Genomic DNA, 113,251 nt, shown 5'->3' with positions numbered 1-113,251 from the left:
TCTGAGGCCGACCGCAGCAACGCACAAGGGGGATTGACCGCGGATGAGAGTGCTGGGTCTGACCGGCTCGATGGGCATGGGCAAGTCGACGACCGCAAAGCTGTTCGCCGAAGCCGGCGTCCCGGTCTATGACGCCGACGCGACCGTTCATAAGGTCTATGAGGGCGAAGCCGTGCCGGCGATCGAAGCCGAATTTCCCGGGACCACGGTGGACGGCAAGGTGGATCGGGCCAGGCTCTCCGCCAAGGTCGTCGGTGATGCCGACGCGATCCGCAGGCTCGAAGCGATCGTGCACCCGATGCTGCGCTCCTATCATCAGAAGTTTCTCGACGACGCCGAGCAGTCCGGCGTGCCCGTTGCCGTCGTCGATGTCCCCTTGCTGTTCGAGACCGGCGGCGACAAGCGCGTCGATGCCGTGGTGGTGGTGTCGACCGCGCCCGAGATCCAGCGTCAGCGCATTCTGGCGCGCGGCACGATGACGGAAGAAGCGCTCGATGCGCTGCTCGCACGGCAGATGCCGGATGCCGAGAAGCGCAAGCGCGCCGATTTCGTCGTGGATACCTCGCACGGGCTCGATCCGGTGCGGGCACGCATCCGCGACATCCTGGCGGAGGTCGTTAGAATGCCACAGCGCCGGGGCTGATTCGCGAACGCCGGCCGCGCGGAATTCGACGGATCAAATCAGATGCGTGAGATCGTTCTCGACACCGAAACCACCGGCCTCGACGCCTTGCGCGGCGACCGCCTGGTCGAGATCGGCTGCGTCGAGATCATCAACCGCATGCCCACCGGCCAAGTCTACCACCGCTACATCAATCCCGAACGTGACATGCCGGCGGAGGCGTTCGCGGTTCACGGACTGTCGAGCGAGTTCCTCGCGGACAAGCCGCTGTTTCACGAGATCGTGGAGGAGTTCCTGGAATTCATCGGCGATGCCCCGCTGGTGATCCACAACGCCTCGTTCGACATCGGCTTCATCAATGCCGAGCTCGACCGGGTCAAGCGCGCGGCCATTCCGAGGGACCGTCTGGTCGACACGCTGCTGCTGGCACGTCGCAAGCATCCCGGCGTGTCGAACCGCCTCGACGACCTGTGCTCACGCTATGCGATCGACAACTCACGCCGCACCAAGCACGGCGCGTTGCTCGACGCCGAGCTGCTGGCGGAGGTCTATGTCGATCTGGTCGGGGCGCGGCAGTCGCAGCTGATCCTGACCCAGGACAGCCAGGAGATCCGCATCGGATCTGCCGGCGAGACGCCGCGCCGTCAGCGCGAGCAGCCGCTGTTGCCGCGGGTCACGGATGCGGAGCGAGAGGCGCATCGCGCCTTCATCGCCACGCTCGGCGACAAGCCGATCTGGACGGAGTTTCTCGCCGGCACGTGATCCGCCTGATCGGCAGCGGATCACGCCCGGCAAACATCAATCGTAAGCAGAACCGGATCAGCTCGACAGCACCTGGCCGCCCTGGGCCGCCGCCTGGCGCTCCATGTTCTGGCGGTACAGGCCGACGAAATCGACCGGGTCCAGCATCAGCGGCGGGAAACCGCCGTCACGCACCGAATTGGCGACGATCTCGCGGGCGAACGGGAACAGCAGGCGCGGGCATTCGATCAGCAGCATCGGCGACAGGTTCTCGCGCGGAATGTTGACCAGCCGGAACACGCCGCCATAGACCAGCTCGAAGCTGAACATCACCTGGCTGCCGCTCTCGGCCTTGCCCTCGATCGTCAGCATCACCTCGTATTCGGTGTCATTCAGAGCATTGGCGCCGACATTGATCTGGATGTTGATCTGCGGCGGCTGGCCCTGCGGCGCCAGGGACTGCGGAGCGTTCGGATTCTCGAACGAGAGATCCTTGATGTATTGCGCCAGCACGTTCAGTTGAGGAGGAGGAGCCGCCTCGGGAGTGGCGCCGTTACCGTTGGTCATCGCAGTGTTCTCCAGGCAAAAAGGGCGGGTCGTTGCGGCGCGTGGCTACCATAGGGCCGGCTTGTTCCACAAGGACGAGGCACGGACGCCGCAAAAGGCCGAGGCAGAGGGTTGATCCGGCCGGCATGCCTCTATTTGTCGCATCGGCCCGGGGGCGGAACCAGCGACCGTCTACTCTGTTCCAATCCAAGGTCGATCGGATTTCCCCTTGAGAGGGAAAAGGGTTAGGATCACCGGGCCACAATGTGCCATTGGCCGGGCCCAATTCGATGACTACATCCGGGTCGACCGAGGGATTCACGGGTCTTTACCCGGATCCTGTAGAACGGGTGCCCGGTGGCCGGGCTCCGCGTTCGGCTCGACAAGTCAGAAAGCGAACACGAAGTGGACATTTATACCATCATCTTCCTGGCGCTGGCGGTCTTCATCTTCATCCGCCTGCGCGCCGTGCTCGGGCAGCGCACCGGGAGCGAGCGGACGCCGTTCGATCACGCCGCCCGAAACGCGGTCCAGGGCGCGCCGGACAACCACGTCATGCCGGTTCCCAACAAGCCTATCGATCCCTCGGCTGCGGTCCCCGGCGGCGAGATGCCGGCGCCGGGCGATCGCTGGCGTGGCCTGGCCGAGCCGGGCACACCGCTCGCCCGTGGCCTCGACGCGATCGTCGCCGACGACTCGTCGTTCGATCCGCGCCATTTCCTGACCGGCGCGCGCAGTGCCTACGAGATGATCGTGCTGGCGTTCGCCAATGGCGATCGCCGCGCATTGCGCGACCTGTTGTCGTCCGAGGTCTATGAGAGTTTCGACGCCGTCATCAAGGAGCGTGAGAAGCAGGAGCAGAAGACCGAAACCCGCTTCGTCTCCATCGATACCGCCGAACTGGTCGGTGCCGAGCTGCGCGACCGCACCGCGCAGGTGACGGTGCGCTTCGTCTCGCAAATGATCTCGGTGACACGCGACAAGGGGGGCAACATCGTCGACGGCAATCCGGACAAGGTGGCCGACATCACCGACATCTGGACTTTCGCCCGCGATACCGGCTCGCGCGATCCCAATTGGAAGCTGGTCGGCACCGGCAGCCATTGATGGAATAGGTTGCCGCCGCCGGCGTTACATCGGGAGATCGCCCGCTCTCGATGTCGACCCAGTTCTGCAAGGAGGACGACGAGGTCCATCCTCGGCTTTTTGACCCGGATCTTTTCAGCATCCCGTTTTCTCTGAATTTCGCGTTGAGTGGTACTTTGATGGTGCAAGCATGGTTCGCGAAATTTGGAAGCGGGGTTTCACCGCTCATCGCCTGAAATACTGGACGCCGGCGCTCGCCCTGAGCGTCGCCGCCGTGGCGCTCGCCCCTTATGCGGCCGAGGCGGTGCGCTCGCGCCACCGGGCGGCGACGCCCCCGGTGCGCCACCTGCCCTACCCGCAACTCGACTGGCCGCTCGAGATCAGCAACAGCCAGTACCTGCCATTGGCCTGGAACGACGTGCCCGGCTGGAACGACGACGACCAGCTTGCGGCCTATCGGACGTTCCGCGCCAGCTGCAAGCCGATCGCCGCAAAGACGGATGCAGCGCCGGATGCCAAGGCGGATGGCAAGCCGCTGGGTGATTCCCTGCGCGACCCCTGTCGCGACGCTCGGGCCACCGATCTCGCCGACAATGCTGCGGCAAGGGCTTTCTTCGAACGGCACTTCGAGCCGCTGAAGATCTCCAAGCTCGGCGATGTCGATGGCTTCGTCACCGGCTACTACGAACCCGTCATCGAGGGCTCGCGGACCCAGAACGAGGTCTACAACGTTCCGGTCTATCGTCGCCCCTCCAATCTGTTCGTCCGTGGCTTCAAGCAGGACGCGACGAGTCTGCCCAACAAGGGTCCCGTCTATCGGAAGATCGGACGGCGCAAGCTGGTCCCCTATTACGACCGCGCGGAGATCGAGGACGGCGCCATCGAGGGCCGCGGCCTGGAGATCGCGTGGCTCAGGAACCAGACTGACCTGCTGTTTGCCCAGATCCAGGGATCGGCGCGCATCAGTCTCGACGACGGCTCGACCATCCGCATCAACTACGATGCCTATAATGGCCTTCCCTACACACCGGTCGGCCGCATCCTGATCGAACGCGGCATCATTCCGCGCGAGCAGATGTCGATGCAGCGTATCCGCGACTGGATGGAGCAGAATCCGGAAGGTGCCAACGAGCTGCGGCGGATGAACCGCTCCTACATCTTCTTCCGCGAGGTGCAGCTGTCGGAGAAGGACGAGGCGGTCGGCGCGCAGGGCATCCCGCTGACGCCCGGCCGTTCGATCGCGGTCGACAAGTCGCTGCACGTCTATGGCACGCCGTTCTTCATCACCGGCGAGCTGCCGATCGAATCCGAGAAGTCGAAGACCGCGTTCCACCGGCTGATGATTGCGCAGGATACAGGCTCGGCGATCGTCGGACCTGCGCGCGCCGATCTCTATTTCGGCGCCGGCCAGGACGCCGGCAAGGTCTCCGGCCGTCTCAAGCACAGCATCCAGTTCGTGATGCTGGTGCCGAAGAGCCTCGATCCGGTCGCGCGTGGCCGCAAGATGCCGCTGCCGGATGCACGCCCGTCGGAGAAGATCGCAAAACTGTTTCCGCAGGTGCTGCCGAAGGAGGCCGCCAAAGCCGCCGCCTCCCCGGTCAACGATGCGAAGGCCCCTGCTTCCGCCGCGAGCGCAATCCCGGCGACCACGGTGGCGCAGAACGTTGTGGCGCCGCAGCCCGTGCCCCTGCCCGAGGCCCGCCCCCGTATCGAAAGTGATCGCAATATCCGCCGATTGCGTTATGGCAGGCGCCATCGCAACCGCCGATGACAAGCCGTCTCCATGTCTGAAGATCCCGAGCCGCCGCGCGGCCGTCGCAAGCGTGGCCTCTCCGAGGACGAGCGCACCCTGTGGGAGACGGTGGCGCGCCAGGTCAAGCCGCTGCGCAAGACGCACCGTCCGGTGCGGCCGCATCCGCCGATGGTGACGGCCGAGCCGCAGCCGGACAAGCCGATGATGACACCGCGGCCGGTCGCGCCGGTGGTCGTGCCCAAGCCGGCCCGGCCGGCGATCCCGCCGCTGGTCTCGCTCGGCCGCAAGGAGCGGTCGAAGCTGTCGCGCGGCCGCAGCGAGATCGATGCGCGGCTCGATCTGCACGGCATGACCCAGAGTCGGGCGCATCAGGCGCTGCATCATTTCCTGCATCGCGCCCAGCATGACGGTCTCACCTTCGTGCTGGTCATCACCGGCAAGGGCACCATCGGGGCGGATCCCGAACGCGGCGTGCTCCGGCGGCAGGTGCCGCATTGGCTTAGCCTGCCGGAATTCCGCTCGCTCATCGTCGGCTTCGAGGAGGCTCATGTCGGCCATGGCGGCGCCGGCGCGCTCTATGTCCGGATCAGGCGCGCCCGCGGCTGAGCGTCAGAACGGGCGGATGATCCCGATCCGCGGTACGGCGGTGACGATCCAGCCCAGGATCGTCGTCATGCGGTCGTCGGCGTCGATCGGAGTGATCGGCTTGGTCGCAGGAAGCGTCTTCAGCGCGTGCAGCATCAGTACCATGCAGACCACCCAGCTCGAGATCCAGCGCGAATAGTCGAACACCATGGCGAACATGACGAGGTAAGCGGAGCTGATGACGATCAGCGCGGCGATGACGATCTGGCGATGGCGCTTGTCAGCCAAGGCGCCGATGAGATCCTTGAGATTCCGCCACAGCGGCGCGTGCAGCCACAGCAGCAGCGCATAGATGGGCAGGCCCAGCAGGTTCGACGGCAGCCGCGCCCAGGTGTCCTGCACCTCCTTGGCGAGCGGCTGATACCAGACATAGGCGAACTGCAAGAGATCGGTGCGCGACGGATCGACCATGCGCGAGCGCAAGTAGGACACGAAGTCGGCCTCGGGCAGCGGCATGGTGCCGAGGAATTGCGCCGCGAGGAACAGCGCGCCGAGGCCGAGCAGCGCGCTGGCGCCGACTGCAATATCCAGGCGAGTGAGGGGACGTGTCAGGTAGTAGCGCAGCACGACGATCGCGGTGATGGTCGGCACGTACATCAGCAGATGGATGTGATGAATCAGCACGAGCAGGGCCGAGATCAATGCCGCAAGCAGCACGTAGGCCAGCGTGCGCGCCGGCACCAGCAGCAGGACGATCGCGCCGAGACAGCCATAGATGTCGAAATGGCCGAGCGTGAACAGGAAGTTCTTGAACACGAACGGCGAGCAGGCGGTGAAGATGAACAACGGCAGCCGTGCGCGATCGAAGCCGAACGTGCGGCGGAAGAGCTGCGCGAACAGTGCGAAGGTGATGAGCCAGACGCAACCGGCCAGCGCGAACACCAGCCAGACCGGCACCTTCGCGGCGAACAGGCCGACCATGGCACCGATCAGCGCGCGCTTGATGAAGCCGAAGTGATAGTCGACCAGCAGATGGATGTACGGAATATAGGGCGGCAGCGTGAGCTTGTGCAGGAAGACGCCGAGCATCACGGCGGCGTTGACGGCGAGCATCAGGCGCCAGTGTTTGCTGGAGGCGGCGGTCATGCGGCGTCCGAGCGGTGATAGATGGCGACGAGGTCGTCGCCCCGTCCACCACTGTCGTCCCGGCCTTGAGCCGGGACCCATAGCCGCCGCCGTTCGTGGTGAGGCAAGGCTGGAGCCGCCATCGTGAGTCACAATCAGCTTTGGTGGTTATGGGTCCCCGCGTTCGCGGGGACGACAGCGGATTTTGACGCCGCGCCGGAGCGAAGAAGCTCAGCGCTTGCTAGGCGCAGCCGACTACAAAATGAACCGGCTGAGATCCGCGTTCTTGGCGAGGTCGCCGATGTGTTGCTGCACATACGCAGCGTCGACGCGCATGGTTTCGCCGTTACGATCGGACGCCGTGAAGGAGATCTCGTCGAGCACGCGCTCCATCACCGTCTGCAGCCGGCGCGCGCCGATGTTCTCGACCGTCGAATTCACCGCGACCGCGATGTCGGCGAGCGCGTCGATCGCATCGTCGGTGATGTCGAGCGTCACGCCCTCGGTCTGCATCAGCGCGACATATTGCTTGATCAGCGATGCCTCCGGCTCGGTCAGGATGCGCCGCATGTCGTCGCGCGTCAGCGCCTGCAGCTCGACCCGGATCGGCAATCGTCCCTGCAGCTCCGGCAAGAGGTCCGAGGGCTTGGCGATGTGGAACGCGCCGGAGGCAATGAACAGGACGTGGTCGGTCTTGACCGCACCATGCTTGGTCGAGACCGTCGTGCCCTCGATCAGCGGCAGCAGGTCACGCTGCACGCCCTCGCGCGAGACGTCGCCGCCGGCGCGGTTCTCGCGCACGCAGATCTTGTCGATCTCGTCGAGAAACACGATGCCGTTGTTCTCGACCACGCTGATTGCTTCCTGCACCAACTGCTCGCTGTCGAGCAGCTTGTCGGATTCTTCCGCGATCAGGATGTCGTGCGAGGCCTCGACCGTCACGCGCCGCGTCTTGGTGCGGCCGCCGAGCTTGCCGAAGATGTCGCCGATCGAGATCGCGCCCATCTGGGCTCCCGGCATGCCGGGGATCTCGAACATCGGCAAGCCGCCGCCGGAGGACTGCGTCTCGATCTCGATCTCCTTGTCGTTGAGCTCGCCGGCGCGCAGCTTGCGGCGGAACGAGTCGCGCGTCGCAGCACTCGCATTGGCGCCGACCAGCGCGTCGAGGACGCGCTCCTCGGCGGCGAGCTGCGCGCGGGCGGCGACGTCCTTGCGCTTGCGCTCCCGGACCTGGGCGATCGCGACCTCGACGAGGTCGCGGATGATCTGCTCGACGTCGCGGCCGACATAGCCGACCTCGGTGAACTTGGTCGCCTCGACCTTGAGGAACGGTGCGCCCGCAAGCTTGGCCAGCCGCCGCGCGATCTCGGTCTTGCCGACGCCGGTCGGCCCGATCATCAGGATGTTCTTCGGCAGCACCTCTTCGCGCAGGCCTGCATCGAGCTGCAACCGGCGCCAGCGGTTGCGCAAGGCAATGGACACCGCCCGCTTGGCGTCGGCCTGGCCGACGATGTAGCGGTCGAGTTCGGAGACGATTTCGCGGGGTGAAAAGTCGGTCATGGGGCTCTAGCTAGGTTTGGATCGCAATCAGGGCAAGTCGCCGGGCTGGCTCACCATCAGCAGCGCAGAGCCCTCCGGCGTTTCGACGAGCCGATCGCGTCTGAATCCGGCCTTCTCGTAGGCGCGCACGGCACGGGCGTTCGCCGGATCTGGATCGGTCACCACGCGTGGCGCGGCCGATCGCAGCAGGTCTTCGACGAACTGCCGAATGAAACGCGCCCCATGGCCGCGCCCGATCATGTCGGGCTCGCCGATGAACTGATCGATGCCACGCGTGGCAGGCGGTTGACGCCCGAATCCATGATCCCAGGCTGAGAGCGCATAGCACTGGAGATATGCGAACGGCCGGCCATCGATCGCGACGATAAATTGGTCCATGTCAGGATGAGCGAGATCGCCGCTCACCAGCGCATATTGCTCGTCGGGCTCTCCCCACCACCGCATCACGTCCGGCGTGCCAAGCCAACGGCGTATCAAGGGCAGGTCGGCGGCAGCCATTGCGCGGATGGCGTAATCCTGAGCCATTAATCCCGCACCATGGCTGAGCCGCCCTGCAAGGTCTCGATGGTGATGTTGCGGTTGGTGTAGACGCAGATGTCGGCGGCGATGTCGAGCGAGCGCCGCACGATGCTCTCGGCGTCTTTGTCGGTGTCGAGCAGGGCCCGCGCCGCGGCCAACGCGTAATTGCCGCCTGAGCCGATCGCCATCACGCCGGCCTCAGGTTCCAGCACATCGCCGGTGCCGGTCAGGACCAGCGAGACGTCCTTGTCGGCGACGATCATCATGGCTTCGAGCCGCCGCAGATAGCGGTCGGTGCGCCAGTCCTTGGCGAGTTCGACAGCTGCCCGGGTCAACTGCCCCGGATATTGCTCCAGCTTGCTCTCCAGCCGCTCGAACAGGGTGAAGGCGTCGGCGGTGGCGCCGGCGAAGCCGCCGATGACGTCGCCCTTACCGAGCCTGCGCACCTTGCGGGCGTTGGACTTGATCACGGTCTGGCCGATCGAGACCTGGCCGTCGCCGCCGATCACCACCCTGCCCCCCTTGCGGACGGTCAGGATCGTGGTGCCGTGCCAGACGGTGGGCTCGTTCGCGGATGCGTGCATGGGGGGTCCCTGGTTGATCCTCTGATTTAGGCGTTCAGGCGTCGGGATACAATTACCGGGTCCCTGCCCTGCCCTGGCGGGCCTTGAAATCCGCTCACCATGGCCCGAGATCAAGGCCGAGGGGCGTCATCCCGCAGTAGCTAAGGTGTCATCCGCCTGATAAAAGGGCCGCGTTTTCAAGGGAAAGCTGACCCCATGCGTAGCGCGACCATCAAGCGCAAGACCAAAGAGACCGAGATCGAGGTGTCCGTGAACCTCGACGGCACCGGCGTCGTGAACATCGCGACCGGGATCGGCTTCTTCGATCACATGCTGGATCTGCTGGCCCGGCATTCCCGCATCGACATGACCGTCAAGGCGGTCGGCGACCTCCATATCGATTTCCACCACACCACCGAGGATGTCGGCATCGCCCTCGGCCAGGCCGTGCGTCAGGCGCTCGGCGACATGGCCGGCATCACCCGTTACGCCTCGATCCACATGCCGATGGACGAGACCCTGACGCGCGTCGTGATCGACGTATCGGGCCGGCCGATGCTGGTATTCCGCACGACCTTTGCGCGCGACAAGATCGGCGAGTTCGACACCGAGCTGGTGCGCGAGTGGTTCAACGCCTTTGCCATGAACGCCGGCATCACCCTGCATGTCGAGACGCTGTACGGCGAGAACGCCCATCATATCGCCGAATCCTGCTTTAAGGGTCTGGCGCGGGCCCTCCGCGCAGCCCTTGCGATCGATCCTCGCAATCAGGGCGAAGTGCCATCCACCAAGGGTCAGCTCGGCGGCTGACCTCCCTCCTCCCAAGGGATTATCGACATGCCCGTCTATACGGTTCACGCTCCCCTGGCCGCCGGGGTCGATCTGCGTTCGACCGATCGCTTTGTCTTCATCCGCGACGGCTTCCATTTCTGGGCCGCCGTGCTCGGCGCCGTCTGGCTGGCCTGGCATCGTCTCTGGCTTGCGATGTTCGTCTGGGCCGTGCTGATGATCGCGCTCGACGTGGTCCTGGTGCGCGTCGGCGTCAGCGGCGGCGCGATTGCCGGAATCGATCTGTTGCTTGCGATCCTGCTCGGGCTCGAAGCCTCGAGCCTGAAGCGCTGGAGCTACTCGCGCGGCAATTGGCGCCAGATCGACGTCGTCGTCGCCGACGATCTCGATGCCGCCGAGCGCCGCTTCTTCGAGCGCTGGGCCGCCCGGCGCAGCACGCTCGGCTACGACAACCACACCGTCGATCGCGGCGCGGCGCCGCCGACACGCGACAATGGCAATGGGCAGCACCCGCCGCCGCTGCCGCATGCCAGCATCATTGGCTTGTTTCCCGAACCCGGAGGTGGACGATGAGTGTTGCGATCATCGATTACGGCTCCGGCAATCTGCATTCCGCCGCCAAGGCGTTCGAGCGCGCCGCGCGCGGCATGGCGGATCCGCAGAAGGTCGTCGTGACACGCGATCCCGATACGGTCTATCGCGCCGATCGCATCGTGTTGCCCGGCGTCGGCGCCTTCGCCGACTGCCGCCGCGGGCTCGACTCCGTCGACGGCATGCTGGAGGCGATGACCGAAGCCGTGCGCCACAAGGCGCGGCCGTTCTTCGGCATCTGCGTCGGCATGCAATTGATGGCAACGCGCGGCAAGGAGCACGTCACCACCGACGGCTTCGACTGGATCTCCGGCGACGTCGAGAAGATCACGCCTCGCGACGAGAGCCTGAAGATCCCGCATATGGGCTGGAACACGCTCGATGCGCTGCAAGAGCATCCGGTGCTGGAGCGGCTGCCGCTCGGACCGAAGGGCCTGCACGCCTATTTCGTGCACTCCTATCACTTGAATGCCGTCAACGAGAGCGACGTTCTGGCACGCGCCGATTACGGCGGACCGGTCACCGCGATCGTCGGCAAGGACACCGCGATCGGCACCCAATTCCATCCCGAGAAGAGCCAGCGATTCGGTCTCGCCCTCATTTCCAACTTCCTGAAGTGGAAGCCATGAGCGCAGCGTGCCTGCTCGTCCAAGGGGCGAGCAGGGCGCTTGCCTGAAAGACAGCTCCGATGATCCTGTTTCCTGCCATTGATCTGAAGAACGGCCAGTGCGTGCGCCTGGAGCAGGGCGACATGGCGCGCGCCACCGTGTTCAACCTCGATCCCGCCGCGCAGGCCAAGAGCTTCGCCGACCAGGGGTTCGACTATCTCCACGTCGTGGATCTCGACGGCGCCTTCGCCGGCAAGCCGATGAATGCGCACGCCGTGGAAGCGATGTTGAAAGTCGTCAAGATGCCGGTGCAGCTCGGCGGCGGCATCCGCGATCTCGAGACGGTGGAGGCTTGGCTCAGCAAAGGCATCACCCGTGTCATCATCGGCACCGCGGCGGTGCGCGATCCCGAGCTGGTGAAGACCGCAGCCAAGGCCTTCCCCGGCCGCGTCGCCGTCGGGCTCGATGCGCGCGACGGCAAGGTCGCCGTCGAGGGCTGGGCCGAGACATCCGAAGTGACCGCGCTCGACATCGCCAAGCGCTTCGAGGACGCCGGCGTCGCCGCGATCATCTTCACCGACATCGCACGCGACGGCCTACTCAAGGGCCTCAACCTCGACGCCACGATCGCGCTCGGCGACGCCATCTCGATTCCCGTGATTGCCTCCGGCGGCCTGGCCTCGATCGAGGACGTCAAGGCGATGCTGACACCGCGGGCGAAAAAGCTCGAAGGCGCCATCGCCGGCCGCGCGCTCTATGACGGCCGCCTCGATCCCGCGGAAGCACTGGCGCTGATCCGCGCGGCGCGTGCGTAGGAGGAAACAGGATGTTCAAGGTCCGTGTCATTCCCTGCCTCGACGTCAAGGACGGACGAGTCGTCAAGGGCGTCAACTTCGTCAATCTGCGCGATGCCGGCGATCCGGTCGAAGCCGCGATCGCCTATGACGCGGCCGGCGCCGACGAGCTGTGTTTCCTCGACATCACCGCCACCCATGAGAACCGCGGCATCATGCTGGACGTCGTCCGGCGCACGGCGGAGGCCTGCTTCATGCCGGTCACGGTCGGCGGCGGCGTGCGCACCATCGACGACATCAAGACCCTGCTCCGTTCCGGCGCCGACAAGGTTTCGATCAATTCGGCCGCGGTGAGCAGGCGCGAATTCGTCAAGGAGGCGGCCGAGAAGTTCGGCGAGCAGTGCATCGTGGTGGCGATCGACGCCAAGTCCGTGTCGCGGCCGGGCGGCGGCAGCCGCTGGGAGATCTTCACCCATGGCGGCCGCAAATCGACCGGCATCGATGCCCTGGAATACGCCCAGGAGGTGGTCGCGCTCGGTGCCGGCGAGATCCTGCTGACCTCGATGGACCGCGACGGCACCCGCCAGGGCTTCGACCTGCCGCTGACCCGGGCAGTCGCCGACAGCGTCCCGGTGCCGGTGATCGCCTCCGGCGGTGTCGGTAACCTCGATCATCTGGTGGACGGCATCCGCGAGGGCCACGCGACCGCGGTGCTGGCGGCGTCAATCTTCCATTTCGGGGAATTTACCATCCGGCAGGCCAAGGAGCACATGGTGCGCCAGGGGCTGCCGATGCGGCTCGATCCCTGACGACATTGCGTCGCAAAAATGTTAGATGAACGCTGGTCCGGCCGCCGTGGTCGGGCAGGCGTTCCGAGTACCGGCTGATGTCCCGCTTCACGCTTCACGATCTGGCTGCCATCATCGACGCGCGCGCCGCGGCGGGCGGCGAGGCGTCCTATACGCGCAAGCTGCTCGACAAGGGTCCGCCGCAATGTGCCAAGAAGATGGGCGAGGAGGCGGTCGAGACGGTCATCGCCGCACTTGGCACCGACCGTGAGCATCTGATCTCCGAAAGCGCCGACCTGCTGTTTCATCTGTTGGTGTTGTTGAAGTCGCGCGACGTCCGGCTCGAGGAGGTCGAGGCGGCGCTCGGCAAGCGGACCGGCCAATCGGGGCTGGAAGAAAAGGCGTCGCGCAAGACGGAGTAGGGCGCGACGGCGGGGGAAACGAAGGGCAGCGTCATGGACATGCGCACCACCGAACAACAATATAATCCGTACCGCGTCTTCACCCGCGAACAATGGGCCGAGCTGCGCAACGACACGCCGATGACCTTGGAGCCCGGCGAGTTCTCCAAGCTGCGGTCGATGCACGATCGTCTCGACCTTCAGGAGGTCGAGGACATCTACCTCCCGCTGTCGCGATTGCTGTCGATGTATGTCGATGCGGCGCAGCGGCTGTACTACGCGCAGCGCCAGTTTCTCGGCATCCGCGACCGCAAGATGCCCTACATCATCGGCGTCGCCGGCTCGGTGGCGGTCGGCAAGTCCACCACTGCGCGCGTGCTGCAGGCGTTGCTGACCCGCTGGTCGCCGCGGCCCAAGGTCGATCTCATCACCACCGACGGCTTCCTGTATCCGAACGCGGTGCTGGAGCGGCAGGGCCTGATGCAGAAGAAGGGCTTTCCGGAAAGCTATGACCTGCCGCGGCTGCTCGGTTTTCTCTCCGACATCAAGGCCGGCCGCCATCCCGTGCGCGCACCGGTGTATTCCCATCTGAGTTACGACATCGTCCCCAATCAGTGGGCCGAGATCGACCAGCCGGACATCCTCATCGTCGAAGGCGTCAACGTGCTGCAGACCGGACCGCTGCCGCGCGATGGCCAGGCCGTGCCGGTCGTCTCCGACTTCTTCGACTTCTCGGTCTACATCGACGCCGACGAGGCGATCCTGCGCAAATGGTACGTCAAGCGCTTCCTGTCGCTGCGCGACACGGCGTTCCATGATCCGCGGTCCTACTTCAACCGCTACGCGCTGCTGTCGGACGAGGAGGCCATCGCCACCGCGATCGCGATCTGGGAGCGCACCAACCTGGCCAATCTCGAGGACAACATCCTCCCGACACGGCCGCGTGCGACCTTGATCCTGAAGAAGGGCGCGGATCACGAGATCGAGACGGTGGCGCTGAGGCGGTTGTGAGCGGGGCCCGCGAGCGCGGCGCGAGCTGATCCGCTCCAACTGATGACCTACGCTGGCACCTGTCGCGCCGCCGCCAGATTCGCCAGCGCCTCGTCGAGCTTGTCGCGATCGATCGGCTTGACCAGGAACCCATCCATGCCCGCCTCGAAGCAGGCGTAACGGTCCTCGACCAGAGCATTGGCCGTGAGCGCCAGGATCGGGGTGCGGCCGCCGGGCTCGCTGGCCTCGATGGCGCGAATGCGCCTGGCGGCGGCAATGCCGTCGAGCTTCGGCATCTGCACGTCCATCAGGATCAGATCATAGGGCGCGCCGGCCGAGCGCGCCGCGAGCCAGGAGTCCAGCGCGGCTTCGCCATGCACGGCGATGTCGGCGTGGTGGCCGAGCTTGCTCAGCAGCGAGCGCATCAGCAGTGCGTTGATGTCGTTGTCCTCGGCGACCAGGATGGACAGTCCCGTGCCGGCCTGGGCCGCGATCGGCGGCGCGATGGTCGGGATCGGATCGTCGGCCATGACCGTGCCGTCGGTGTCGAAGCTCACGCGCGCGGCGAGCGATGCGGCCCGCAGCGGCTTGACGAGATAGCCGTTGAATGGCGCCCCCGGCGCCAGCTCGTGGCGGCTCGCCGGTGTCACCAGCACGATCAGCCGCGTCGTATGACGTTGCGCGACCCCGCCCACACGCAGCGATACATCGCCGCCGATGCTGTCGTCGACCAGCACGGCGTGCCAGGCGCGTTCGGGCAGCAGGGCCTCCGCCACCTCGGCCTCGGCGACCAGGCAGGTCTGCGCGCCCCAGTTCTGCAAGCGCCGCTCGATCAGCTTGGCCTGCAGCCCGGCCGGCGCGACCAGCATGATCGACCGTCCTGCGAGATCGGGGCCGCGGAAGCTGTTCTGCTCGCCGCGCTCCAGCGCCGGCGGCAGCGGCACCGACACCTCGAAGGTCGAGCCGGCGCCGAGCGCGCTCTGCAGCGCGATGCGGCCGCCCATCCGCTTGACGATCCGGTCCGAGATCGCAAGGCCAAGCCCGGTGCCGCCGAAGCTGCGCGCCACGCTGTCGTCGGCCTGTTCGAATTCGCGGAAGATCCGCTCCTGCGCGTCGGCTGCGATGCCGATGCCGGTGTCGCACACCTGGAAGCTGATCTCGTTCGGCCAGATGCCGGGCTCGGCGATCAGGGCAACGCCGCCCGTCGCGGTGAACTTGATGGCGTTGCCGGCGAGGTTGAGCAGCACCTGGCGCAGCCGCGCGGCGTCGCCCGTCACCCAGGTCGGCAGCCGCTCGTCGAGATAGGCCGCGATCTCCAGTTGCTTGGCCTGCGCCCGTGGCGCCAGCAGCTCGGTGATCTCCTCGATCAGCGCCGCCAGCGAGAACGGCTGCGCCTCGAGCGCCAGCTTGCCGGCTTCGATCTTGGAATAGTCGAGCAGCTCGTCGATCAGCGACATCAAGGCCTCACCCGAGGTGCGGACCGCCTTGGCGTAGGTCGTCTGCTCCGGCGTCAGCTGCGTTTCGAGCAAGAGTCCGCTCATGCCGAGGATGCCGTTCAGCGGCGTGCGGATCTCATGGCTGGCCATCGCCAGGAACCGCGACTTGGCGCGGTTCGCGGCGTTGGCCTGATCGCGCGCGTCCGCCAGCGCCCGCTCGGTCTCGGTGCGGTCGGTGACGTCGCGGCCGACACATTGCAGCACGGCGGGCTGGCCGGCGTCGGAACGCACCAGCGCCTCGCGCCACGCGATCCAGCGCGGCCCGATCGCGCTCTCGATGCGCTGGTCGTGGACGCGCGTGCCGTTCGGCTCCAGCGCGCTGTCGCCCTGCTCGATCAGCTCGAAGGTGAACGCGCTGCCGAGCAGGTTGTCGCGATCGAGGCCCGCCATCCGGCAATAGGCGTCGTTGACGAAGATGATGCTGCCGCCGCGCTCGCGCATGACGATGAGATCGCCCTGCTGCTCGAACAGATTGCGGGCGCGCTGCTCGGCTTCCTGCAGCTCCCAGTTCCGGTCGGCCAGCACCTCGTTGTGGAGCGCAATCTTGTGCATCTTCCTGGCGACGAAGCGCAGCCGCATGCTGAGCGTGGCCAGGCCGACGCAGGCGAGCGCGAACAGGAAGCTGGCGCCGATCGCGAACGTGTGCGGGTTATAGCCGGAGTTGTCGGAGATGCTGGCCTTGATGAAGCCGTACGCGCCGCCGAAGCCGGCGGAGAAGATCATCAGCGAGCGCAGGATGGCGAAGATGGTGCGGTGACGGCGCATGAACCGGCGCAGGCGCAGCCTGACGTGAAAAATCGGTCCCATCTCGATCACCCCCGACGATTTCGATCCCAATGTCATGGCCGGCCCGCACCATGCGGCGTCGGTATTGCTGAGACTTTGAAAGGTCATGCACGCGCGATGAAGCCGTGCTGAGATGGTGAACCGGGCGTTAGCCCGACTCACCGAACCGGATCGGCCGGCGGTGAGTCGTGGCCGCGGGCCGAGACGATGAGCGCGGCGGCGTGAGCATCTGCTGCACTGTCCTTGGCGAGATGGATCCGGAGCGCGCCAGGATGCGGATCGGCGGCGATCGCGACGACCGCAGTCGCGGCAGTCATGCCGCAGCCACGATCCTCCTTGGCGAGCACATCGTCGACCACGACGAGATCAGCCGTCTCCGGACTGTCGGCCAGCGCCACGCGAACGGTGGCGAGCGCCGGGTCATCGGTGACGTCGACATGGAGATCGGCGGTAAACGGCGCCGAGCCGAGCGAGACGCTGTCGGCACCGACGGCAATGCAGGGCTGCGGGGAGGGCGCCAATTCGAGTCTGGCGATGACAGCGGCCGCGATCAGCGGCACAGCCGAGACGAGGACCTTGAAACGCAACATGATACGCACCGACGCGGCAGGCCTGAGGACAAAACGCGGGCCCTATGGTTGTCGGAGCGTAAAGAGAAGTCGTTACCGGAGTGTTGAGGGGGAGGGGGCGCCTTTACGCCGCATGCCGGCTGTCCTCCGCCAGCGCGCGATACGACAGCGCCTCGGCCAGATGCAGCCGGCCGATCGCATCAGTGTGGTCGAGATCGGCGAGCGTCCGCGCCACGCGCAGGACGCGGTGATAGCCGCGGGCGGACAGCCGCATCGTCTCGGCGGCTTCGCGCAGCAGCTTCTGGCCGGGCGCGTCGAGCCTGGCGATTTCGTCGAGCACGGCGGCGGGGGCCTCGGCGTTGGTCCGGATGTGCGGCAGGCCGGCTTTGGCATAGCGGGCGCGCTGCAGGTCGCGCGCGGCGGCGACGCGGGCGGCCACCTCGGCCGAGCCTTCCTTGGCGGGCGGCAGGATGAGGTCGGCGGCGGTGACGGCGGGGACCTCGATGCGCAGGTCGATGCGGTCCATCAGCGGGCCGGAGATGCGCGTCTGGTAGTCGGACGTGCAGCGGTCGATGCGGCCGCGCTTGCAGGCATAGCCGGGCTCGAACGCGTTGCCGCAACGGCACGGATTCATCGCGGCGACCAGCATGAAGCGGGCAGGGTAGGTGACGCGGTGGTTGGCGCGCGAGATCGAGACCTCGCCGTTCTCGAGCGGCTGGCGCAGCGAATCCAGCACGCGCGGATCGAACTCCGGCAGTTCGTCGAGGAACAGCACGCCCTGATGCGCCAGCGAGATCTCGCCGGGTCGGGCGCGCAGGCCGCCGCCGGTCAGCGCCGCCATGCTCGCGGAATGATGCGGGCTGCGGAACGGCCGGCGCGACGTCAGCGCGCCACCCTCGATCTCGCCGGCGACCGAGGCGATCATCGAGACTTCCAAGAGCTCTGCCGGCGACAGCGGCGGCAGGATCGACGGCAGCCGCGCCGCCAGCATCGACTTGCCGGCGCCGGGCGAGCCGATCATCAGCAGATGATGCCCGCCGGCGGCCGCGATCTCGAGCGCGCGCTTGCCGCTCTCCTGGCCCTTGATGTCGCGCAGGTCGAGCAGGCTTGCGGGCGCCTCCTGGATCTTCGGTTGCGGCCGCGACAGCACCTGCGTGCCCTTGAAATGGTTGGCGATCTGGATCAGCGAGCTCGCCGCGATGATCTGCAGGTCCGGGCTCGCCCACGCCGCCTCGGCGCCGCAGGCGGCCGGGCAGATCAATCCTTCCTCGCGCGCATTGGCGCCGATCGCCGCCGGCAGCACGCCGGCGACTGGCGCGATCGAGCCGTCGAGCCCGAGCTCGCCGAGCACGGTGAAGCCGCCGAGCGCATCCGGCGGAATGGCGCCGATCGCGGCCATCAGGCCGAGCGCGATCGGCAGATCGTAATGGCTGCCTTCCTTGGGCACGTCGGCCGGGGCCAGATTGACGGTGATGCGCCGCGCCGGCAGCGCCAGGCCCGAGGCGATCAGCGCCGAGCGCACCCGCTCGCGCGCTTCCGACACCGCCTTGTCCGGCAGGCCAACGATCGCGAAGGCCGGCAGGCCGGGCGCGACCTGGACCTGCACGTCGACCGCGCGGGCCTCGATCCCCTCGAAGGCAACGGTGGAAACGCGCTGGACCATGATGCCCCTCCCGGGCAAGGAGGCTAGCGGAAGCCGGCATCGTTCGCAAGAACAATACGGGAACATTGTCGTTGCCGCGCTCTGTCGCAATCCATTAACGACAGCCGCGTGGGGTTGCAGCTCCGTCCGCTGCGCTTAACGCCCCTTTAGTCCGGCCTTCGCATTCTTCCTCAATTGATGATCGACCCGCGCCTCCGTCACAGCCGGGGGAGGCGCCCAACGAGGGACGTGTGATGCCTCCAGCGCCTGCGGCAGCTCCGACCGCCAAGACGCCCGCCGGTGATGCACGGACGGTGTCCGAGCTCGCCACCGACATGCTACGCCGGACCACCAGCCTGTTCCTGGCCGGTCCGCGGCCGGCGTCGACCGAGCAGCTCGATCTCTACGATCAGATGTTCGCCCGGCTGATGCCGCAGGTCGCGACCGAGCTGCTGGCCGAGCTGAGCATGGCGCTCGCCGGCGTCGAGCGCGCGCCTTACGCGACGGCGCGGATGCTCGCCGTTCACCCCGAATTGCGCGTCGCGGGGCCGATGCTGGCCAAGGCGGCGGTGCTGACCGAGCGCGATCTCGCCGAGTTCATCCGCACCGGCAGCCCGGCGCATCTCGTCGCGATCGCCAGCCGCAGGGGCATCGGCGACAGCCTCACGACGCAGCTAATCGCGCGCGGCTTTCCGGCGGTGCGCATGGCGCTGGCGCAGAATCTTTCCGCGCGGCTGTCCGAGGACGGCTATCGCAGCCTGTTCAAGATCGCCGAGCGCGACGAGGATCTCGCCGAGAAGCTGGCGCTGCGCACCGACCTGCCGGCCAAGCTGTCGCGGGCCTTCGTCGCCGCGGCCAGCGAGGGCGCCCGCGCCCGCTTCATCAAGGCCGCACCGCCGGCGACCCGCGCCACCCTTCAGGCGACGCCGACGCGCTCGCCCGGCGCGGCGATGCGCGCGATATGGGATTATCAGCAGGTCAAGGCCGAGGTTGCCGCCCTCAGCCGGACCGGCAAGCTCGGCGACTCCGCCGTCAACCGCTTCTGCGCCACCGGCGATTTCCCTGCCGTGATCGCAGCGCTGGCGCTGCTCTGCGTCGTTACCATCGAGACGATCGAATCGCTGCTGGAGGAGGATCGCATCACGGACCTGCTGCTGGCCTGCAAGGCCGCGCGTCTGAGCTGGGCGACGACGTCGATGATCCTGCGCGATCGGCCCGGCTGCGACGCGCTTCCGGCCGATGACCTCGAGGAGGCGCGCAAGCGCTTCGAGAAGCTCGCACTGTCCGAAGCGCAGTGGAAGGTGCGCGGGCTCGAATCGCGCTGAGCGAGCGCGAGAGGCGGCCTCAGCCCGGCGGTGTGGACGGGTAGGCCGTGAAGTCGATCTTGAACATCGCCGGATCGAGCTTCTTGGTCGTATCCAGATTGTAGACGGCAATCGTGGTGTCGTAGCCCTGCGGATCGGTCACGGTCCACTGCTTGAGCTGGCCGTCCTTGGCGCCGAGCATCAGCATCAGCCGGCTGGTCCCGATCAGGGCCTGCTTCTCCTCGATCGTGATCGTGACGTAGAGGTCGTCGGCGGCGACCGCGATCACGTTGGTGTCCTTCAACAGGTCGATGCGGTCGGACAGCAGATAACGCAGCGGCGTCTGCGACAGCGGATAGACGTCCTGGGTCGCGAGCTTGCGGTCGCGCACCACCAAGGAAGAGCCGTCGGCGATGACGTCGATCGGCGTCGGCGGCTCGTATTCGAAGCGGACCTTGCCGGGCTTCTGGATGTAGAAATCGCCCTTGGTCTTGCTGCCGTCCGGGCCGACCTGGACGAAGTTCCCGACCAGGGTCTGCAGCGACGACAGATAGGCGCTGACCTTGGCCGCCTGCGCCTTCTGGTTGGCGTCGAACGAGGTGAAGATGCTGGCCGGCACGTTGCGCCGGGGATCGGGAATGACCGGGTTGGGCGGGGCCGTCTGGGTGGTCGAGGGGCTCTGGCCGGCCCGCTGCTGGTCGGAGGCGCTGAGCTGGGAGCCGCTCTTCGGGCCTGATTTCGGAGCCGGCGTGCCCTGCGCGGCGGCGTGACCGGACGCACCGGCGACAGAGCATATCGTCACGGCGCAGGCGACCAGCCAAGCGCCGATCCGGCGCCCGCGCCAAGCTGCGTGATACGAAAACGTGCTGTTCAACAAGGAGCTTTTCAAAACGACGTCCTGAGGTTTTACGCGTTCTATCCCGGTTCGGCCGGGCAGCGTGATCGTAATCGCGTGAAGATCGGGCACCGAAGCGGCGTTTCTGCGGCCATCGGGGCCGTCAGAACCCGCCTTCCTCCTCGGGCACCAGGATCTCGCGCTTGCCGGCGTGGTTGGCCTGGCCGACGATGCCTTCCTGTTCCATCCGCTCCATCAGCGAAGCGGCCTTGTTATAGCCGATCTGCAGCCGGCGTTGAATGTAGCTGGTGGAGGCCTTGCGGTCGCGCTTGACCACGGCGACCGCCTGGGAGAACAGGTCGTCGCCGCCGCCACCGCCGCCCATGCCGGTGGCATCGAACACGGCGCCATCCTCCTCGCTCGGCTCCTCGGCGGTGACCGCCTCGAGATATTCCGGCGAGCCCTGTGCCTTGAGATGCTTGACGACCTTCTCGACCTCCTCGTCGGAGCAGAACGGGCCGTGCACGCGGCTGATGCGGCCGCCGCCGGCCATGTAGAGCATGTCGCCCTGGCCGAGCAGTTGCTCGGCGCCCATCTCGCCGAGAATGGTGCGGCTGTCGATCTTGGACGTGACCTGGAAGGAGATGCGGGTCGGGAAGTTCGCCTTGATGGTGCCGGTGATGACGTCGACCGACGGGCGCTGCGTCGCCAGGATGACGTGCAGGCCGGCGGCACGCGCCATCTGCGCGAGGCGCTGCACCGTGCCCTCGATGTCCTTGCCGGCGACCATCATCAGGTCGGCCATCTCGTCGACGATGATGACGATGTAGGGCAGGGGATCGAGGTCGAGCTTCTCTTCCTCGTAGATCGCCTTGCCGGTCTCCTTGTCGAATCCGGTATGGACGGTGCGCGTCAGCTCCTCGCCCTTGGCGCGCGCTTCGCCCAGACGGGCGTTGTAGCCGTCGATGTTGCGCACGCCGAGCTTGGCCATCTTCTTGTAGCGTTCCTCCATCTCGCGCACGGCCCATTTCAACGCGACGACGGCCTTCTTCGGATCGGTGACGACAGGCGTGAGGAGATGCGGAATGCCGTCATAGACCGACAGTTCGAGCATCTTCGGGTCGACCATGATCAGCCGGCACTGGTCGGGCCTGAGGCGATAGACCAGGCTCAGGATCATGGTGTTGATGGCGACCGATTTGCCCGAGCCGGTGGTGCCGGCGATCAGCATGTGCGGGGTGCGGGCGAGGTCGATGATGATGGATTCGCCGCCGATGTTCTTGCCGAGGCAGAGCGGCAGCTTGGCGACGCTCTCGGTCGCCTCCTTGGCGACGAGCAGCTCGCGCAGGTACACCTTCTCGCGATGCGCGTTGGGCAGCTCGATGCCGATGGCATTGCGGCCGGGCACGACGGCGACGCGCGCCGACAGCGCGCTCATCGAGCGGGCGATGTCGTCGGCGAGGCCGATGACGCGGGACGATTTGATGCCCGGCGCCGGCTCCAGTTCGTACAGCGTGACGACCGGGCCGGGATGCGCCTTGACGATCTCGCCGCGCACCCCGAAGTCCTGCAGCACGCCTTCCAGCGCGCGCGAATTGGCCTCCAGCTCGCTCTTCGACAGCGGCTGGCGGTCGGAGGATTTCGGCGCCGCCAGCATCGAGACCGAGGGCAGGTCGTATTTGTCGTTGGCCTTGCGGGCCGGCGTCTTGGCCGCGGGCTTCTTGCGGGCGCGGGGAGCGGGCTCCTCCTCCTCTTCTTCATCCTCGCCTTCGTCGGCCTCGTCCTCGTCGCCGCCGTCCTCGTCCATCTCGGGCGCGAGCGTCGGCTTGCCGCGACCCAGGCTGGGCTCCTGCCGGCCTGCGGCGGCGGCGCGCGGCTGCGGGCCGGAGGAGACCAGCGCACGATAGGCCGTGCTCAGGAACCAGACGACCTGGGCCTTGGCGCTCATGATGGCGTGGAACACCCAGCCGAGCCGGATCGCCTTGCGGTCGTCGTCGTCCTCGGGGTCGGCCAGCGGCGTGTCGTCGTCCTCATCCGCGAGCAGGCTCGGATCGGCTTCCTTCGCGCCCATGCCGCCGGCCACCAGCAGGCAGCCGATCATCGCAACCAGAAGAAGGGCGCCGAGCACCAGCCGATAGATCACACCGGGCGGACCGAACACCACGGCCGGTGCGCGCACCAGGGCGTCGCCGACCACGCCGCCGAGGCCGGTCGGCAGCGGCCAGGCGTGCGAGCGCGGCCAGCAGCTGGCAAAGCCGGCGGCGATGACGGCGCCGAGAATCCAGGCGCCGAAGCGCAGCGCCTCGCGGTCGAACGGCCGGTGCGTCATCATCCGCCAGCCACGGATCGAAAGCGGCAGGATCGCCATGATCGAGCCGAGACCGAGGATCTGCATCAGCAGATCGGCGCTGATCGCGCCGGGATAGCCGACGATGTTGCGGATGGCGCGCGAGGTGGCGTGGCTCAGGCTGGGGTCCTGCACCGACCACGTCATCAGCGCCGCCGCGGCCACGCCGCACAGCGCGATCAGGCAGAGGCCCGCGAGCTCGCGCAGCCGTCGCACCAGCGCGTCGCGCAGCGACGTCGGCAGGTGGTTGACCAGGGGGATGACTCGTTCGATCGCCGGCATCTGCATCAGCCCCGCGATTATCCCAGGACCTCGACCAGCCGGTGCAACGCCTCACCGGTGGATCCGGCATCCGCCACCAGCGCCAGCCTGATGTAGCCCAGGCCCGGATTGAACCCGTCGGCTTGCGGCCGCGCCAGGTAGCTGCCGGGCACCACGCGCACGCCGGCGTCGCGATACAGCCGCAACGTCACGTCCTCGTCGCCGCCGCGATCAGCCACGTCGAGCCAGACGCAGAAGCCGCCATCGGGACGCTTGTAGCCATAGCGGTTGCCGATGATCTGGTCGGCGAGATCGAACTTGGCGCGGTACAGCCGCCGGTTCTCCTCGACATGCGCCTCGTCGGCATAGGCGGCGACGGCCACGTGCTGCAGCGGCACCGGCACCTGCGGCGCCGCGACGTTGCGCAGCTCGTGAAAGCCCGCGAGGAATCGGCGGTCGCCGGCGGCGAAGCCGATCCGCATGCCCGGCACGTTGGAGCGCTTCGACAGCGACTGGAACGCGACCACGTTGGTGTAGTCGGGTCCGGCATGCTCGAGCATGCTGCCGGGTGCCGCCTTCGTGTAGATCTCCGAATAGCATTCGTCGCTGAAGATCAGGAAGCCGTAAGCGTTGGCGAGCTGGACCAGCTTGCGCATGTAGTCCGCTGATGCCACCGAGCCTTGCGGGTTGGCCGGCGTCGCGAGGTAGAACGCGATCGTGCGCGCCAGGGTCGCCTCGTCGATCGCATCGAGATCGGGCAGGAAGCCGTTGTCGCGCGTGGTCGGCAGATAGATGGAGTCGCAGCCGGCGGTGCGGGCGCCGACGCCATACACCGGATAGAACGGGTTCGGCATCAGGATCGCGGGCCGTCCGCGGCGCGGGCCGACATGGCGGAGCGCCGCATGGGCGGCGAAGAACAGGCCCTCTCGGCTGCCGTTCAGGACCAGAATCTCGTGCTCGGGATCAACAGCGCGCGGCAGCGCGAATCGGCGCGACAGCCAGCCGGCGGCCGCCTTGCGGAACGGCTCGATGCCCTTGGCGGCCGGGTAGCGGCCGAACTCGGCGATGTGCTGGGCCAATACAGGCCCGACGAAGTCCGGCACCGGATGCTGCGGCTCGCCAACGGCGAGTGTGATCATCGGCTTGCCCGGCTTGTAAGGGGCGAGCAGCTCGTTCAGCCGCGCAAACGGCGAGCGTTCGCTCTCCGAATGGCTGGCGCCAGCGGGCGCGGGGGATGAAGCGGTCATTGCCATACGTAAAACGCGCGCCAAACCAGTGGAAGCCGCCGATCGCCCATGAACCGGTGCCTGTCTGGTCACCATAGGTGGGGCGAGGTTAAGACGCGATTAACCATCGGCGCTGCCGCCCGTTTTGATCGGTTTTCCCGCCCCGATCCAGAGGCAATTTCGCAACAGCGGCGGACATTGTGGTGATTCGGGTGGGGCGGCGGGAACCGTGGGAGGGCAAGGCGGCCGCCGAAGGCGGCGGCCTGCACACCGCCGCGCAGCGCATTCGCGCTCAGACCGTGGGCATGGCGCTGCCGCGACCTCGGATGGAGCCGCGGCACGACCGCCTCCGCCCATCCTACGGGCCATCGGCTCGCGCGCGAGGGAAAACGGGCGGCCCGGTGCGCCGGAATATAAATGGGAATCTACGCGCACCGGGCCTTGGCCGAACTACTTGGGGGCTTAGTTCGGATGACGATCAATTAGCACCCTCGTTTTTCCCTCGTATTGCCAATTTCCGAAGATTTGTAGAATTTGATTTCGGAAGCCACCGAATGCGGCGCGGCCGGGCCGATTGCTTAACGGAGATGTCCGTCTCAGCCGTGGCCTTCCGGTCGCAGCGCGGGCGACGCACTTATTAGCTGCTCATGCCCTCTGCCGCTCGGTTGGCCCGAGAATCTTGTCTGACCGGAAACACTCAGTCACATCCAGCATCATCAGACATTTCACGAAACGAGATCGGCGCATCGCGACCATCTTTGACGGGCATCAGCGATTCCGGTGGCGTGCCGACGAACGTCTGCGCGCCGAGGACTCTGACTTTCGAAAGAGCGTCGATGATGCGTCTGAGACTGCTGGGCGTGCTTGCCCTGATGCTGCTGGCCATGCCCGTTTCCTCGCTGCCCCGCATGGCCGCGGCGGCACCCGCCGTCGCCAGCGCGATCACCGTCGAGGGTAACAGGCGCGTCGAATCCGACACCATCCGCTCCTATTTCAAGCCGGGTCCCGCCGGCACGCTCGATGCCGGCCAGGTCGACGACGGCCTCAAGGCCCTGGTCCAGACCGGCCTGTTCGCCGACGTGAAGATCGACCGGCAGGGCGGCCGGCTGATCGTGCGCGTGGTCGAGAATCCCGTGATCGGCCGCGTCGCCTTCGAGGGCAACAAGAAGGTCAAGGACGAGCAGCTCTCGGCGGAAGTGCAGTCGAAGCCGCGCGGCACGCTGTCCCGTCCGATGGTTCAGTCGGACGCGCAGCGCATCGCCGAGATCTACCGCCGCTCCGGCCGCTACGACGTCCGCGTCACGCCCGAGATCATCGAGCAGCCCAACAACCGCGTCGACCTCGTCTTCACCATCGAAGAGGGCGTCAAGACGGGCGTGAAGTCGATCAGCTTCGTCGGCAACAACGCCTATTCCGCCGCGCGCCTGCGCGACGTCATCAAGACGCACGCAACGAACTGGCTCAGCTTCCTCGGCAACAACGACGTCTACGACCCCGACCGCGTCGAGGCCGATCGCGACCTTATCCGCCGCTTCTATCTGAAGAACGGCTATGCCGACGTTCAGGTCGTCGCGGCGCTCAGCGAATATGACCCGGACCAGAAGGGCTTCCTGGTCACGTTCCAGATCGAGGAGGGCCAGCAATACCGCGTCAGCTCGGTGCAGTTCCAGTCGAGCGTCGCGGCGCTCGACGCCAACACGCTGCGCGGCTATTCGCGCGTCAATGTCGGCGCGCTCTACAACGTCGAGCAGCTCGAGAAGTCGGTCGAGGAGATGCAGATCGAGGCCTCGCGTCGCGGCTTTGCCTTCGCCGTCGTGCGTCCGCGCGGCGACCGCAATCTGGAAGCGCATACGGTCGCGATCGTGTTCCAGGTCGACGAGGGCCCGCGCACCTATATCGAGCGCATCACCATCCGCGGCAACACCCGCACCCGCGAGTACGTGATCCGGCGCGAGTTCGATCTGTCCGAGGGCGACGCCTACAACCGCGCGCTGGTCGACCGCGCCGAGCGCCGGCTGAAGAATCTCGACTTCTTCAAGGACGTGAAGATCGCGGCCGAACCGGGCTCGTCAAGCGACCGCGTCATCCTCGTGGTCAATCTGGAGGAGAAGTCGACCGGCGACCTCTCCGTTTCCGGCGGCTATTCGACCACCGATGGCGCGCTGGGTGAGGTCTCGGTTTCGGAGCGCAACTTCCTCGGCCGCGGTCTGTACGCCAAGGCGTCCGTGAGCTACGGCCAATACAGCAGGGGCGTCTCGCTGTCCTTCGTCGAGCCCTATCTGCTCGACAACCGGATCGCGCTCGGCCTGGATGTCTACTACAAGCAGCAGCTGGCGAACAGCTATACGAGCTATGGTGTGACGACGATCGGCTTCAGTCCGCGGCTCGGCTTCCAGTTGCGCGAAGACCTCTCGCTCCAGTTGCGCTACTCGCTGTATCGCCAGGAGATATCACTGCCGTCCTACTACAAGAACTGCAACAACAACGCCGCCAACAGCCTGCTCGCCTTCAACCCGACCCCGGCCTACATCAAGAGCGTGCTCGGCGGCGTCGATCCGACCAATTCGACCAGCTCGGGCTACTATGGCTGGGGCTGCTACGGCGATGGCGAGTCGAGCCTGCCGGTCCGCAAGGAGCTGAGCGACGGCGCCGCGCTGACCTCTGCGCTCGGCTACACGCTCAGCTACAACACGCTCGACAACAACAAGAACCCGACCGATGGCCTGCTGATCGACTGGAAGCAGGATTTCGCCGGCGTCGGCGGCAATGTCAGCTACCTCAAGTCGGCGGTCGATGCGAAGTATTACTCGCCGCTGGTGGCCGACATCGTCGGCATCATCCATCTGCAGGGCGGCATGCTGAACAAGATCGGCGACAAGGATCTGCGGATGCTCGACCACTTCCAGATGGGACCGAGCCTGGTGCGCGGCTTCGCCTCGAACGGAATCGGGGCGCGCGACATCACCTATCGCAGCCTCGGCGCCACCGGCGATGCGCTCGGCGGCACCAAATATTGGGGCGCCTCGGCCGAGCTGCAGATGCCGTTCTGGTTCCTGCCGAAGGAAGTGGGCTTGAAGGGCGCCGTCTATGCCGATGCCGGTTCGCTGTGGGGCTATCAGGGCCCGACCTCCTGGGCGGCGACCGGCGAGGTCAACACCGCGGCCTGCAAATGCGGCCTGCTGTACGATGACAGCAAGGTGGTGCGCTCCTCCGTCGGCGTCGGCCTGATCTGGGCCTCGCCGTTCGGCCCGCTGCGCTTCGACTACGCGGTGCCGCTGTCCAAGGGCAAATACGACACCGTCCAGGAGTTCAGGTTCGGCGGCGGCACGTCGTTCTGAGGCGCATAGCGACTGCGCTCTCCCAGAGGTGCGTGACGCTCACCACGCGGGCGGTGCGCGCTCCCCTCCCCCTTGCGGGGAGGGGGGCGGGTACACGAGTCCGCTCTCAATCGGAGTCCGAGCCCCCCAGCCAATAATCCGCCGATCGTGTTCATCGCACTTTGTTGTTCGGGGTCACGCACGCCACCGAATTCAACGCCCGCGGACCCTCAACCCCTCCCCGCAAGGGGGAGGGAGCAGACTGCTGTCGTGGTAATAGCTCGACCAGAATGATGAGGCGGCTGGGGATCATGCCGGCGGTCGATAGCGTGATGCTCGCCACCGTCATTGCGAGGAGCGAAGCGACGAAGCAATCCAGAGCTCCGGCGGGACTCTGGATTGCTTCGCTTCGCTCGCAATGACGGTGGGGCTGCCAGCATCCCTCCCATGCGCAAATTGCCCGTCGTGTTAGTTTGCCGCAGCAATAAGGCTTGCATCGTCGGGCAAATCACCTGCACATTTCCGCACGTCCCTGCTGCCGCATGAGGGGCGTTTCGCGACCGTCACGAACCGTTGGCAGTGGGATGCGATGGGCGTGTGTCGACGCAGCGTGGATCAGTCTGCGCGGACGAACGGCGATGCACGCACGGTCAAGTCGCGCGGTCCTGACATCCCGATGCTGATGTCAACTCACGTTGAGGCTTTGCTTCGCGTGGGGATGGTGGCCAGACAGCCCGGCGCACCAGGGAGAACGCGAAGCAGCCGTTAAAACCGTTGCGCGGGGAAGGCCGGGCGTTCTCGGCCAGACCTGTGGTACCTGCCGCCAGCATTTTCTTTCGCTGGCGGGCCACGGGCGCGGCCAGCGCCCGGCCTTCCCTGCGCCCTCTGTTTGAGGGGCGACCAAATTCAGCACAGCTCGGGCGCGGATGCGTCGCGGGGTGAACACACACGTATTCAACTCTGTCTCGAAGGCAACGCTGCCAACGCCAACCTCCGCCGTCGTCCCTGCGAACGCAGGGACCCATAACCACAGGGTTCAGTTGTTTTGCACGGGACTCGCCGCCTGCCTCCTACAACAATCACGCGGTATGGGTCCCTGCGTTCGCAGGGACGACACCGGTAGCTGGGCATCACCTCGATCTTCATGACCCGCGCCGACACGATTGCCGCAACCGATATCCAGCCCCGCTCAATCCCTGTTCTCCGGCGTCTGGATGAATCCCCGATTCCACGTCGGACTGATCAGGATCTCGTTGACGCAGACGCGCGGCGGCATGTTCGCGACGAAGGCGATGGTGCGGCCGAGGTCTTCCGGCTGCAGCATCCGCGCCTGCTCCTCGGCGCTCGGCACCACCGGGCGCTGCTCGAGGATCGGCGTGGCGACCTCGCCGGGCATCAGGCAGCAGGCGCGCAGGCCGTTGACGCATTCCTCCATGTTGAACGAGTGCGTCAGCGCCAGCACCGCGTGCTTGGTCGAGGTGTAGGCCGGTCCCGGCATCTTCGAGACATGACGGCCGGCCCAGGACGAGACGTTGATGATGGTGCCGTCCTGCTGCGCCCGCATCGCCGGCAGCACCGCCTTCATGCAGTAGAGCACACCGTTGAGGTTGATCTCGACCAGCTGGTTCCAGCCCTCGATGGTCATGTCGTCCCAGCGCCGCTTCGGCACGTTCACGCCGGCGGAGTTGACCAGCAGATCGATCCGGCCGTGCCGCGCCAGGATGGCATCGGCCGCGGCCTGCACGTCGGCGGCCTTGGCAACGTCGAGCGCGACGGCCTCGGCCGTGCCGCCCGCCGCGACAACCTTGGCCACCACGGCCTGGAGCGCGGCCGTGCGCCGGCCCGAGACGATCACCGTCCAGCCGTCGGCGGCGAGCGCCAGTGCGCCGGCCTCGCCGATTCCGGTGCCGCCGCCGGTGATCCACGCGATCCGTTTTCCCTTGACCATATCCCAGCGTCTCCCGTTGCCTTCGAAAGGGCGTTTTTGCTAGAGCAGCCTCGATCAGAGATGGCGACCGTGGTGATGGCGATGTCACCGGTCTTGTTCGCTGTCCCGGCCCTTTTCGTCTTCGTCGAGCATGATGTTCCGCCGGCTGGCACTGCCGGCCTGCCGATGCTCCCAGGGGAATGTTGCATGAACCAAGCCGCCAACGCCAATCTGTTCTCCCGCCTGTTCGATGGCCTCGACGATCCCAGCCGCCTGGCGATCGAGACCCATGACGGTCAGCGCATCACCTACGGCGACCTGATCGCGCGGGCAGGGCAGATGGCGAATGTGCTGGCGGCTCGCGGCGTCAAGCCGGGCGACCGGGTTGCGGCGCAGACCGAGAAGTCGGTGTCCGGCCTCGTGCTCTATCTCGCCACGGTGCGTGCAGGCGGCGTCTATCTGCCGCTCAACACCGCCTATACGCTCAACGAGCTCGACTATTTCATCGGCGACGCCGAGCCGACCGTCGTCGTCTGCGATCCGGCCAAGGCCGAGGGCATCGGCGCGCTGGCGGCCAAGGTCGGCGCCAAGGTGGAAACGCTCGATGCGTCGGGCAGGGGCTCGCTGACCGAGGCGGCCGACAAGGCCGACAAGGCGTTCACCACCGTGCCACGTGGCGCCGATGATCTCGCCGCCATTCTCTATACGTCGGGCACCACCGGCCGCTCCAAGGGCGCGATGCTGTCTCACGACAATCTCGCCTCGAACTCGCTGACCCTGATCGACTACTGGCGCTTCACCAAGGACGACGTGCTGATCCACGCGCTGCCGATCTATCACACCCATGGTCTGTTCGTGGCCAGCAACGTCACGCTGTTTGCGCGGGCGTCGATGATCTTCCTGCCCAAGCTCGATCCGGATCTGATCATCGACCTGATGGCGCGCGCCACCGTGCTGATGGGTGTGCCGACGTTCTACACGCGGCTGTTGCAGAACCCGCGGCTGTCGAAGGAGACGACCAGCCACATGCGGCTGTTCATTTCCGGCTCGGCGCCGCTGCTCGCCGATACCCATCGCGAATGGTTCGCGCGGACCGGCCATGCCGTCCTCGAGCGCTACGGCATGACCGAGACCAACATGAACACGTCGAATCCTTACGAGGGCGAGCGCGTGCCCGGCGCGGTCGGCTTCCCGCTGCCCGGAGTCTCGGTGCGCGTCACCGATCCCGAGACGGCCAAGGAGCTCGCGCGCGACGAGATCGGCATGATCGAGGTGAAGGGCCCGAACGTGTTCAAGGGCTATTGGCGGATGCCTGAGAAGACCAAGTCGGAATTCCGCGACGATGGCTTCTTCATCACCGGCGATCTCGGCAAGATCGACAAGCAGGGCTACGTCCACATCGTCGGCCGCGGCAAGGACCTCGTGATCTCCGGCGGCTTCAACGTCTATCCGAAGGAGATCGAGAGCGAGATCGACGCGATGCCGGGCGTGGTCGAGTCCGCCGTCATCGGTGTGCCGCATCCCGATTTCGGCGAAGGTGTCACGGCGGTCGTGGTGCGCCATCCGGGGGCCGATGTCAGCGAGGCCGGGGTGCTCAAGGGTCTCGACGGCCGACTGGCGAAATTCAAGATGCCCAAGCGCGTGTTCGTGGTCGATGAGCTGCCGCGCAATGCGATGAGCAAGGTGCAGAAGAACGTGCTGCGTGATCAGTACAAGGACATCTATACGAAGTGACGGCGGCCTAGCGCCGTCGTCCGATCGCGAGGCCGGCGAGCGCGGCCAGCGGCGGCGCGGCGCAGATCAGCACGAATTCGAGCACGGCGAGCGAGGCAATCTCATGCTGGATGGCCAGCGCGAGACAGGCGGCGAACAGGCCGGCGGCGGTGAAGCCGAGCACGCAGGTCAGGGGCTCCTCGACGGGCTCGTGCGACGACACCTTGCGCGCCGGCAGTGGCGCCGGGCGTTCGGTGGTTGTCGGTCGGACCGTCGGCAGCGGCATCGAGGCCTCCTGCACCGCGTCTGTTGCACCTCGCCTGAGACTAGGCCGCTTCGCCGGGCGGCGACATGCGGCAAAGTCGACCGGCGGAGGGGCCCCGTGTGGGCGAGGAACGCGGGAGATCGAGGGAGATTTGCTGCAGCGCAGGCGGTCGCAACGCAGGTTGTTGCTCCGCGAATCGCTCCGGGCAGGTTTGCAGAATCATCAGATGGCGCTGGCGCTTGCCGCGAAACCGGCTTGCTCAGGACCGTAGCTAAGCGGTGAATCAACGCTCGACAGTCGGCGCTATTTGACAGTCTCGCCGCGTTGGTCGTGGCCTTGGTGAGGAGTTAGGAATGAATAATAGTTCGCCGCATCCGGGCGCGATCGGTTTCTGGTATACCACGACGGCCATTGATCCTTTTGCGATCGGTCGCCTAGGACTGAATCCTTGTTCGGATTTGGGCGATTTGTCCGTTGCAACACCTGTTCCTTCTCCGTAAATAAAGCCCGCCTGCCGATCCACACGGCCGCAAGCCCCCCGCGTTCACGGCCCACAAGAAATCATCAAAGCAACCAATGACAGCCAGGATCGAACGACCGCTTTCGCCGCATCTGCAAACCTACCGCTGGACGCTGACGATGATTCTCTCGATCGTCCATCGCGCCACCGGGGTTGCATTATATTTCGGGACGCTGCTGCTGGCCTGGTGGTTGATCGCCGCCGCGTCCGGTCCCAGCGCCTACTCCTATGTCCAGGGCTTCATGGGCAGCTTCCTCGGCCGCCTGATCGTGTTCGGCTACACCTGGGCGTTGCTGCACCACCTGCTGTCCGGCATCCGCCACTTCGTCTGGGACCTCGGCTACGGCTTCAAGGCCAATGAGCGCGAGGCGCTCACCTGGGGCGCCCTGATCGGCGGCATCACCTTGACCGTCCTGGTGTGGATCGTGGCTTACGCAGTGGGAGGCGGCCGATGAGCAACGCACACGCGAAATCGATGCGCACCCCGCTCGGCCGGGTCCGCAACCTCGGCGCAGCGCATTCCGGCACCGGCGACTTCTGGCGCCAGCGGCTCACCGCCGTCGCCATGACCCTGCTGATCGTGCCGGTCGTCGTGGTCGTGATCATGCTGCTCGGCCGCAACCAGGCCGGCGCGGCGCAGATACTCGGCTCGATTCCGATTGCGGTGATCATGCTGCTGTTCGTGATCGCGAGCTGCTGGCACATGAAGATCGGCATGCAGGTCGTGATCGAGGACTACGTGCACAGCGAGCCGCTCAAGCTCGTCGCGATCATGGCCAACAACTTCTTCGCGGTGACCGTGGCGCTCGCCTCGATCTACGCCCTCATCAAACTGTCCACTGGAGTCTAGCCTATGGCCGGCGGAGCAAATGGCAGCGCGAATGGCGCGCCCGCGACGAACGGAAAAGCCTATCCGATCGAGGACCACACCTATGACGTCGTCGTGGTCGGCGCCGGTGGCGCGGGCCTGCGCGCCGTCGTCGGCTGCAGCGAGGCGGGCCTGCGCACCGCCTGCATCACCAAGGTGTTCCCGACCCGCTCGCATACGGTGGCGGCGCAGGGCGGCATCTCGGCCTCGCTCGGCAACATGCACCAGGACGACTGGCGCTGGCACATGTACGACACCGTCAAGGGGTCGGATTGGCTCGGCGATCAGGACGCGATCGAATACATGGTGCGCAACGCGCCCGACGCCGTCTACGAGCTCGAGCATTGGGGCGTGCCGTTCTCCCGCACTGAGGACGGCAAGATCTACCAGCGGCCGTTCGGCGGCATGACCCTGGACTACGGCAAGGGCCAGGCGCAGCGCACCTGCGCCGCCGCCGACCGCACCGGCCACGCGATGCTGCACACGATGTACGGCCAATCGCTGCGGCACGCCGCTGAGTTCTTCATCGAGTTCTTCGCCATCGACCTGATCATGGACGACCAGGGCGTCTGCCGTGGCGTCATCGCGCTGAAGCTCGACGACGGCACCTTGCACCGCTTCCGCGCCCAGACCACCATCCTCGCGACCGGCGGCTATGGCCGCGCCTATGCCTCCTGCACCTCGGCGCATACCTGCACCGGCGACGGCGGCGGCATGGCGCTGCGCGCCGGCCTGCCGCTGCAGGACATGGAGTTCGTGCAGTTCCACCCGACCGGCATCTACGGCTCGGGCTGTCTGGTAACCGAAGGCGCGCGCGGCGAAGGCGGCTATCTCGTCAACGCCGAAGGCGAGCGCTTCATGGAGCGCTACGCGCCGTCCGCCAAGGACCTCGCCTCGCGCGACGTCGTCTCCCGCGCGATGACCATCGAGATCCGCGAAGGCCGCGGCGTCGGCCGGAAGAAGGACCACATCTTCCTGCATCTCGACCATCTCGACCCGAAGGTGCTGGCCGAGCGTCTGCCCGGCATCTCCGAATCGGCCAAGATCTTCGCCAATGTCGACGTGACGCGCGAGCCGATCCCGATCGTGCCGACCGTGCACTACAACATGGGCGGCATCCCGACCAACTATCACGCCGAGGTGCTGACCAAGAAGGATGGCGACGACAACGCGATCGTCCCCGGCCTGATGGCGGTGGGCGAGGCGGCCTGCGTGTCCGTGCACGGCGCCAACCGGCTCGGCTCGAACTCGCTGATCGACCTCGTGGTGTTCGGCCGCGCGGCGGCGCTGCGGCTGGCCGAGAAGCTGACGCCGAACGGCAAGCAGCCGGATCTGCCGAAGGACTCCGCCGACAAGGCGCTGAGCCGGCTCGATCATTATCGCTACGCCTCCGGCGGCACGCCGACCGCGAAGCTGCGCGAGAGCATGCAGAACGTGATGCAGACCAACTGTGCCGTGTTCCGCACCGGCGAGGTGCTGCAGGAAGGCCATAACCTGATCCACAAGGTGTATGGCGGCATCGGCGACATCGCGGTGTCCGACCGATCGCTGGTGTGGAATTCCGACCTGATCGAGACGCTCGAATTCGACAATCTGATCGCGCAGGCAGTCGTGACGATGGACTCGGCCGTCAATCGCACCGAGAGCCGCGGCGCCCATGCGCGCGAGGATTTTCCGGATCGCGACGACAAGGACTGGATGAAGCACACGCTGGCGTGGATCGACAGCAAGGACGGCAAAACCACGATCGATTACCGCCCGGTGCACAACTACACCATGACCAACGACGTGCAGTACATCCCGCCGAAGGCGCGGGTGTACTGATCGCGTGTGACCTGAGCCCGTCCGTCAAACCCAAGAAGGCCTTCCGAAATGGCTGAGTTCGCACTTCCGAAGAATTCTCAGATCACCGGCGGCAAGACCTGGCCCAAGCCGGCCGGCGCCACCGAGGTCCGCGAGTTCAAGGTCTATCGCTGGAATCCGGACGACGGCAAGAATCCGAGCGTCGATACCTTCTACGTCGACGTCAACGATTGCGGCCCGATGGTGCTGGACGGGCTGATCTGGATCAAGAACCACATCGATCCGTCGCTCACCTTCCGCCGCTCCTGCCGCGAGGGCGTGTGCGGCTCCTGCGCGATGAATATCGACGGCCAGAACACGCTGGCCTGCACCAAGTCGATGCACGACGTGAAGGACGGCGCGGTCAAGATCAATCCGCTGCCGCATCAGCCTGTCGTGAAGGACCTGGTGCCGGACCTCACCAATTTCTACGCGCAATACGCCTCGATCGAGCCGTGGCTGAAGACGACCTCGCCGACGCCGCAGAAGGAATGGCGGCAGAGCCACGAGGATCGCGAGAAGCTCGACGGCCTTTACGAGTGCATCCTGTGCGCCTGCTGCTCGACCTCGTGCCCGAGCTACTGGTGGAACAGCGAGCGCTATCTCGGACCCGCCGCTCTGCTGCAGGCGACGCGCTGGGTCAAGGACAGCCGGGACGAAGCCACCGGCGAGCGGCTCGACAATCTCGAGGACCCGTTCCGGCTGTACCGCTGCCACACCATCATGAACTGCGCCAAGGCCTGCCCGAAGGGGCTCAACCCCGCCGAGGCGATCGCGGAACTCAAGTTCAAGCTGGTCGAGCGGCAGATCTAGCCTGACGGGCGGCTTTCGATCTCACCTTCCGCGCCCGATACCGCTGCAAGTTTCGGGCGCGGCTAGTTTGTAGCTGCCGTCGATTGCGTTAAGCTCGTGGCCCTTTGAAGCCGGAGCGACCGTGCAGACCGCACAACGCAAATCGATGACGATGCTGCGCTGGATGATGGTCGCGTCCCTCGCGCTTCCCGTCGCGCTGTTCGTGATCACGGCCTACGTATCCCACGGCACGACGTATGAGGAGGCCGATCGCGAGATCCGCCGCTCGCTCGAAATCGTCCACGAGCACGCGCTGAAGGTGTTCGAGACGATCGAGCGCAGCCTCTCGGAGATCGACGAGGTCGTCCGCGATCTGTCGGATGCCGACATCAAGGCGCGCGAGCAGGTGCTGCATGCCCGGTTGCGACAATTGTCGGACGCGCTCCCGCAGATGAAGTCCGCCTGGGTGTTCGACGCCAATGGCCGGCCGCTGGTCAACAGCATGATCTATCCGGCGCCGGACATGACGTTCCTCGACCGCGACTACTTCAGCGCCCACGTCAAGGACAGCATCGGCACCTTCATCGGCGCGCAGTTGACGCCGCGGCCGCCCTATCAAGGCGCGCCGTTCTTCAGCATCAGCCGCCGCCGCCAGAGCGACGACGGCAGCTTCACCGGTATCATCCAGGCCTCGGTGCTTCCGGATTATTTCGAGCACTTCTATGCCCGGATCGGCCGGGCGCCCGGCAGCTACTTCGCGCTGCGCCGCTTCGATGGTCTCGTTCTGGCGCGCTTCCCGGCCGGCGGGCGAAGGGCGGCTGCGGGGCCCAGCGACATCGCCGCCCGGGCCGCAGATACGGAGCAGCTCGTCACCGAGATCTCGCCGGTCGATGGCGTCGAGCGTCTCGTCGGGTATCAGCGGCTCGGCGGCTATCCCGTCTACGTCTCGGCAGGGCTTGCGACGTCGACCATCCGCAACCGCTGGCTCGGCACGATCGGCCGGCATCTCATCTTCGGCATCCCGGCAACCGCGCTGCTCATCGTCTTCCTGGCCCTTGCCCAGCGGCGGACCGAGCGCCTGCATGTCGAGGCCGCCCGCCGCCTCGAGGCCGAGGATGCGCTCAAGCACGGTCAGCGCATGGAGGCGCTCGGACAATTGACCGGCGGCGTTGCGCACGACTTCAACAATCTGCTGACCGTGATCCGGGCCTCAGCCGACCTGTTGCGCCGGCCGAATCTGGCTGATGAACGGCGGCAGCGCTATATCGACGCGATCTCGGATACGGTGGCGCGCGCATCGAAGCTCACGTCGCAGCTCCTCGCGTTCGCCCGTCGCCAGACGCTGAAGCCGGAGGTCTTCGACATCTGCCGCAGCGTCGTCACCCTGCGCGACATGACCAAGACCCTGGTCGGGTCACGCGTCGAGGTCGCGGTCTCCGTTCCCGACGAGCCGTGCTACGTCAATTCCGACGCTGGCCAGTTCGAGACGGCACTGATCAACCTGGCCGTCAATGCCCGCGATGCGATGGCCGGCCAGGGACGTCTCAGCATCACCGTCGCCCCTGCAGCGGCGCTGCCGACGCCGGCGGCGCCGCACGACCGTCCGCCGCTGGGCTATGTCGCCATCACCGTCCAGGACACCGGCGTCGGCATCCCGTCGGAGCATTTCGGACGCATCTTCGAGCCGTTCTTCACGACCAAGACCATCGGCCAGGGCACCGGCCTCGGTCTCTCGCAGGTCTTCGGCTTCGCGAAGCAGTCCGGCGGCGAAATCGGGGTCATGAGCCAGCCGGGCCGCGGCGCGACGTTCACGCTCTATCTGCCGCGCGTCGCTCCAGCCCAGGTGCAGCGCGGCGAGGACGGCAGCCATGCGGAGCCGATCGACGGTCGAGGCATGTCGGTGCTGGTGGTCGAGGACAACATCGACGTCGGCAGGTCGGCGACCGAAGCGCTGGCCGAGCTCGGCTATCGGACCACGCTGGTCGACAACGCCAGAGACGCGCTGGAGGAGCTGATCAGCGGCACCAGCCGGTTCGACGTCGTCTTCACCGATGTCGTGATGCCCGGCATGACTGGGCTGGAACTTGCCGAGGAAATCAGGCGGCTCGAGCTCAACGTGCCGGTCGTGCTCGCGAGTGGCTACAGCCATGTGCTGGCGCAGCAGGGCACGCATGGCTTCGAGCTGCTGCGCAAACCCTATTCGATCGAGGAATTGTCGCGCGTGCTGAACAAGGTCGTTCCGGTGCCGCTGTATCGCGCCCCACCAATGGCGCCGAACACGCAGGTGCCCTGAAACCGGCGCGCATCGCGCGGGAACCAGGCCGGGAACCTTCTGTTCGCACTGCTGTTATCGCGCGATGGGACAGGTTCAGGACACCGCGCGGCCGCCGGCACAGGCGCCCGAGAAGGCGCCGATCATCGAGATCGCGGCCGAGAATGGCGCCCAGGTTGAGCCGCCGCCGCCCGAACTGGTGGAGCCTGATCCGGAGCTGTCGCCCGAAGAGGCAGAGCAGCTGCGCAAGCGCTATCTGCTGACGCGGTTCTGGATCAGCGCCCGCGGTTATTGGGGTCAGAGCGGCGACCGTCTGGCGTGGGCATTCACGATCGGGCTGTTGTTCCTGATCGTTGCGACTGTCGGATTTCAGTACGGCATCAACGTCTGGAATCGGTCGATCTTCGATGCGATCGAGAAACGCGATTCGGCGACGGTCTTTCATCTCACCGCGATCTTCTTCCCGCTCGCGATCGGCAGCGTCATACTCGGGGTCGCCCAGGTCTATGCGCGCATGTCGATCCAGCGGCGCTGGCGCGCCTGGCTGACCAACAGCGTCGTCACCCGCTGGCTGGCCAGCGGGCGCTACTATCAGCTCAATCTCGTCAGCGGCGACCACAAGAATCCGGAATACCGGATCGCCGAGGACCTGCGCATCGCGACCGATTCGCCGGTCGACTTCATCGCCGGCGTGACCTCGGCGCTGCTGTCGGCTGCGACCTTCATCGTCGTGCTCTGGACCATCGGCGGCGCGCTGACGCTGCATCTCGGCGCCACCGAGATCACCATTCCCGGTTTTCTGGTCATTGCCGCGATCGCCTACGCCGCCATCGCCTCGGGCTCGATCATGACGATCGGCCGCCGCTTCGTGCAGGTCTCCGAGGACAAGAACCAGGCCGAGGCCGATTTCCGCTACACTCTGACCCGCGTCCGCGAAAACGGCGAGAGCATCGCCCTGCTCGGCGGCGAGACCGAAGAGCGCGCCGGCATCGACCGGACGTTCGGTAACGTGCTGCAGCAATGGGCGCGGCTCGCCGGCCAGCACATGCGCACCACCCTGGTGTCGCAGGGCTCCAGCCTCATCGCCCCTGTCGTGCCACTGCTGCTGTGCGCGCCGAAATTCCTCGACGGCAGCATGACGCTCGGGCAGGTGATGCAGGCGGCGAGCGCGTTCACGATCGTGCAGACCGCGTTCGGCTGGCTGGTCGACAACTATCCGCGGCTCGCGGATTGGAATGCCTGTGCCCGCCGCATCGCCTCGCTGATGATGTCGCTCGATGCGCTGGAACGTGCCGAGAGAGGCGACGGCATCGGCCGCATCAAGCGCGGCGAGACCACCGGCGACGCGATGCTCAGTCTGAATGATCTGCAGGTGACGCTCGACGACGGCACCGCCGTGGTCGGCGAGACCGAGGTCGTGGTCGATCCCGGCGAGCGCCTGCTCGTCGCGGGCGAATCCGGCACCGGAAAGAGCACGCTCGTGCGCGCCATCGCCGGGCTGTGGCCGTGGGGCGGCGGCAGCATCAACTTCCACCCCGACCGCAAGCTGTTCATGCTGCCGCAGCGACCCTACGTGCCATCGGGCACCCTGCGCCGGGCCGTCGCCTATCCCGGGGCTGCCGAGGATTGGAGCGTGGCGCAGGTCGGCGAAGCCCTGCACAAGGTCGGTCTCGACCATCTCAAGGACAAGATCGAGGAGGACGCGCCCTGGGATCAGACGCTCTCCGGCGGCGAGAAGCAGCGTCTCGCCTTCGCGCGCCTGCTGCTCCACAGCCCTGACATCGTCGTGCTCGATGAAGCCACCTCCGCGCTCGACGAGAAGAGCCAGGACAAGATGATGGAGATGGTGACGAGCGAGCTGCCGAAGGCGACCATCGTCAGCGTGGCGCATCGGGCGGAGCTCGAGGCCTTCCACAGCCGCAAGATCGTGCTCGAACGGCGCAAGGGCGGCGCCAAGCTCGTCAGCGACATCGATCTCATTCCGCGCAAGGGAAAGCGTCGCCTCATCGGCCGCTTCCTGCGTCAGCGCAAGGCGGCCTGAACGGCTCGGACGTTGCCTCAGCGCGGTCCTGGCGACGACACAATGCGGCCACGCCGCCTGCATTGGAGATCGCGGCGAAACCGGCTATCACACGTCGCCCTCAGCCCAGGACGCGACCTTGACGCCCGACAACGATCCTTCTCCGCCCCCCTTTGGTGCCTTTGCTCCGAATGCCGCCCAGGCGCTGGTGATCCGCATGGCGCACGGCTCCGGGCTGAAGCGCGGCGCGTTCCGGCCGATGTTGACGCGTGTCGTCAACATGCTCGGAGCTGGCCCTGTCGACGTCGGCTATCAGGGCGCCAATTTCCGCTTCTACCATCAGGTCAGTGCGACCGAGCGCGGTGCACTGTTCAATCCCGACTACAATCGCGAGGAGCTGGATTTCCTGCGCAGCCACGTTCCGCCGGGCGGCGTGGTGGTGGATGTCGGCGCCAATGTCGGAACGTTCGCCTTGCCGCTTGCCCGTCACGTCGGGCCTGATGGCCTCGTGATCGCAGTGGAGCCGCATCCGGTCACGCATGCGCGGCTGAGCTTCAACCGTGCTGCGTCCGCGCTGCCCCAGGTCAGGCTGCTCGCGGTGGCAGCGGGTGAGAGCGATGGCGAGGTGCTGATCGAGACCGATGGGGACAATCTCGGCGCCAGTCACATCGTGACCGGCGAGGCCGGAGCGGAGGCGTTCAAGGTGCCGTCGTTGCGGCTGCAGACCATTCTCGCACAGGCCGGAGCGGCCAGGGTTGATGCGCTGAAGATCGACGTGGAAGGTTTTGAGGACCGCGTGCTGACCGGCTTCTTCCGTGACGCGCCTGCCGCGTTATGGCCGCGTGCCGTCGTCATCGAACACCTGTCGCGCGACGAATGGCAGAACGATTGTCTCGCCGACATGCTCGGTCGCGGTTACCGTGAGAGCGGCCGCACGCGCAGCAATACGCTGCTGCTGCGCGGCTGAATGGCGTTCGCTTTCCCCGGGCGCGTCCGGAACATCGGCGCCCCACGCGGCGTTGTCGCCCCTGACATTGAGGGAGCCGACCATGAGCAATGACGACGCGCGCGACCAGGACCGCGTTTGGGACCTGATGAAGAAGATCGGCTTTGCGATGCTGGTCACCCGCGACGGTGACAGGCTGCGGGCACGGCCGATGAGCGCGTATCTCGCGCGCGGCGAGAACATGATCTATTTTCTCACTGACGCGCGGCATCACAAGGACGAGGAGATCGCGCGATCGCCGCAGGTCAATCTGTCGTTCGCGGACGCCGGCAACCAGAAGTACGTGTCGCTCACGGGTACGGCGGCCATTTCCAACGATCGCGGCAAGATCCGGGAGCTGTTCTCGACGCCGGCCAAGGCCTGGTGGGACAGCGCCGAGGATCCGAACATCCGCCTCTTGAAGATCACGCCCGACGACGCCGAATTCTGGGATTCCCCCGGCACGGTCGTGAGCTACGTCAAGATGGCGGCGGCCGCGGTGACAGGCACGCGTCCCGACCTCGGCGACAATCGAAAGGTCGCGATGTGATGCCGATCGAACCGCCAGAGATTCCGCCGGCGACGCCGGGCCGCCCGGTCGAACCGCCACCGGAGGATCCCGTCGGCAATCCGCAGCCCGACATTCCGCCGCCGGTCTACGAACCCGATGCGCCGGCGCCGCCGCGCGAGCTGCCGGGGCAGATGCCGGACGAAATCCCCGGCCGGGGGCCGCTTGGTCCCACCACACCGAATCCGGCCACGGATTGACCGCGTTTGGACGGTCATGATGATCGCCCGCCAGGGGCTTGGTCGCGGGCCTGTCCCGCAGCCCTGCGGCTGCGCCAAGCCCTTGAAAATCAAGGCTGAATGAAACCTGAATGGCGGCCCTGCGGGGGTGGCTTCGCGTCGAAATAAATCCCCCTGCGGATTTGAACTGCGCCACAATCCGGCCTAACGCATACTTGTTGATCTCTCCGTGCTTGAAAAAGATCGTTCCGGGAAAACAAGACACATGAGCAAACTTCGCGTCCTGCTGCTGGCGACGACTGCGCTGTCGGCGATGCAACTAATGAGCTCCGGCTCCCATGCGCAGGGGACGCCGATGATCGTCGCCCAAGGCCCGGGCGGCGGCGAAGTCGGTCCAGACGGCCGGCCGAAACAGCAGCCGCAGGGGCAGCCGCAGCGACCTGGCCCAGGCGCGCCGCCACCGCATCAGGCTGCGCCTCCGCCGCCTCCCGCGCCGCCGCCGGCCGCTGCTCCACGCCCAGCGCCTCCACCGCCCGCGCCGCCACCGGCAGCGGCCCCGCGTCCCGCACCCCCTCCACCACCGCCTGCTCCGCCGCGGGCCGAGCCGCCGCGTCCGGCGCCCCCACCGCCCCCTCCGCCACGGGCCGAGCCACCACGTCCGGCTGCTCCGCCGCCGCGGGCTGAGCCGCCACATTCGGCACCGCCGCCTCCACGGGCTGAGCCGCCTGCACCTCCGCCGGCGCGTCCAGCGCCACCTGTTGCGGCTCCGCCGGTGCATACGCCGCCGCCTCCAGCGCCTCCGCCGGGGCCGCCGCGTGAGCCAGCACGTCCTGCGACTCCGCCTGCGCCCCCGCCGACGGCTGCTCCCGCGCGTCCAACGCCGCCCACGCCGCCCGTAGCCACGCCCGCCCCGCCACCTCCGCCGAGTCCGGCACCGAACCTGCGGCCGGGAACGCCGCCGTCAGCCGTGACACCCCCGCCTTCGTCGCCAGCGGCCGGGAACGCGTCGCCGCCTGCGCACTCGCCGGCTCCGTCCGCGGCGCCGTCTCCGCAGCCGACGCCGGCTCCTCCGGTTGGCCCCGGGCAGCGGCCGCCGACACAGCCAGGTGCCGGCGCTCCGCCGCCTGGTGCTCCCCAGGGAGCACCCCCGCCACGCGGCGCGCCGACGCCGCCGGCCGGCACCGTCGCGCCTGCTCCGGGAACTCCGCCGGCGCCACCCGCGCCTCCGGCCACCCAGACGCCGTCGCAGCAAGGCACGCCGCCCGCAGCCGGGAGCCCGCCCGGCGGACGTCCGGGGACGCCCCCAGGAGCCCCGGGTGGTCCGCCTCCGGCGGCAGGTCCTGGTGCTGCCGGACCGGGTCCGGGACCCGCCGGCGCGCCGCAGGCCGGTCCTGGCGCTGTGCCGCCAGCCGGCCCCCCGGCCATGTCCAATCGGCCGCCGCCGCAGGTCACTGCGCCCATCCCGGCGCCGCCGCCGCCGACGGCACAGCAGCTCACGCCGATCGCGCCCGGCGCGCCGTTGGCGGGGCCGCAGCGGCTGGACGATTTCCGCGGCCAGCGCCGCGAGGTCCAGGAGGGCGGTCGCACGCTGATCTACGAGCCGGGCCGCGTCATCGTGCGCGATCCGAGCGGTCAGGAGTTCGTGCGTCATGACGAGCTTGAGCGCTTCCGCTACGGCGCGCGGGACATCCGCGTCCAGCAGGAGCGGGGAGAGACGCGCACGGTGGTGATCCGTCCCGACGGTAGCCAGATCGTCACGATCACCGCGCCGGACGGCCGGCTGCTGCGCCGCATCCGCCGCGACATCGGCGGCCGCGAGATCATCATCATCGACAACACCTACCGCGATCCCCAGGCGGTCGGCGGCTTCTACGTCGACCTGCCGCCGCCGGAGATCCGCATCCCCTACAACCGCTACATCGTCGACGCGGATGAGGCCGAGCCGGATGTCATCTACGACACGCTGATCGCGCCGCCGGTGGAGCGCGTCCAGCGCCGCTACTCGCTCGACGAGGTCCGCTACTCCCCATCGGTGCGACAGCTGATGCCGTCGATCGATCTCAACACGATTACCTTCGAGACCGGATCGTGGGAGATCAGTCCCGACCAGGTGGCGAAGCTGCAGGTCATCGCCGACGGCCTCAACCAGGCGATCCAGCGCAACCCGCGCGAGGTCTTCCTGATCGAGGGCCACACCGACGCGGTCGGCAACGACACCGACAATCTGTCGCTCTCGGATCGCCGCGCCGAGTCGGCCGCCACCTTGCTCACGCAGCAGTTCGGCGTGCCGGCCGAGAACCTGACCTCGCAGGGTTACGGCGCGCAGTACCTGAAGGAGCAGACGCAGGGGCCGAGCCGCATCAACCGCCGCGTCACGGTCCGCCGCATCACGCCGCTGCTCAATGGCGGCCAGGCCGCCCTGCCGCCGCCACCTCCGGGCGTCGCGCCGCCGCGGTGAGACGCGACTGAGCGAAAATGAAAATGGCCGGGAGCGATCCCGGCCATTTTTGTAAGCGGCAATCCGTTCCGTCCTGTTCGGTGTCGTCCCCGCGAACGCGGGGACCCATACTCACAGGATCCAGTTTTGCGATGGCTGGAGCCGCAGCCGGCTCTCACCGTGTCAGTCGGTGGATATGGGTCCCTGCGTTCGCAGGGACGACAGCGGTGGAGACGGCGCGGATGCGCTCGACAGCTCCAACTCAGCCCTTGTCGTGGCCGAGCTGGAAGATCTGAGCGCCGTCCGCGCCCGACAGCAGCCCCGTGTCCGAATAGAGCTTCAGCTTGGAGCGGGTGTCGGTGATGTCGAGATTGCGCATCGTCAGCTGGCCGATGCGGTCGGCAGGCGTGAACGCGGCGTCCTCGACCTTCTCCATGCTCAGCCGCTCCGGCTGGTAGGTCAGATTGGGGCTCTCGGTGTTGAGGATCGAGTAGTCGTTGCCGCGGCGCAGCTCCAGGGTCACCTCACCGGTGACGGCGCGCGCCACCCAGCGCTGCGCGGTCTCGCGCAGCATCAGCGCCTGCGAATCGAACCACCGGCCCTGATAGAGCAGGCGACCGAGGCGCATGCCGCTGATGCGGTACTGCTCGATCGTATCCTCGTTGTGGATGCCAGTGACGAGCCGCTCATAGGCGATGTGCAGCAGAGCCATGCCCGGCGCCTCGTAGATGCCGCGGCTCTTGGCCTCGATGATGCGGTTCTCGATCTGGTCGCTCATGCCGAGACCATGACGGCCGCCGATCACGTTCGCCTCCAGGAACAGCGCCACGGGATCGCTGAAGCTCTGTCCGTTCAGCGCGACCGGCTGACCCTCCTCGAAGCGGACCACGACGGTCTCCGGCTTCACGGCGCAATCCTCGCGCCAGAACGGCACGCCCATGATCGGATTGACGATGCGGATGCCGCTGCTGAGGCTCTCGAGATCCTTGGCCTCGTGGGTGGCGCCGAGCAGATTGCTGTCGGTCGAATACGCCTTCTCGGCGCTCATCTTGTAGTCGAAGCCGTTGGCCGTGAGGAAGGCCGACATCTCGGCGCGGCCGCCGAGCTCGTCGATGAACTGCTGGTCGAGCCAGGGCTTGTAGATCTTGAGGCTCGGATTGGTCAGCAGGCCGTAGCGGTAGAAGCGCTCGATGTCGTTGCCCTTGTAGGTCGAGCCGTCGCCCCAGATGTTGACGCCATCCTCCTTCATCGCGGCGACCAGCATGGTGCCGGTGACGGCGCGGCCGAGCGGGGTGGTGTTGAAATAGGTGATGCCGCCGGTCGAGATGTGGAAGGCGCCCGACTGAATCGCGGCGATGCCCTCATGCACCAGCTGAGTGCGGCAATCCACGAGGCGCGCCTTCTCGGCCCCGAAGCTCACCGCCTTGCGCGGGATCTCGTCGTAGTCGGACTCGTCAGGTTGCCCGAGATTTGCCGTGTAGGCAAAGCAACGCGCGCCCTTCTGCTTCATCCAAAGCAGCGCGGCGCTGGTGTCGAGACCGCCGGAAAAGGCGATGCCGACCTTCTCGCCCTTGGGCAGGCTTTTCAGGATCGTGGTCATGGGAGAGTCCAACCGTGTTTGTGGCTGCGCCGTTCAGAAATTCGGGCGCGAATAACAGATTTTGCGTTGCTGGGCACGCCTTTAATGGCGACTGAGGGTGACCGGCCCGCGCTCAGGCTGCGGGGCTGGTATCCGCGGTACGGCGGCCGAACAGCCGGCGCATCAGGCGGAAGCCCGGCCAGGCGAAGCGGGTCAGGGCGGCGTCGATGCCGGCGTCGGTGAGGCGGGTGGACGGCCAGCGGTAGATGTAGCCGTGCAGCAGCCAGATCACGATGAAGGTGACGAGGCCGGCCGCGGCGATGTCGGTGAAGAAATGTCCGCCAAACGCCATCCGCAACACCGAGGTGGCGATGCCGAACAGGACGGCGGCGCCGTAGGCGACGGGCCGGATCGCGGGCGGCGTCAGCCCGGCCGGCGCCAGGGTCCAGAATGCGGTGGCTCCCTCTCCGGAGAAGAACGAGCAGTTGCGGCCGCAGCCGCCGCGCGGATCCCACCACGGCACGAACTGCATGTCGCCGCCGAACTCGGCCACGACAACCGGGCGCGGCCGGCCCCAATAGGATTTGAAGGTGAAGTTGGTGAGCACGCCGGCCGAGAGCGATAAGGTCAGCAGCAGGAACGCCACGGTGCGGCCCTTCACCAGCAGCGGCCGGTCGGGACGGACGAGCTTCACGACGAGCGCAACGATGGACGGCAGCGCGATGCCCCAGGCGACCCACATCGCGGCATCGCGCGCGAACGCAGCATAGCCGTCGAGCTTCACGGGGAAGCTGTGCGTGCGCGGATCGTAGAACAGCGCGGCCAGCTTGAGGTCGAGCTCGGGAAAGACGCCGAACAGCACGCCGATGACGAGCGCGAGCGACAATGCGATGAAGAGGCCGGTCCGGTTCATGGCGCGCGGTTTAGCGAAAGCGGATGGCGATGGAAAGGCCGGCGGCTCAACGTGGCGATCCCGACGGCAATGGCGGCGGTGGCGGCAGGCGCGGCGACGGCTCGCGCCAGCGGCCGGCGTTGCGGCCGGCAATCAGCCAATAGACCAGTCCGCCGACGATGCCGGCCCCGGTCAGGATCTCGAGATGGCGACGCACGATGCCCTCGAACCGGAAGGTCTCGGGATCGAACGGGACCAGGCCGAGATAGCAGGCTGCGCCGACCACGCCGCCGCCGATCGCGTAGGCGAGCACGCTGCGGATCGAGAAAGCCTCGGTGATCAGTGCGATCAGCAGCGCCGGGATCAGCGCGAAGCCCGACACGAAGATGAAGCCGAAGCCGATGATGACCTCGAACGCGCCCTGATCGATCGGGCCATTGCCGAGATCGGAGAACTCCGGAAACAGGACCGCGGTCACCACGATCAGCCCCGCGAGGAAGCACGCGGCAAGAAACGCGAACGCGATCACGACGAGACGACCGATCAGCGCCATGGCTTTAGACCCGTGTTACCCAAGCGAGGCCCCGCTTTCTTCGCTCGTCATGGCCCGGCTCGAGCCGGCCATCCATCACTCGGTCGATGAATCGCTGGCTGCCCGGGTCAAGCCCGGGCATGACGATCTCGCTCGGAGATGCAGGCGCGATCAATCATCAATCCGTCATCGCCATCGCGCGCAGTGCCTGACGCTCCCGCGCGGACAGCTTCTCCGTCTCCGACTTCAACTGGCCGCAGGCGGCGAGGATGTCGCGGCCGCGCGGCGTGCGCACCGGCGACGAATAGCCCGCGTTGAAGACGTATTCCGAAAACTTCTCGATCTGCTCCCAGTCCGAGCACTCATACGCCGAGCCGGGCCAGGGATTGAACGGGATCAAGTTGATCTTGGCCGGAATGCCCTTCAGCAACTTGACCAGCAGGCGGGCGTCGTCGAGCGAATCATTGACGCCCTTGAGCATCACATATTCGAAGGTGATGCGGCGCGCGTTGGATGCGCCGGGATAGTCGCGGCAGGCCTGCAGCAGCTCGGCAATCGGATATTTGCGGTTGAGCGGCACCAGCTCGTTGCGCAGTTCGTCGCGCACGGCATGCAGCGAGATCGCCAGCATCACGCCGATCTCCTCGCCGGCGCGCTTGATGTTCGGCACCACGCCGGAGGTCGACAGCGTGATGCGGCGGCGCGAGATGCCGATGCCCTCGTTGTCCGAGACGATCAGCAGCGCGTCGCGCACCGCGTCGAAATTGTACAGCGGCTCGCCCATTCCCATCATGACGATGTTGGTGATGAGCCGGTTGCCGAGCGGGGTCTCGCGGTCGGCCCAGTCGTTCAGCCGGTCGCGCGCCACCATGACCTGGCCGACGATTTCGCCGGCCGTCAGGTTGCGCACCAGCCGCTGCGTGCCGGTGTGGCAGAACGAACAGTTGAGCGTGCAGCCGACCTGGGAGGAGACGCAGAGCGTGCCGCGATCGGTCTCGGGAATGTAGACGCACTCCACCTCGTGCGCCTTCTGCAGATTGTCGCCGCTCGGCAGCCGCAGCAGCCATTTGCGGGTGCCGTCGTTGGAGATCTGCTCGGCCACGACCTCGGGACGGTCGACCGTGAAATGTTCGGCCAGCGCGGTGCGTGTGTCCTTCGATACCGATGTCATCTCGTCGAACGACCTGGCGCCCCGGAAATAGATCCAGTGCCACAACTGCTGCACCCGCATCTTCTGCTGGCGCTCTGGCACTCCGACCTGGCCGAGCCTTGCTGCCAGCTCCGCGCGTGACAGGCCGATCAGCGAGGGCTTCGCCGGCGGGACGTAGGTTTCGAGCGGAGTCTTTTCGAGGGGCGCAGAGGAGTCGCGCAGCCCGGCAGTCGTTGCCATGTCGATGGGCCCAAAGTGCTGCCCGGCCGCGGCGGCCGAAGGCGTTCAGCGGGTTTATATAACGATCCGGCCGGCAAATGCGACCCGCCTGACGAGCGGTACCGGCGGCCGCCGTCTACCGGCGGCAATCCTGCGCGATGCGGTCGAGCGCCTGGGCGAGGCCCTTCAGTGAGAACACGTCGGTGGTCTCCGTGCCCTTGGCCGAGACGCCCTTGACCACGGCCTCGGGCGCCTTGCGCATGGCATCGACCATCCGCTCTTCCTCCGCGGCGTTCTTGATCCAAAGTCCGTCGCCCTGGGTATACATGGCATAGGAGGCTCCGCCGACCTCTACCGTGGCGTCGGATCCCGGCTTCAGCGCATAGCCGATCATGATCGAGACCTCGTTGAAGACCTTCTCGGAGGGCCGGGTCGACACGAAGGCATAGGCGGGATCGCGCGGACGGTTGGGCGGATTGGTCTTGGAGGATGTCGGCTTGGCCAGCGCGAAGCAGACCTTCTTGCCGCCGGGCATCGCGGTATAGGCGCCCCAGCCGCCGAACTGTCCGATCAGCGTCGGTTCCGCGCCGCCGATGTTGGGAACGGCCGGCTTCGATTCCGATTTCGGTGCGGCCTTCGGATGCGGAGCTGCGGCCTTTGGCGCGGCGCTCTGTGCCGCTACGAGGCTCGGAGCTCCGAACAGCAGCACGCCGCCGACCAGCGTTGTCAACAATCGCCCGAACAACATGATACGTTGAGTTCCCCCGCGACTTCGTTCCACCAATATTGTGACTGGATAATGGCCCGGAATCGCTGACCGTGGTCGCGATGGATAGCGGCTAAATGCACCGCTTGCAAAGGCCGCAGAGCCGGATTGTCCGGCGCTCCGCGTCCCTGGCGCGGCGCCGCGCACCTGCCGCGGCCTGATGATGATTGTGGCGCGGCGGCAAATCCGGCATGACGTTCCCAAAGCCGGACCTCGATCCGGCGGCAACGACCAAGGAGCGCCTATGAAAGCCATTCTCTGCTCGCAATTCTGTCAGCCCGACGATCTCGTCCTCACCGAGGTGCCAGATCCGGTGGCCGGTCCCGGCGAGGCCGTGATTGCGATCAAGGCGGCGGCGCTGAACTTCTTCGACATCCTGATGATCCAAGGCAAGTACCAGATCAAGCCGCCGTTCCCGTTCTCGCCGGGTGCGGAGGTCGCGGGTGTCATCGAGAGCGTCGGCGATGGCGTCACCGAACTGAAGGTCGGCGACCGTGTCGTTGCCTCCTGCGGCCACAACGGCGCGCGCGAAAAGATCGCGCTGCCGGCCGCGTCGATCGTCAAGATTCCGGACAATCTCGATTTCGATCGCGCCGCCGGCATCATCATCATCTACGGCACTGCGCTGCATGCGCTGGAGGATCGTGCCAGTCCGAAACCGGGCGAGACGCTGGCCGTGCTTGGCGCCGCCGGCGGCACCGGCCTGGCGGCTTGCGAGCTCGGCAAGCTGATGGGGTTGAAGGTCATCGCCTGTGCCTCTTCGGACGAGAAGCTCGAATTTGCCAGGCAGCACGGCGCGACGCTGACGTTGAACTACGCCAAGGAGGATCTCAAGGAGGGACTGCGGCGGCTCACCGACGGCAAGGGTGCCGACATCATCTTCGATCCCGTCGGAGGCGCCTACGCCGAGGCAGCGCTGCGCTCCATCGCATGGGAGGGCCGATTCCTGGTGATCGGCTTCGCCGCCGGCGACATCCCGAAGATGCCGCTGAACCTCGCGCTTCTGAAGGGCTGTGATATCCGCGGCGTGTTCTGGGGCGCCTGGACCCGACTCAACCCCGCCAAGAACCGCGCCAACCTCGAAAAGCTCGTGCAGTGGACCGCGGAGGGCAAGCTGTCGTCGCACGTCGACCGCACCTTCCCGCTGGCTCAGACCGCCGATGCCTTGAAGGTGCTGGCCGGCCGCCAGGCGATGGGCAAGGTGATCCTGCACCCCTGAGGACGTCGCGCAATGAAGGCCCCCGGGGGGCTGTACTCCCCGGGATAGCCTCGCCCTGATCCGTGCAACCAAACCGAGCAGTGCCCCGGCTGTTGTGCCGATGGAATGCTCGAGCCGGCCCGGCGTCGCTGTGACATCCGCGCGCTGCGCGGCGGTCGCAAATTTGTTCGGCGGGCTGCCGCGCCGGCGCCACGGATTCGCAACCGGAAGCAGAAAATCCGAAAACGAGCGTTTCTTGGTTAACGCAACCGCGCCACATTATGGCGTGGTTAATTTGAGGCTTGGCCGTTGTTATCACGACGTTTCTGGATTTGGTGCCGTGCGATGTCGCACGTGCGTTGCCACAATCAGATCAAAATGTTTCCAGAATCATGCCGGCTCTCGTCCACTTTTAGTCGGATTCAATTAGTCAATTAGTTGTCGGCAGTGGGGTGCCTCTGGCAATCGTGACGTGTCTCGAGCTTCTGACGGGCTTGGGACTAAAAGTATGTTGCGTGAAGTTGAGATGGGGATGAAGGCCATGGCTGAGCGGACGACGCGCGGGCGTTTCAACAACAGAACTCCTTCGGAGCCTGACTTCAGGCCTTTCCCCGACGAACTCCCTCAGGAGCGCCCCCCGAGCTATCGTTTCGGCCGGTCGACCCAGGATAACTATCCAAACGACGAATCGATGCCGATGTTCCTCTCTGAGTATGAGAGCGGCAACCAGATCGACAGCACGCATTTCGAGGACCAGTGGCCGGAGCGGACCCGCCGCGTCTCGGTCTCGTCCCGGATTCTTCTCGCCGTGGTGGCTGCGGCCGGCGTCGCGGTGCTCTTCGCGCTTGTCACCTCGGATGCGACGCGCGACCTGATCGCCAGTGCCAAGGCTTCCATCATCGGCGCCACGCCGGACCCGACGGCCCCGCCGCAGGCCACCAACACGCAGCTCACCGCGCGCGACATGCAGCTGAACGAGCCGGCGCGACTGCCGCCCGCCGAGCCGCCGGCTGCGGCGGCGCCGGTGCAGACGGCAGCCGTGGCCCCGACGCGTGACGACATCGCCAACGCCTACCAGACAGCGCTGCAGAATCGCAGTGTGACGCAGCCCGCGCCGGTTGCAGCACCACCGAGCTTCGCCACGGCACCGTCCGCGCCGGCCCCGAGCGCGATGGAGCCATCCTCGATCAATTCGCCGGGCGCCGGATCGGCAATCGTCGCACCCGGCCTCGGCGCCGTGACCGCCGCTCCGCCGCCCGCGCAGGTCCGCCGGCTAGATCCCGACGAACTCGCGGGCATCATGAAACGCGCCAAGAGCCTGCTGGCCGCGGGCGACATCCCGCCGGCCCGACTGCTGCTGGAGCGCGCGGCCGAGGCGCAAGAACCGGCCGCGGCGCTGATGCTTGCGCAGACCTACGATCCCCACGTGCTGGGGACGAAGGACATCCGCAACATCAATGCCGATCCGGCTGCGGCTCGCAACTGGTACCGCCGCGCCGCCCAGCTCGGCTCGGCTGAAGCGCAGCGCAGGCTCGATCAACTGCAGAACTGAACGCTCGTGACGGCAGCGATGCCGCCTCGTTTCATTTTTTTGTTTCACGCGTGATTTTCGAGTCTGTTCATGGGCGATGCCAGGCGAGACTTGGCGCTGCCCGCGTTCCGGCTCGCAAACATGTGCCAGCCTTAGATCAAGGGGGACAGATGCGACGTCTTGTTGGAGCGGCCCTGGCCGCAATGATGATAGCGTGCGGTTTCGCTGCCCACGCCGAGGAAGGCGAGTTCGACCCCGCCAAGGTGAGCGACAGCCTCAAGGCGATCTTCCAGTTCGGCTCGGTGCAGACCAAGCAGGCGCTGAACGCCAACACGGTGACGCTCATCACCGGCACCATTGGCGGCACCTATGTGCAGTTCGGCGCCGATCTGGCCTCGCTGCTCGACGACGGCAACAATCTGCGCGTCCTGCCGATCGTCGGCCGCGGCTCGGTGCAGAGCGTGGCCGACATCCTGTTCCTGCAGGGCGTCGATCTCGGCGTCGTCCGCGCCGATACGCTCGACTACCTTGAGCGCAAGGGTTTCGCCAAGGACATCAAGCGGCAGTTCACCTACGTCACCAAGCTCTACAATGAAGAGATGCAGGTGATCGCGCCGCGCGCGGTGCGCAACCTGCGTGATCTCGAGGGCCGCCGCGTCAGCGTCGACCTGCCGAATGGCGGCACCTTCGTCACGGCGCTGACGGTGTTCGAGCGGCTTGGCCTGCGCGCCAACTTCGCCTACATCGAGCAGCGCATCGCGATGGAGAAGCTGAAGCGCGGCGAGCTCGATGCCGTCATCGTGGTCGGCGGCAAGCCCTACAAGTCGGTCTCGACCTTCGTGAACGACGGCCGCTTCCATCTCGTCAACGTCGACTACGATCGACCGCTGCAGACCGACTATCTGCCGGCGACCCTGACGGCGAAGGACTACCCGAACCTGATCGCCGAGGGCGAGAAGGTCGACACGATCGCGGTGCCGGCCGTGCTCGCCGCCTATAATTGGGCGCCGAACACCGACCGCTATCGCAAGCTCGCGACCTTCGTCGACGCCTTCTTCACCAAATTCCCGGCATTCCAGAATCCGCCGTTCCATCCGAAGTGGAAGGAGGTTTCGCTTTCGGCGCCGCTCGCCGGCTGGCAGCGGCTGCCGTCCGCCAGCAAATGGCTGGAGAGCCACGCCATGGAAGGCGCACAGCGCGACCGCTTCGATGACTTCCTGAAGCAGAGCAGCGCCGGCAGGGCGATGCCGAGCGAGGCCGACCGCGAGGCGCTGTTCAAGCAGTACCAGGCCTGGGAGGCCGAGAAGACCGGCAGCGCCCGCGCCCAGGCGCGCGGCCAGCGCTGAGCTCGTAGCGTTCGACGAAGTCCCATCAGGAGAAAAGCCCCGCGGATGCGGGGCTTTTTGCTGTTGTGCCCTTCCGATGCGCTGACTGCGGGCGCCCGGCTTGCCGGCCGGAGCCGCCGTCAGCCGATATTCTCGCCGTCAGCGTTCTTGTCTGCCGCCAGCCGCGCGAGTACGGCGCGGGCTGCCGCATGATGGTCGGGCGTGATGTGCGAAGCGACCATGCGGATGGCGGTGGCGAGCACCGCCGCGTCGTCGGTGAAGCCGAGGATGGGCAACACGTCAGGCATGAAGTCGAACGGCACGACGAAGTAGGCGATGGCGCCGAGCAGGGCGACCTGTACGTGCCGGGGTGTCTCCTTGTCGAAGGCGCAGTAATACGCCGCAAGCAGCTCCTCGGCGAATGGCAGCCGCGCGACAACCTTCTTGAACTTGATCCAGAAACGACGGCGAAGGGTCTCGCGATCCCGGGCCAGCCGCTCCGCGGGCTCGAAGCCAACGCTGTAGTCGGTCGCATCCGACATGATGTCCGATCTCCGGTTCCCGACGGCGCTGGGGGCGCGGTCCTCGCCCTCGGATGTGGTGATGGCGGCGCCGGCCGCAAGGCGCGTGCCGTCGTCGCGAAGATCTCAGCCGCGCATCGTCGCGGCGATCGCATTCATCGCCTTGGCGAGCGCGATGTCGCGCATGGTCACGCCGCCTGCGTCATGGGTCGTGAGGACCACCTCGACGGTGCGGTAGACGTTGCGCCACTCGGGATGATGGTCAGCCTTTTCAGCGACCAGGGCGACGCGGGTCATGAAGCCGAAGGCTTCGTTGAAGTCTGTGAATGTGAACGTGCGGGCGATGGCCTCACGGCCTTGCGCCTCAGACCAGCCGGGAAGCTCCCGCAAGGCGGTGGCGCGTGCCTCCGTCGACAATGGTTGCGGCATCTCGATCTCCTCTTGTGCTGCAATCGACCGGACACGTGGCGGCATCCGGGTGATCGCGGGGCTACCTCCGGCTGGATCGCGCTGGTGTCCGGTTGCCAAGACTAACCGAAAACGCATCCCGATCAGAGCCTTGTCACAGGCGCGATGCCGGAGGCGCTTGGAACTGCCCCGATCCTCCGGCGACTGGTGCGATGGTAACCATGACGCAGATGTCACCCCGGGCGGACAAGAAATTTGCTACAGTTCGGCTCTATTGAAGGACGACGTGGCCAGACGAAGCCGCCTGTGGCATCGCCCGGGCCTGGGACCACCGGAGGACGGGATCTGGTAGATACTCAGACCACGCCAGCGCAGCGCTCACGGATGCGCCCTGCCGTGTTCATCGTCATCGCCGGGATCCTTGCGGTCGTCGGCGCTTTGACGGGTGCCTACTATTTCGCGATGCGTCCCGTGGTGCTCAAGATCGCGGTCGGTCCGCCCAACAGCGACGACCTGAAGGTCGTCCAGGCCCTGACCCAGGCCTTTTCCCAGTCGCACGCCTCCGTCAGGCTGCGGCCGGTTCCGACCGAGGGCGCCGCACAGAGCGCGCAGGCGCTGGCCGCAGGCAAGGTTGATCTCGCGATCGTCCGGGGTGACCTCGAGGTCCCAAAGAACGCGCAGGCCGTGGCGACGCTGCGCAAGAACGTCGCCGTGCTCTGGGTGCCTCCGGGCGGCAAGGGCAAGGGTCGCAAGGGCGCCAAGATCACCAAGATCTCCCAGCTCGCGGGCCACAAGGTCGGCATCATCGGTCGGACCCCGGCGAACGCCAATTTGCTGAAGGTGATCCTGCATCAGTACGGCGTCGACGCCAGCAAGGTCGAGATCGTCCAAGTCCCGATCACCGAGGCCGCCGAAGCCGTGCGCAACCAGCGGGCGGACGTCTATCTTGCGGCCGGACCCATCAATAGCAAAATCACGGCGGATGCGATCGCCGCTGCCACCAAGGACGGCGGCACGCCGACCTTCCTGGCGATCGATTCGGCCGAAGCGATCGCGCAGAACCACCCCGAATATGAATCGACCGAAATTCCCGCCGGCGCGTTTGGCGGCTCGCCCGATCGTCCCGAGGACGAGGTGAAGACCATCAGCTTCAACCACCACATCGTGGCGCGCAAAGGCCTGTCGGATTCGACAGTGTCCGCGTTCACCCATCAGCTGTTTTCGGTGCGCCAGCAATTGCTGTCGGAGTTCCCGCTGGCTGCCAAGATCGAGACCCCCGACACCGACAAGGACGCCGCGATTCCGGCGCATCCCGGCGCGGCGGCGTTCATCAACGGCGAGGAGAAGACCTTCCTCGACCGCTACAGCGACTACATCTGGTGGGGCCTGATGGCGCTTTCGGCGATGGGTTCGGCCGGTGCGTGGTTCGCCGGCTATCTCAAGCGCGACGAACGCACCATCAACACCTCGCTGCGCGATCGTCTGCTGGAGATGATCACGATCGCGCGCAAGAGCGATTCGACCGAGGAGCTCGACCAGCTGCAGAGCGAGGCCGACGAGATCCTGCGCAACACGCTGACCTGCTTCGAGGACGGTGCAATCGAGCACGCGGCGTTGACCGCGTTCAACATCGCGCTCGAGCAGTTCCACAACGCGGTGGCCGATCGCAAGCTCATCCTGATGAGCATGCCCGCCAATCTGCAGCGAACCGGCGCGCAGTTGCGTGCCGCCGGCACCTGAGGGCGGACGATGTTCGCCCTGCGGCCGCGTCACGCGCTGTCCACGGCGCGATTGTAATTCCAGCGTCATCAATCTTTTCTAGGTCTGCCGGGCCGTGGCTCGCGCCGGCTCCCGCGCGCGATCCGACCAGGAGATCCGCATGACGCTTCGCATTCCTCGACCGCACACCGCCCTGTCCCGCCGCCGCTTCCTGTCGACGGCCGCCGCAGCCGGCGTCACGACGCTGGCGATGCCCTATCTGAGCCGCGCCGCCGACCGGCCGCAGATCACGCATGGCGTGCAGTCCGGCGACGTCGGCATGGATGGTGGCGTGGTCTGGGCGCGCGCCGACCGGCCGTCGCACATGCTGGTCGAGGTGGCGACCACCGAATCGTTCAAGGACGCGCGTACGCTGCCTCCGATTGCCGCGCTTCCGGAAAGCGACTTCACGGCCAAGATGCTGATCGACGGCCTTCCGAGCGGCCAGGACATCTTCTACCGTGTCAAGTTCCGCGACCTGTCGCATACCGCGGTCGAAAGCGAGGCCGTGGCCGGCCGCTTCCGCACCGCGCCAGGCAACAAGCGCGACGTCTCGTTCGTCTGGGGCGGCGACGTGGCGGGGCAGGGCTGGGGCATCAATCCCGATGATGGCGGCATGTTCACCTTCTCGACGATGAAGAAGCACCGCCCGGACTTCTTCCTGCACTCCGGCGACACCATCTACGCCGACGGTCCGATCAAGTCCGAGGTGAAGCTGCCGGACAACAAGGTGTGGAAGAACCTCACCGTGGAAGAGAAGGCCAAGGTCGCCGAGACGCTCGACGAATTTCGTGCCGCCCACAAATACAATTTCCTCGACGAGAATGTTCGCGCCTTCAATGCCGAGGTGCCGATCTTCGTGCAGTGGGACGATCACGAGGTCACCAACAACTGGTCGGCGTCCAAGGAGCTGCCCGCCGCCTACAAGGAGCGCAACATCCAGTTGCTCGCGGCCCGCGCGGCGCGCGCCTTCCACGAGATGTATCCGATGCGCGAGAGCATCATCGAGCCGGGCCGAGTCTATCGCACCATCAACTATGGCCCGCATCTCGACGTGTTCGTGCTCGACGAGCGCAGCTACCGCGGCGCCAACGGTCCCAATCTCGAGGACAAGTATGGTCCGGCGTCCTACTTCATCGGGCCGGAGCAGATGCGCTGGTTGAAGCAGGCGCTGCTCAATTCCCGCGCGACCTGGAAGGTGATCGCCTCCGACATGCCGCTCAGCATCATCGTCTATGACGACGCGGCCAACAAGAAGGGCTCGGAAGCCATCGCCCAGGGTGACGGCCCGGCGCGCGGCCGCGAGCTCGAGATTGCCGAGATCCTGCGCTTCATCAAGACGGCGCCGATCCAGAACACGGTGTGGCTGACGGCGGACGTGCATTACGCGGCCGCGCATTATTACGATCCGAACAAGGCGCAGTTTCAGGACTTCGAGCCGTTCTGGGAGTTCGTCTCCGGCCCGCTGCATGCCGGCACGTTCGGTCCGAACGAGCTCGACAACACCTTCGGCCCCGAGGTGCGCTTCATCAAGGCGCCCGGCCTCGACAAGCAGAATCTGCCGCCGTCGGCCGGCATGCAGTTCTTCGGCCACGTCAAGATCGAAGGCGCCACGGGCCAGATGACCGTGACCCTGCGGGATCGCGCCGACGTCGCGCTGTGGTCGACCACGCTCGATCCGAAGCTGGGCTGAGGTCTCGTTGTTCGGCGGCAAGACGACCGCGTGCGGCGACGGCAACTAATCGCGTCGCCGCAGCGCCGCCTCCAGCGCCTCGGTCGGGCAAGGCTTCGGCAGCCGCGGCCGGTCGGCGAATGCGGCCGGCACGCGGTCGGCGCCATAGCCGGTCGAGAATGCGAAGGGAATGCCGAGCGCCGTCAGCCGCTCGGCAATCGCAAAGCTCTTTTCGCGGACCAGGCCGACATCGAGCAGCGCGAATTGCGGGACGCGCTCGGCGATCATGGCGAGCGCGGTTGCGACGTCGGCTGCGATCCTGATGTCGGGAACGCCGAGGTCGGTGATCGTGTCTTCCAGTCCGAGTGCAATGATGGGGTCGTCTTCGACGACCAGCACATGCTGATAGAACTCGGGCACGCCTGATTGCGAGCTGGTCATGGGATCTGCGGGTTCCAGGATGAGGGATGGACCCCGCGGCCGGCGCCTCCTCTCGAGCGCGCTGGCGGGTTCCTGGAACCAAGGCAGCATATCAGAGTTCCTGTGTCGGTGCACTTGTGAACACAAGGTGCACGGATCACGCACATGCGTTGCGCACGGGGATGACGATGCTGAGCCAAGGTGTGACCACGCTGAGCCGGGAGCGGCCCTACAACAACCTGCTGCGGCGGCTCAGTCCGGCCGACTACGCGCTGATCTCGCCGTATCTGGTGGAGGACGAGGCAACGCCGAACGAGCTGCTCTACAGTCCGGGTGACGACGTCCAGATCGTGCATTTTCCCTGCGGGCCGGCGCTGACGTCCTATCTCGTTCCCAATGAGGATGGCCGCGACGTCGAGACCATCCTGGTCGGCCGCGAGGGCGCCGTCGGCGGGATCGTCAGCGAAGGCTTCCTGCCGGCCTACACACGGATCGTCGTCAAGTTCGGCGGCCCGTTCGCACGGCTGCCGCTGTCCCGCCTGGCGGCCGCCAAGCTGCAATCCAAGACGCTGCGCAACGTGTTCGCGCGCTACGCCGATTGCATGCTGGCGCAGATGTTCCAGTCGACCGCCTGCAACGCAATCCATTCGATCGAGCAGCGGACGGCGAAGTGGATCGTGGCCGCGATGGACCGTACCGATGGCGAGCCGATCGTGCCGCTGACGCATGAGCAGCTGGCAACGCTGCTGGGCGTCGGCCGCAGCTACGTCAGCCGGGTTGTCCAGACCTTCAGGGCCGAGGGCATTCTCGAAACCCGCCGCGGCGCCTTCATGGTGCGGGACTTCGACGCGCTGAAGCGCCGCTCCTGCCTGTGCAACGAGGCCGTGAAGACCCATTTCGAAGAGGTCCTGCGCGGCGTCTATCCGACCGAGCAGGCCGCGGCGGGCTGAGCCTGCAGGCGCCATTGACGTCCCGCGTACAGACTCCAGCCAACCGCGTTGGCTGTCAGCGCTGGTCCTCGTGGGATTGCCGGTCGGAGTGGTTGATCTTGTCTTCTCCCGCGCCTCCCGGAGGCGCGTGGCGGCGGAGGCGTTAGCCAGCCGCTCGGAAACCGCTCCCCGTTCCTGAAAGCAGTCATTGTTTTTTGGCATTTTTTGCCTATATTGCGCCGCAACGCGTGAGGTCTGCCCGGTCGATTGGCCGGGCTTCCTATTTGGGGCTGCCGGCCCCTGCCGCCGAACGAGTTTCGCGAGCGCGCGTCGCAAAGCTAACAGCTTGATTCGACTATAACAAAGCGCGCGCCCCGCCGGGGACAGAGCACGAGCTCTTGAGAAAGCTTAGAAGACACCGACCATGAATCTTCGCAACATCGCCATCATCGCCCACGTCGACCACGGCAAGACCACCCTGGTTGACCGTCTCCTGCAGCAGTCGGGTACCTTCCGCGAGAACCAGAAGGTCGCCGAGCGCGCCATGGACTCGAACGATCTGGAGCGCGAGCGCGGCATCACCATCCTGGCCAAGGCCGCCTCGGTGCAGTGGAAGGACACCCGCATCAACATCGTCGACACTCCCGGCCACGCCGATTTCGGCGGCGAGGTCGAGCGCATCCTGAACATGGTGGACGGCGCCCTGGTGCTGGTCGACGCCGCCGAGGGCCCGCTGCCGCAGACCAAGTTCGTGGTCTCCAAGGCGCTCAAGGTCGGCCTCAAGCCGATCGTCGTCATCAACAAGGTCGACCGTCCTGACGCCCGTCCGACCGAGGTCATCAACGAGGTGTTCGACCTGTTCGCCGCGCTCGACGCGTCCGAGGAGCAGCTCGACTTCCCGATCCTGTACGGCTCGGCCAAGCAGGGCTGGATGGCCGAGAGCCCGGAAGGTCCGAAGGACGCCGGGATGCAGCCGCTGTTCGACCTGGTGCTGCGCCATGTGCCGGCGCCGTCGGTCGAAGAGGGGCCGTTCCGCATGATCGGCACCATCTTGGAGGCCAACAACTTCCTGGGTCGCATCATCACCGGCCGCATCACCTCGGGCAGCATCAAGCCCAACCAGGCCGTGAAGGTGCTGAACGCCGAGGGCAAGGTCGTCGAGCAGGGCCGTATTTCCAAGATTCTCGCGTTCCGCGGCATCGAGCGCGTGCCGCTCGACGAGGCCGAGGCCGGTGACATCGTCGCCATCGCGGGCCTGACCAAGGGCACCGTCGCCGACACGTTCTGCGATCCCTCGGTCGAGACTCCGCTCCCGGCGCAGCCGATCGACCCGCCAACCGTGTCGATGTCCTTCATCGTCAACAACTCGCCGCTGGCGGGCACCGAAGGCGACAAGGTCACGAGCCGCATGATCCGCGACCGCCTGCTGCGCGAGGCCGAGGGCAATGTCGCGCTGCGCGTCGTCGAATCCGCCGACAAGGACGCCATGGAAGTGTCGGGCCGCGGCGAATTGCAGCTCGCGATCCTGATCGAGACCATGCGCCGCGAAGGCTTCGAGCTGTCGGTGTCGCGTCCGCGCGTGGTGCTGCAGAAGGACGAGGCCACCGGCGCGTGGCTGGAGCCGATCGAGGAGGTTGTGATCGACGTCGACGAGGAGCATTCCGGCGTCGTCGTGCAGAAGATGAGCGAGCGCAAGTCCGAGATGATCGAGATGCGCCCCTCTGGCGGCAACCGCCTGCGGCTGGTGTTCTACGCGCCGACCCGCGGCCTGATCGGCTATCAGGGCGAGCTGCTCACGGACACCCGCGGCACCGCGATCATGAACCGCTTGTTCCACGGCTATGCCCCGTTCAAGGGCGAGATCGCCGGCCGCCGCAACGGCGTCTTGATCTCCAATGACCAGGGCGAGGCGGTGGCCTACGCGATGTTCAAGCTGGAGGACCGCGGCCCGATGATGATCGAGCCGGGCTGGAAGGTCTATCGCGGCATGATCGTCGGCGAGCACACCCGCGACAACGATCTCGAGATCAACGTGCTGAAGGGCAAGCAGCTCACCAACATCCGCACCACGTCGAAGGACGAGGCCGTCCGTCTGACGCCGCCGATCAAGATGACGCTGGAAAAGGCGCTCGCCTATATCGAGGACGACGAGCTGGTCGAGGTCACGCCGAAGTCGATCCGGCTGCGCAAGAAGCATCTCGATCCGAACGAGCGCAAGCGCGCCGAGAAGCAGAAGGAAGCGGTGGCGTAATTTCCGCCCTCCATTCTCAAATGCGTCATGGCCGGGCTTGTCCCGGCCATCCACGTTTTGGGGCTTGCGAGGACGACGTGGATGCCCGGCACAAGGCCGGCCATGACGACGGAGTTGGATGAGCCAATGTCTTTCCCATCCTCCATCGACATCGCCGTCATCGGCGCGGGTGCCGCGGGCCTCGGCGCGGCACATGCGCTGCAGGACAAGGGCGTCTCGTTCATCGTCCTGGAGGCCCGCGACCGCATCGGCGGCCGCGCTCACACCATCATGGCTTCGCCTGATGTCACCTTCGATCTCGGCTGCGGCTGGCTGCATTCGGCTGATCGCAACTCGTTCGTCGGCATTGCCGAGCAGCTTGCTTTCACTATCGACACCAGCCGGCCGCCCTGGCGCGATCAGGCCTATGAGGCGGCATTCCCGCGCGAAGAGCGCGAAGAATTCATCCGCGCGCTGGAGGCGTTCTTCATGCGTACCGCGGAGGCTGCCAGGAGCGGCCGCGATGCGCCGGCGAGCATCTGCCTCGAGCCCGGCAATCGCTGGAACGGCATGATCGACGCGATCTGCACCTATCTCAACGGCTGCGAGCTGGCGCAGATGTCGCTGCTCGACTTCGAGGCCTATGAGGACACCGAGCTGAACTGGCGGATTCGCCGCGGCTATGGCGCGCTGGTCGCCGCCTATGGCGGGGGCCTGCCGATCGCCATGAGCTGCAACGTGACCCTGATCGATCACGGCGACACGCGCATCCGCCTGACGACCTCACAGGGCACGCTGACGGCCGACAAGGTCATCGTCACCGTGCCGACCAGTCTCATGGCCGACGAAACGCTCCGCTTTTCGCCGGCCCTGCCGAGCAAGGTCGAAGCCGCCGCTGGCCTGCCGCTCGGTCTCGACAACAAGGTGACGCTGGCGCTCGACGGCTGGGAGCACCTGCCGAGGGATTCGGGCATGCGCGGCCGAAGCCACACCGCGCGGGTCGGCAGCTTCCAGCTGCGCCCGTTCGGCCAGCCCTGCATCGAAGGCTTTTATGGCGGCAGCTTCGCCCGCGACATCGAGGCGGCGGGCGAGGGGGCCTTGGCGGCGCAGGCGATCGACGACATCGCGGCCCTGCTCGGCAACGACATCCGCAACAGCCTCCGTCCGCTCGCCGAGTCCCGCTGGGGCGCCGACCCGTTCGCGCGCGGCGCCTATTCGCATGCACTGCCCGGACATGCCGACAAGCGCGCCGTGCTGGCCGCGCCGGTTGATGATCGGCTGTTCTTCGCCGGCGAGGCGACGCCCCCGGATTTCTTTTCGACCGCCCATGGCGCGCGTGACAGCGGCGAGCGCGCGGCGCGGGAAGCTCTGGCGTCATTAACCAGGCGCTAGTCCATCGATCGTCATTGCGAGCCCAGCGAAGCAGTCCAGACTGTCACCGCGGTGGGATTTCCGGGTCGCTTTCGCTGCGCTCGCGATGACGTGCCGATCAATACGTCTCCTCCACCATCCGCAGAAACTCCCGTGCGGCCTGCGTCTGGTGATGCTCTTTGTGGCGCAGGCTGTAGAAGTGCCGCTTGGGCAGCTCGATGTTGGCGACGGCGAGCAGCCCGGCCTTGACGGCGCGCATGACCACGAGGCGCGACAGCACCGTGACGCCGGCGCCGGCTTCGACGGCGCCGCGCACGGCCTCGTTGGACGGCAGGTCGAACACCACATCGAGCTCGGCCGGAGTGATTCCGAAGCGGCCAAGCGCTGTTTCGAGCGCGGCGCGCGTGCCGGAGCCCTGCTCGCGCAACACCCAGCGCGCCGTCTTCAGGTCGCTGGTTGTCACTGACCTTCCGCGGCACAGCGGATGATCGATCGGACCGACCAGCACCATGTTGTCCTCCGCGACCGGCTGAGCCGTGAGCACGGGATCGTCGACATCGCCCTCGATGAAGCCGAGATCGGCAGAGCCCTCGCGGACCTGGGTCGCGACCTGCTCGGTATTGCCGATCGACAGCTGCAGCCTGATCGCCGGATGCGCGGCACTGAAGCGGTGAATGAAGGCCGGCAGCCAATAGCCCGCGATGGTCTGGCTGGCCGCCAGCGCCAGCTGCCCCCGCTTCAGGCCGGCGAGATCGTTCAGCACGGTCTCGGCGGCGGCCGCGCGCGCCAGCACCGCCTTCGCTTCGACGAGAAACGCCTTCCCGGTCGCCGTGAGCACGATGCGGCGTCCGACTCGATCGAACAGCCTGGTCTCGTAGCGCGCTTCGAGCGCGGCCACAGCCGCCGATGTCGCCGACTGGGTCAAATTGAGGTCGCGCGCCGCCTGGGTGACGTGCTCGCGGGTCGCGACCGCAACGAAGATCCTGAGCTGTTCGAGCGTCACAAGCGTCCTATGTGGTGAGCTTCACCAGGGCCAGGCTGAAGCCTGCGATGAACAGGAAGGCGAGCAGGCCCAGCGCCAGCGGCCGCAGGCCCTTGGCCTTGAGCTTGGCGAAATCCGTTTCCAGTCCCATCGCGGCCAGCGCCATCGACAGCAGGAACGTGGTCGCCGTCACGATCACGGTCTTCATCTCGGCGGGAATGCTGATCACGCTGTTGAGGCCGACCAGCGCGATGAAGCCGAACACGAACCAGGGCAGTGGCGGCTGCGCATTGCCCCGGGTCTCGCCGCCATGGCGCGCACGCCGCGTTGCCAGCAGGCCGAGCGTGAGCACGACCGGCGCCAGCAGCATCACGCGGGCGAGCTTGGCGATGGTGCCGAACTCGCCGGCCTGCTGGCCCTGCTGAAACGCGGCCGCGACCACCTGGGCGATCTCGTGAATGGAGGCGCCGCTCCACAGGCCGAAGGCGTGCGCGTCGAGATGCAGCAGCGCCGGAAGCAGCGGATAGATGAACATTGCGATCGAGCCGAACACCGTGACGCAGGCCACCGCATAGGCGACGTCCTCGTCATGGGCGCGCGTGACCGTGTTGGTCGCGATCACGGCGGACGCACCGCAGATCGAGGTGCCCGCGGCGATCAGCTCCGCCAGCTTGCGATTGACGCCGAGCAGCTGTCCCATCCACACCGTGAACAGGAAGGTGCCGGTGAGGCTCAGCGCGATCACGGCGAGACCACGCGCGCCGACCTCGACGATCTGCGTCGCCGTCAGTTGCAGGCCCAGCAGGATGATCGCCAGCCGCAGTACGCGACGCATGGAGAAGGCGACGCCGGGCTTGGCCCGCGCCGGTGTGCCGACCACGTTGTGCAGCGCCATCCCTGCCACGATCGCCAGGATCATCGGGCTGAACAGGCCGAGGCCCGGCAGCAGGCGCAGCCCGAAGGCGCCGGCCGCGAGCGCCGCGGACAGCGCGAGCCCGGGCAGCAGCGTCGGTGCCGCCGGCGTCGCGGGCGCGTGCGCAGGTCGATGATGAATGGCAACGGGCGCATCGGCGATCAGATCGTGCGAGGGGGCAGCCATGGAAATCTCTCCCAAACCAAGTGCGAGGAAGAGAATTTCATGCTGTGAACAATCGATCCAACAGATTATATCGCACGTATCATTCGATTCAATCGATTAATCGCCCACTGCCGCATCTCGCCGCCGACCGGATCACGACTCCAGCACCCGCTTGCGCAGCTCGGCATCCGGCACGAAGCAGGATTCGTATTTGCCGAAGATGTGGTAGCGGTTGCGTGCGACCACGCCATAGACCGCATCGCGCAGCGGCTTCGGAATGGCGCGCAGCGCGCGCGTCCAGCCCCAGCCCGGCAGGTTCGACAATACGGTCAGCGCAGCATCGGATTTCAGATGCGCCTTGCCGCCATGCACGACCGCGTTGGTGTCGGGGTCCTGGGGATCGATGCCGAAGGCCTGTGCCAGCCGGGTGCCGTAGGGCGACTGGATCGGCGTGAAGCGGAAGCGCCTGGCGGTGTCGCGCGCGATCACGAACTGCACCCAGCGGGAGCAGAACACGCAGACGCCGTCGTAGAGGATCACGTCATCGTCGGGCCAGTTGGTCATCAGCGATTGTCCATCATGAGCAGCGCGACCAGCATCAGCACGATCGCAGGTCCCGTCTTCACCAGGGCGCCGAGCGGCTCGAGCCAGAGATCGGGCGTGAGGATCGCGCAGCCGAGCATGTAGCCGAGCGAGACGAGGATGCCGGCGGCGAGCCCGAATGTTGCGGTTCTGCGGAACGCGATCAATAGGCCGACCGAAATGTCCATCATGCTGGTGATCGCCGCGAACGGAATCGCAAAGCCTTCCGGCCAGCCGCGCGTGGTCAGGACCGCCGTGGTCGCCGGGAACGAGACGAACAGTGCAATCGACCCCGATGTGACCCAGAACAGCACGAGGCTCGCGATGATCAGTGCCTTGATCAGGAACAGCCGCGCGAACCATTTGTCCTGAATGGTGGCGCCACGCACGCCGACGGCGTCCAGCGTCGTGGGTGTGATGCCGGTTGCCGCGACCCATGGTGCGGGATCGCCGTGCACCCCGCGGCGAAGCTCGGCGATCGCGGTGGTGCGCATCGGCGGCATCCAGCCGAGCCGGCTGCAGAGGTCACCGGCGAAAGCGCCGAGATTGATCAGTGGTGCGGGCGCGGCAACGCGCGGCCAATCCGTCGTGCCGAAACTGCGCCGAAACGCATCGACGACGTCGCCAAGCGTCACCGCCTCGGGCTGCATCAGGTCCCAGCTCACCGCGCGCGTCGCCTCGTCATCGATCGGCCGCATCGCGAGCCAGGCGATGGTCGCGGCGATGTCCGCCACCGCCACCGGCTGGAACGGCGTCGCCGCATCCCTCGCCGGCAGGTCGACCGGAAGCGCCGCGAGCGCGCGGACCATCGCGCTGCCGCCATAGGCCGATGGCGCGATCACGAAGCCCGGGCGCAGGATGGCGTAGGGAATGTCTGAGGATGCAATCAACTGCTCCGCCTCGCGCTTGGTGGTGGCGAAGGCGGTGCGATCCTGATCGGCCGCGCCGGGGATCGAGATGTGGATGAAGCGCACGCGACGGCCGCAGGCCGTGATCGCTGCGAGTAGGCGCGCGACGAACTCACGATGCACGGCAGCGGTATCGCTGCCCGGACCATCCTGCAGCACGCCGAGGCAGTTGACGACGACATCGATCTCGTGGGCGCGGATCAGACTCGCCAAAGCCGGCGCGTCGAGCGCCATGATCGGCAGCTCGATGTCGAACGGCGACGCGCGTTGCGATGGCGAGAACGCGCGCGCGACGCCGACCGTCGCACAGCGACGTCGGCGCAGATCGTCGGTGATGAAGCGTCCGATCAGGCCGGAGGCGCCAAGCACGAGGATGCGGGGGGTGGTCGACGTGATCATGCGCGTCTCGTCAGAACGGCTTTGCGATCATCAGCCAGAGAATGGCCATGACCGCGCCGAAACCGGGGATGCCGCACAGGAACCAGCGGCGGAAGACGATGAAGTAGCGCGGCGGCAGCGCCTGTGCGCTGATATCAGCAGCACGGGCGAGGTCGCGCAGTTCGATCTGCATGAAGATCACGGGGACCCAGAACAGGCCGGCGACGGCGTAGAGTGCGAGCGAGGTGAGCAGCCAGCGTTCGCTCACGGCCGTGGACGACAGCCACATCAACGTGCCGCCGGTGACCGGTTGCAGCAGCACCGCCGAGAGCGTGAACAGCATGTCGGCAATGACGACGACGCCTGCGGTGCGCGCGATGAACGCGGCCTCGCCGCTCAGATGCGCCATCAGCATGAAGAATGCGATCCCCGTGCCGGTGCCGAGAATGACGATGGCGCCGAGCACGTGGAGATATTTGACCAGGAAATACAGCGTCATCGTGTCCTGCTAGTTCGGCGGCATCGGATGCGTCGATCGACGTGTCGTTGTCAGCGCCCGCGACAGCAAATCCGCCGCCAGTGCCACGCCGTCGTCGTGCTCGATCATCCAATGCCCCTCCTCGCCGGACGCTGGCAACAGCTTGAAGTCCGCCTGGCCTCCGGCCAAGCCGAAGGCCTCCGCAAGCCGACGCGAAAGCGGCGGTGGAAAGTAGCTGTCATTGGCCGCGACCAGCCACGTGACCGGCACGCGCGCGCCGCGTCCGAACGCGCGGGCCGTATCAAGCAGGCGCGCCTCTGCACAGACGCGCCCTGGCATGTCGTCGGCATGGCCGCCACGGCCGGGCGCGAACACGATGATTGCCGAGACGATCTGCGGCGGTTGATCGGCGAGTGCCAGCGCGCCCCAGCCGCCGGCCGAATGGCCGACGATGACGGCGCCGCCCTTCGCCGCGAACGGCTGCTCGCGCATGTAGGCAAGCGCGCGCGAAATCTGCGCCGCGGTCGCGCGTCCCGCTTTCTCGTAGTCCGCGTCGGCGCAGCCGCCCTGGTCTTCGACATAGGGACCGCCGGTGCGGCCGTGCCCGAGCCGCTCCGGGACCAGCACGGCATAGCCCCGCCCGACCAGGAGACGCGCCAGCGCCGTGTAGGTGGGCTGCGGCAGCTGTGCCCGCCACAGCGGATTCTGCGTCGAGGCATGCGCGATCACCGCCAGCGGAAACGGTCCACCGCCAGCAGGCCGATAGAGGATCGCATGCGCGGGAATTTCGGTCTCGATCGACGGAATCAGCCATTGCTGCCGGCGCGCCGGCTCGGCTTCGGGCGACGCGGGACCGAACGGCTGTGCCGTTGCGCCGGCTGCGACCGACAGGACGACCAGCGCGAGCAACCATGAGACGCAGCGAAGCAGCACCATTCAGCCGAACGGGAGGATGTTGAGCCTGCGCCACACTAGCCGAGGCCGCGGCCCGTCCGATGCGATTTTTCCTACGCGGCGTGAGGCTGCGGTGACAGGGCACCGTCGACCCCCAACAATGTTGCGAAATTGTCCCTTTTCGGCACAGCTTTCCGCCACGGTGATGCCGAAAGTCCACAGGTTAACCGATCTTTAACGTGGCACCTTGAAGGCGGACCGCCGACTTGCTTTGATCCGCTCATGAGCACAACCCTGATCGAAGTCCGTCCGGCCAAGGCTGCAGATGCGGCTGCGGTGGCGTCAGCCCATGATGAAGCCTGGCGTTCCGCCTACCAGGGGATCATCCCTGGCGCAGAGCTGGAGAAGCTGATCAACCGGCGCGGCCCCCAATGGTGGGACAGCGCGATCCGCAAAGGCAGCCGCGTCAGCGTGCTGGTGTTCAACGACAAGGTCGCAGGCTATGCGAATTACGGCCGCAATCGCGCCCGCAGCCTGCACTTCGACGGTGAAGTCTACGAGCTTTATCTGCGACCGGAATTTCAGGGGCTGGGGTTCGGTCGCCGGCTCTTCCAGTCCGCCAAGCGCGACCTCGCGCAGAGCGGCCTGAAGAGCATGGTGGTGTGGGCGTTGTCCGACAACGATCCCGCCACCGAGTTCTACCGCGCCTTGGGCGGCCGGATGGTCGCGCGGTCGTCGGAGCGCTTCGGGCCGAAGTCGCTCGACAAGGTTGCCTTTGCCTGGACCAACTGAGCCTGGGCCGGCCGTGCTCCGGGCGCGTTAAACGTTAACGCGCCAGCGAATTGAACTGGAATTGAACTGAAAGTGTTGGCTTGAGGTAGCTGTTGCGCAGCCGCGTTTTTTTTGCGACTGCGAATGCCAGCGCTCGCCTGTCGAGCGTCCGACCCTCAACGTTCAAGTTCTCAAACGTTCAAGTTCTACGGAGCATCCATGCGCATCGACGCCATCCCGATCGGGAAAGATCCGCCGCGCGAGGTCAACGTCGTCATCGAAGTGCCGGTCGGCGGCGAGCCGATCAAGTACGAGCTCGACAAGGAAGCCGGCACGCTGTTCGTCGACCGCTTCCTCTATACGGCGATGCGCTACCCCGGCAATTACGGCTTCATCCCGCACACGCTGTCCAATGACGGCGACCCCTGCGACGTGCTGGTCGCCAATACGCGTGCGATCGTGCCCGGCGCGGTCATGAGCGTGCGCCCGGTCGGCGTGCTGCTGATGGAGGACGAGGCTGGCGGCGATGAGAAGATCATCGCGGTGCCGTCGTCGAAGCTGACCCAGCGCTACGACAAGGTCCGCACCTATTCGGACCTGCCGGACATCACGCTGCAGCAGATCCGGCACTTCTACGAGCACTACAAGGATCTCGAGCCCGGCAAGTGGGTCAAGGTGCTGCGCTGGGGCAACGCCGACGACGCCCATCAGCTGATCGCCGAGGGCATCGCGCGCGCCAAGGCCGCGAAGAAGTAGGGCGCGCGGAAGCTCCAAACGCAGCGCTTCGCGGCTCCAGGCGATGGACTTTCGAGTCTGCTCCGAGCAGTTTCACGGCGTCGCAGATAGGATCTGCGGCGCCGTCTCGTCTTGGAGCGTTCTGCAATGCGCCGCCTGCTCAGGTCCCTTCGATACCTTGGTCTTCTCATCCTGGCGGCAGGCGCGGCGCTCGTCGCGGTCGTGCTGGTCAACATGTTTCGCCATGGCTCCCGGCAGCTCGATGTCGCGGCGCTGCCGAAGATCAGCATCGATGCCGAGGCCGCGGCGCAGCGGCTCGCGGCGGCGGTTCGTTTTCGCACGATTTCGAGCTCCGACGATCCCGAGCTGAATGCCGATGCCTTCGCGGCGCTCAAGGCCCATATCGAGGCGAGCTTCCCGGCCTTTCATGTGGCCGCGACACAGGAGGTCGTGGCCGGGCACAGCCTGCTGTACCTGTGGAAAGGCTCGGATGCGGCGGCCAAGCCGATAGCGCTGCTGGCCCATCAGGATGTGGTGCCGGTCGCGCCGGGCACCGAGCCCGACTGGGCCGTGCCGCCGTTTGCCGGCGTCGTCAAAGACGGCTTCGTCTGGGGCCGCGGCGCCTGGGACGACAAGGGCAATCTGTACGCGATACTGGAGGCGGCCGAGGCGCTGATCAAGGCCGGCTTCAAGCCGAAGCGCACGATCTATTTCGCCTTCGGTCACGACGAGGAGGTCGGCGGCACCCGGGGGGCCAAGGCCATCTCGGCCGTCCTCGCCGCCCGCAACGTCCGGCTGGACTTCGTCATCGATGAGGGCCTGCTGATCTCGGAGGGCGGCATCAGGGGCCTCGACAAGCCGGCGGCACTGGTCGGTGTTGCCGAGAAGGGCTATGCGAGCCTGGTGCTGACGGCCAGGGCCACCCCGGGGCATTCCTCGATGCCGCCGCGGGACACCGCGATCGGCATGATGAGTGCGGCGCTGGCGAAGCTCGAGGCCAACCGGCTGCCGATGCGCATCGACGGCACGGTCGGCGAGATGTTCGATACGCTGGCGCCGGAAATGAGCGGCATCAACCGCGCCGTGCTGTCCAATCTCTGGCTGATCAAACCGCTGCTGTTCGGCGAGTTCGCCAAGAGCGGTCCGGCCGAAGCGATGGTCCGTACGACGACCGCGCTGACCATCTTCAACGCGGGCGACAAGGACAACGTGCTGCCGGGCAACGCCTCCGCCACCGTGAATTTCCGGCTGCTGCCGGGGGACACCGAGGCGGGCATCATCGACCACGTCAGGCAGACCGTGGCCAACGACCGCATCTCGATCACGTCCTTGCGCGGCAACCGCGAGCCCCCGCCGGTCACCTCGACCGCCGGACCGTCCTATCAGCTCGTGAACCGGACCATTCGCGAGATCTTCAGCGACGCGGTGGTGGCGCCCGGCCTGATGGTCGCCGGCACCGATTCGAGCCACTATGCGGGCATTGCCGACAGCATCTTCCGCTTCTCGCCGCTGCGCGCGACGACGGAGGATCTCAAGCGCTTCCACGGCACCAATGAGCGGCTGTCGGTCGAGGGCTATGCCGACATGATCCGCTTCTATCGGCGGCTGCTGGAAGCCGCCGCGGGCTAAGGCCTAGACGGCCGGCTTCGGCAGCCCGGCGATCGCGCAGGCGGCGCGCAGCGTGTTCACCAGAAGGCAGGCCACCGTCATCTGGCCGACGCCGCCGGGCACCGGCGTGATCGCGCCGGCGACCTCCGCCACCTCGGCATAGGCGACGTCGCCGACCAGCTTCGTCTTCCCCTCCGCCGTCGGGATACGGTTGATGCCGACGTCGATCACGGTCGCGCCCGGCTTGATCCAGTCGCGCTTCACCATCTCCGGGCGGCCCACGGCGGCGTAGACCAGATCGGCGCGCGCGGTCAGCGCCGGCAGGTCGCGCGAGCGCGAATGCGCGATCGTCACCGTGGCGTTCTCGTTCAGCAGGAGCTGGACCAGCGGACGGCCGACCAGGTTCGAGCGGCCGATCACGATCGCGTTCATGCCCTCCAGCGAGCCATGCACGGTCTTGCTGAGGATGATGCAGCCGAGCGGCGTGCACGGCGCCAGCGCCGGCTGGCCGCCGGCGAGACGGCCGGCATTGTGCGGATGCAGCCCGTCGACGTCCTTGGCCGGATCGATCGCATTGATCACGACTTCGGTCTCCAGCCCCTTCGGCAGCGGCAGCTGCACCAGGATGCCGTGTACGGCGGGATCGCGGTTGAGCTTGCCGATCAAGGCCAGCAGCTCGTCCTGCGACACGTCGGCCGGCAGCTTGTGTTCGAACGAGGCCATGCCGGCCGCCTGGGTCTGGGTATGCTTGCTGCGGACATAGACCTCGGACGCCGGATCGTTGCCGACCAGCACCACGGCGAGGCCTGGTGTCAGGCCATGGTCGCGCTTGACCCGCTCGACCTCACGGGCGACCTGCGCGCGCAGGTCGGCTGCAATGATCTTTCCGTCGATGATGCGCGCGGTCATTTTGCTCTATCCTCGGTTCAAAGGCTGTTCATCGAGCAAGACGCTGGCCGCGTGCTCCCACCCTCCCCTGGAGGGGGAGGGTCGATCGCACGCGAAGCGGGCGAGCCGGGTGGGGTGAAGCCACGGATGCCGGTACCGGTGGAGAGATCACCCCACCCCGCCTCACGCTCGCTTCGCTCACCGTGAGGCGACCCTCCCCCTCCAGGGGAGGGTGAAGATCGCCGCTTCCGAAGCCGAAAGGCCTCGGCTCGCGCTTCTTGCGTCTATTATCGTTGTTTCCCGGTCGGCTTATGGGCTGCAAGGAGGTCGCGCAAGGCCTGATCGAGCGCGGACGGATCGCCGTCGATGGCGACCTGTTTCAGCCGTGAGGTGGTGCCAGAGGTGATTCGCACCGAGGCCTTGGTGACGCCGATCGCCTTGGCCAGCAGCTCTGTTACCGCGCGATTCGCCTCGCCGCCATCGGCGATCGCGCGCACCCGGACCTTCAGCACATCGCGGCCGTCGGACAGCGTCTCGACGCCATCGAAGGCGTCCCGGCCGCCGCGTGGGGTCACCCGCAATGCGAGGGTGACGCCGCCCTTCGAACATCGCCAAGGGACCATCGATAGGGACCCTCGATCCGAATCAGCAGCAGACCTGAGTTGACGCAAGCAGCACCCTTGAATCCCGCGCGTCTACGTCAGTGCGCGCAGGCGCTAGACAAACAGACCCTGAAGCGCCGGGATGATCACGAACCGGATGAACTGGATGAGGATGAAGAGAACGAGAAACGAAAGGTCCAGCGCTCCGGCAGGAGGCACGAAGCGCCGAATCTGTCGGAGCGCGGGCTCTGTCAGAGCATCAAGCGTGTAAAGCACCTGTCGGACCAAGTCGTTCCGGACGTTGATGACGCTGAACGCGACCAGCCAGGACATGATTGCCGCAACGACCAGGATGAACACGTACAGGCCGAGAAGCCAGTCAACGAAGTCTAAGAGGCGTATCATCCGGGGTTCCTGGAACGAGATATCACCCGGTTAGATATCTGTTCCCTCCCGCGCAAACAAGGGACGGTGCCCGTCAAGGCTAACGGGCGATGTGACCGTTCTTGACTTGACCTCGGCACCCACTGTAAATGGCGCCCGATCTGCCGGCTGCCTTTTCCCAACATCGAGGCGGTCGTGTTACGGGGCCATAGCTCAGCTGGGAGAGCGCGTCGTTCGCAATGACGAGGTCGGCGGTTCGATCCCGCCTGGCTCCACCACGCTTCGCCTTTCAGGCTACGCGTAGCGCAGCCACGCAATGCCTGAAAGGCGAAGCGTGGTGCCCGGCGTAGCCTCTTGGCGAAGCCGGGCTGAAGTCTGAACATTCCAAGCCACTGGACTGACCAGGACGCCCGTCCTACTCCGCCGCCTCGGCCATCGCCGCCACCGGCTCGCGCATCAGCCAGCCATCCAGAAACTGCGCCAGCCACGCCCGCTCGGCCGCATCGTGCACGGCGCGGCCCTCGAAATGATGGTGGCGCAGACGGGCGCCGGGCGTGTCCAGCCGGGCATGACCGCGCGTGGTCCAGCGGCACATCATCGCGTAGGTCACGTCGGGGTGGAACTGTAGCCCGGTCGCGTTCTGGTATTGATAGGCCTGCACCGGAAAGTCGCCACCCTCGGCGAGCAGCTCGGCGCCATCGGGCAGATCGAAGCCCTCGCGGTGCCAGTGATAGACGTGATCGGGCCAATGCGGGCACAGCTTGCGCCCGGCCCGGGTCGGGCGGATCGGATAATAGCCGATCTCGGCGCGCCCCTCTGGATGCGGCGCAACCGGGGCGCCGAGCTGGATCGCCAGCATCTGCGCGCCCAGGCAGATCCCGAGAAACGGACGCTGCTCCCGCAGCGGCACCTCGATCCAGTCGATCTCGCGGCGGACGAAGTCGTCCGGATCGTTCGCGCTCATCGGACCGCCGAAAATTACGGCACCCGCATGCCCATCGAGCGTCTCCGGCAGCGGATCGCCGAACCGCGGCCGGCGGATGTCGAGCGGATAGCCGCGGGCGCGCAGCGCATTGCCGACCCGGCCGGGGCTCGACGTTTCCTGGTGCAGGATGATGAGGACGGGCCGCTGCGGCGCAGCCGCCATGGCCGGCTTCGGATGGAGCTGCCGAACGTCGGCCTGGGGCCCGTTCGGATGGAGCGAAGGGTCTTGCCTGAGCATCACCTGGCGATCATAGCTAAGCAAAGGTTAACGGCGCGTGAGCGAGCGCACATTCCAAAGCAAGCGCCGGGCCAGCGCGATCAGGTCCGCTTCAGCTGCAGCCGGCCGACCGCGGCGAGGATGAAGCCACGCGGGAACCAGCGCAGCATGAACGGCACGATCTTGATGCCGAGCCCGGGCAGCACCACGCGCTTGTCGGCCATCAAGCCGCGATAGCCCGCTTCCGCCACCGCCTTGGGCGAGACGTTGAGGATCACCGAATCCACGCCCGGCTTGAAGCCGGCGCGGTCCTGGAATTCCGACGGCACCGGACCGGGACATAGCACCGTGACCCGGACGCCATGCGGCGCCAGCTCCTTGCGCAGCGCCTCGGTGAACGAGATCACATACGCCTTGGAGGCGTAATAGACGGCCATGCCGGGACCCGGCAGGAACCCGGCCACAGAGCCCAGATTGAGGATGCCGCCCTTGTTGCGGATCAGCTGCTCGGAAAAGCGCAGCGACAGCTCGGTCAGGGCGCGAACGTTCACGGAAATCATGTCGAGCTGCTCGGCGCGGTCGAGCTGTACCGCCTTGCCGAACAGGCCGAAGCCGGCGTTGTTGACGAGATATTCCAGCTCCAGGCCGGCAGCCGACAGCGCAGCCTCGATGGTCGCGCCGGCGTCGGAGGAGGTGAGGTCACAGGGGATCACCAGCGGCGCCGGGCCGCCCTTGGCGGCGATCTCCTGGGCCAGCGCCGCGAGCCGGTCTTCGCGCCGGGCCGTCAATGCGAGCCGGTGCCCGTTCGCGGCAAATACGCGCGCCAACTCGCTGCCGATCCCGGCCGAGGCACCTGTTACGAGCGTGACACGTTCACCCACGATCCTGCTCTTCGATCACAATCCGCACATCATCCAATCGCGGCGGACGAGAGCATAGCGGGACGGGAACATGCAAGACACCGTGCTTCATGGCCTTGCGCGGGATTGCGGCAATAGCCTCAGATTCACATGGGTTTACATGAATGGGGGGGTCCGGAAACAAAATTAAAGTTTGTTCATCTCCGCATGAAGTCGGTTCCGCCCGGAGCCAGGCGGTTCACGCAGGGGCGCCGGACTTCCGCGACGCCACCCGGTGCTTGAGGTCGACGCGGTCATGCGTGGAGATGCCGAGCAGCTCGGAGGCGCGCCAGACCACATTGTCCTCGAACTCCGTCACCTTGCCGTCGGCAAAGACCAGCTCCCACATCATCTCCACGATGCGCAGGCGGCCGGCTTCGTCGACCTCGCGCATGATCACGCTGGTGAAGCGATAGAGATCGACAGCGTCGCCCTCCGCCAGCATGGCCTGGGCGATCAGCCGGTCGGCGCTGCCGGGGTCGAGCCCGAAGCGCAGCTCGATCAGGCCATGCAGCTTGCGCCGTTCGATCTCGCTCGGCTCGCCGTCCAGCGAGATGACGTGGATCAGCAGCGCCGTCGCCGCGAGCTGATAGCCATTGTCGTCGAACGCCGGGGTCTCGTGCGGCGAAACGACGTCGGCGATGAATTGGCGCAATCCTTCGAGCATGGCGTCCTTTCGTTGTCAGATCCGTAGTGGACCGCAAACCGGCCGGCGACTGCTCATTATATGCGAATGCCACGCTGCGCCGGCAATCCGCTGCGACCTTCGGACTGCATGACATTTCGGTAAGGCTCAGGGGATTTCGTACACCATCATGCGGTCGGCGATGCCGCGCAGCGCAGCCTGTTTCTGGATTGGCGCGATCTTCGCGCCCCGCAGGATGTCGGCAACGCCGGGGCTCTCGATCACGGGCGCGGTGAGATGGATCTCCTGCGCGGTCGACAGGCTCTGCACGCGAGCGGCGATGTTGACGGTCTGGCCGAAATAGTCCTGGCGGTCGTTCAGCATCACCGCGAGACACGGCCCCTCGTGAATGCCGATCTTGACCACGAGGTCCTCGGTGCCGCGCTCGGCATTGAGCCGCTGCATCGCCGCGCGCATGCGCAGGCCGGCGGCGAGCGCATGCTCGGGCTTGACGAAGGTCGCCATCACGGCGTCGCCGATCGTCTTCACCACCGCGCCCTTCTCGGCGTTGATGATCTCCAGCAGCGCGCGGAAATGGGCGCGCACCAAGTCGAAGGCCGCGAGATCGCCGACGCGCTCATACAGCGCGGTCGAGCTCTTGAGGTCGGTGAACAGGAAGGTCAGCGAGGTGATCTTCAGCCGCTGGTCGATGTTGAGATTGTCCGCCTTGAACACGTCGCGGAAGGTCTGGTTGGATAATATGCGCTTGGCGGTCAGGAAAGGCCGGCGCTTGCCGAGGAGATGGTGGAGCGCATCGCCGGCAACGAAGACGGTCGGCAGCGTCCGTACGCCGGCCTGATTGTCGAGCGCCAGTCGCAGCGGGCCTGGACGCAACGTGATCGATCCGGTCGGAGGATGCGCCCTGTTGAATAGTAGTCCGAGCTGCTGGCGTTCCCTGGTGGGCTCGCCCTGAACGTCGATGAAATGCGCAGAATGCGTCACCGGTTCGAAGATGATGATGAAATCGGATGGGAGCTGCAGCGAGAGCACGGCCTTTTCACCGGCTGGCAGCTCGAGCGCATCAAGCGTCACTTCTTCGCTGAGCGAGGCAAAAGTCTCCCGGTCGAGGTCGATCCCGGAACTCCAGAAGACCTGCTTGTAATACTCCCAGAGCGGCAGCGTGTTCGGATCGTGAGCGGCGATGCTCCTGACCTTGGAGCTCACGGTGAAAGCAACTTCGACCTGCTCGTCGATGGAAGGCTCGTAGCCGCAAGCGCATAGTCCGCAATGGTAATCGTCATGGCGGAGAGATTTCAGCGTGGCGTGAGCATCCAGCACGCCGCTGCAGCCAGGACAGAGTACGTTCCAGGTCAGATCGAACAAGCCGATCCGTGCAGCATGCAGGAACCCGGAAATAACCCGTTCTTCATCGAGACCGGCGCGCGCCGAGAACTCCAGGGCATTGATACGGTTGAGTTCGTGATCTTCACCCGCCTCAATCAACCGTGTGATCGCGTCCGCAACGGCGGGATCGGCGGTCTGCTTCAGAACCGAAAGCTGGGCCTGGATGTCGCTCATGGCGTGCTAAGATGGTGCCTGGCAAACCCACAAGCAAGAGACGAAGCGATGGCCCGGCCGCCGCCGGGATCAGACGCCCGACCTGGGCGTGAGCTTGAACAGCGGCGAGCGATCCGGCTGGGTCGTGACCACGCCGACCGGCATCACGGGTGCGGTGTCGAGCATTTCGATGTCGAAGGCCGCCACCAGCCGTGCCAGCGCCAGCACCGCCTCGGTCAGGGCGAAATGAGCCCCGATGCAGACCCGCGCGCCCGCTCCGAACGGCAGATAGGCGAAGCGCTCCGGCGGCGGCGCGCCCGGCATGAATCGCTCGGGCTTGAAGGCGTTGGGCGCATCCCACAGCTTCTCGTGCCGGTGCAGCAGCCACGGCGAGATCAGCACGACGTCGCCGCGCCTCACCTGGAACGCGGCGATCCGGTCGGGGCCGCTGGCTGCGCGCGCGATCAGGAACGCGGGCGGATAGAGCCGCAATGTCTCGTCCAGCACGGCGCGCGTGAACGGCAGTTGATCCGGATCACTGAGATCGGTTGCGGCGCGGGCCTCCTGCGCGAGCTTGTCCTGATTGGCCGGATCGAGTGCGATCAGATACAGCGCCCAGAACAGCGCCGTTGCCGTGGTCTCGTGGCCGGCGAGGATCATGGTCGCGACCTCGTCGGCGAGTTGTGCATCGGTGAACGCCGCGCCGGTCTCGGGATCGCGTGCCGCGCCCATCAGGTCGAACAGGTCGCGCGGCGGTGCGTCCTCCAGCTTGCCGGCGGCGCGGCGCTCGGCCATCAGCATGGCGACGAAACCGGTCCAGCGCTTGCGAAACCGCCGGCGCGCGAAGTCGCGCGGCGTCGGCCAGGACAGCGGCAGCACGATGTCCAGCAGATGCGGGCTGGCCAGCCGCGCGCCATACTCGTAGACGAAATCGCGCAGGGTGGCACCATGGCGGCCCATCTCGAACGAGAACATCGTGCGGCCGGCGATGTCGAGCGTCATGCGCTGCATGATCTCGCGCAGGTCCAGCGGCTGCCCGCATTGCTGCTTCAGCCTGGCGACGGTCTCGTCGCTCACCGCGACCATGTGCGGGATGAGGCCGGAAACGGCGCGTGGCGTGAACGCCGGCGCGAGCGTCCGGCGCTGGTGCTTCCACGCCTTGCCTTCCGCGATCAGCAGCCCCTCGCCGAGCACCGGACGCAGCACGCGGATGGCGCCGACGGTGCGGGCGTAGTTCTCCCAATTGTCGACCAGCACGTGCTTGATCGTGTCGGGCGTATTGAGAATGTAGCTGGAGCTGCCGAAGAAGCGGCCGCGAATGATGTCGTCCTCATAGGCGCGCTGGCTCCAGGTCGCGATCGCGTTGTCGCCCATCATCAGCACGCGGCGCAGCGCGCCCATGCTGTCCGGCGCCCGCGGCGGTGTCGGCGGTATCAGCGGCAATCGTGCCTGCGGCAGATAATGGACGTCGGCGGTACTCATTCACGGCCTCTCGACGCTGTCACGAGCCTGGAACCACCGATCGGCTGCATCGCGAGCAACCGAGCCTCGGTTGCGGGGCCGCAACGGGCCGTCGCGCAACGACGGCCTTCTGCCAGAGGTAACTCTGTCGTCCCGCTCACAAGCGAGAGGGGCGCGCTTCCGCCCTCTCCGAGGCTATGATGTATCATCATACTCCAGCAACTAATTAGTCAGCTCGATCACCGCAATCCTGCTCTCCGATGCTGGCCAAAGACGGGCGGTGATGCGTTCCTCGTTGAACAGTCCGATGACGCTGCGTCCGACGTCGCCCGCAGGCAGCCGCAATGTCGTTGCCGCATCGGTCGGTATTCCCTTCTGTACGTCGGTTGGTTCCTTGCCGTCGAGCAGCACGATGTCGCGGGGCAGGCCGAAATAGCCGCGCGGCCTGATCATGATGAGAATCGCTCCGGCGCCGGCATCGGCCTGGCCGAGCGGCCGCGCCGCGCGCAGATGCACGACGTCGGACGAGCGCGGGAACGGCGAGCGGTAGAAGTGCGTGACCGGCGCGCCCGGCGAGGTCAGGACGATCTCGAGATGGGACGTCGGATCGACCTCCGCGGGACCCCAGCGCCCGTCGGCGCCGGTCTGGCCGCGATAGACAGGCTCGCCATTGCGTGCGCCGGTCTCGCTCGAGACGCGATAGACCTCCACGCTTGCGCCCGCGACCGGGCGATTGGTCGGCGCGCCGCCCGGCGTTCCCGTCACCAGACCGCTCAGCCGCACCTGCTGCTCGGGCTGGATCGCGATCTGCGTCGGCTCACGGCCGGCGATGAATTTGTAGATCTCGCGGAACGCGCGCGGGTGGAACGCGACCTCGCGATGGTCGAGCGCGCCGATCACGAGATTGGTTGCGCCCTTCAGCGCCGGCCCTTCGGACGTGATCCCGGTCGGCACGCCGGGCTTGCCGACCAGGCGGCCGTCGGCCTGGGCGTATTTGTCGAGCCCGTCGCTGCGCAGCGTCAGGAAGGCGGTGCCCTCGGTCACCTCGGTGTCGCCGGCATTCAGTCCGCGCAGGAACGGGCCACGGCCGTTGAACTCGCTGCCGGGACTGTCCTCCCAGTCGAACACGCCATGATTGGGCGTTCCGCACAGCACGGCGTGGCTGACATCGGCGCCGCCGCCGTTCTTCACGACGTTGCGGATCGCATTGCCGCCACGCGAACTGCCGACCAGCGCGACGCGCGCAGCGCCCGTGCGCTCCTTCAGTGCCTTGATGGCCTCGGCGAGTTCGCGGCGCTGATCGTCGGTCGACGAGCGGTTCGGCTGCGCCACGGCGTCGTCGTTGCGCGCCAGCGGGTCGGTGAAGTTGAGCGCAGCGAGACGCGTGCGCGGCACGCCGTTGGATTCCATCCGCCACAGCGTGGTCATCCACAATGCCGCGTGGTCGCCATTGCCGTGCACGAACAGGACCGGAGGGATGTCGCCCACCGTCGTTGCCGCCGCGCTCTGGGCGCGTGCCGGTAAGGACAGACCGCTGGTGAGCAAGGGAAGGGTTCCCATTCCCTGCAGAATGTTGCGGCGCGTCAGCTTCATCGGCGGTCTCCCTTTGGTCTCATTCATTTGTGTTCGTTGGCCGCGATCCCCGATGCCGGCCTTTGCAGGCAGCACTGGACAGCGGCGGACATTCGCAGGCATCACATAGGTCCAGCTGGAATCAAGCGATAGTTCGATGCGAGCTTCAAGGCGAACTGGCGACGTGGACGGACCCGCATGAATGCGCCGCAGAAACGTGAGCTGTTCGCCGCCGAAGGCATCGCCGCGCCGCTGCGGCACGCGGTGTTCCGCCGCATCTGGCTGGCGAGCCTGCTGTCGAACCTGGGCCTGCTGATCCAGGCGGTCGGCGCCGCCTGGGCGATGACGCAGATGACGTCGTCGGCCGACAAGGTTGCGCTGGTGCAGACCGCCTTGATGCTGCCGGTGATGTTCATCTCGATGCCGGCCGGCGCCATCGCCGACATGTATGACCGGCGCATCGTCGCGCTGGTCGCGCTCGCCGTGGCGCTCGGCGGCGCCACCACGTTGACGGTGCTGGCATGGTACGGCCTGGTGACGCCGGAGCGCCTGCTCGCGCTGTGCTTCGTCATCGGCAGCGGCATGGCGCTGATGGGGCCGGCCTGGCAATCCTCCGTCAGCGAGCAGGTGCCGCCGGAGACGCTGCCGGCCGCGGTCGCGCTGAACGGCATCAGCTACAACATCGCGCGCAGCTTCGGTCCGGCGATCGGCGGCGTCGTGGTCGCGGCCGCCGGCGCGGTCGCCGCGTTCGCGGCCAATGCGCTGCTGTATCTGCCGCTGCTCGCGGCATTGTTCCTGTGGCGGCGCGTGGTCGAGCCGAGCCGGCTGCCGCGCGAGCCGCTCAACCGCGCCATCGTCTCCGGCGTCCGCTACATCGTCCATTCGCCGTCGATCCGGATCGTGCTGATCCGCACGCTGGTCACTGGCATCATCGGCGGCTCGATCTCGGCGCTGATGCCGCTGGTCGCGCGCGACCTGCTGCATGGCGGCGCGCAGACCTACGGCATCATGCTCGGCGCCTTCGGCATGGGCGCGGTGGTCGGCGCGCTCAACATCGGCGAGATCAGGAAACGGCTGTCTGGTGAGGCCGCGATCCGCACCTGCGCGCTCACCTTGGGCGCGGCCACCGCGGCCGTCGCGCTCAGCACCGCGCCGGTCCTGACGGCGGCGGCGCTCGTCATCGCCGGTGCGGTGTGGATGCTGGCGGTGGCGCTGTTCAACATCGGCGTGCAGCTTTCGGCACCCCGCTGGGTCGCGGGCCGCGCACTGGCGGCATTTCAGGCCGCGATCTCCGGCGGCATCGCGATCGGCAGTTGGGGCTGGGGACGTCTCACCGACGCCGCCGGCGTCGAGGTCGCGCTGCTCGCGTCGGGAGCGCTGATGATGGTGTCGCCGCTGCTCGGCCTGTGGCTGCGGATGCCGCCGATCGGGGCCCGCAACGAGGACGGCGAGACCTTGGCCGATCCGGAGGTGCAGCTCGAGCTGACGCCGCGCTCGGGGCCGCTGGTGGTCGAGATCGAGTACCGCGTCGCTGAAGACAATGCCCGCGCGTTTCACGACCTGATGCAGGACGTGCAGCTTAGCCGCCAGCGCAACGGCGCCTATGGCTGGTCGATCGCACGCGACATCGCCGACCCCGAATTATGGACCGAGCGCTATCACTGCCCGACCTGGATCGACTATCTGCGTCAGCGCAACCGCTCGACCCGCGCCGAGCGCGAGCTGCACAAGCGCGCGATCGACTTCCACATCGGCACCGACCCGGTGCGCATCCGCCGCATGCTGGAACGCCCGTTCGGCTCGGTCCGGGCCAGGGACGACATCGACCGCACCGCCGAGCAGGCGCCTGCTGTCGCCTCGGCGGCTCGCAGCGGGCCGTAGCTTCGGACCATCTGCACTGAGCAGGCGCTTACTGCCCGTGCTCGGTCAGCACCTTCTCGCAAGCCTTCGACAGCTTGGCCCGATGCTCCTTGAGACAGGCCAGCACCGCCTGATCGCCGTTGTTCATCACGGCGCGGCAATACCGCGACACGTCGCGCGCGCAGGCATCCTGGCCGGGCTGCTGCTGGGCTGAGGCCGTCGACGCCATCAGGACCAGAGGGATAATCAGAGAGAGTTTGTTCATGACTGGCGCCTCGCTCCCGGGACTGAACGTTTGGCGGCGCTTTTAGTGGTCGCAACCGGCCGTCGCAAGCGCCTCGGTCGCAGCCGGGGTGCGCAGGCGGGAGCCGGAAGCGCTCTCAATTGGCCTCGTTGGCATCCGCGATCTTGCCGCTGCGCTTGGACATCTCGCGGTCGAGCACGACGCGGCAGCCGGAGCTGAGCGACGAGCGGTTCTTGATCATGCAGGCGGTGATCGCCGGGATGTTCGGGATCTCGCTGCTGCACAGGCGGAACGCGTCGCCGGTGCACATCTGCTGCGCCTCGGCGCTGAAGGCGAAGCTTGCCGTCGAGGAGAAGGTCGAGACGGCTGCGACGCTGGCGGCCGCCAGAGCGGCCTTGCGCAGGAGATTGAAGGACTTCGTCATGGCTGGCTCCCATTGGCGCCGCATGTTGGCGGGGCCGCGTGTTTCAATGCGTCCATCATGGCGGGATGCCCTTTTGGCAACCGTGATGCGGGTCACGCCAGATCCAAACCTGGTCGGCAGTTTCGGCAGGCCGATGGCTGCGGCGCCATGTCGCTCCGGTGAACGGCCGCTTCGGTGCGGGCATCATCCTGGAAATCTTGTCCGATCCTGGTCGTGTTGGCACCGCGTTAAGGAATCGTTGGCACTAATGGAAGCTAATTGAAGGAGGCGGACAGCGTTGCGTCCGCCATCGAGTGTCTCGCGTTTTCGGGAAGAGTAACCATGCGTAATGCGTTAGGCTTGCTGCTGGCCACCGTCGTCGCGGCGTTGGCGATCACCGGTGTCTGGTACTACGTATCGAAGCCCAGCGCCGCCAAGGCCGCCGCGCAGAGCGCAGCGGCGAAGCCGTCCGAGCCGGCGCCGCCTCCGGCGCGCGTCGCCGCCAAGGCCAGCTCGAAGGACGATGTCGAGACGACCGGTACCGTCTCCACGCGTATGGCGGCAAGCGCGCCGGCGCCCGTGCAGCCCAAATCGACCTGCGCCAATCCGGACGCGCTCGGCATCTCCCGCACCGTCATGGTCGACACCACCGGCGGCCCCGGTTTCGGCCTCGACCATTTCAAGCAGTTCGACTTCCTCGCCGACCACGAGGTGGTGCTGACCTTCGACGACGGCCCGTGGCCGGTCAACACGCCGGCGGTGCTGAAGGCGCTGGCCGACGAATGCACCACCGGCATCTTCTTCACGATCGGCAAGCATGCGACCTATCATCCGGAGATCCTGCGCCAGGTGCTGGCCGCCGGTCACGTCGTCGGCGTTCATACCTGGTCGCACGCCAATCTGAACGGCAAGAAGATGACCGACGAGACGGCCAAGGAGGAGCTCGAGAAGGGTTTCAGCGCTGTCAAGTTCGCGCTCGGCACCAACCCGGCGCCGTTCTTCCGCTTCCCGCAACTGCAGCACCGGTCCTCTGCCGTGGCCTATCTCGGCAGCCGCAATGTCGCGATGTTCTCCTGCGACGTCGACAGCTTCGACTTCCGCTCCAAGGATGCCGACCAGGTCGTCAACACCGTGATGACCGGGCTCGACAAGAAGGGCAAGGGCATCATCCTGATGCACGATTTCCAGAAGAACACCGCGCTGGCGCTGCCGACCCTGCTGCGGCGGCTCAAGGCCGGCGGCTACAAGGTGGTCGCGATGAAGCCGAAGGGCACGCTCGATACGCTGCCGGAATATGACGCGATGATCGGCCAGGACCCGAAGCTGCCGACGACGATGACCAATGCGCGGCCGATCTCGAGCGTGATCCAGACCATCTCGCAGTGATGCTCCGCTGCGGGGTCTCCTCGCGCGAAAGGCCGGGCATTCGCCCGGCCTTCTTCGTTTGTCGCCGATTGCCGGATGCTCACCAATAGATGCCGTGGCGATGCAGCTCGCGGACGATGCGGGCTTCGGTCCAGCTCTTGCGGCGCGTCCGGTCGGAGCGCGCCGATTTCGACCGCCGCGATGATTGCTGCACAGAACCCGGCTGCGGTGCCGGCGCCGCAGCGGCGGCGGGCTGCTGCGGCGGCGGTGCGGCGGCAGGGGCCGCGGGCGCAACCGGTTGCGCAGCGGGCTGGACCTCGGCCGCGACGGCCGGCACCGGCGCCGGGGTGACGGTGACCTCGCCGGCCTGCTGGACATAGGTCGGACGCGGCGCCCGCGCGGCGGCGTCGTTCGACGACAGTGACAGGCTGCGTGTGCCCTCGGCCTGCGCGACTGTGGCGGATGCGAGCACCATGGCTCCGATCAGGATCATCTTGCGCATCGAGTAAGCTCCCCTTTGTTGGCTGCGGGAAGGTTTAGGCGCCGCGGCGACCGTCCGATGTGACCCCCGTCACGCTCCGCCTAGCGACGCGGTGTTCCATGCTGCCGGTGAGATCCGGGGTTGAGGTACGATCGTATGCACGTATACTGTTCGTTGGTGCTGTTCAGAACATTCGCCGAATCCGATAGGGAGAGCGATCGATTCGGGGGAAGGATGCGCGCATGCGCCGGATGATCGCTGCAGTGTTCTTGGCGGCCGTGACGTTGCTGGCGGCCAGCGGACCGGGCCGGGCGCAGTCCGGCGACAACAGCGTCGAGGAGATCTATATCGCGCGGAGCGTGCGCCAGGGCCGCGTCGTGCCGTCGGATTTCTGCGCGCCGACCAAGACCGGCTTCGCGCCGGCGCTGGAGGATCAGCTCTCGATCCGCGCCGTCGGGGTCCGGCCGGCTGACGGCCGCATGACCGAGACCGGCGACAAGAGCATCGGCGAGATGCGGGTCTGCATCGGCCAGGCGATGGATCCGACCCTGCTCGGCACCTACACCGAGGGCCAGCTCAACGGCATCGCATTCACCGGCATCGGCGATTGCCGGCTGGTGCGCGGCAATCTGCCGGAGGACGGCCTGCTCACGCACCGCTGCTTCCTGGCGCTGTCGGGCCTGCCTGAGCCGTATGTCGGCGGCTTCCTGGTCTCGAGCTCGCTGTATTCGAAGACGCCGTTCGGCACTGAGAGTTCGCCGCCGGGCTACGCCCAGGCCGGCATCCTGGTCATCCGCCTCTGGAAGAAGCGGCTGCCCTGAGGCAGCCGTTCGCGCGCTCAGGCCGGCGAGAAGGTCTGCACGAAGGCGCGCACCGTCGCGGACACCTTGTCCTCCGAGACGTGCCAGGCGGCGCCGTCATCGGCGGCGAAGAAGCTGGAGGCGTTGGAGCCGGCCCAGCGGAACACCTCGAACGATGGCCAGTACCAGATGTCCTCGAGGTTCGAATTGTTGACGACCTCATGCGCGACCAGCCGCATCGTGCTCTTCGACAGGCAGTCGGCCTGCACCACCGATTCATATTCGAACGAGGTGAGCAGCGGCACCGGCGACACGGTGACGATCACCTTGATGCCAGGCCGGATGCTGCGGATGAACTCGATCAGATAGAGCACGTTGTCGACGTTCTCCTGCACGCCGGCGGTGCGGAACTTGTACTTCTCGGCCAGCGCCCGCGAGTTCAGCGCGGTCGGCCGCGGCAGCACGAAGGCGCCGGTCTCGCGGTCGAAGAACGCCGCGGCGACGCCGAGCGTCAGGATGAAGACGTCGGCCTGCTTGATGACGGCGAGCGTATTCTCCTTGCTCGATCCCGGCGGCAGCAACTCGACGATGCGCTCGCGGATCTCCGGATCGATCTGGGCGTCGCGCAGCCAGTCGACGAACACGCGGTTGGCGAAGGTCGTGTTGATGTACTCCGAGATCTCCATGTGGTGGCTGGCATAGCCGCTGTCGGTGAGGCTCTTGGAGAGGTTGCGCGCGAAGCACGAGCCCATGGTGAAGAAGCGGGTGCTCTTGTCGAGGAATTTCGGCGCGGCCGCGAGGTTCACCGCGATGTGGCTGGTGATCAGCGTCTGCAGGTCGCCGAGGAAGTCCTTGGTCTCCGGATAGCGTCCGACCTTGGCGCGGCCCTTGGCTTCCTTGGCCTTGCCCTTCTTGGCGTTCGACCGCGCGAGCTCCAGCGTCTCGCGGTTGATCGGGTTGTCATAGGCCGGGTTGAGCTTGATCGCCTTTTCCAGCGCCGCGACCGCTTCCTCGAATTCGTTGCCCTGGGTCAGGATCTCGCTGAGCGAGAAATAGTCGGCCGCCTGGTTGGAGGCGCGGGCGAGCTTGCGGAACAGCTCCATCGAGCGCGTGAACGGTCCGACATGGCTGCAGCGCACGGCCGCGCTGCGGATCAGGTGCAGGTTGCCCTCGCTCGGCTCGTCGAAGATCTCCGGATGCTCGTCGAGGATCGCCAGCATCATGTCGCGCGCCTCGGCGCGCTTCTTGTGCGAGCCGTCGTCGATCAGCTGCGCATAGATGAAGCGCGCGTTGATGTCCTTGGGGTCGAGCTCGAGCAGCTTCTGGAACGCGAGCTGGGCGCTGACGAAGTCCTTGTCCTCGATGTATTTGTAGGCGAGCGTCCGGATCTGGCCGACGATGGATTGAAACTGGGTGTGGCTGTCGAGGGCAGTCGTGCTCATGTCGCGGGTTCGCCTTTGTCTCGCGTTGCGTCTTCGGCCGTTGGTCCGGCGCCGCTGCCGGCAGCCGGTGCATCGCCAGTGCCGGTCGAATCGTCACGCGCACAGGCGCCATGCCCTCGCGAGAGACGTCCCACCACGACCTCTGGATACTGATCGCCACCGGCTTGGCCGCTGGCGTACGCCCGAGCGCAACCGGAACCTGCGGGATTCGAACGCGACGGACGCGCTCGTCCGGATCGCCGCCAGCCGCCAGTGCGGGCATTCATCCCGCCGCTCGCGCCGAACGATGGCGCGATTTGGGTTAAGCAATTCTTAACCGGCAAATGGAGCGCGGCGAGCGGGCAGGAAAGGAGAAAGGGGACGGAAGGAGAGGCTGGTGCCGCAAGAGGGCGCCTCGCTATAGGCGCATCCTACTGACTTAGCTTATGTATTTTTGTGCGATTTCAACGAAAGCCAACGAAAAGGCCAACATTTTTCGCGGCCACGGCCGAACGATCCCGACCGCCGCGCAGATTTGTCGCTGCGCGTGCGTGTGGCGGATTGAACACCGATGCCGGGTGCGCTCCGAAGGCGAAGGCCAGACGTTCGAATCGTGTCGCGTGCGCCACTTCGGTACCAAACTGGGCCGTCTTTGCGCCCGAGGCACCGACCAGCGTGCGCAGGAGCGCGCTTTCGATCCCATGATGCGAAGCTCTTTCGCGTCCACTTCCACGCGTTGGGCGAGCGCGCGGAGGTAGTCGCGCCGGTAGCTCTTCGAGTCAGTCCTCATGCGTTTGCGGGCCTGGCTGGCGAGGTTTTGATTGCCTGGGGTGTGATGCTCGGCCCAGCCCGATCCAGCGCACCCTCAGCCTGCTCTGCGCCAGCGCGGGCTCTTGTTGCGCTGCGCCTTCAGCGCCGCCCGCACATGCTGGGTCTCCAGGCAGATCGCCGGCAGGCGAAGCTTGAGCAACTCGGGATGCAGCCACGGCAACAGCGCCCCGGCCTCGTGGCCGACCCGCCTTAAGCGGCCGAGATATGGCGCCAGTGCTCCCCTGACCGCATTCGGGTCGGTCATCACCGCGACCTCCAGCAGCACTTCGCCCTTGTCGTCGACCACGCAAATCGTGGTTCGATCCATGCCGACATCCAGCCCGCAGAAGAACTCCATTGCGCGCCTCCTGTGTGGTCGAGAGCGCTCATTCTGCATGGCCGCCGCTGTCGCGTCAGCTGACGGACGGTCAGGCCGATAACGGACGGCAGTCCTAATCGGTCGAGATCCACACCTACTCGGTCGGTAAGGTTGGGTATTGTCGATAGCGGACCAGGAGGCGGACATGGCAATGCCGACGCGAATGACCCTAAGCTGACCTCGCCGGCGGGACCACGGCCTTACGCCCAAGGAGCACAACCATCGCAGCCAAAAGCTGGATGCAAGCGACAATCCCGAACGCCGTTCCATAACCCGAAGTCGCATCGCGGAGAGCACCAACAATGGCTGGCGCGAACGCAAATACTGCCTGATTGATGGCAACGATCAGCGCAACCACCGCCACCACATCCTTACGATCGAACTCCTTCTGCGCGATCAATGGCGGCAAAGTCGTAAGATTCCCGATGCCAAATCCGAAGATGACGCAGCCAAATGTCAGTACGATCCATCCGTTGCCGAAGATGAGCAGCAGAACTCCTACGGTCTGAACCGCGAAGTTAATGGCTGCGGCGATCCGCCGGTCGTGATCTCCGATCCACCATCCCGTCAGAGTCCGTCCGATTACTGCACATGCCGTCGCTAGGCTGAGAAGCAGGCCCGCAGTTGTCGCACCAACATCGGGAGTGAGGCGGGAGACCAAGTGTGACAGAAGGCCGATCTGCGCAAACAAGCCAAGCGCAAACGCCGCCGAAAGCGTAAGGAATCCCGGCATACGAATAATGCTAGAGCGAGATAGTCTCGTTGTCGGTTTCGCGACAACCGTAGGCACTCCGTTGCCATCGGGAGAGAGACCAAGGCTGGTGGGGGACAGCCTGAAGTATCGAATAGAAATCCAACCCATAACGCCGAGGGCAACAATGGACACGGCCAGCGCCGCGGTTTGAAAGCCGAGCCAATCGATCAAGAAGAGCCACAAAGGCACGAACAGAACCCCCCCGACACTTGCGCCATTGAACGCCAGACTCATCGCCTTCGGGCGATCGCGCTCGAACCATCTGGCGACAATGGCGTTTAGGGCAGCACCACTTGTAGCGGCCCAACCTCCCGCACTCGGAATGGCCGCTAAGAAGAGTTGCCACGGCTCCCACGATCTGGACCATCCGATCAACCCGATGGCCATCAGAAGAGCACCGCCCAGTGTCGTCCCGGCAATCCCAATTCTGCGATGAATGTCGGGCAAATACGCGACCAGGAGCGCACTCAGCACGAAATGAAAGGTAATGGCAGCCGAGATTTCCGAGATGGACCATCCGCGCGAGGAGTGCAGAGTCGGAAGAAAGACCGAAGGACCATAGAAGCCGATGCCCCAGGCGAGCACCGCCAAGGTAAAGGCAGCCCATGCCACCGACCAACCAACGAAATGCTGCTCGTCACCCATTGTCTCGCTCACTCATGCTGATAGGTTGATGGCGTCGTAGCAATTGGAGCGTGTTGTGGCTCGCCGGAATCGGACTCCGTCGTCGGCTTTAACGGACATCGGGAGGCTTGATCCCGTTGTATGCGAACGTGCCCGAGTGAGTCGCGACAAGAGCTATGACGGCCTGTTCTTCTCAGGCGTCCGAACCACGAGGATCTATTGCAGGCCGGTGTGCCCGGTGCGCCCCGCCAAGGCCGAAAACGTGACGTTTTATCTTTCGGCAGCTGCAGCTGAGCAGGAGGGATTTCGACCATGCCTCAGATGCCGCCCCGAAACGGCACCGTTCTCTCCAGCTTGGAAGGGCTCACGGACGACAGTTGAGCGCGCCCTACGTCTGATTAGCAGTGGTGCACTAGACGATGCGAACATCGAAACACTCGCAGAACGTCTCGGCATCGGACCGCGGCATCTATCACGCCTATTCAAAAAATATGTCGGCGCAAGTCCCGCCCAAGTCGCGCGAACGGGGCGTGTTCAACGAGCAAAGCGTCTCTTGGACGAGACGAAGCTTCCGATGACCGAGGTCGCACTTAGATCAGGATTCTGCAGCCTACGGCGTTTCAACAGTGTGTTTGCTGAGGTATACAAGCGTCCACCGACTTCGATCCGGCGGGCGAAGGCTTGATCCGCTAATACGAACCCGCCCGACGTCTGATGTTGTCCCATCTGGGACCTTCGGGCCGGCGCCTGGAACGCCTACTGCTGGATACAACCGGACGTAAGTTACTGGCCGACCGGAAGGTGGCTTTTGACCGATTCCGTTGAAAAAGTCGGCAGTAGTTTCGTCGTGAACGCCATCTGTTTCGAGGACGAATTGGCGCGTTGTGGTTCACGCGGGCGTCAGCGCGGGCATCGGGATCAGCTTGGCCATCTTACGAAGGTTCTGAGCGGCTGCAGCGAGGGTGAACTCGTCGCGTGCGCCGTTCGGCCCTCTTAGTCGCAGCCGATCTAGCTTGAGGATGCGCTTGAGATGCGCGAACAGCATCTCAATCTTCTTGCGGAGCCGGCGTGAAGTGCGGCCTTCCCATGAGCTTGCGATCTCGCGTGCCATGTCGCGAGCGCCCTCGTAGATCGAGCGCGGCACTTTTCGGGCCGGGGTGTTGGGGCAACACCTGCTTCTTAGAGAGCATGCTTGACAATCGCGCTTGCTCGCACGGTAGAGGACCGTCGTGTCGTTGTTCACCAGCGTCCCTGTAGTGGTGAGGGGGTTGCCAGCGGGGCAGCGATAGACGTCCCTGGTATGGTCGTAGGTGAAGGCCTCACGCGAGAAGGTCCCGTCGGTGCGGGCCGACTTGTCGAAGACGGTCACGTGCGGCTCGATCCCATGCTCGCAGACCAGCCAGCCGAGCATCTCAGCGGAGCCATAGGCGCTGTCGCCCAAAAGTCGGCTTGGATAAAGATCGAACCTTTCGATTGAACGCTCAATCATGCGCTTGGCGGCCAATACTTCTGCCTGGCGGATCGCCGTGGTCGCTTCGACATCGACGATGATCGCATTCTCGACGTCGACCAGATAGTTCGTCGAGTAGGCGAAGAAGGCTTGGCCGCCGTGCGCTCCCGTCCAGCGCGCCGCCGGGTCGGAGGGCGATACAAACTTGGGCGTGACCTCCGTCGCGGCACCGAACGCGGCATCATCAAGAACGGCAAGATACTCGTCGATCGCTCGACCCGCAGCCTCCGGCGGAAGCCTCTTATCGCCTTCGATTCCCTTCTGCCGATTGGCATCCGCCTTGATCAGGCTCGCGTCGACTGCGAACCCTTCGCCGCCGATCAGGCGCTCCCGGATGCAGCGGCGCAAGACGGTCTCGAACACGCGACGGAAGAGATCGCTCTCACGGAAGCGGCCGTGCCTGTTCTTCGAGAACGTCGAGTGATCGGGGACAGCTCCATCCAGACCCAGCCGGCAAAACCAGCGGTATGCCAGATTGAGATGGACTTCATCGCAGAGGCGCCGTTCCGATCGGATGCCGAAGCAATAGCCGATCAAGAGCATCCTGATCATCAGCTCCGGATCGATCGAGGGCCGCCCGATGTTGCTGTAGAACGGCGCCAGCTCCCGCCGTAAGTCCTCAAGGTCGACGAACCTATCGATCGACCGCACGAGGTGGTCGGCTGGGATGTGCCTTTCCAGCGAGAACTCATAGAACAACGCAGCCTGTTCGACTTGCCGATGCCCCATCATGACCTTCAGTCCTGCCCACTAGACAGACTGAATCACCGATATCTCTGCGTCGCAACTGCTGACTTTTTCAACAGAATCGACCCTGAGCAGACATCCCGGTCAGATGCGGACTGATAGCACTCAATGGACCTTTGCATCAGCCTCAATATGCTCGACGGATCGCATCGTATTTTTGAGGTGTTCGGCGCGTTCGCGGACCAGCCAATAGATCAAGCCTCCGATCGCGCCAGAAATCAGAACTGGGAGTCCGTTTGCCTCTAGGGCCAGCGCGAAGCCTTCCGTGAAGCTTGGATGGCCGCGCGCGGGGAATAGGCCTCCCAAGCAACCCCAAGCGAGGATCGCTGCGAGAGCCGAACCGCTGGCGCTGTAGACTGGTCCTCCAAAAGGCAACCATCGCGACATCCCCGTGATCAAGCACCAAGGCAAGAACATCAGCAAAAGCGCCAACGCAAAGACATAGGGCCAAACCTGCAAGGTCTCGCTCCCAACTTCAATGAGGTTCAGCCCTTTTCCTGCCGGATCGCGGGAGTCGCGACAGGCCATCCAAACGGTGAAGACCGCTGATGACGTTGCGCTCGCGGCAAAATAGGCAGCCAAGCGGGCCACTATCCTCATGCCATCGTTCCCCTCTGATGCCCGGATCATCTGGATGATTGCACGGCTCCCTTTGAAGGCCCAGGTCGGCTTGTGGCCCGTTCCGGACCTTCCCGAGGGCGCCGATGATGTCCCCTCTCGGGGTAGGGCCGGAAATCTGCATCCGAGGACCGATAGGCTGCTTGTGACCCGAAGCCGACTTAATCAGAATTGAGCCGAACGCTTAATCGGGCAGCAACTTTAGCACACTAATCAGTGTCCGTATGACCCTGGTAACCGCACATGCCTCATGAATTGCTGAGCGGCATTCTCGGAAGCCTCGCAGCAGAGGTCGCTTCTAAGATTGCTCCTGCGCGACAGGGTGGCGAATTTGCCGAAGTTCCGGCTGAAACACTCCAGCGGCAGAACCGCCGGCTTTATCGTTACCTGTTGGCTAGTGGCTGCTTGGGGTTTGCCACTCCCTTGTTGGCTCTTGCCATAGGGAGTGAGGACGCGCCGTGGCGCAACGCCTGGTTAACCGGGGTTATTTTCGGCCTGCCATTTCTGATCATGTTGATCTTCTTGGCGCTCGTCTGGGCGACACGAGGCAGCAAAAGGGCAACGGAGCTTTTGTTCTACTTCGAGAGACAACAGCGGACTCACATCTACGTTTTCTACCTGTACGCCGTGCCGCTAGCGGTGCTGGGACTCACATCCTCGGTGCTGGTGTGGCTCTAAGCACCGCTAACGAGATTACATTGAAGCAGAAGCATCTCGTTGCTGAAGTACTTTGCTGGCGTAGAATGTGACCACTTTCCCGGGTCAAATGTCCGTCTAGCCAAAAAGGTCGGCAATCGGCATGTCGCCTATTGGCCCCTCGCGGACCTTTCCAGTCGGGACGGTGACGTCTGCTCCCGGAGGTCGACCGGAAGCAAGCCGTCCAGGGGGCAAAAGGACCGGCTTTGACCTAAACCGGACCTTCGTTCGCACCGCTGTCATTTTGGGGTTGCAAAGCTTCAGTCAACGTATGCTGGTACGTTGAGGGAGAGTACCGAGGCATCGTGGCCTCCTGGAGTACAAGCAATTTGGCACTTTGCGGCGACCAGTGAGTCAAACGACGGCCGATCTGCCCGACATCTCGTATCCCGTGCTTTGTTGGCGAGAGGGCTACATCTATCTGGCTGCGACGCCACTCGAACTCTGTGCACATCCCCGCTCGATGTTTGAGGAGACGGCCCAACGCGCCCGCGCTGGCGAATGGCACTTAGTAGACGCCGACGGCCGGTCGTTCGATGTTCTAGACTTTATTCGTGTTCGCCCGTTCGGCGGCATCAGAGCCATCGGACCATGGTTGCTGCGTTCGATTTTTGCGATTCCGGTGCTGGCCAATGAAGCGAGGCTGCCGCTGTCCGAGTTTAAGAAAACGCTGATCGGCGCGATCAGGATTCGCTATCAATATGACTCCGATAAGGCACCGGCGGCACGGGCCATCAGGCTTCTGCAATCTGCTGATTCGTATGCAGCGGCTATCGACGCGCTGCCAAAGAGGTGACGGCGACAAGTAGCCCTTCGCTTTTGTCGCGTTTACTTCCGCTGCTGGCCCGTCCCGGACCTTCGGTCCCGCCGGTGATGTCGGCTTCCGGGCCTCGACCGGAATAAGGGAGCCGGGCACCGACCGCCGGCTTTTTGACCCGAAGCGGAAGTGGGCTGTTGGACGGGCAGACGCCGCTCAGGTTATGTTCCCTAACCGCCAAAAGGGGGCAAACGATGGAGCAGCGTTTCACATTCGATCAGGTCGCGAACGTATACAGGGCCTCACGACCCGATTACCCTGAGGCTCTGATTGACGATGTCATGTCATTTGCAAACCTAGAGCCAACCGATGCCGTTCTTGAAATTGGCTGTGGAACGGGTCAAGCAACAAAAAGCTTTGCGAAGCGGGGTTTGCAGATCGTCGCCATTGATCCCGGATCGGAAATGATCCGCTACGCGCGCGAGACTTTGGCGAGTTTTGCCAACGTGAAACTAGCCGAGGCTACTTTCGAGGCGTGGCCAGTTGGAAATTCAGTGTTCGCTCTAATCTTTGCGGCACAGGCGTGGCACTGGGTATCCCCGGAAGTGCGGTTCGTAAAAGCCGCCCAACTGCTTTCGACTAACGGAACACTGGCCGTCTTCGGGCACGTGCCTGTCGGACTACCCTCACATTTACTGGAACGGTTTAAGCAAATTTGGCTACGTCACACGGGCTCGTGGGGGGCGCCGCCCGAAGCTTGGTACCTACCGAACGGCCCGTTTAAGGACTGGTTTGACCAGTCGCAGTTGTTCGGGCCCGTTGAACACAAGTGCTATCTGTGGAAATGGCAGCACACGGCGTCCAGCTACACCGAGTTTCTGAGCACGCGGTCGGACGTTCGGTTACTCGCGGCAGAGACGCGTGAAGACCTGCTCGATGAAATTGCAAAAGCAATCGACGATCAAGGAGGCGGCCTCGACATCGATTATGAAACGCATCTTTACATTGCTCACCGTATTGATGGCGACAAATAGCCCTTCGCGTTAGCCCATTTGTCGCGTTCACTTCCGGTTCTGGCCCCCTACGGACGATCCAGAGCGGCATTGAGAATGTCCGCTTTCGCGGTTTAACCGGAAGCGAGCCGTCAGACGATCAGAAGGCAGCTTTTCGAATCGGACATCGTTAGTTTTTAGTAACGGCCGCACAAAAGATGCTCTCCTTCGATTTCCGCTTCCTTGTCCAAGAGCGGTATTGAGTGCGGCGTGGGCAATGTCGGCAAGCGACCAGGAAGATGAGAACAAAGCTCGCAATTGCAATGCTTCTGAGCTTCGGTGTGATCGTTCTAGGCCACGCGTACCTTCGCGGCTACGCACCCTTCACCGCTCAATTTGTGCAGACATGTGATAGAGCAATCAAGGAGCGGTTGGTTGCTCCGTCCACCTATGAGCGGATCAGCGTAGACGAGTCTCGGAAGACAATCACGTTCGACGAGTTCTTCAAAGACCCGATACGGCGAGTGTCCGAGGCAGCCAAGAAAGCCATTGCCCAAGTCGAGCGAGCTTCGCCGGTTCAGTATATCGCGCTCATCGATTACCAAGCTCAGGATCGTATCGGTGCCATCATTCGCGAAAGCGCAACATGCACTTTCAACTCACTTGATGGGAGTGACATGCCTGAACGTACAGGTTTTGTGCAGGTCGACGGCGAACATAATATTACGTGGGCTGCGAGGCAGCCGAACGCGGCCGCGCTCCTATCGCGCCTGGGACGGTGACTGGTGGTCGGCTATTGGCCCATCACGTCGATCCTGCGATTGATCGAAATGGCCGCTATCGAGGGGTAACCGGACCACCAGCGGAATCGGGAAGACAGTCGCCCATGAGGCGTAGCGGAAGATCGTAGTCCGTCGCTGGTTATCCGGCCGGATCGCTTTGGCGGCCGCTGCATCATAGAGGTATAGCGAAGCAGTAGTGCCCATCTTCATCGGCCGTGGTGCGCCATTTCGATTGGGTACACCGTAGTTGCGGAGCAATTCAGAGGTCTGCGTTCTGCGCATCGTGTTCAAGCCGAGGGGCAGTTTGCCGTAACCAATGTTTCTCGAGAAAGCCAATTGACTAAAGTCCGGATAGCTCGATCACCGGTGAGTTCTGGACGCCAACGTGCCACATGGACTTTGCTCGAAGACACGTGAGGCGTCGCCAACAACGCCGGTACGAGGCGGCCATCGGCGACTGCGTCGGCGATCAGAAGCGAGCGTCCAAGCGCGACCCCGCCGCCTTCGACGGCAGAGGTGAGGCAAAGCCCGATATCACGCAGAACCGGCCCGCGGGAGACGGCCTGGTTCACGCCAAGTGTCTTGAACCAGAATTCCCAACTCCACTCACCGGCGGGATCGCTCCCCTTGCGAATCAGCGGAAGCTCAATCAGACCGGCCGGATTCGCCAGCGGCTTGCCTTCAGGCAGCACACGTGGCGCGCACACCGGAACCACCCGTTCCTGAAACAATGGCGCTTGAGTCGAACTGGGCCGTGCTTCGGCAAGCGACGTCCAGACGATACGAAGATCGACTGAACTCGTCGCGTCCTGCTCCGCTTGGATTGGCTCGAACTCGACATCGATGTCGGGATGCTCCGACTGAAACGATGGAAGTCGCCTGACGAGCCACCACGCGGCGAACGCCGGGCCTGAACCCAATCTGACGGTTTGGCGGCTGGCGCGGCGGCGCAGACGAGGCTCCAGTCCGGCCATGGTGTCGAGCAACATCGCAAGTTCGGCTCGCAGCAAACTTCCTTCGGCGCTCAGCTCGACCCCGGGATTGAGTCTGCGGAGCAGAGTCGTCCCGTAAAATGTCTCGAGCTGCCGAATTCGATGACTGACCGCGCTCTGGGTCACACCAAGTTCTTCAGCCGCGCGAGTGAATGAGCGGTGGCGCGCGACGGCGTCGAACGCGACCAATGGAGCAAAAGGTGGAAGGCGACGGACCATCGGAGCAAGAAGTGATCAATGAGAACCACATGATACAGTTTCATGAGATTTTGAGAATGCTTCATTCGCTGCCAAGCCGTTTTTCCGCCAGCCTAAGGCGATGGCAGAACATCTCGAAATTGCGCTGGTTGAGGATCCGACAATCGCGGATAACGGTTCTTCTTCACGATTGCCGCGGTTTGCGCTTCTTGCGGCGAGTGTCAGCGGATTCCTGTTCCAGGTCGATCTCACGGGCCTGGCCGCAGCGCTACCGGACATCGCCAGCAGCTTAGGGGTCCCGGTGCAAGACCAGGCCTGGATTATCGACATCTACAGCCTCGCTCTCATCTTCGCGCTTCCGGTTGCCGGTCCGTTTGCAGACCGACACGGGCGGCGAAGAGTGTTCATTGGCGGCGGCGTCTTGTTTGCTCTCTCCTCGGCACTGTCTGCGGCGTCGACCACGTTCGAGAGCCTGCTGGCGTGGCGCGTGCTGCAAGGCGTCGCAGGCGCTGCGATCACGTCGGCGGCTGCGGCGCTACTCGCGGCCGCTTATCCGGGTAAGCGACGCGCCTGGGCCTTCGGCATCTGGGGTACGGTCATCGGTGGCTCAATGGTCGTCGGACCACCGCTCGGAGCAATCATTGCCTCCTATGCTGGCTGGCCGTGGATCTTCTGGATCAATCTTCCGCTCTGTATGGCGCTCGTGGTCTTCGCCTCGCCGCTGGCGGAATCGGAACGTGTCGGCTCTCAACCGCCAATGGATTGGCTCGGGCCGAACCTGCTAGCGCTAGTCGTCGGTTCCTCAGCGTACGCGCTCCTCTCATCAGGCGGATTTCGTGGGATAGCATTGGCTACAACCGTGCTCGCTTCTTGTGCGTTCTGGGTCGTAGAGCGCAGGCACCCGCGGCCGGCCTTTGATTTCGGACTGTTTGCGTCGGTTCCGTTCCTTGCCCTTTGTATCACCGCTATTGCAAGTTCGATCGGTTACTGGTCCTTGCTCGTCCATCTGCCGCAGATGATGCGCGGGCCGATGGGGCTCGATGCAAGTCGCTCCGGATTGCTGCTAACCGCGCTCACCATACCAATGCTCCTGCTGCCTAGTCTGGGCGCGCGCTTGTCGCAGTGTATGCCGGCACGGTTCTACTTCGGCGGAGGACTGACGGTGGTTGGCGTCGCGGCATTGTTCCTGGGAGCCATTTCAAGGGATCTATCCAGCTCGGCAGCGACGTGGGCCGTGGGCGCGATGCTGCTCCTGGGCGGAGCGGGGTGCGCACTGTTCAACGCTCAGATCACGGCCTTCTCGGTTTCCTCGGTTCCAGCCGATCGAGCGGCGACGGCTGCCGCCATGTGTGTCACAATGCGTCAGGTGGGCTTTGCTTTCGGCATCGCGCTGATAGGAGCCGTCCTGAATCTGGGCGGTAGCGGCCTGTATCCACCCGCTTTTCTTCTCGTCGGTGCGATCACGCTTGTGCTTGGTGCAATTGTGTTTGCCTTGCTCTCAATTCCTGTCGCAAGGGAGCTGCAGTAAAGCGGCAAACCAACTTTGCAGTTGATATTAGGATCGTGCAATTCACCAAGCGGGCTGCTGCGGAAGCGTTAGTCGGCCAACGTGCGATTGTCGCGCATTCTACGAACTGTGCGCGTTTCCATTGCAGGGTCCGTTTCGAACGCTTGTTTTCCCTTCGCGGCCCAAAGCTCACGTGCCCGTTCGCCCTCACCGCTTTTAAGCTTGTCAGCCATCCAAAGCAGCGCGCCCAAGATCGTGGAACGGTCGTCACCGGTCAGGTCCACGATGCCGGCTTTGACCACGAGGCCGCCGAGTTCGATGAGGTGCCGGGTGCGCTTGCGGCGTTCGACCTGCCACGCGCGCATGTCATGTCGCGCTTTTGCGGCTTGATGCCGGTTGCGCGCCGTCCGGTTGCCCAGGAGCGCCGTCCGTGTTGCGGTCAGTTGCTGGCGCATTTCAGCGCGTCCGTCCTTGAAAAAACGCGGCGCCGCGCTTGGCCCATGCCTCCCTCTTCCCGGCCTCCTTCGTCTCGGCCAGCACGATCAGCGCGCCTGCCAGTTCTTCAGCCGTCAGTGTGTCAGCTCCGGTCGCGATGACCAATTCGCCGAGCTGGCGCACCTTTCGAGTTTTCAGCCCGCGCGCTTTGTCTTCGAGTGCCTTCAGATCCGCATCAAAGTCTCGTGGCTTGCGCATCATCGTCTCCATGAGCTCGATGGAGAAATAATAGGCGAGCACACCGCAGAATGCTGTAAGGTCATCAGGACGAGCTGAGACGGGGTAGTCCCTCCCGAGATTTTTTCGAGGAGGGCGCGCTTATACGTCGTTCCGACGTGCGCTTCGCTGTGCCAGTGATCTGGTCGCGATGGCGATCTATCATCTTCACGTCAAGGTCATTGGCCGAAAGGCCGGGAGCAGCGCGGTAGCATCGGCGGCCTACCGCTCCGGCTCGCGGCTGCGTGACGAGCGGCTCGGCCGCGATCAGGATTTCTCCGCCAAGCGCGGCGTCGTTCATTCCGAGGTCATGCTGCCGGAGAACGTGCCGGAAGCATGGAGCGACCGCGAGCGGCTTTGGAATGACGTCGAAGCGCACGAAATCCGGAAAGATGCCCAGCTGGCCCGCGAGGTGGAGTTTGCGCTTCCGCGCGAGATGAGTGAGGCGCAGGGCATCGAGCTAGCCCGCGATTTCGTTCGGAGCGAGTTCGTGGGTCTCGGTATGATCGCCGATCTCAATGTGCATTGGGACAGGGCGGAGGACGGACTGCCGAAACCTCATGCCCATGTCATGGTGACCATGCGCTCGGTCGACGAGAGCGGCTTTGGCAATAAGGTACGGGACTGGAACCGTACGGAGATGGTCGAGCGCTGGCGCAGACGCTGGGCCGAGCTTGTCAACGAGCGGCTGGCCCAGCTCGACATCGACGCGCGGATCGACCATCGCAGCCTGGAAGCCCAGGGCATTGCGCTGGAGCCGCAAAGCCAGATCGGCGCGCCCGCCAAACGGATTGAGATCCGAGGCATTGCGGGCGACGAGTCTGAGGCCGACCGGGCCGAGATGCACCGCGAGATCGCGCGCAACAATGGCGCGCGGATCATCGCTGATCCCTCCCTTGGACTGGACGCGATCACCCAGCAGCAATCGACCTTCACGCGCCGCGACCTGGCAAAATTCGCGCACCGGCACAGTGACGGGCTCGACCAGTTCGATGCGGTCATGGGCGCGATACAGGGAACGCCCGATCTGATCGAACTCGGTAAGGACGCCCGCGGCGAGGATCGGTTCACAACCCGCGGAATGATCGAGACGGAACAGCGCCTGCACCGTGCCGCTGAATTGTTGGCGGGAGGGGAGCGCCTCGAGGTGCGAGATGCGGAGCGCAGGGCGGCTTTGGCGCGTGCGGAAGCGCGCGGCCTGGTGCTGTCATCCGAGCAGGTTGACGCCTTGGCGCACGTCACGGGTGGACGCGATCTCAGCGTCGTGGTCGGCCATGCCGGGACGGGAAAGAGCGCGATGCTGGGGGTGGCACGGGAGGCGTGGGAAGCGGCTGGCTTCGAGGTCCGGGGCGTGGCGCTGTCCGGCATTGCCGCGGAAAACCTTCAAAGCGGATCGGGCATTGCGTCGCGCACGATTGCCAGCCTGGAGCACGGCTGGGGACAGAGCCGTGATCTGCTCAAATCGAGCAATGTGCTTGTCATCGACGAGGCGGGGATGGTCGGCACGCGGCAGCTCGAGCGCGTGCTGTCCCATGCCGCCGAGGCTGGCGCAAAGGTGGTGCTCGTCGGCGATCCGCAACAGCTGCAGGCGATCGAAGCGGGAGCGGCCTTCCGGTCGATTTATGAGCGTCACGGCGGCGCCGAGATCGGCGAAGTGCGCCGTCAGCGGGAGGACTGGCAGCGCGGTGCCACGCGCGATCTAGCGACCGGCAAGGTGGATCATGCGCTCGGAGCTTACCGCGCCCATGGCTTGGTGCACGAGGCCCAGACCCGCGAGCAGGCTCGAGGGGATCTGATCGAGCGTTGGGACCGCGACCGGCTGGCCTCGCCGGATCGGAGCCGGATCATCCTCACCCATACCAACGAAGAGGTCCATGCGCTGAACGAGACGGCGCGCGAGCGGATGCGGGCAGCGGGCAATCTCGGCGACGAGGTGGAGGTGACGGTCGAGCGCGGCACGAGAGACTTTGCGGGCGGCGATCGGGTCATGTTCCTGCAGAACGAGCGCGGGCTCGGCGTCAAGAACGGCACGCTCGGAACCATCGAGCAGGTCAGCGCAAAATCCATGACCGTGCAGACCGACGATGGCCGATCCGTGCGCTTCGACCTCAAAGATTACAATCGGCTCGACCATGGCTATGCGGCGACGATCCACAAGGCGCAGGGCATGACGGTGGACCGCGTCCATGTGCTGGCGACGCCCGGCATGGACGCCCACAGCAGCTATGTCTCCCTGTCGCGGCATCGCGACAGCGTCGACCTGCATTATGGCCGTGACGACTTTGCCAATGAGGTTCGGCTGGTCCGCGCCCTGTCGCGCGATCGCGCCAAGGACATGGCTTCCGACTACGACCGTGCCGATCCGATCCAAAGCTACGCCGAGCGGCGTGGGATCACGTTTCGCGAGCGCGTGGCCGAGATCGTACGCAAGGTCATGCCGGAGAAGCTGCGCGACATGTTCGACGGCCTTCGCGTTCCTGGGGAGGTGTCCGACCGATATGGCGGACAACGGCCCGAGCCCGGGTCGCCGGAAAGGGAAAGGAGTGGTACGGCAACCGACCGGCGTGAACCCGAAGTGCCGGCAAGGAACGTGGCGCAAGATCCCGAGGTGGAAGCACGTCGCGTCCGGACCCGGGCGCTCGTGCGCCATGCCCGCGCCGTGGATGCGATCTTCGCGGAGCGGAAGATAGGCAGGCAGGCAAGTCCGGAGCAGGTGAAAGAACTACAGACGGCCCGCCATGCCTTCGAGGCGGTGCGGCCTTATGGCTCGCATGACGCCGAAGCCGCCTACCGAAACAACCCGGAGCTCGCCCGTAAGGCGGCGGCCGGTCAGGTCAGCCCCGCCATCCGTGCGCTCCAGATCGAGACCGAACTTCGCACCGATCCAAGCCGGCGCGCCGATCGCTTTGTGGAGCGCTGGCACAAGCTTGGCCACACCAGTCAGCGCCTATACCAAGCTGGCGACATGTCCGGCTACAAGGCTGCGCGCTCGGCAATGGGCGACATGGCCAAAAGCCTCGAACGCGATCCGCAATTGGAATCCATCCTCGCCGGCCGCAAGAACGACCTCGGCATCGCGTTCGAATCCGGCCGCCGGCTCGGCCAGGAGCTAGCCCTTGCCCACGGTATCGGCCTTGGAAAAGACCGAGGCCTCGAACGCTGACTAGGCCTATCTGCCGCCGCTTGGGCGCCACGCCCCGACAAGTCGAAAACCCAATTGCACGCCCGCCAGGCGGTGGCCTCTCTTCTCTCAGCAGCCGTCAGAACCAGCCAGCAGGAGGCAGCCCGGCCATGCGCGAAGCGGACCGCATCATCCGTTTGAAAACCGTTCTCGCGAGGACCGGGCTGTCGCGGTCCACGATCTACCGCAAGATCGCCGAGGGCACATTCCCGGTTCAGATCAAGATCAGCACCAATGGCAGCGGTTGGCATGAATCCGAAATCAACCGGTGGATCGCAGATCCTGTCTCGTGGCGACCGAGGGGCGCGCTCGGTGAAGTCCGGTGACGAGAAGATGAACGTCAATCGTCGTTGTCCTCGAAACGCATGATCAACAACGCGCGCGTCCGCCGTGGCGGCAGCTTGCCCTATTCCTTAGAGAGGCGCGTCTTCGGCCCGTTGCTGATTGGACCGTCAATCGGTCCTAGTTCTGCGCTGATAGCAACAGGCTTGTCCTGCGCTGACAGAGGGGCTTCTCCACGCAGCCAACTCCGCGTTTTCTGATCCGTTCTTGGTGAAATGCCGGCGTCCCATTGTTCACCAAAAGGGCCGCCGCCATAAGCTCACTCGTGTCGTACCCCAATCGATGTGTACCCGGAGGTGCTGACCGGATTATCGGATAGCCTTCCTATCCCCGCACACGATCTTAACGTACTAGGCCCACCACTGCTCACGCTGACGCTTCCTTGAATTGCAATATGCGCGCACCCTGGCGCAGCGCATCGAGATAGTCGGCCCACCACGTCATCAGTTTCACACGCTCATCCCAATAGTCGCCGCGGGCGTAGGCCCGGCGCACAGCATTCGGCTCAACATGCGCCAGCGCAGCCTCGATGGCGTTGATGCTCCACTTTCCGCTTTCGTTGGCCAGGGTCGAAAAGGTCGAGCGGAAACCGTGAGCGACCATCTCGTTGTTCGAATAGCCGAGACGGCGCAGCGCCGCACACAGCGTGTTTTCGCTGATCGGCCGCGTCACCGAACGCAGGCCCGGGAAGACAAGCCCGGCCACGCCTCGCCCTGTGATCGGATGCAGATCCCGCAAAATGGCGGTAGCCTGCGCTGGAAGCGGGACGCGGTGAGGTCTGCGCATCTTCGTCCGCTCGGCGGGGATGTTCCACACGGCAGCGTCCAGATCAAACTCAGCCCATGTCGCGTGGCGCAGCTCGCCCGGCCGCGGCGCTAGCAGGGCGATCAGTTGCAGCGCGGCCTTCGTCGTTGGCTGGCCCTGAAAGCCGTCAATCGCCCGCAGCAAGCCGCCGAACGCGACAGGCTCGATAATCGCCGCCCGGTGCTTCGGTTTTGGAGCTGCGATTGCGCCGCGCAGCGCTTGGGTCGGGTCCGCATTGGCACGGGCGGTCGTGACAGCATATCGAAATACGGCACCAATGACCGCCCGCAGGCGCTTTGCCGTTTCGAGCTTGCCGGCCGCTTCCAGTGGTTGCAGCACCCGCAAGACTTCGCCAGCGGAGACGTCGCCGATCGGCAGCGGTCCCAGATCGGCCTTGGCCAGGCCGAGCAGCCATTCCAGCTTGCCAGCGGTCGCAGTCGCAACGCCCTCCCGCTTCTTCTTGGCAAGCAGCTCATCGGCCAGAACACTGAACGTGTTGGCCTGAGCCTCGGCGCGCGCCGCCTTCACCTGGCGCTTCCGGATGGCGGGATCGATGCCGTCCCGCAAGAGGCCCGCAGCTTCGTCCCTTAGCCTTCTGGCAGCTTCCAGTGGCACACCGGCCGGGGCCTTGCCGTATTCGCCAAGGGCGAGCTTCTTCTGCTTGCTGCCGAACCGATACGCGAAATTCCAGAGTTTGCCACCGCTTGGCGTAAGCCACAGTTGCAGGCCGCCCCCGTCCGAGAGCTTCACTAGCCGCCCACTAGCCTTGGCGTTCCTAACGGCAGCGTCCGTAAGTTTTCCACTCGCCATGCCACGCACCAACTGTTGGCCTTTTCAAAGCTACATCGCCCGAAAGGCCAACAAGGAGGCCAACAATTTCATCGGCTGTCAACGAACGAGAACAAACCGTGACGGCCACGAATGACCGAAAATGTTTTGTTTTCAGTACCTTGTCGGCGAGAAACGAACGAGGGAGGACGGCTGCGGAAGGGGGGTGGTGCCGCAAGAGGGACTCGAACCCCCGACCCCGTCATTACGAATGACGTGCTCTACCAGCTGAGCTATTGCGGCGAACCATAGCGGCGAGCGCCCGGCACGAGGCCGGACGACGCGGACGCGCTCCTGATATCGGGCGGACGGCCCGTTGGCAAGGACAACGCGCGCGGCCGCGGCTCCGAAACGAACCGGTGTGACCGGGACGGCGGGAGGGCCTGACGGTCCTCAGCCGCCGAACCGCGACCAGAACCCGCGCCAGCCGCCGGCCTGGGCCTTGGGCGCGATCTGCTCGGCGAACTCGTCGCGGGGCTGGTCATCGTCATCGACACCGGGATCGTCCGGCGGCCGCATGATCGGCACGATCGCCTGGATCGGCGTCTCCGCCGGCCGGGCGAGATCGTTGCGGGTGCGGAACAGCGGCGTCGGCGCGGCTGCCGCCGTCTCGGCCGGCTTGGCGGCGACCGCGTTCGGCTCGGCCTCCGTCTCCGGCTCCGATTCGGCCTCGACGGGACCCGCGGCCTGCAACGGCGGCGCCGGCTCGGCGGCGACGGCCTCGATCAACCGGCTATCCTCAGCCATGTCCACAGGGATATCCACCGGCTTGTCGACAGGCTTGTCCACGGCCTCGGCCGGTTGTTCGGCCTGCTCGGGATCGGCCGCGACCACCGGCCGCGGCGGCTCGTTGTCCTGCAGCGCCGGAGTGATCACCACGGCCTCGCGCGGCGGCTCGACCGCGGCTTCGGCCACGGTGGGCCGGGCCGGCGGCGCCAGCACGGCTTCGGCGAAGGCCGAGCTTTCGATCACGCTGCTGCGCTCCGAGGGCAGGCTCGCCACCGGCGTCTGCCATTGGAAGGCGTCGAGCCGGCCGGTGACCGGCGAGATCGGCTGCCAGCGATCGCTGACATAGCCGTCCGCGGTCCAGGCCGGGTCGTGGCGGGCGCGCACCGCGCGCAGCGCCCATTCGCGCGCCTTGCCGGCGTCGCCATGCTCGGTGCGCTCCAGCTCGGCCATCAGCATCGCCACGCGCTGGGTCGGATCCTCCGTGAACGGCGCCAGCGCCTCGCGGGCGCGGCCGAATTCGGCGGCGTCGATCGCCGCGCGCGCCACCGCCAGCGCGCCTTCGACATGGCCGGGCGTCCGCGCGGCCAGGTTCTCCACCCGCGCCAGCCGCTGCGTGGCCGAATCGCCGAGCCGCACATGGGCGTAGGCATCGGCGAGATCCGGATGCGGACACGCCGCCCAGGCCGCCTCGATGATCTTCATCGCGCGCCGCACCTGGTGCGCCTCGCTCTCGAACTTCGCCGCCAGCACCGCGGCCGGCACCAGTGTCGGCGCCAGCTTCACCGCCTCCATCGCGCTCGAGCGCGACAGGTCGCGATCCCCGGTCTCCAGCGCCAGCGCGCGCGCCGTCAGCAGCACGCCGCGCTGACGGCGGTAGGTCGGCTTGTCGATCATGCCGGCGGTGTAGTTGCCGTCGAGGATCGAAAGCGCTCCGTCCCAGTCGGCCTCGGCGCAGCGGAAGCCGAGCACGGCATGCGAGGCCCAGGTGGCGTTGGGCGCCAGCCTGAGCGCTTCGTCGGCGATCATCACCGCGGCATAGGCGTCGTCGGCGCGCTGCGCCTCGATGAACAGGCCGCGCAAGCCGAGCAGGCGGGTGTCGTGGCGCTCGGCCATGGCGCGGAAGGCGCGCCGGGCGCCGTCGCGGTCGCCTTCGAGCTGCGCCGCCTGGGCGTGCAGGAGCAGCGTCAGCGGATCATCGCCGGCCAGCCGCTTGGCGGTGTCGGCGTGCTGCCGCGCCGCCGTCGAATCGCCCTGGCCGATCGCCAGCAGGCCGTGGGTGATGGCGTGCCGCCCGCGCTGATGCCGGCGGGCGCGGTGCGCCTTGCGGATGTGGCCGGGCGCCCGCAGCAGCGCGCTGATCAGGTTCCAGACCAGCACGCAGGCCGCGATGGTCAGGCCGAGCGCCAGCACGAACACCGGCAAGGTCATGGCGATCCGCCACGGGCCCCAATTCAAGACGACGTCGCCGGTCTGCTCGGCGACCCAGGCCGAGCCCGCAGCGGCGAGCCCGACCAGGATGAGGAAAATGACGATCCGGAACATGGGCGTCCTATTGCGCGGGTTTGGCGAGCGCGGTCATCGCGTCGTCGGCGAATTTGCGGGCGGTCGACAGCGCGGCGTCGCGGGCATCGGCGCGTGCGAGCCAGTCATTGGCGGGGGCGCGATCCTCCGGCGAGAGACCCTTCAGCTCGCGGCGGGCCTCGGCGAAATCGTTGCGCAGCGCCGCCGCGGTGATCCGTGCCACGACCGCGCCGCGATCGGTGCCGGCGCCGTCGGTGCGCTCGACCTTGACCAGGCTCGAGGCGCCGGCCGAGAGCTTGCCGAGGATCGAAGTCCCCGTGGTGCTCTCGGGCGCCGGCGGCGAGAGCTTCGGCACGATGGTGAGCAGCTCGCGGCTCAGTGCCGCGGGGCTCGGCACGCCGGTCGTGGCGAATGCCTCCAGCGGCTTCAGCGCGACCGCGTCGGGCGCCAGCGATCTGGCGGTGGTCAGCGCCGCTCCATAGGGATCGCCGTGACGCACGGCGACGTCGAGCAGGGTCGCGGCGACCACGCGGCGCAGCGGCGCATCGTCGGCCGGCTTGGCCGCCTCTGAGAGCTTGGCGCGCTCCTGTGCCAGCGCCGCGCTCTGGCTCTTGCTCGCCCGCTCCAGCGCGTCGATGCGCGCCGTCAGGCCGGAGAGATCGACCGGCTCGGGCGCCGGCGCGGAGCCGTCCCGCGGCTGCGCCCGGACATCGTTGAGGGCCGCCACGGTCTTGTCGGCCTGCGCGCGCAGGCCGGCGACGTCGTTGCGCAGCGCTGCAATCGTCTTGTCGGCGGCATCGAGCCGGCCGGTCACGGCGCCGTCCGGCTTGCCGACGCGCTGCTCCAGCCCGGCGACGCGGGAGGTGAGCTCGTCGATAGCGGCGGACTGCGGCGAGATCGCCGAGGGCGGCTGCACAGGCGGCCAGCCGAGCATCCAGCCGACGCCGATCACCAGCGCGGCCGCGGCCGCGCCGGAGAACGGTGCGATGATCCAGGGCGACACCGGACGCGGCGGCGGGGGTGGAGGAAGCTCGGCGTGCGGCGGCTCGGCCGCGGCGACCGTCTCCTCGGGCGTCTCGCTGGCGGCCGATTCCGGTTCGGCGTCACCGGCGCCATGCGGATGCGACTGGCTCGCCGCGCCCGACGACCCCTCGGCCAAGGCTTCGGCCGGGGCCGACCAGGGCGACGTGGTCGGCCGCTCGGCCGCGCTCTCGCTGGCCGACGGGCGCTCCTCGCGCGAGGTCGGCTCCAAATCGATGGTCGGCGGTGGCCGTTTCGGCCGCCCGGTGTCGGAGGCCGGTGCAGCGGTGTCGGGTTCATCGACCATGGTGGAAGTTCCCTGGCTGAGGCAAGATTGAGCAGGCCCTCTTACGCCATTCACGACCGTAGCGCACGGGTCAGGCCCTCCAGCATGTCGTTTTCATCCGGATGCGCCGCGATTGTGACCTGGGTGGCGCCGGCCTCGCGCAGCACCTCGGCGACATTGGCCGACAGGCAGCCATGCGGCACCGCCAGCGCCGAGATTTCGACGCCGTCGGCGCGGATGGCCGCCACGAACGCAACCGCGCTCCGCCGCGAATAATGCAGCACCGCCTCGATCCGGTTGGCTGCGAAGGCGTCGCAGACCTCGCGCGGCAGGGTGGTCACCTGCGCCATGCGATAGACGGTCTGGGTGATCACATCGAAGCCGCGCTCGGCGAGTTCGGAGGCGAGGTCGCGCGAGATGTCGGCGCCGGCGAGATAGAGCAGGGTGGCCCTGGCCTCGATGACGCCGCTGTCTGCGATCAGGTCGCGCAACGCGGTCGCATCGGCCGCGGCCGAGATCACCTGCGTGAAGCCGGCCTCGCGTGCGGCTGCGGCCGTCCGGTCGCCGACCGCGAACAGCGGCAGGCGCAGCAAGGCGGACGCCCTGAGCTGCGGCGCCGCCGCGCGCAGCGCGTTCGATGACGTTACGATGAGTCCGGCGGCATCGCCGCCGACGTCCGGCGGCAGCGCGACCGGCTCGAAGCGCAGCATCGGCGCCAGCAGCACCTCGAAGCCACGCGCGCGCAGGGCGCTCGCGGTGCGTTCATTGTCAGGGGCGGGACGGGTCACCAGCACGGCCATGTGCTATGCTCCCGTCGAACACGGATCGGCCGGGCTGCAACGGACGGACGATTGCACCTGGCGACCTCGTGGTGTTAGGCGGTTCTGCGCACTCATAATGACCAAAAGGGTTGAGATTGGGTAACGAATCGCAAACGCTCGTGCTGGGCATCGAAACCACCTGCGACGAGACCGCCGCGGCGGTGGTGGCGCGTGATTCGGACGGCAAGGGGCAGATCCTTTCCAATGTTGTGCGCTCGCAGACCGACGAGCATGCCATCTATGGCGGCGTGGTTCCCGAGATCGCCGCGCGCGCCCATGTCGACATGCTCGACCATCTCATCGACGCGGCGATGCGCGAGGCCGGCATCGACTATGCCGCGCTCGGCGGCGTCGCGGCGGCGGCCGGGCCGGGCCTGATCGGCGGCGTCATCGTCGGCCTCACCACCGCCAAGGCGATCGCGATGGTGCACGACACGCCGCTGATCGCGGTCAACCATCTCGAGGCGCATGCGCTGACGCCGCGCCTCACCGATGCAATCGACTTCCCCTATTGCCTGTTCCTGGCCTCCGGCGGCCACACCCAGATCGTCGCGGTCGCCGGCGTCGGCGATTATGTCAGGCTCGGCACCACCGTCGACGACGCGATGGGCGAGGCGTTCGACAAGGTCGCGAAGATGCTGGGTCTGCCCTATCCGGGCGGACCACAGGTCGAGCAGGCCGCGCGCAACGGCGACGGTCAGCGCTTTGCCTTCCCGCGTCCGATGCAGGGCCGCAGCGATGCCAATTTCTCGCTGTCCGGGCTGAAGACCGCCGTGCGTAACGAGATCAGCCGGCTCGGCAAGGTGAGCGAGCAGGACATCGCCGACCTCTGCGCCAGCTTCCAGGCCGCGGTGCTGGACTCGACCGCCGACCGCCTGCGCGTCGGCCTCGATCTGTTCAAGCAGCGTTTCGGCGCGCCGACCGCGCTGGTGGCCGCCGGCGGTGTCGCCGCCAACCAGGCGATCCGCGGCGCACTCGACGATGTCGCGCAGCAGGCCGGCACCCGCCTGATCATGCCGCCGCCGGCGCTGTGCACCGACAATGGCGCGATGATCGCCTGGGCCGGGCTGGAGCGGTTGGCGCTAGGGATGGTGGACGGCATGGACGCCGCGCCGCGCGCGCGCTGGCTGCTGGATGCCAATGCCAGCGTGCCGGGCAAGTTCGCGAATACGCGGGCGGGGTTTTGAGGGTGATGGAATTGCTTTTTCATCCTGCACGAAGCGGCTGGATCGCCCTCGGCTGTGATGTGGCAAGCTCCTGCACCATACGCGGTGCGCTCCCCTCCCCCTTGCGGGGAGGGGTCGGGGGTGGGGGTGGCTCCATAAAAATTCTCGCTCGTGGCACCCCCCTCCCCAACCCTCCCCCGCAAGGGGGGAGGGAGCGCAGCCGAATCCGCGGCGAATGACTCGTTTCCAAACGATCTCCATCGTCGGCGCCGGTGCGTGGGGCACGGCGCTCGCCGCCGTCGCCGCGCGTGCCGGCCGTGAGGTCACGCTCTACGCGCGCGACAGCCACCACGCCGCGCGCATCTCTGCTGCCCGCGAAAACCCGCGACTGCCCGGCATTCCGCTCGCCCCCAGCATCGCCGTGACCGCCGATCTCGCCGAGGCCGCCCGCGCCGACGCCGTTCTCATCGTTGTCCCCGCCCAGCATCTGCGCGGTGCGGTCATGCATCTCGCCCCGCTGCTCCGTCCGGGCACGCCGCTCGTCGCCTGCGCCAAGGGCATCGAGCACGGCACCCATAAATTCATGACCGAGGTGATCGCGGAGGCCGCGCCGAACGCGATCCCGGTGATCCTGTCCGGCCCGAGCTTCGCCGACGACGTCGCGCGAGGGCTGCCGACCGCGGTGACGCTCGCCGCGCCCGACGAGGCGCTCGCGGCCGACCTCGTCCATGCGCTGGGTTCGCCGACCTTCCGGCCCTATCATTCGACCGACGTGCGCGGCGTCGAGATCGGCGGCGCCGCCAAGAACGTGCTGGCGATCGCCGCCGGCATCGTTGCCGGCCGCAATCTCGGCGCCTCGGCGCTGGCGGCGCTGACCACGCGCGGCTTCGCCGAGTTGGTGCGGCTCGGCCGCGCCTATGGCGCGCGCAGCGAGACCTTGACCGGCCTGTCCGGCCTCGGCGACCTGATCCTCACCTGCGCCGGTCCGCAATCGCGCAACTTCGCCGCCGGCCTCGCGCTCGGCCGCGGCGAGCCGCTGCCCGCAGGCAAGCTCGCCGAGGGACAATACACCGCGCCCGTGCTGGTCGAACTCGCCACCTCGCGCGGCGTCGAGATGCCGGTGGCGCAGGCGGTCGCCGCCATTCTCGCCGGCACCGTGACGATCGATGCCGCGATCGAGGCGCTGATGATGCGCCCATTCAAGGCGGAGGAGTGAGGGCCGCCGCGCGACCGACGTCATCCAGCACGACGCTCTCTCCGCCGTCATGCCCGCGCTTGTCGCGGGCATCCATGTCTTGGATAATGCGCCGAGCAGTGCGACGTGGATGGCCGGGACCTCCCAGCGCTTCGCGCTTTTGCCTGGCCAGGACGAGTGGAAAGAGACGACCATCATGAACTACTGGCTGGTGAAATCCGAACCCTCGGTATGGTCGTGGGACCAGCAGGTGGCGAAGGGCGCGAAGGGGGAGGCCTGGACCGGCGTGCGCAACTACACGGCGCGGCAGAACCTGGTGGCGATGAAGAAGGGCGACCTCGCCTTCTATTATCATTCCAACGAGGGCAAGGAGATCGTCGGCATCGCCGAGATCATCAAGGAAGCCTATCCTGATCCGACCGACAAGACCGGCAAGTTCGTCTGCGTCGACATCAAGGCGCACAAGCCCTTCAAGACCCCGGTGACGCTCGCCGCGATCAAGGCCGACAAGATGCTGAGCGAGATGGCGCTGGTGAAGCAGTCGCGGCTGTCGGTGCAGCCGGTCACGCCTGCGGAATGGAAGCACGTCTGCAAGCTGGGCGGCGTGTAGGGGCGCAAGGGCTTGTGAGACGCGCAAGGCGTTAGCGCTACTCGTGGTAGCTCCGGACCTGCGGCTGCCATGGGTAGGCTGCGTCCTTTCAGGCGCCGCGCGATGATGCTACGTTCAGTTGTGGCAGGGAGCACCTGCTTCCTGCTCCATACCGAACAGGAGACCGACATGTCTGACAGCGTCTACAAAGTCATCGAGCTGATCGGTACCAGCAGCGAATCTTGGGAAAGGGCAGCTACCAACGCCGTCGAGCAGGCGGCGAAGACACTCCGAGACCTGCGTGTCGCAGAAGTGGTCCAGCTCGATATGCAGCTCGACGCGAAGGGGAAGGTGGAAGCCTATCGAGCCAAGCTCAACGTGTCGTTCAAGTTCGAAGGCGCATGAGCTGACCATCGACTTGCGTTGTCGTTCGCCGGACTATCGGCCCGCGGCAAGGTTTGAGCCTGCAATCCGGTGTCGTGCCCGGCATCGGGGGCATGACCGTGGACGTCTCGGTTCGGCTTCCCGGGGATGGCGAGGCGGGACGGACCACAAGCCTGTCATACGGAAATTGCCCGTCGCGCCGGTTATGTCGCAGGGCAGCGCCGCTGCATGACGATCGGGAGTTCGGATCAAAGATCGAGACCTTTCTTCCTCAGTTCATCGACCATCTGCTTCCTGATCTCTTCGCCGAGAGCTTGACCAAATTTCTGCCCGGCAATGCTCGACTCCTGGGTGACGGACGGCAGCTTCTGCAGGACTCGTTGACCTGTCGGGGTCCTGTAGAACTCAGCCATGGTCCTGAGGTCGTCCGCCGAGAAGTTCCTGGCATAGACGACCGCGATCGCATCCGAGAATTCGGAAACCCTGCCCTGAAAGGCCTGGGTGAACTTCGGGATCAACGCATCATATTGCAGAGCGACCTCGGCGCGCCCCTGGACGATCGTCGGTCTCAGGTTCTTCAGAATGATCGGCAACAGGGCTGTCGCCTGGTCATTCATATGCATCACGGAGACCAGCTCTTTCGCGGCCGCCAAGGACTCCTGTGATGTCGCTTGGGCTCTTGCCGATGGCGGCGTTGCGGCGGTGAGCCAAATGGCGGAGGCGACGACTACGTACCGACAGCGATGCTTCATCCTGATCCCCCATGTGCCGGCTGCAGCGGCGATCGCTGTTACGGCCGGGTTCCAATTCTTAAGATCAGCCGGAGCCAGCGAACAGTACCGCTAAGCTGTGTTTTCTGCCGCTGCAACCGGATTGGCATCCCCGCGCTATTGTGCGGATCAAAGCCTGCTCTGTTGCCCGTCGGGCAGTTTCCGCATTCCCGACATGCGCGAATTGCCCGTCGTGTTAGTTTGTCGCACGCTGTCGGCATTGCACCGTCGGGCAAATCACCTGCACATTTCCGCACGTCCCTGCTGCCGCATGAGGGACGTTTCGCGACCGTCACGGATCGTTGGCAGTGGGATGCGATGGGCGTGGGTCGACGCAGCGTGAGCTGATCGCGCAGACGAACGGCGATGCACGCACGGTCAAGTCGCGCGGTCCTGATATCCCGACGCTGATATCAAGCGGGTGCCGATACCCTCAGCGTGTCGCGCTCGTGATGGTGGCCAGACAGCCCGGCGCACCAGGGAGAACGCGAAGCAGCCGTTAAAACCAATCGCGCAGGGAGGGCCGGGTGTGTTCGGCCAGACCTGTGGTGCCTGCCGCCAGCATTTTCTTTCGCTGGCGGGCCACGGGCGCGGCCAGCGCCCGGCCTTCCCTGCGCCCTCTGTTTGA

The 113,251-nt window shown here is 65.9% G+C and carries 103 protein-coding genes, 2 tRNA genes and 2 pseudogenes (1 of these 107 cut by a window edge); 53 read left to right on the top strand and 54 right to left on the bottom strand.

Going from position 1 to position 113,251, the window contains the following annotated elements:
* The 3 genes in view from QX073_RS15455 to dnaQ are tightly spaced (at most 42 nt apart) and all read left to right on the top strand, a layout consistent with a single transcriptional unit that may run on beyond the window.
* Positions 1–5: the 3' portion of a Maf family protein gene (locus QX073_RS15455; RefSeq protein WP_315716800.1), read on the top strand. Its footprint begins 604 nt before the window's first position; the window shows 5 of its 609 coding nt (coding positions 605–609); its start codon lies off the left edge, out of view; the stop codon is at positions 3–5.
* A gap of 38 nt (positions 6–43) precedes the next feature.
* Entirely contained in the window at positions 44–643 is a 600-nt protein-coding gene (gene coaE / locus QX073_RS15450) for a dephospho-CoA kinase (RefSeq protein WP_316166407.1), read from the top strand.
* A gap of 42 nt (positions 644–685) precedes the next feature.
* The gene (gene dnaQ / locus QX073_RS15445) at positions 686–1,384 is read left to right on the top strand and encodes a DNA polymerase III subunit epsilon (RefSeq protein WP_315716798.1); all 699 of its coding nucleotides are present in this window, start codon (positions 686–688) and stop codon (positions 1,382–1,384) included.
* A 57-nt stretch (positions 1,385–1,441) separates the two neighbouring features.
* Here dnaQ and secB read toward each other — a convergent pair whose 3' ends face one another.
* The gene (gene secB / locus QX073_RS15440; protein ID WP_316173464.1) at positions 1,442–1,930 is read right to left on the bottom strand and encodes a protein-export chaperone SecB; all 489 of its coding nucleotides are present in this window, start codon (positions 1,928–1,930) and stop codon (positions 1,442–1,444) included.
* A gap of 384 nt (positions 1,931–2,314) precedes the next feature.
* Here secB and QX073_RS15435 point away from each other — a divergent pair, with 384 nt between their 5' ends.
* The 3 genes from QX073_RS15435 (at position 2,315) to QX073_RS15425 (ending at position 5,354) form a co-directional block, all read left to right on the top strand.
* A complete protein-coding gene (locus QX073_RS15435) occupies positions 2,315–3,016 on the top strand; it encodes a Tim44/TimA family putative adaptor protein (protein ID WP_315716796.1) in 702 nt (233 codons plus the stop codon).
* Between the two features lie 169 nt (positions 3,017–3,185).
* Positions 3,186–4,766 carry a murein transglycosylase A gene (locus QX073_RS15430; RefSeq protein ID WP_315825693.1) on the top strand — a complete coding sequence of 527 codons (1,581 nt, stop codon included), beginning with the start codon at positions 3,186–3,188 and terminating at the stop codon, positions 4,764–4,766.
* 12 nt (positions 4,767–4,778) lie between these two features.
* Positions 4,779–5,354, top strand: a complete 576-nt coding sequence (locus QX073_RS15425) for a Smr/MutS family protein (RefSeq protein WP_315716794.1) — start codon at positions 4,779–4,781, stop codon at positions 5,352–5,354.
* Positions 5,355–5,357: 3 nt separating this feature from the next.
* Here the strand turns inward: QX073_RS15425 and QX073_RS15420 are convergent, their stop codons facing one another.
* The 4 genes from QX073_RS15420 to hslV all read right to left on the bottom strand — a co-directional run bounded on the left by QX073_RS15420 (position 5,358) and on the right by hslV (position 9,121).
* On the bottom strand, positions 5,358–6,479 hold the full coding sequence (locus QX073_RS15420) for a hypothetical protein (RefSeq protein ID WP_315825694.1): 1,122 nt from the start codon (positions 6,477–6,479) through the stop codon (positions 5,358–5,360).
* A gap of 234 nt (positions 6,480–6,713) precedes the next feature.
* Positions 6,714–8,018: an ATP-dependent protease ATPase subunit HslU gene (gene hslU, locus QX073_RS15415; protein WP_315716792.1), complete on the bottom strand. Its 1,305-nt coding sequence runs from the start codon at positions 8,016–8,018 to the stop codon at positions 6,714–6,716.
* 27 nt (positions 8,019–8,045) lie between these two features.
* Entirely contained in the window at positions 8,046–8,543 is a 498-nt protein-coding gene (locus tag QX073_RS15410; RefSeq protein WP_316225983.1) for a GNAT family N-acetyltransferase, read from the bottom strand.
* Complete coding sequence (gene hslV / locus QX073_RS15405; protein ID WP_315825696.1) at positions 8,543–9,121, bottom strand: ATP-dependent protease subunit HslV; 579 nt, start codon at positions 9,119–9,121, stop codon at positions 8,543–8,545. The genes QX073_RS15410 and hslV overlap by 1 nt, the downstream gene beginning before the upstream one ends.
* A gap of 195 nt (positions 9,122–9,316) precedes the next feature.
* Here hslV and hisB point away from each other — a divergent pair, with 195 nt between their 5' ends.
* The 7 genes from hisB to coaA all read left to right on the top strand — a co-directional run bounded on the left by hisB (position 9,317) and on the right by coaA (position 14,082).
* Complete coding sequence (gene hisB, locus QX073_RS15400; protein ID WP_315716789.1) at positions 9,317–9,910, top strand: imidazoleglycerol-phosphate dehydratase HisB; 594 nt, start codon at positions 9,317–9,319, stop codon at positions 9,908–9,910.
* A gap of 27 nt (positions 9,911–9,937) precedes the next feature.
* Positions 9,938–10,462 (top strand): DUF2628 domain-containing protein, encoded by a 525-nt coding sequence (locus QX073_RS15395; protein ID WP_316225982.1) that lies wholly within the window; start codon positions 9,938–9,940, stop codon positions 10,460–10,462.
* Positions 10,459–11,109, top strand: a complete 651-nt coding sequence (hisH, locus tag QX073_RS15390) for an imidazole glycerol phosphate synthase subunit HisH (RefSeq protein ID WP_315750522.1) — start codon at positions 10,459–10,461, stop codon at positions 11,107–11,109. Before QX073_RS15395 ends, hisH begins: the two co-directional genes overlap by 4 nt.
* Before the next feature lie 59 nt (positions 11,110–11,168).
* Positions 11,169–11,903 carry a 1-(5-phosphoribosyl)-5-[(5-phosphoribosylamino)methylideneamino]imidazole-4-carboxamide isomerase gene (hisA, locus tag QX073_RS15385; RefSeq protein WP_316200454.1) on the top strand — a complete coding sequence of 245 codons (735 nt, stop codon included), beginning with the start codon at positions 11,169–11,171 and terminating at the stop codon, positions 11,901–11,903.
* 11 nt (positions 11,904–11,914) lie between these two features.
* Positions 11,915–12,691, top strand: a complete 777-nt coding sequence (hisF, locus tag QX073_RS15380) for an imidazole glycerol phosphate synthase subunit HisF (protein WP_315716785.1) — start codon at positions 11,915–11,917, stop codon at positions 12,689–12,691.
* A 77-nt stretch (positions 12,692–12,768) separates the two neighbouring features.
* Complete coding sequence (locus QX073_RS15375) at positions 12,769–13,092, top strand: phosphoribosyl-ATP diphosphatase (protein WP_315716784.1); 324 nt, start codon at positions 12,769–12,771, stop codon at positions 13,090–13,092.
* A 33-nt stretch (positions 13,093–13,125) separates the two neighbouring features.
* Positions 13,126–14,082 carry a type I pantothenate kinase gene (coaA, locus tag QX073_RS15370; protein ID WP_315716783.1) on the top strand — a complete coding sequence of 319 codons (957 nt, stop codon included), beginning with the start codon at positions 13,126–13,128 and terminating at the stop codon, positions 14,080–14,082.
* Between the two features lie 47 nt (positions 14,083–14,129).
* Here the strand turns inward: coaA and QX073_RS15365 are convergent, their stop codons facing one another.
* The 3 genes from QX073_RS15365 to QX073_RS15355 all read right to left on the bottom strand — a co-directional run bounded on the left by QX073_RS15365 (position 14,130) and on the right by QX073_RS15355 (position 18,575).
* Entirely contained in the window at positions 14,130–16,364 is a 2,235-nt protein-coding gene (locus QX073_RS15365; protein ID WP_316225981.1) for a PAS domain-containing hybrid sensor histidine kinase/response regulator, read from the bottom strand.
* A 137-nt stretch (positions 16,365–16,501) separates the two neighbouring features.
* The gene (locus tag QX073_RS15360; RefSeq protein WP_315825699.1) at positions 16,502–16,933 is read right to left on the bottom strand and encodes a hypothetical protein; all 432 of its coding nucleotides are present in this window, start codon (positions 16,931–16,933) and stop codon (positions 16,502–16,504) included.
* Positions 16,934–17,036: 103 nt separating this feature from the next.
* Positions 17,037–18,575: a YifB family Mg chelatase-like AAA ATPase gene (locus tag QX073_RS15355; protein ID WP_315750526.1), complete on the bottom strand. Its 1,539-nt coding sequence runs from the start codon at positions 18,573–18,575 to the stop codon at positions 17,037–17,039.
* Positions 18,576–18,808: 233 nt separating this feature from the next.
* Between QX073_RS15355 and QX073_RS15350 the strand changes: the two genes are divergently transcribed.
* Complete coding sequence (locus QX073_RS15350) at positions 18,809–19,879, top strand: DUF2336 domain-containing protein (RefSeq protein ID WP_315825700.1); 1,071 nt, start codon at positions 18,809–18,811, stop codon at positions 19,877–19,879.
* A 19-nt stretch (positions 19,880–19,898) separates the two neighbouring features.
* Here the strand turns inward: QX073_RS15350 and QX073_RS15345 are convergent, their stop codons facing one another.
* The 4 genes from QX073_RS15345 to QX073_RS15330 all read right to left on the bottom strand — a co-directional run bounded on the left by QX073_RS15345 (position 19,899) and on the right by QX073_RS15330 (position 25,413).
* Positions 19,899–20,660, bottom strand: coding sequence for an outer membrane lipoprotein carrier protein LolA (locus QX073_RS15345; protein ID WP_316225980.1), 762 nt, complete (start codon positions 20,658–20,660; stop codon positions 19,899–19,901).
* Between the two features lie 196 nt (positions 20,661–20,856).
* On the bottom strand, positions 20,857–23,328 hold the full coding sequence (locus QX073_RS15340; RefSeq protein ID WP_315750528.1) for a DNA translocase FtsK: 2,472 nt from the start codon (positions 23,326–23,328) through the stop codon (positions 20,857–20,859).
* Positions 23,329–23,339: 11 nt separating this feature from the next.
* Positions 23,340–24,554, bottom strand: coding sequence for an aminotransferase class I/II-fold pyridoxal phosphate-dependent enzyme (locus tag QX073_RS15335; RefSeq protein ID WP_316166418.1), 1,215 nt, complete (start codon positions 24,552–24,554; stop codon positions 23,340–23,342).
* A gap of 670 nt (positions 24,555–25,224) precedes the next feature.
* Entirely contained in the window at positions 25,225–25,413 is a 189-nt protein-coding gene (locus tag QX073_RS15330; protein ID WP_315800934.1) for a hypothetical protein, read from the bottom strand.
* Here QX073_RS15330 and bamA point away from each other — a divergent pair.
* The gene (gene bamA / locus QX073_RS15325) at positions 25,364–27,865 is read left to right on the top strand and encodes an outer membrane protein assembly factor BamA (RefSeq protein ID WP_316225979.1); all 2,502 of its coding nucleotides are present in this window, start codon (positions 25,364–25,366) and stop codon (positions 27,863–27,865) included. The genes QX073_RS15330 and bamA overlap by 50 nt on opposite strands.
* Positions 27,866–29,033: 1,168 nt before the next feature.
* On the opposite strand, the gene QX073_RS15320 is transcribed toward bamA, so the two are convergent.
* Positions 29,034–29,792, bottom strand: a complete 759-nt coding sequence (locus QX073_RS15320; protein WP_316225978.1) for an SDR family oxidoreductase — start codon at positions 29,790–29,792, stop codon at positions 29,034–29,036.
* Positions 29,793–29,978: 186 nt separating this feature from the next.
* On the opposite strand from QX073_RS15320, the gene QX073_RS15315 reads away from it, so the two are divergent.
* Entirely contained in the window at positions 29,979–31,505 is a 1,527-nt protein-coding gene (locus QX073_RS15315; protein WP_315716773.1) for a malonyl-CoA synthase, read from the top strand.
* A 7-nt stretch (positions 31,506–31,512) separates the two neighbouring features.
* Here QX073_RS15315 and QX073_RS15310 read toward each other — a convergent pair whose 3' ends face one another.
* The gene (locus tag QX073_RS15310) at positions 31,513–31,770 is read right to left on the bottom strand and encodes a hypothetical protein (protein ID WP_316225977.1); all 258 of its coding nucleotides are present in this window, start codon (positions 31,768–31,770) and stop codon (positions 31,513–31,515) included.
* A gap of 555 nt (positions 31,771–32,325) precedes the next feature.
* Here QX073_RS15310 and sdhC point away from each other — a divergent pair.
* From sdhC to QX073_RS15260, 10 genes are all read left to right on the top strand, one after another.
* Positions 32,326–32,724: a succinate dehydrogenase, cytochrome b556 subunit gene (gene sdhC, locus QX073_RS15305; RefSeq protein ID WP_315716771.1), complete on the top strand. Its 399-nt coding sequence runs from the start codon at positions 32,326–32,328 to the stop codon at positions 32,722–32,724.
* Between the two features lie 20 nt (positions 32,725–32,744).
* A complete protein-coding gene (gene sdhD / locus QX073_RS15300) occupies positions 32,745–33,119 on the top strand; it encodes a succinate dehydrogenase, hydrophobic membrane anchor protein (RefSeq protein ID WP_315716954.1) in 375 nt (124 codons plus the stop codon).
* A gap of 3 nt (positions 33,120–33,122) precedes the next feature.
* Positions 33,123–34,961 (top strand): succinate dehydrogenase flavoprotein subunit, encoded by a 1,839-nt coding sequence (sdhA, locus tag QX073_RS15295; protein ID WP_315750532.1) that lies wholly within the window; start codon positions 33,123–33,125, stop codon positions 34,959–34,961.
* Positions 34,962–35,009: 48 nt separating this feature from the next.
* Positions 35,010–35,792: a succinate dehydrogenase iron-sulfur subunit gene (locus tag QX073_RS15290; RefSeq protein ID WP_315716769.1), complete on the top strand. Its 783-nt coding sequence runs from the start codon at positions 35,010–35,012 to the stop codon at positions 35,790–35,792.
* A 121-nt stretch (positions 35,793–35,913) separates the two neighbouring features.
* Positions 35,914–38,064 carry an ATP-binding protein gene (locus tag QX073_RS15285; RefSeq protein WP_316193784.1) on the top strand — a complete coding sequence of 717 codons (2,151 nt, stop codon included), beginning with the start codon at positions 35,914–35,916 and terminating at the stop codon, positions 38,062–38,064.
* Between the two features lie 64 nt (positions 38,065–38,128).
* Positions 38,129–40,084, top strand: a complete 1,956-nt coding sequence (locus tag QX073_RS15280) for an ABC transporter ATP-binding protein/permease (RefSeq protein ID WP_315750534.1) — start codon at positions 38,129–38,131, stop codon at positions 40,082–40,084.
* A 118-nt stretch (positions 40,085–40,202) separates the two neighbouring features.
* Positions 40,203–41,030 carry an FkbM family methyltransferase gene (locus tag QX073_RS15275; RefSeq protein WP_316225976.1) on the top strand — a complete coding sequence of 276 codons (828 nt, stop codon included), beginning with the start codon at positions 40,203–40,205 and terminating at the stop codon, positions 41,028–41,030.
* A gap of 82 nt (positions 41,031–41,112) precedes the next feature.
* Positions 41,113–41,598 carry a pyridoxamine 5'-phosphate oxidase family protein gene (locus QX073_RS15270; protein WP_315825706.1) on the top strand — a complete coding sequence of 162 codons (486 nt, stop codon included), beginning with the start codon at positions 41,113–41,115 and terminating at the stop codon, positions 41,596–41,598.
* Entirely contained in the window at positions 41,598–41,816 is a 219-nt protein-coding gene (locus QX073_RS15265; protein ID WP_316225975.1) for a hypothetical protein, read from the top strand. The genes QX073_RS15270 and QX073_RS15265 overlap by 1 nt, the downstream gene beginning before the upstream one ends.
* Before the next feature lie 244 nt (positions 41,817–42,060).
* Positions 42,061–44,253 carry an OmpA family protein gene (locus QX073_RS15260; protein ID WP_315750538.1) on the top strand — a complete coding sequence of 731 codons (2,193 nt, stop codon included), beginning with the start codon at positions 42,061–42,063 and terminating at the stop codon, positions 44,251–44,253.
* A gap of 241 nt (positions 44,254–44,494) precedes the next feature.
* Here QX073_RS15260 and argG read toward each other — a convergent pair whose 3' ends face one another.
* The 5 genes from argG to QX073_RS15235 all read right to left on the bottom strand — a co-directional run bounded on the left by argG (position 44,495) and on the right by QX073_RS15235 (position 49,352).
* Positions 44,495–45,832, bottom strand: a complete 1,338-nt coding sequence (gene argG, locus QX073_RS15255) for an argininosuccinate synthase (protein ID WP_315750539.1) — start codon at positions 45,830–45,832, stop codon at positions 44,495–44,497.
* 112 nt (positions 45,833–45,944) lie between these two features.
* On the bottom strand, positions 45,945–46,724 hold the full coding sequence (locus QX073_RS15250; RefSeq protein ID WP_316225974.1) for a phosphatase PAP2 family protein: 780 nt from the start codon (positions 46,722–46,724) through the stop codon (positions 45,945–45,947).
* Positions 46,725–46,770: 46 nt separating this feature from the next.
* On the bottom strand, positions 46,771–47,256 hold the full coding sequence (locus tag QX073_RS15245; protein ID WP_315750540.1) for a hypothetical protein: 486 nt from the start codon (positions 47,254–47,256) through the stop codon (positions 46,771–46,773).
* Positions 47,257–47,413: 157 nt separating this feature from the next.
* Positions 47,414–48,625, bottom strand: a complete 1,212-nt coding sequence (rlmN, locus tag QX073_RS15240) for a 23S rRNA (adenine(2503)-C(2))-methyltransferase RlmN (protein WP_315750541.1) — start codon at positions 48,623–48,625, stop codon at positions 47,414–47,416.
* A gap of 115 nt (positions 48,626–48,740) precedes the next feature.
* The gene (locus QX073_RS15235) at positions 48,741–49,352 is read right to left on the bottom strand and encodes an invasion associated locus B family protein (protein WP_315716756.1); all 612 of its coding nucleotides are present in this window, start codon (positions 49,350–49,352) and stop codon (positions 48,741–48,743) included.
* A 262-nt stretch (positions 49,353–49,614) separates the two neighbouring features.
* Here QX073_RS15235 and QX073_RS15230 point away from each other — a divergent pair, with 262 nt between their 5' ends.
* From QX073_RS15230 to QX073_RS15220, 3 genes are all read left to right on the top strand, one after another.
* Positions 49,615–50,589: an NADPH:quinone oxidoreductase family protein gene (locus QX073_RS15230; RefSeq protein WP_315750543.1), complete on the top strand. Its 975-nt coding sequence runs from the start codon at positions 49,615–49,617 to the stop codon at positions 50,587–50,589.
* 520 nt (positions 50,590–51,109) lie between these two features.
* The gene (locus QX073_RS15225) at positions 51,110–52,120 is read left to right on the top strand and encodes a hypothetical protein (RefSeq protein ID WP_315716754.1); all 1,011 of its coding nucleotides are present in this window, start codon (positions 51,110–51,112) and stop codon (positions 52,118–52,120) included.
* Positions 52,121–52,269: 149 nt separating this feature from the next.
* A complete protein-coding gene (locus QX073_RS15220) occupies positions 52,270–53,445 on the top strand; it encodes a TAXI family TRAP transporter solute-binding subunit (protein ID WP_315716753.1) in 1,176 nt (391 codons plus the stop codon).
* Between the two features lie 119 nt (positions 53,446–53,564).
* On the opposite strand, the gene QX073_RS15215 is transcribed toward QX073_RS15220, so the two are convergent.
* Together QX073_RS15215 and QX073_RS15210 are read right to left on the bottom strand one after the other, a co-directional pair.
* Complete coding sequence (locus QX073_RS15215) at positions 53,565–53,966, bottom strand: YkvA family protein (protein WP_315716752.1); 402 nt, start codon at positions 53,964–53,966, stop codon at positions 53,565–53,567.
* A gap of 105 nt (positions 53,967–54,071) precedes the next feature.
* Entirely contained in the window at positions 54,072–54,419 is a 348-nt protein-coding gene (locus tag QX073_RS15210) for a 4a-hydroxytetrahydrobiopterin dehydratase (RefSeq protein WP_316193776.1), read from the bottom strand.
* 330 nt (positions 54,420–54,749) lie between these two features.
* Between QX073_RS15210 and QX073_RS15205 the strand changes: the two genes are divergently transcribed.
* Both QX073_RS15205 and QX073_RS15200 read left to right on the top strand, forming a co-directional pair.
* Entirely contained in the window at positions 54,750–56,093 is a 1,344-nt protein-coding gene (locus QX073_RS15205; RefSeq protein ID WP_315750546.1) for a TAXI family TRAP transporter solute-binding subunit, read from the top strand.
* A 139-nt stretch (positions 56,094–56,232) separates the two neighbouring features.
* Positions 56,233–57,804 carry an alkaline phosphatase D family protein gene (locus QX073_RS15200; protein ID WP_316203395.1) on the top strand — a complete coding sequence of 524 codons (1,572 nt, stop codon included), beginning with the start codon at positions 56,233–56,235 and terminating at the stop codon, positions 57,802–57,804.
* 45 nt (positions 57,805–57,849) lie between these two features.
* Here QX073_RS15200 and QX073_RS15195 read toward each other — a convergent pair whose 3' ends face one another.
* Positions 57,850–58,224: a response regulator gene (locus QX073_RS15195; protein ID WP_316225973.1), complete on the bottom strand. Its 375-nt coding sequence runs from the start codon at positions 58,222–58,224 to the stop codon at positions 57,850–57,852.
* A gap of 167 nt (positions 58,225–58,391) precedes the next feature.
* Between QX073_RS15195 and QX073_RS15190 the strand changes: the two genes are divergently transcribed.
* From QX073_RS15190 to QX073_RS15180, 3 genes are all read left to right on the top strand, one after another.
* Complete coding sequence (locus QX073_RS15190) at positions 58,392–59,153, top strand: Crp/Fnr family transcriptional regulator (protein ID WP_315716746.1); 762 nt, start codon at positions 58,392–58,394, stop codon at positions 59,151–59,153.
* 403 nt (positions 59,154–59,556) lie between these two features.
* The gene (gene typA / locus QX073_RS15185; protein WP_315716745.1) at positions 59,557–61,383 is read left to right on the top strand and encodes a translational GTPase TypA; all 1,827 of its coding nucleotides are present in this window, start codon (positions 59,557–59,559) and stop codon (positions 61,381–61,383) included.
* Between the two features lie 126 nt (positions 61,384–61,509).
* A complete protein-coding gene (locus QX073_RS15180) occupies positions 61,510–62,754 on the top strand; it encodes an NAD(P)/FAD-dependent oxidoreductase (protein WP_316194674.1) in 1,245 nt (414 codons plus the stop codon).
* 97 nt (positions 62,755–62,851) lie between these two features.
* Here the strand turns inward: QX073_RS15180 and QX073_RS15175 are convergent, their stop codons facing one another.
* The 6 genes from QX073_RS15175 to QX073_RS15150 form a co-directional block, all read right to left on the bottom strand.
* A complete protein-coding gene (locus QX073_RS15175) occupies positions 62,852–63,736 on the bottom strand; it encodes a LysR family transcriptional regulator (RefSeq protein WP_316166427.1) in 885 nt (294 codons plus the stop codon).
* A gap of 7 nt (positions 63,737–63,743) precedes the next feature.
* The gene (locus tag QX073_RS15170) at positions 63,744–64,814 is read right to left on the bottom strand and encodes a YeiH family protein (protein ID WP_409977905.1); all 1,071 of its coding nucleotides are present in this window, start codon (positions 64,812–64,814) and stop codon (positions 63,744–63,746) included.
* A gap of 132 nt (positions 64,815–64,946) precedes the next feature.
* Positions 64,947–65,357, bottom strand: a complete 411-nt coding sequence (locus tag QX073_RS15165; RefSeq protein WP_315716742.1) for a thiol-disulfide oxidoreductase DCC family protein — start codon at positions 65,355–65,357, stop codon at positions 64,947–64,949.
* Entirely contained in the window at positions 65,357–66,682 is a 1,326-nt protein-coding gene (locus tag QX073_RS15160) for an SDR family oxidoreductase (RefSeq protein ID WP_316166428.1), read from the bottom strand. Before QX073_RS15160 ends, QX073_RS15165 begins: the two co-directional genes overlap by 1 nt.
* Before the next feature lie 10 nt (positions 66,683–66,692).
* On the bottom strand, positions 66,693–67,160 hold the full coding sequence (locus tag QX073_RS15155; protein ID WP_316166429.1) for a DUF2269 domain-containing protein: 468 nt from the start codon (positions 67,158–67,160) through the stop codon (positions 66,693–66,695).
* Between the two features lie 9 nt (positions 67,161–67,169).
* Complete coding sequence (locus QX073_RS15150) at positions 67,170–68,075, bottom strand: alpha/beta hydrolase family protein (RefSeq protein WP_316166430.1); 906 nt, start codon at positions 68,073–68,075, stop codon at positions 67,170–67,172.
* Positions 68,076–68,315: 240 nt separating this feature from the next.
* Between QX073_RS15150 and QX073_RS15145 the strand changes: the two genes are divergently transcribed.
* From QX073_RS15145 to QX073_RS15135, 3 genes are all read left to right on the top strand, one after another.
* Positions 68,316–68,825: a GNAT family N-acetyltransferase gene (locus QX073_RS15145; protein ID WP_006611902.1), complete on the top strand. Its 510-nt coding sequence runs from the start codon at positions 68,316–68,318 to the stop codon at positions 68,823–68,825.
* A gap of 198 nt (positions 68,826–69,023) precedes the next feature.
* Positions 69,024–69,560, top strand: coding sequence for an inorganic diphosphatase (gene ppa / locus QX073_RS15140; RefSeq protein ID WP_315716738.1), 537 nt, complete (start codon positions 69,024–69,026; stop codon positions 69,558–69,560).
* Positions 69,561–69,686: 126 nt separating this feature from the next.
* Positions 69,687–71,168: a M20 family peptidase gene (locus tag QX073_RS15135; RefSeq protein WP_316166431.1), complete on the top strand. Its 1,482-nt coding sequence runs from the start codon at positions 69,687–69,689 to the stop codon at positions 71,166–71,168.
* 3 nt (positions 71,169–71,171) lie between these two features.
* Here the strand turns inward: QX073_RS15135 and folD are convergent, their stop codons facing one another.
* The 3 genes from folD to QX073_RS15120 all read right to left on the bottom strand — a co-directional run bounded on the left by folD (position 71,172) and on the right by QX073_RS15120 (position 73,042).
* Positions 71,172–72,056 carry a bifunctional methylenetetrahydrofolate dehydrogenase/methenyltetrahydrofolate cyclohydrolase FolD gene (gene folD, locus QX073_RS15130; protein WP_316166433.1) on the bottom strand — a complete coding sequence of 295 codons (885 nt, stop codon included), beginning with the start codon at positions 72,054–72,056 and terminating at the stop codon, positions 71,172–71,174.
* A gap of 266 nt (positions 72,057–72,322) precedes the next feature.
* Positions 72,323–72,658, bottom strand: coding sequence for a DUF167 domain-containing protein (locus tag QX073_RS15125; protein WP_316166434.1), 336 nt, complete (start codon positions 72,656–72,658; stop codon positions 72,323–72,325).
* Positions 72,659–72,751: 93 nt separating this feature from the next.
* Complete coding sequence (locus tag QX073_RS15120) at positions 72,752–73,042, bottom strand: YggT family protein (protein ID WP_315740475.1); 291 nt, start codon at positions 73,040–73,042, stop codon at positions 72,752–72,754.
* A gap of 181 nt (positions 73,043–73,223) precedes the next feature.
* On the opposite strand from QX073_RS15120, the gene QX073_RS15115 reads away from it, so the two are divergent.
* Positions 73,224–73,299: transfer RNA gene (locus QX073_RS15115), tRNA-Ala, on the top strand.
* A 137-nt stretch (positions 73,300–73,436) separates the two neighbouring features.
* On the opposite strand, the gene QX073_RS15110 is transcribed toward QX073_RS15115, so the two are convergent.
* The 6 genes from QX073_RS15110 to QX073_RS15085 form a co-directional block, all read right to left on the bottom strand.
* Positions 73,437–74,243 carry a glutamine amidotransferase gene (locus tag QX073_RS15110; RefSeq protein ID WP_315750557.1) on the bottom strand — a complete coding sequence of 269 codons (807 nt, stop codon included), beginning with the start codon at positions 74,241–74,243 and terminating at the stop codon, positions 73,437–73,439.
* 80 nt (positions 74,244–74,323) lie between these two features.
* A complete protein-coding gene (locus QX073_RS15105) occupies positions 74,324–75,103 on the bottom strand; it encodes an SDR family oxidoreductase (protein ID WP_315750558.1) in 780 nt (259 codons plus the stop codon).
* 217 nt (positions 75,104–75,320) lie between these two features.
* Entirely contained in the window at positions 75,321–75,788 is a 468-nt protein-coding gene (locus QX073_RS15100; protein ID WP_315716731.1) for a TerB family tellurite resistance protein, read from the bottom strand.
* Positions 75,789–75,914: 126 nt separating this feature from the next.
* Positions 75,915–77,324: an adenylate/guanylate cyclase domain-containing protein gene (locus tag QX073_RS15095; RefSeq protein ID WP_315750559.1), complete on the bottom strand. Its 1,410-nt coding sequence runs from the start codon at positions 77,322–77,324 to the stop codon at positions 75,915–75,917.
* Positions 77,325–77,393: 69 nt separating this feature from the next.
* Complete coding sequence (locus QX073_RS15090) at positions 77,394–78,785, bottom strand: cytochrome P450 (RefSeq protein WP_316225972.1); 1,392 nt, start codon at positions 78,783–78,785, stop codon at positions 77,394–77,396.
* A gap of 201 nt (positions 78,786–78,986) precedes the next feature.
* Positions 78,987–80,357 carry a hydrolase gene (locus QX073_RS15085; protein ID WP_316225971.1) on the bottom strand — a complete coding sequence of 457 codons (1,371 nt, stop codon included), beginning with the start codon at positions 80,355–80,357 and terminating at the stop codon, positions 78,987–78,989.
* A gap of 177 nt (positions 80,358–80,534) precedes the next feature.
* On the opposite strand from QX073_RS15085, the gene QX073_RS15080 reads away from it, so the two are divergent.
* Positions 80,535–82,217 carry an MFS transporter gene (locus QX073_RS15080; RefSeq protein ID WP_316173431.1) on the top strand — a complete coding sequence of 561 codons (1,683 nt, stop codon included), beginning with the start codon at positions 80,535–80,537 and terminating at the stop codon, positions 82,215–82,217.
* Positions 82,218–82,245: 28 nt separating this feature from the next.
* On the opposite strand, the gene QX073_RS15075 is transcribed toward QX073_RS15080, so the two are convergent.
* Together QX073_RS15075 and QX073_RS15070 are read right to left on the bottom strand one after the other, a co-directional pair.
* Positions 82,246–82,461 carry a hypothetical protein gene (locus QX073_RS15075; protein ID WP_315716726.1) on the bottom strand — a complete coding sequence of 72 codons (216 nt, stop codon included), beginning with the start codon at positions 82,459–82,461 and terminating at the stop codon, positions 82,246–82,248.
* Positions 82,462–82,576: 115 nt separating this feature from the next.
* Positions 82,577–82,864: a hypothetical protein gene (locus QX073_RS15070; protein WP_316225970.1), complete on the bottom strand. Its 288-nt coding sequence runs from the start codon at positions 82,862–82,864 to the stop codon at positions 82,577–82,579.
* A 321-nt stretch (positions 82,865–83,185) separates the two neighbouring features.
* On the opposite strand from QX073_RS15070, the gene QX073_RS15065 reads away from it, so the two are divergent.
* Entirely contained in the window at positions 83,186–84,229 is a 1,044-nt protein-coding gene (locus tag QX073_RS15065) for a polysaccharide deacetylase family protein (RefSeq protein ID WP_315716724.1), read from the top strand.
* A 79-nt stretch (positions 84,230–84,308) separates the two neighbouring features.
* On the opposite strand, the gene QX073_RS15060 is transcribed toward QX073_RS15065, so the two are convergent.
* On the bottom strand, positions 84,309–84,710 hold the full coding sequence (locus tag QX073_RS15060; RefSeq protein ID WP_315750564.1) for a hypothetical protein: 402 nt from the start codon (positions 84,708–84,710) through the stop codon (positions 84,309–84,311).
* Between the two features lie 221 nt (positions 84,711–84,931).
* On the opposite strand from QX073_RS15060, the gene QX073_RS15055 reads away from it, so the two are divergent.
* Positions 84,932–85,510 carry a hypothetical protein gene (locus tag QX073_RS15055; protein ID WP_315750565.1) on the top strand — a complete coding sequence of 193 codons (579 nt, stop codon included), beginning with the start codon at positions 84,932–84,934 and terminating at the stop codon, positions 85,508–85,510.
* Between the two features lie 17 nt (positions 85,511–85,527).
* On the opposite strand, the gene QX073_RS15050 is transcribed toward QX073_RS15055, so the two are convergent.
* From QX073_RS15050 to QX073_RS15040, 3 genes and pseudogenes are all read right to left on the bottom strand, one after another.
* Entirely contained in the window at positions 85,528–86,931 is a 1,404-nt protein-coding gene (locus QX073_RS15050) for a GSCFA domain-containing protein (RefSeq protein WP_315750566.1), read from the bottom strand.
* Positions 86,932–87,793: 862 nt separating this feature from the next.
* Positions 87,794–88,078: pseudogene (locus QX073_RS15045) on the bottom strand (IS110 family transposase); the annotation flags it as partial.
* Between the two features lie 190 nt (positions 88,079–88,268).
* Entirely contained in the window at positions 88,269–89,498 is a 1,230-nt protein-coding gene (locus QX073_RS15040; RefSeq protein WP_315718668.1) for an MFS transporter, read from the bottom strand.
* Positions 89,499–89,553: 55 nt separating this feature from the next.
* On the opposite strand from QX073_RS15040, the gene QX073_RS15035 reads away from it, so the two are divergent.
* On the top strand, positions 89,554–90,162 hold the full coding sequence (locus QX073_RS15035) for a bifunctional transcriptional activator/DNA repair enzyme AdaA (RefSeq protein WP_315718667.1): 609 nt from the start codon (positions 89,554–89,556) through the stop codon (positions 90,160–90,162).
* Positions 90,163–90,366: 204 nt separating this feature from the next.
* On the opposite strand, the gene QX073_RS15030 is transcribed toward QX073_RS15035, so the two are convergent.
* Both QX073_RS15030 and QX073_RS15025 read right to left on the bottom strand, forming a co-directional pair.
* Positions 90,367–91,719 carry an IS1182 family transposase gene (locus QX073_RS15030; protein WP_316225969.1) on the bottom strand — a complete coding sequence of 451 codons (1,353 nt, stop codon included), beginning with the start codon at positions 91,717–91,719 and terminating at the stop codon, positions 90,367–90,369.
* A gap of 120 nt (positions 91,720–91,839) precedes the next feature.
* The gene (locus QX073_RS15025; RefSeq protein WP_315723447.1) at positions 91,840–92,316 is read right to left on the bottom strand and encodes a hypothetical protein; all 477 of its coding nucleotides are present in this window, start codon (positions 92,314–92,316) and stop codon (positions 91,840–91,842) included.
* Between the two features lie 279 nt (positions 92,317–92,595).
* Between QX073_RS15025 and QX073_RS15020 the strand changes: the two genes are divergently transcribed.
* The 4 genes from QX073_RS15020 (at position 92,596) to QX073_RS15005 (ending at position 95,579) form a co-directional block, all read left to right on the top strand.
* Complete coding sequence (locus QX073_RS15020; protein WP_315715829.1) at positions 92,596–93,030, top strand: hypothetical protein; 435 nt, start codon at positions 92,596–92,598, stop codon at positions 93,028–93,030.
* A gap of 367 nt (positions 93,031–93,397) precedes the next feature.
* Positions 93,398–93,844 carry a hypothetical protein gene (locus QX073_RS15015; protein WP_315715830.1) on the top strand — a complete coding sequence of 149 codons (447 nt, stop codon included), beginning with the start codon at positions 93,398–93,400 and terminating at the stop codon, positions 93,842–93,844.
* 215 nt (positions 93,845–94,059) lie between these two features.
* Positions 94,060–94,839 carry a class I SAM-dependent methyltransferase gene (locus QX073_RS15010; RefSeq protein WP_315715831.1) on the top strand — a complete coding sequence of 260 codons (780 nt, stop codon included), beginning with the start codon at positions 94,060–94,062 and terminating at the stop codon, positions 94,837–94,839.
* A gap of 257 nt (positions 94,840–95,096) precedes the next feature.
* A complete protein-coding gene (locus QX073_RS15005; protein WP_315715832.1) occupies positions 95,097–95,579 on the top strand; it encodes a hypothetical protein in 483 nt (160 codons plus the stop codon).
* Positions 95,580–95,866: 287 nt separating this feature from the next.
* On the opposite strand, the gene QX073_RS15000 is transcribed toward QX073_RS15005, so the two are convergent.
* Positions 95,867–96,790, bottom strand: a complete 924-nt coding sequence (locus QX073_RS15000; protein ID WP_315715833.1) for a LysR substrate-binding domain-containing protein — start codon at positions 96,788–96,790, stop codon at positions 95,867–95,869.
* Positions 96,791–96,890: 100 nt separating this feature from the next.
* Here QX073_RS15000 and QX073_RS14995 point away from each other — a divergent pair, with 100 nt between their 5' ends.
* On the top strand, positions 96,891–98,297 hold the full coding sequence (locus tag QX073_RS14995) for an MFS transporter (protein ID WP_315715834.1): 1,407 nt from the start codon (positions 96,891–96,893) through the stop codon (positions 98,295–98,297).
* Positions 98,298–98,365: 68 nt separating this feature from the next.
* Here QX073_RS14995 and QX073_RS14990 read toward each other — a convergent pair whose 3' ends face one another.
* Positions 98,366–98,641 (bottom strand): conjugal transfer protein TraD, encoded by a 276-nt coding sequence (locus tag QX073_RS14990; RefSeq protein WP_315715835.1) that lies wholly within the window; start codon positions 98,639–98,641, stop codon positions 98,366–98,368.
* A gap of 1 nt (position 98,642) precedes the next feature.
* A pseudogene (locus tag QX073_RS14985) lies at positions 98,643–98,969 on the bottom strand (conjugal transfer protein TraD).
* A 169-nt stretch (positions 98,970–99,138) separates the two neighbouring features.
* Between QX073_RS14985 and traA the strand changes: the two are divergent.
* The gene (gene traA / locus QX073_RS14980) at positions 99,139–102,150 is read left to right on the top strand and encodes a Ti-type conjugative transfer relaxase TraA (RefSeq protein ID WP_315715836.1); all 3,012 of its coding nucleotides are present in this window, start codon (positions 99,139–99,141) and stop codon (positions 102,148–102,150) included.
* Positions 102,151–102,278: 128 nt separating this feature from the next.
* Positions 102,279–102,494: an AlpA family transcriptional regulator gene (locus tag QX073_RS14975; RefSeq protein WP_315715837.1), complete on the top strand. Its 216-nt coding sequence runs from the start codon at positions 102,279–102,281 to the stop codon at positions 102,492–102,494.
* 382 nt (positions 102,495–102,876) lie between these two features.
* On the opposite strand, the gene QX073_RS14970 is transcribed toward QX073_RS14975, so the two are convergent.
* The 5 genes from QX073_RS14970 to QX073_RS14950 all read right to left on the bottom strand — a co-directional run bounded on the left by QX073_RS14970 (position 102,877) and on the right by QX073_RS14950 (position 108,498).
* Positions 102,877–104,124, bottom strand: coding sequence for a tyrosine-type recombinase/integrase (locus QX073_RS14970; RefSeq protein ID WP_316225968.1), 1,248 nt, complete (start codon positions 104,122–104,124; stop codon positions 102,877–102,879).
* A gap of 185 nt (positions 104,125–104,309) precedes the next feature.
* Positions 104,310–104,385, bottom strand: a tRNA-Thr gene (locus tag QX073_RS14965).
* Positions 104,386–104,535: 150 nt separating this feature from the next.
* On the bottom strand, positions 104,536–106,413 hold the full coding sequence (locus QX073_RS14960) for a heme biosynthesis protein HemY (protein WP_315750568.1): 1,878 nt from the start codon (positions 106,411–106,413) through the stop codon (positions 104,536–104,538).
* 7 nt (positions 106,414–106,420) lie between these two features.
* Positions 106,421–107,719 carry a hypothetical protein gene (locus QX073_RS14955; RefSeq protein WP_316225967.1) on the bottom strand — a complete coding sequence of 433 codons (1,299 nt, stop codon included), beginning with the start codon at positions 107,717–107,719 and terminating at the stop codon, positions 106,421–106,423.
* 50 nt (positions 107,720–107,769) lie between these two features.
* Complete coding sequence (locus tag QX073_RS14950) at positions 107,770–108,498, bottom strand: uroporphyrinogen-III synthase (protein WP_315825732.1); 729 nt, start codon at positions 108,496–108,498, stop codon at positions 107,770–107,772.
* Between the two features lie 140 nt (positions 108,499–108,638).
* Here QX073_RS14950 and tsaD point away from each other — a divergent pair, with 140 nt between their 5' ends.
* The 4 genes from tsaD to QX073_RS14930 all read left to right on the top strand — a co-directional run bounded on the left by tsaD (position 108,639) and on the right by QX073_RS14930 (position 111,874).
* Positions 108,639–109,706 (top strand): tRNA (adenosine(37)-N6)-threonylcarbamoyltransferase complex transferase subunit TsaD, encoded by a 1,068-nt coding sequence (gene tsaD / locus QX073_RS14945; protein WP_316169975.1) that lies wholly within the window; start codon positions 108,639–108,641, stop codon positions 109,704–109,706.
* Positions 109,707–109,920: 214 nt separating this feature from the next.
* Entirely contained in the window at positions 109,921–110,901 is a 981-nt protein-coding gene (locus QX073_RS14940) for an NAD(P)H-dependent glycerol-3-phosphate dehydrogenase (protein WP_315750570.1), read from the top strand.
* Positions 110,902–111,076: 175 nt separating this feature from the next.
* A complete protein-coding gene (locus QX073_RS14935) occupies positions 111,077–111,490 on the top strand; it encodes an EVE domain-containing protein (RefSeq protein WP_315750837.1) in 414 nt (137 codons plus the stop codon).
* A gap of 168 nt (positions 111,491–111,658) precedes the next feature.
* Positions 111,659–111,874 carry a dodecin family protein gene (locus tag QX073_RS14930; protein ID WP_042340486.1) on the top strand — a complete coding sequence of 72 codons (216 nt, stop codon included), beginning with the start codon at positions 111,659–111,661 and terminating at the stop codon, positions 111,872–111,874.
* 227 nt (positions 111,875–112,101) lie between these two features.
* On the opposite strand, the gene QX073_RS14925 is transcribed toward QX073_RS14930, so the two are convergent.
* Positions 112,102–112,605 carry a DUF2059 domain-containing protein gene (locus tag QX073_RS14925; RefSeq protein ID WP_315729398.1) on the bottom strand — a complete coding sequence of 168 codons (504 nt, stop codon included), beginning with the start codon at positions 112,603–112,605 and terminating at the stop codon, positions 112,102–112,104.
* Positions 112,606–113,251 lie beyond the last annotated feature (646 nt).

Origin of the sequence: Bradyrhizobium sp. SZCCHNS3052 (genome assembly GCF_032484495.1) — a bacterium.
Classification (GTDB): Bacteria; Pseudomonadota; Alphaproteobacteria; order Rhizobiales; family Xanthobacteraceae; genus Bradyrhizobium.
The sequence above is the reverse complement of the archived record's forward strand: the minus strand, read 5'-3'. Positions and strand labels throughout refer to the sequence as shown.

Excerpts from the sequence above, each read along its gene's own strand:
- coaE (WP_316166407.1), top strand. The coding sequence starts at position 44 with ATGAGAGTGCTGGGTCTGACCGGCTCGATGGGCATGGGCAAGTCGACG.
- dnaQ (WP_315716798.1), top strand. The coding sequence starts at position 686 with ATGCGTGAGATCGTTCTCGACACCGAAACCACCGGCCTCGACGCCTTG.
- secB (WP_316173464.1), bottom strand. The coding sequence starts at position 1,930 with ATGACCAACGGTAACGGCGCCACTCCCGAGGCGGCTCCTCCTCCTCAA.
- QX073_RS15430 (WP_315825693.1), top strand. The coding sequence starts at position 3,186 with ATGGTTCGCGAAATTTGGAAGCGGGGTTTCACCGCTCATCGCCTGAAA.
- QX073_RS15425 (WP_315716794.1), top strand. The coding sequence starts at position 4,779 with ATGTCTGAAGATCCCGAGCCGCCGCGCGGCCGTCGCAAGCGTGGCCTC.
- QX073_RS15420 (WP_315825694.1), bottom strand. The coding sequence starts at position 6,479 with ATGACCGCCGCCTCCAGCAAACACTGGCGCCTGATGCTCGCCGTCAAC.
- hslU (WP_315716792.1), bottom strand. The coding sequence starts at position 8,018 with ATGACCGACTTTTCACCCCGCGAAATCGTCTCCGAACTCGACCGCTAC.
- QX073_RS15410 (WP_316225983.1), bottom strand. The coding sequence starts at position 8,543 with ATGGCTCAGGATTACGCCATCCGCGCAATGGCTGCCGCCGACCTGCCC.
- hslV (WP_315825696.1), bottom strand. The coding sequence starts at position 9,121 with ATGCACGCATCCGCGAACGAGCCCACCGTCTGGCACGGCACCACGATC.
- hisB (WP_315716789.1), top strand. The coding sequence starts at position 9,317 with ATGCGTAGCGCGACCATCAAGCGCAAGACCAAAGAGACCGAGATCGAG.
- QX073_RS15395 (WP_316225982.1), top strand. The coding sequence starts at position 9,938 with ATGCCCGTCTATACGGTTCACGCTCCCCTGGCCGCCGGGGTCGATCTG.
- hisH (WP_315750522.1), top strand. The coding sequence starts at position 10,459 with ATGAGTGTTGCGATCATCGATTACGGCTCCGGCAATCTGCATTCCGCC.
- hisA (WP_316200454.1), top strand. The coding sequence starts at position 11,169 with ATGATCCTGTTTCCTGCCATTGATCTGAAGAACGGCCAGTGCGTGCGC.
- hisF (WP_315716785.1), top strand. The coding sequence starts at position 11,915 with ATGTTCAAGGTCCGTGTCATTCCCTGCCTCGACGTCAAGGACGGACGA.
- QX073_RS15375 (WP_315716784.1), top strand. The coding sequence starts at position 12,769 with ATGTCCCGCTTCACGCTTCACGATCTGGCTGCCATCATCGACGCGCGC.
- coaA (WP_315716783.1), top strand. The coding sequence starts at position 13,126 with ATGGACATGCGCACCACCGAACAACAATATAATCCGTACCGCGTCTTC.
- QX073_RS15365 (WP_316225981.1), bottom strand. The coding sequence starts at position 16,364 with ATGGGACCGATTTTTCACGTCAGGCTGCGCCTGCGCCGGTTCATGCGC.
- QX073_RS15360 (WP_315825699.1), bottom strand. The coding sequence starts at position 16,933 with ATGTTGCGTTTCAAGGTCCTCGTCTCGGCTGTGCCGCTGATCGCGGCC.
- QX073_RS15355 (WP_315750526.1), bottom strand. The coding sequence starts at position 18,575 with ATGGTCCAGCGCGTTTCCACCGTTGCCTTCGAGGGGATCGAGGCCCGC.
- QX073_RS15350 (WP_315825700.1), top strand. The coding sequence starts at position 18,809 with ATGCCTCCAGCGCCTGCGGCAGCTCCGACCGCCAAGACGCCCGCCGGT.
- QX073_RS15340 (WP_315750528.1), bottom strand. The coding sequence starts at position 23,328 with ATGCAGATGCCGGCGATCGAACGAGTCATCCCCCTGGTCAACCACCTG.
- QX073_RS15335 (WP_316166418.1), bottom strand. The coding sequence starts at position 24,554 with ATGGCAATGACCGCTTCATCCCCCGCGCCCGCTGGCGCCAGCCATTCG.
- bamA (WP_316225979.1), top strand. The coding sequence starts at position 25,364 with ATGATGCGTCTGAGACTGCTGGGCGTGCTTGCCCTGATGCTGCTGGCC.
- QX073_RS15330 (WP_315800934.1), bottom strand. The coding sequence starts at position 25,413 with ATGGCCAGCAGCATCAGGGCAAGCACGCCCAGCAGTCTCAGACGCATC.
- QX073_RS15320 (WP_316225978.1), bottom strand. The coding sequence starts at position 29,792 with ATGGTCAAGGGAAAACGGATCGCGTGGATCACCGGCGGCGGCACCGGA.
- QX073_RS15315 (WP_315716773.1), top strand. The coding sequence starts at position 29,979 with ATGAACCAAGCCGCCAACGCCAATCTGTTCTCCCGCCTGTTCGATGGC.
- QX073_RS15310 (WP_316225977.1), bottom strand. The coding sequence starts at position 31,770 with ATGCCGCTGCCGACGGTCCGACCGACAACCACCGAACGCCCGGCGCCA.
- sdhC (WP_315716771.1), top strand. The coding sequence starts at position 32,326 with ATGACAGCCAGGATCGAACGACCGCTTTCGCCGCATCTGCAAACCTAC.
- sdhD (WP_315716954.1), top strand. The coding sequence starts at position 32,745 with ATGCGCACCCCGCTCGGCCGGGTCCGCAACCTCGGCGCAGCGCATTCC.
- sdhA (WP_315750532.1), top strand. The coding sequence starts at position 33,123 with ATGGCCGGCGGAGCAAATGGCAGCGCGAATGGCGCGCCCGCGACGAAC.
- QX073_RS15290 (WP_315716769.1), top strand. The coding sequence starts at position 35,010 with ATGGCTGAGTTCGCACTTCCGAAGAATTCTCAGATCACCGGCGGCAAG.
- QX073_RS15280 (WP_315750534.1), top strand. The coding sequence starts at position 38,129 with ATGGGACAGGTTCAGGACACCGCGCGGCCGCCGGCACAGGCGCCCGAG.
- QX073_RS15270 (WP_315825706.1), top strand. The coding sequence starts at position 41,113 with ATGAGCAATGACGACGCGCGCGACCAGGACCGCGTTTGGGACCTGATG.
- QX073_RS15265 (WP_316225975.1), top strand. The coding sequence starts at position 41,598 with ATGCCGATCGAACCGCCAGAGATTCCGCCGGCGACGCCGGGCCGCCCG.
- QX073_RS15260 (WP_315750538.1), top strand. The coding sequence starts at position 42,061 with ATGAGCAAACTTCGCGTCCTGCTGCTGGCGACGACTGCGCTGTCGGCG.
- argG (WP_315750539.1), bottom strand. The coding sequence starts at position 45,832 with ATGACCACGATCCTGAAAAGCCTGCCCAAGGGCGAGAAGGTCGGCATC.
- QX073_RS15250 (WP_316225974.1), bottom strand. The coding sequence starts at position 46,724 with ATGAACCGGACCGGCCTCTTCATCGCATTGTCGCTCGCGCTCGTCATC.
- QX073_RS15245 (WP_315750540.1), bottom strand. The coding sequence starts at position 47,256 with ATGGCGCTGATCGGTCGTCTCGTCGTGATCGCGTTCGCGTTTCTTGCC.
- rlmN (WP_315750541.1), bottom strand. The coding sequence starts at position 48,625 with ATGGCAACGACTGCCGGGCTGCGCGACTCCTCTGCGCCCCTCGAAAAG.
- QX073_RS15235 (WP_315716756.1), bottom strand. The coding sequence starts at position 49,352 with ATGTTGTTCGGGCGATTGTTGACAACGCTGGTCGGCGGCGTGCTGCTG.
- QX073_RS15230 (WP_315750543.1), top strand. The coding sequence starts at position 49,615 with ATGAAAGCCATTCTCTGCTCGCAATTCTGTCAGCCCGACGATCTCGTC.
- QX073_RS15225 (WP_315716754.1), top strand. The coding sequence starts at position 51,110 with ATGGCTGAGCGGACGACGCGCGGGCGTTTCAACAACAGAACTCCTTCG.
- QX073_RS15220 (WP_315716753.1), top strand. The coding sequence starts at position 52,270 with ATGCGACGTCTTGTTGGAGCGGCCCTGGCCGCAATGATGATAGCGTGC.
- QX073_RS15215 (WP_315716752.1), bottom strand. The coding sequence starts at position 53,966 with ATGTCGGATGCGACCGACTACAGCGTTGGCTTCGAGCCCGCGGAGCGG.
- QX073_RS15210 (WP_316193776.1), bottom strand. The coding sequence starts at position 54,419 with ATGCCGCCACGTGTCCGGTCGATTGCAGCACAAGAGGAGATCGAGATG.
- QX073_RS15200 (WP_316203395.1), top strand. The coding sequence starts at position 56,233 with ATGACGCTTCGCATTCCTCGACCGCACACCGCCCTGTCCCGCCGCCGC.
- QX073_RS15195 (WP_316225973.1), bottom strand. The coding sequence starts at position 58,224 with ATGACCAGCTCGCAATCAGGCGTGCCCGAGTTCTATCAGCATGTGCTG.
- QX073_RS15190 (WP_315716746.1), top strand. The coding sequence starts at position 58,392 with ATGCTGAGCCAAGGTGTGACCACGCTGAGCCGGGAGCGGCCCTACAAC.
- typA (WP_315716745.1), top strand. The coding sequence starts at position 59,557 with ATGAATCTTCGCAACATCGCCATCATCGCCCACGTCGACCACGGCAAG.
- QX073_RS15180 (WP_316194674.1), top strand. The coding sequence starts at position 61,510 with ATGTCTTTCCCATCCTCCATCGACATCGCCGTCATCGGCGCGGGTGCC.
- QX073_RS15170 (WP_409977905.1), bottom strand. The coding sequence starts at position 64,814 with ATGGCTGCCCCCTCGCACGATCTGATCGCCGATGCGCCCGTTGCCATT.
- QX073_RS15165 (WP_315716742.1), bottom strand. The coding sequence starts at position 65,357 with ATGACCAACTGGCCCGACGATGACGTGATCCTCTACGACGGCGTCTGC.
- QX073_RS15160 (WP_316166428.1), bottom strand. The coding sequence starts at position 66,682 with ATGATCACGTCGACCACCCCCCGCATCCTCGTGCTTGGCGCCTCCGGC.
- QX073_RS15155 (WP_316166429.1), bottom strand. The coding sequence starts at position 67,160 with ATGACGCTGTATTTCCTGGTCAAATATCTCCACGTGCTCGGCGCCATC.
- QX073_RS15150 (WP_316166430.1), bottom strand. The coding sequence starts at position 68,075 with ATGGTGCTGCTTCGCTGCGTCTCATGGTTGCTCGCGCTGGTCGTCCTG.
- QX073_RS15145 (WP_006611902.1), top strand. The coding sequence starts at position 68,316 with ATGAGCACAACCCTGATCGAAGTCCGTCCGGCCAAGGCTGCAGATGCG.
- ppa (WP_315716738.1), top strand. The coding sequence starts at position 69,024 with ATGCGCATCGACGCCATCCCGATCGGGAAAGATCCGCCGCGCGAGGTC.
- QX073_RS15135 (WP_316166431.1), top strand. The coding sequence starts at position 69,687 with ATGCGCCGCCTGCTCAGGTCCCTTCGATACCTTGGTCTTCTCATCCTG.
- folD (WP_316166433.1), bottom strand. The coding sequence starts at position 72,056 with ATGACCGCGCGCATCATCGACGGAAAGATCATTGCAGCCGACCTGCGC.
- QX073_RS15125 (WP_316166434.1), bottom strand. The coding sequence starts at position 72,658 with ATGGTCCCTTGGCGATGTTCGAAGGGCGGCGTCACCCTCGCATTGCGG.
- QX073_RS15120 (WP_315740475.1), bottom strand. The coding sequence starts at position 73,042 with ATGATACGCCTCTTAGACTTCGTTGACTGGCTTCTCGGCCTGTACGTG.
- QX073_RS15110 (WP_315750557.1), bottom strand. The coding sequence starts at position 74,243 with ATGCTCAGGCAAGACCCTTCGCTCCATCCGAACGGGCCCCAGGCCGAC.
- QX073_RS15100 (WP_315716731.1), bottom strand. The coding sequence starts at position 75,788 with ATGCTCGAAGGATTGCGCCAATTCATCGCCGACGTCGTTTCGCCGCAC.
- QX073_RS15095 (WP_315750559.1), bottom strand. The coding sequence starts at position 77,324 with ATGAGCGACATCCAGGCCCAGCTTTCGGTTCTGAAGCAGACCGCCGAT.
- QX073_RS15090 (WP_316225972.1), bottom strand. The coding sequence starts at position 78,785 with ATGAGTACCGCCGACGTCCATTATCTGCCGCAGGCACGATTGCCGCTG.
- QX073_RS15085 (WP_316225971.1), bottom strand. The coding sequence starts at position 80,357 with ATGAAGCTGACGCGCCGCAACATTCTGCAGGGAATGGGAACCCTTCCC.
- QX073_RS15080 (WP_316173431.1), top strand. The coding sequence starts at position 80,535 with ATGAATGCGCCGCAGAAACGTGAGCTGTTCGCCGCCGAAGGCATCGCC.
- QX073_RS15075 (WP_315716726.1), bottom strand. The coding sequence starts at position 82,461 with ATGAACAAACTCTCTCTGATTATCCCTCTGGTCCTGATGGCGTCGACG.
- QX073_RS15070 (WP_316225970.1), bottom strand. The coding sequence starts at position 82,864 with ATGACGAAGTCCTTCAATCTCCTGCGCAAGGCCGCTCTGGCGGCCGCC.
- QX073_RS15065 (WP_315716724.1), top strand. The coding sequence starts at position 83,186 with ATGCGTAATGCGTTAGGCTTGCTGCTGGCCACCGTCGTCGCGGCGTTG.
- QX073_RS15060 (WP_315750564.1), bottom strand. The coding sequence starts at position 84,710 with ATGCGCAAGATGATCCTGATCGGAGCCATGGTGCTCGCATCCGCCACA.
- QX073_RS15055 (WP_315750565.1), top strand. The coding sequence starts at position 84,932 with ATGCGCCGGATGATCGCTGCAGTGTTCTTGGCGGCCGTGACGTTGCTG.
- QX073_RS15050 (WP_315750566.1), bottom strand. The coding sequence starts at position 86,931 with ATGAGCACGACTGCCCTCGACAGCCACACCCAGTTTCAATCCATCGTC.
- QX073_RS15040 (WP_315718668.1), bottom strand. The coding sequence starts at position 89,498 with ATGGGTGACGAGCAGCATTTCGTTGGTTGGTCGGTGGCATGGGCTGCC.
- QX073_RS15030 (WP_316225969.1), bottom strand. The coding sequence starts at position 91,719 with ATGATGGGGCATCGGCAAGTCGAACAGGCTGCGTTGTTCTATGAGTTC.
- QX073_RS15020 (WP_315715829.1), top strand. The coding sequence starts at position 92,596 with ATGCCTCATGAATTGCTGAGCGGCATTCTCGGAAGCCTCGCAGCAGAG.
- QX073_RS15010 (WP_315715831.1), top strand. The coding sequence starts at position 94,060 with ATGGAGCAGCGTTTCACATTCGATCAGGTCGCGAACGTATACAGGGCC.
- QX073_RS15005 (WP_315715832.1), top strand. The coding sequence starts at position 95,097 with ATGAGAACAAAGCTCGCAATTGCAATGCTTCTGAGCTTCGGTGTGATC.
- QX073_RS15000 (WP_315715833.1), bottom strand. The coding sequence starts at position 96,790 with ATGGTCCGTCGCCTTCCACCTTTTGCTCCATTGGTCGCGTTCGACGCC.
- QX073_RS14995 (WP_315715834.1), top strand. The coding sequence starts at position 96,891 with ATGGCAGAACATCTCGAAATTGCGCTGGTTGAGGATCCGACAATCGCG.
- QX073_RS14990 (WP_315715835.1), bottom strand. The coding sequence starts at position 98,641 with ATGCGCGCGTGGCAGGTCGAACGCCGCAAGCGCACCCGGCACCTCATC.
- traA (WP_315715836.1), top strand. The coding sequence starts at position 99,139 with ATGGCGATCTATCATCTTCACGTCAAGGTCATTGGCCGAAAGGCCGGG.
- QX073_RS14975 (WP_315715837.1), top strand. The coding sequence starts at position 102,279 with ATGCGCGAAGCGGACCGCATCATCCGTTTGAAAACCGTTCTCGCGAGG.
- QX073_RS14970 (WP_316225968.1), bottom strand. The coding sequence starts at position 104,124 with ATGGCGAGTGGAAAACTTACGGACGCTGCCGTTAGGAACGCCAAGGCT.
- QX073_RS14960 (WP_315750568.1), bottom strand. The coding sequence starts at position 106,413 with ATGTTCCGGATCGTCATTTTCCTCATCCTGGTCGGGCTCGCCGCTGCG.
- QX073_RS14955 (WP_316225967.1), bottom strand. The coding sequence starts at position 107,719 with ATGGTCGATGAACCCGACACCGCTGCACCGGCCTCCGACACCGGGCGG.
- QX073_RS14950 (WP_315825732.1), bottom strand. The coding sequence starts at position 108,498 with ATGGCCGTGCTGGTGACCCGTCCCGCCCCTGACAATGAACGCACCGCG.
- QX073_RS14940 (WP_315750570.1), top strand. The coding sequence starts at position 109,921 with ATGACTCGTTTCCAAACGATCTCCATCGTCGGCGCCGGTGCGTGGGGC.
- QX073_RS14935 (WP_315750837.1), top strand. The coding sequence starts at position 111,077 with ATGAACTACTGGCTGGTGAAATCCGAACCCTCGGTATGGTCGTGGGAC.
- QX073_RS14930 (WP_042340486.1), top strand. The coding sequence starts at position 111,659 with ATGTCTGACAGCGTCTACAAAGTCATCGAGCTGATCGGTACCAGCAGC.
- QX073_RS14925 (WP_315729398.1), bottom strand. The coding sequence starts at position 112,605 with ATGAAGCATCGCTGTCGGTACGTAGTCGTCGCCTCCGCCATTTGGCTC.